Annotated in this window: 89 protein-coding genes, 1 tRNA gene and 1 pseudogene (1 of these 91 running past the window's edge); 42 read left to right on the top strand and 49 right to left on the bottom strand. The window is 37.2% G+C overall.

The genetic code is table 11. The annotated features are described in order from the left end of the window. Window positions 1-96, bottom strand: partial view of a SusC/RagA family TonB-linked outer membrane protein gene (locus tag BGO84_RS15950; protein ID WP_291030696.1) — the 5' portion only. Its footprint begins 3,102 nt before the window's first position; 96 of the gene's 3,198 nt are visible here — the first part of the coding sequence; its start codon is at window positions 94-96; its stop codon lies off the left edge, out of view. A gap of 255 nt (window positions 97-351) precedes the next feature. Next, window positions 352-570, bottom strand: a complete 219-nt coding sequence (locus tag BGO84_RS15945) for a helix-turn-helix transcriptional regulator (RefSeq protein ID WP_135106629.1) — start codon at window positions 568-570, stop codon at window positions 352-354. Between the two features lie 204 nt (window positions 571-774). On the opposite strand from BGO84_RS15945, the gene BGO84_RS15940 reads away from it, so the two are divergent. The 11 genes from BGO84_RS15940 (at window position 775) to tatC (ending at window position 15,090) form a co-directional block, all read left to right on the top strand. Beyond that, window positions 775-3,810 (top strand): SusC/RagA family TonB-linked outer membrane protein, encoded by a 3,036-nt coding sequence (locus BGO84_RS15940; RefSeq protein ID WP_291030694.1) that lies wholly within the window; start codon window positions 775-777, stop codon window positions 3,808-3,810. Between the two features lie 13 nt (window positions 3,811-3,823). Then, window positions 3,824-5,536 (top strand): RagB/SusD family nutrient uptake outer membrane protein, encoded by a 1,713-nt coding sequence (locus BGO84_RS15935; RefSeq protein WP_291030692.1) that lies wholly within the window; start codon window positions 3,824-3,826, stop codon window positions 5,534-5,536. A gap of 191 nt (window positions 5,537-5,727) precedes the next feature. Beyond that, the gene (locus tag BGO84_RS15930) at window positions 5,728-6,741 is read left to right on the top strand and encodes a Gfo/Idh/MocA family oxidoreductase (RefSeq protein ID WP_291030690.1); all 1,014 of its coding nucleotides are present in this window, start codon (window positions 5,728-5,730) and stop codon (window positions 6,739-6,741) included. Between the two features lie 378 nt (window positions 6,742-7,119). Next, entirely contained in the window at window positions 7,120-7,614 is a 495-nt protein-coding gene (locus tag BGO84_RS15925) for a DoxX family protein (RefSeq protein WP_135106623.1), read from the top strand. A 5-nt stretch (window positions 7,615-7,619) separates the two neighbouring features. After that, window positions 7,620-9,311 carry a Gfo/Idh/MocA family oxidoreductase gene (locus tag BGO84_RS15920; protein WP_291030688.1) on the top strand — a complete coding sequence of 564 codons (1,692 nt, stop codon included), beginning with the start codon at window positions 7,620-7,622 and terminating at the stop codon, window positions 9,309-9,311. 86 nt (window positions 9,312-9,397) lie between these two features. After that, the gene (locus tag BGO84_RS15915; RefSeq protein ID WP_291030686.1) at window positions 9,398-10,873 is read left to right on the top strand and encodes a Gfo/Idh/MocA family oxidoreductase; all 1,476 of its coding nucleotides are present in this window, start codon (window positions 9,398-9,400) and stop codon (window positions 10,871-10,873) included. Window positions 10,874-10,911: 38 nt separating this feature from the next. Beyond that, window positions 10,912-11,799, top strand: a complete 888-nt coding sequence (locus tag BGO84_RS15910; RefSeq protein ID WP_135106617.1) for a DUF1080 domain-containing protein — start codon at window positions 10,912-10,914, stop codon at window positions 11,797-11,799. 88 nt (window positions 11,800-11,887) lie between these two features. Next, complete coding sequence (locus BGO84_RS15905; protein ID WP_291030684.1) at window positions 11,888-12,778, top strand: sugar phosphate isomerase/epimerase; 891 nt, start codon at window positions 11,888-11,890, stop codon at window positions 12,776-12,778. Window positions 12,779-12,916: 138 nt separating this feature from the next. Further along, the gene (locus BGO84_RS15900; RefSeq protein WP_291030682.1) at window positions 12,917-13,885 is read left to right on the top strand and encodes an FAD:protein FMN transferase; all 969 of its coding nucleotides are present in this window, start codon (window positions 12,917-12,919) and stop codon (window positions 13,883-13,885) included. Window positions 13,886-14,020: 135 nt separating this feature from the next. Then, a complete protein-coding gene (gene tatA, locus BGO84_RS15895) occupies window positions 14,021-14,224 on the top strand; it encodes a twin-arginine translocase TatA/TatE family subunit (protein ID WP_006841533.1) in 204 nt (67 codons plus the stop codon). A gap of 14 nt (window positions 14,225-14,238) precedes the next feature. After that, a complete protein-coding gene (gene tatC / locus BGO84_RS15890) occupies window positions 14,239-15,090 on the top strand; it encodes a twin-arginine translocase subunit TatC (RefSeq protein ID WP_291030680.1) in 852 nt (283 codons plus the stop codon). Between the two features lie 121 nt (window positions 15,091-15,211). Here tatC and pnp read toward each other — a convergent pair whose 3' ends face one another. Further along, window positions 15,212-17,383, bottom strand: coding sequence for a polyribonucleotide nucleotidyltransferase (pnp, locus tag BGO84_RS15885; RefSeq protein ID WP_283685644.1), 2,172 nt, complete (start codon window positions 17,381-17,383; stop codon window positions 15,212-15,214). 289 nt (window positions 17,384-17,672) lie between these two features. Here pnp and BGO84_RS15880 point away from each other — a divergent pair, with 289 nt between their 5' ends. From BGO84_RS15880 to BGO84_RS15865, 4 genes are all read left to right on the top strand, one after another. Then, the gene (locus tag BGO84_RS15880) at window positions 17,673-19,769 is read left to right on the top strand and encodes a TonB-dependent receptor (RefSeq protein WP_291030678.1); all 2,097 of its coding nucleotides are present in this window, start codon (window positions 17,673-17,675) and stop codon (window positions 19,767-19,769) included. A 1-nt stretch (window position 19,770) separates the two neighbouring features. Then, window positions 19,771-21,015 (top strand): MFS transporter, encoded by a 1,245-nt coding sequence (locus BGO84_RS15875; RefSeq protein ID WP_291030676.1) that lies wholly within the window; start codon window positions 19,771-19,773, stop codon window positions 21,013-21,015. Further along, window positions 20,993-22,360: an oxygen-independent coproporphyrinogen III oxidase gene (gene hemN / locus BGO84_RS15870; RefSeq protein ID WP_283685641.1), complete on the top strand. Its 1,368-nt coding sequence runs from the start codon at window positions 20,993-20,995 to the stop codon at window positions 22,358-22,360. The genes BGO84_RS15875 and hemN overlap by 23 nt, the downstream gene beginning before the upstream one ends. 224 nt (window positions 22,361-22,584) lie before the next feature. Beyond that, complete coding sequence (locus BGO84_RS15865) at window positions 22,585-23,085, top strand: hypothetical protein (RefSeq protein ID WP_291030674.1); 501 nt, start codon at window positions 22,585-22,587, stop codon at window positions 23,083-23,085. An 81-nt stretch (window positions 23,086-23,166) separates the two neighbouring features. Here the strand turns inward: BGO84_RS15865 and fabG are convergent, their stop codons facing one another. The 3 genes from fabG to BGO84_RS15850 all read right to left on the bottom strand — a co-directional run bounded on the left by fabG (window position 23,167) and on the right by BGO84_RS15850 (window position 25,547). Continuing rightward, entirely contained in the window at window positions 23,167-23,907 is a 741-nt protein-coding gene (gene fabG / locus BGO84_RS15860) for a 3-oxoacyl-[acyl-carrier-protein] reductase (RefSeq protein WP_135106599.1), read from the bottom strand. Window positions 23,908-23,944: 37 nt separating this feature from the next. Next, the gene (locus BGO84_RS15855) at window positions 23,945-24,538 is read right to left on the bottom strand and encodes a TetR/AcrR family transcriptional regulator (protein ID WP_135106597.1); all 594 of its coding nucleotides are present in this window, start codon (window positions 24,536-24,538) and stop codon (window positions 23,945-23,947) included. Between the two features lie 217 nt (window positions 24,539-24,755). Next, window positions 24,756-25,547 (bottom strand): RNA methyltransferase, encoded by a 792-nt coding sequence (locus BGO84_RS15850; protein ID WP_291030672.1) that lies wholly within the window; start codon window positions 25,545-25,547, stop codon window positions 24,756-24,758. Between the two features lie 127 nt (window positions 25,548-25,674). On the opposite strand from BGO84_RS15850, the gene BGO84_RS15845 reads away from it, so the two are divergent. The 5 genes from BGO84_RS15845 to BGO84_RS15825 are packed head-to-tail and all read left to right on the top strand — an operon-like array spanning window position 25,675 to window position 29,854. Further along, window positions 25,675-26,331 (top strand): DUF5715 family protein, encoded by a 657-nt coding sequence (locus BGO84_RS15845; RefSeq protein ID WP_291030670.1) that lies wholly within the window; start codon window positions 25,675-25,677, stop codon window positions 26,329-26,331. 33 nt (window positions 26,332-26,364) lie between these two features. Continuing rightward, on the top strand, window positions 26,365-27,117 hold the full coding sequence (truA, locus tag BGO84_RS15840; protein WP_291030668.1) for a tRNA pseudouridine(38-40) synthase TruA: 753 nt from the start codon (window positions 26,365-26,367) through the stop codon (window positions 27,115-27,117). Further along, window positions 27,114-28,283 carry a Na+/H+ antiporter NhaA gene (nhaA, locus tag BGO84_RS15835; protein ID WP_291030666.1) on the top strand — a complete coding sequence of 390 codons (1,170 nt, stop codon included), beginning with the start codon at window positions 27,114-27,116 and terminating at the stop codon, window positions 28,281-28,283. Before truA ends, nhaA begins: the two co-directional genes overlap by 4 nt. A gap of 18 nt (window positions 28,284-28,301) precedes the next feature. After that, window positions 28,302-29,201 (top strand): EamA family transporter, encoded by a 900-nt coding sequence (locus tag BGO84_RS15830; RefSeq protein WP_291030664.1) that lies wholly within the window; start codon window positions 28,302-28,304, stop codon window positions 29,199-29,201. Window positions 29,202-29,212: 11 nt separating this feature from the next. Then, a complete protein-coding gene (locus BGO84_RS15825) occupies window positions 29,213-29,854 on the top strand; it encodes a DUF3256 family protein (protein WP_291030662.1) in 642 nt (213 codons plus the stop codon). A gap of 3 nt (window positions 29,855-29,857) precedes the next feature. Here the strand turns inward: BGO84_RS15825 and BGO84_RS15820 are convergent, their stop codons facing one another. The 4 genes from BGO84_RS15820 to BGO84_RS15805 form a co-directional block, all read right to left on the bottom strand. Next, window positions 29,858-30,562 carry a 16S rRNA (uracil(1498)-N(3))-methyltransferase gene (locus BGO84_RS15820; protein ID WP_291030660.1) on the bottom strand — a complete coding sequence of 235 codons (705 nt, stop codon included), beginning with the start codon at window positions 30,560-30,562 and terminating at the stop codon, window positions 29,858-29,860. 84 nt (window positions 30,563-30,646) lie between these two features. Next, a complete protein-coding gene (gene xpt, locus BGO84_RS15815; protein WP_135106583.1) occupies window positions 30,647-31,216 on the bottom strand; it encodes a xanthine phosphoribosyltransferase in 570 nt (189 codons plus the stop codon). Between the two features lie 11 nt (window positions 31,217-31,227). Then, window positions 31,228-32,610, bottom strand: a complete 1,383-nt coding sequence (locus BGO84_RS15810; protein ID WP_291030658.1) for a nucleobase:cation symporter-2 family protein — start codon at window positions 32,608-32,610, stop codon at window positions 31,228-31,230. Window positions 32,611-32,634: 24 nt separating this feature from the next. After that, entirely contained in the window at window positions 32,635-33,303 is a 669-nt protein-coding gene (locus BGO84_RS15805; RefSeq protein WP_291030656.1) for a DUF2625 domain-containing protein, read from the bottom strand. A gap of 457 nt (window positions 33,304-33,760) precedes the next feature. Here BGO84_RS15805 and BGO84_RS15800 point away from each other — a divergent pair, with 457 nt between their 5' ends. From BGO84_RS15800 to BGO84_RS15770, 7 genes are all read left to right on the top strand, one after another. Then, window positions 33,761-36,082, top strand: a complete 2,322-nt coding sequence (locus BGO84_RS15800) for a cation:proton antiporter (RefSeq protein ID WP_291030654.1) — start codon at window positions 33,761-33,763, stop codon at window positions 36,080-36,082. 48 nt (window positions 36,083-36,130) lie between these two features. Continuing rightward, window positions 36,131-36,595 (top strand): GNAT family N-acetyltransferase, encoded by a 465-nt coding sequence (locus BGO84_RS15795; protein WP_291030652.1) that lies wholly within the window; start codon window positions 36,131-36,133, stop codon window positions 36,593-36,595. A 58-nt stretch (window positions 36,596-36,653) separates the two neighbouring features. Then, entirely contained in the window at window positions 36,654-37,958 is a 1,305-nt protein-coding gene (locus BGO84_RS15790; protein WP_291030650.1) for an anaerobic C4-dicarboxylate transporter, read from the top strand. A gap of 10 nt (window positions 37,959-37,968) precedes the next feature. After that, window positions 37,969-38,559, top strand: coding sequence for a sugar O-acetyltransferase (locus BGO84_RS15785; protein ID WP_291030648.1), 591 nt, complete (start codon window positions 37,969-37,971; stop codon window positions 38,557-38,559). 87 nt (window positions 38,560-38,646) lie between these two features. Next, window positions 38,647-41,211 carry a hypothetical protein gene (locus BGO84_RS15780; RefSeq protein WP_291030646.1) on the top strand — a complete coding sequence of 855 codons (2,565 nt, stop codon included), beginning with the start codon at window positions 38,647-38,649 and terminating at the stop codon, window positions 41,209-41,211. A gap of 389 nt (window positions 41,212-41,600) precedes the next feature. After that, window positions 41,601-43,628 carry an oligopeptide transporter, OPT family gene (locus tag BGO84_RS15775; RefSeq protein WP_291030644.1) on the top strand — a complete coding sequence of 676 codons (2,028 nt, stop codon included), beginning with the start codon at window positions 41,601-41,603 and terminating at the stop codon, window positions 43,626-43,628. 33 nt (window positions 43,629-43,661) lie between these two features. Beyond that, window positions 43,662-44,411: a GNAT family N-acetyltransferase gene (locus tag BGO84_RS15770; RefSeq protein WP_291030642.1), complete on the top strand. Its 750-nt coding sequence runs from the start codon at window positions 43,662-43,664 to the stop codon at window positions 44,409-44,411. A gap of 12 nt (window positions 44,412-44,423) precedes the next feature. On the opposite strand, the gene BGO84_RS15765 is transcribed toward BGO84_RS15770, so the two are convergent. After that, window positions 44,424-45,332, bottom strand: a complete 909-nt coding sequence (locus BGO84_RS15765; protein ID WP_291030640.1) for a DMT family transporter — start codon at window positions 45,330-45,332, stop codon at window positions 44,424-44,426. Window positions 45,333-45,564: 232 nt separating this feature from the next. Here BGO84_RS15765 and fsa point away from each other — a divergent pair, with 232 nt between their 5' ends. Continuing rightward, window positions 45,565-46,221 (top strand): fructose-6-phosphate aldolase, encoded by a 657-nt coding sequence (fsa, locus tag BGO84_RS15760; protein ID WP_291030638.1) that lies wholly within the window; start codon window positions 45,565-45,567, stop codon window positions 46,219-46,221. Between the two features lie 116 nt (window positions 46,222-46,337). On the opposite strand, the gene BGO84_RS15755 is transcribed toward fsa, so the two are convergent. From BGO84_RS15755 to BGO84_RS15720, 8 genes are all read right to left on the bottom strand, one after another. Then, window positions 46,338-48,044 carry an ATP-binding protein gene (locus BGO84_RS15755; protein ID WP_291030636.1) on the bottom strand — a complete coding sequence of 569 codons (1,707 nt, stop codon included), beginning with the start codon at window positions 48,042-48,044 and terminating at the stop codon, window positions 46,338-46,340. Then, complete coding sequence (locus BGO84_RS15750) at window positions 48,044-48,730, bottom strand: response regulator transcription factor (protein ID WP_291030634.1); 687 nt, start codon at window positions 48,728-48,730, stop codon at window positions 48,044-48,046. The genes BGO84_RS15755 and BGO84_RS15750 overlap by 1 nt, the downstream gene beginning before the upstream one ends. A 43-nt stretch (window positions 48,731-48,773) precedes the next feature. After that, a complete protein-coding gene (phoU, locus tag BGO84_RS15745) occupies window positions 48,774-49,466 on the bottom strand; it encodes a phosphate signaling complex protein PhoU (protein WP_306461441.1) in 693 nt (230 codons plus the stop codon). Between the two features lie 61 nt (window positions 49,467-49,527). Next, window positions 49,528-50,274 carry a phosphate ABC transporter ATP-binding protein PstB gene (gene pstB / locus BGO84_RS15740; protein ID WP_135106560.1) on the bottom strand — a complete coding sequence of 249 codons (747 nt, stop codon included), beginning with the start codon at window positions 50,272-50,274 and terminating at the stop codon, window positions 49,528-49,530. A 13-nt stretch (window positions 50,275-50,287) separates the two neighbouring features. Further along, window positions 50,288-51,142 carry a phosphate ABC transporter permease PstA gene (gene pstA / locus BGO84_RS15735; protein ID WP_283685624.1) on the bottom strand — a complete coding sequence of 285 codons (855 nt, stop codon included), beginning with the start codon at window positions 51,140-51,142 and terminating at the stop codon, window positions 50,288-50,290. Window positions 51,143-51,144: 2 nt separating this feature from the next. Next, window positions 51,145-52,353, bottom strand: a complete 1,209-nt coding sequence (gene pstC / locus BGO84_RS15730; RefSeq protein ID WP_135106556.1) for a phosphate ABC transporter permease subunit PstC — start codon at window positions 52,351-52,353, stop codon at window positions 51,145-51,147. Between the two features lie 25 nt (window positions 52,354-52,378). Next, window positions 52,379-53,194 carry a PstS family phosphate ABC transporter substrate-binding protein gene (locus BGO84_RS15725; protein ID WP_283685622.1) on the bottom strand — a complete coding sequence of 272 codons (816 nt, stop codon included), beginning with the start codon at window positions 53,192-53,194 and terminating at the stop codon, window positions 52,379-52,381. A 413-nt stretch (window positions 53,195-53,607) separates the two neighbouring features. Continuing rightward, window positions 53,608-54,642 carry a rhodanese-related sulfurtransferase gene (locus tag BGO84_RS15720; protein ID WP_291030632.1) on the bottom strand — a complete coding sequence of 345 codons (1,035 nt, stop codon included), beginning with the start codon at window positions 54,640-54,642 and terminating at the stop codon, window positions 53,608-53,610. An 858-nt stretch (window positions 54,643-55,500) separates the two neighbouring features. Between BGO84_RS15720 and BGO84_RS15715 the strand changes: the two genes are divergently transcribed. The 7 genes from BGO84_RS15715 (at window position 55,501) to metQ (ending at window position 67,631) form a co-directional block, all read left to right on the top strand. Continuing rightward, on the top strand, window positions 55,501-58,515 hold the full coding sequence (locus BGO84_RS15715; RefSeq protein WP_291030630.1) for a TonB-dependent receptor: 3,015 nt from the start codon (window positions 55,501-55,503) through the stop codon (window positions 58,513-58,515). A 39-nt stretch (window positions 58,516-58,554) separates the two neighbouring features. Then, entirely contained in the window at window positions 58,555-59,907 is a 1,353-nt protein-coding gene (locus BGO84_RS15710) for a RagB/SusD family nutrient uptake outer membrane protein (RefSeq protein ID WP_291030628.1), read from the top strand. An 80-nt stretch (window positions 59,908-59,987) separates the two neighbouring features. After that, window positions 59,988-61,373: a pyridoxal-phosphate dependent enzyme gene (locus tag BGO84_RS15705; protein WP_291030626.1), complete on the top strand. Its 1,386-nt coding sequence runs from the start codon at window positions 59,988-59,990 to the stop codon at window positions 61,371-61,373. Between the two features lie 140 nt (window positions 61,374-61,513). After that, window positions 61,514-62,695, top strand: a complete 1,182-nt coding sequence (locus BGO84_RS15700; RefSeq protein WP_291030624.1) for a PLP-dependent aspartate aminotransferase family protein — start codon at window positions 61,514-61,516, stop codon at window positions 62,693-62,695. 420 nt (window positions 62,696-63,115) lie between these two features. Further along, window positions 63,116-64,036, top strand: a complete 921-nt coding sequence (locus BGO84_RS15695) for a hypothetical protein (RefSeq protein WP_291030622.1) — start codon at window positions 63,116-63,118, stop codon at window positions 64,034-64,036. 89 nt (window positions 64,037-64,125) lie between these two features. Further along, entirely contained in the window at window positions 64,126-66,696 is a 2,571-nt protein-coding gene (locus BGO84_RS15690) for a M14 family metallopeptidase (protein WP_291030620.1), read from the top strand. 131 nt (window positions 66,697-66,827) lie between these two features. Then, window positions 66,828-67,631, top strand: coding sequence for a methionine ABC transporter substrate-binding lipoprotein MetQ (gene metQ / locus BGO84_RS15685; protein ID WP_291030618.1), 804 nt, complete (start codon window positions 66,828-66,830; stop codon window positions 67,629-67,631). Between the two features lie 302 nt (window positions 67,632-67,933). On the opposite strand, the gene BGO84_RS15680 is transcribed toward metQ, so the two are convergent. The 5 genes and pseudogenes from BGO84_RS15680 to BGO84_RS15660 all read right to left on the bottom strand — a co-directional run bounded on the left by BGO84_RS15680 (window position 67,934) and on the right by BGO84_RS15660 (window position 77,842). Then, on the bottom strand, window positions 67,934-69,799 hold the full coding sequence (locus BGO84_RS15680; RefSeq protein ID WP_291030891.1) for a family 43 glycosylhydrolase: 1,866 nt from the start codon (window positions 69,797-69,799) through the stop codon (window positions 67,934-67,936). Between the two features lie 215 nt (window positions 69,800-70,014). Beyond that, on the bottom strand, window positions 70,015-71,625 hold the full coding sequence (locus tag BGO84_RS15675; protein WP_291030616.1) for a glycoside hydrolase: 1,611 nt from the start codon (window positions 71,623-71,625) through the stop codon (window positions 70,015-70,017). 78 nt (window positions 71,626-71,703) lie between these two features. Further along, complete coding sequence (locus tag BGO84_RS15670; protein ID WP_291030614.1) at window positions 71,704-73,281, bottom strand: RagB/SusD family nutrient uptake outer membrane protein; 1,578 nt, start codon at window positions 73,279-73,281, stop codon at window positions 71,704-71,706. Between the two features lie 11 nt (window positions 73,282-73,292). Next, window positions 73,293-76,337, bottom strand: a pseudogene (locus BGO84_RS15665) (TonB-dependent receptor). Between the two features lie 35 nt (window positions 76,338-76,372). Continuing rightward, window positions 76,373-77,842: a hypothetical protein gene (locus BGO84_RS15660; protein WP_291030612.1), complete on the bottom strand. Its 1,470-nt coding sequence runs from the start codon at window positions 77,840-77,842 to the stop codon at window positions 76,373-76,375. Between the two features lie 227 nt (window positions 77,843-78,069). Here BGO84_RS15660 and BGO84_RS15655 point away from each other — a divergent pair, with 227 nt between their 5' ends. Next, window positions 78,070-82,128, top strand: coding sequence for a hybrid sensor histidine kinase/response regulator transcription factor (locus BGO84_RS15655; protein ID WP_291030610.1), 4,059 nt, complete (start codon window positions 78,070-78,072; stop codon window positions 82,126-82,128). Between the two features lie 109 nt (window positions 82,129-82,237). Further along, window positions 82,238-84,733, top strand: a complete 2,496-nt coding sequence (locus BGO84_RS15650; protein WP_291030608.1) for a sugar-binding domain-containing protein — start codon at window positions 82,238-82,240, stop codon at window positions 84,731-84,733. 534 nt (window positions 84,734-85,267) lie between these two features. On the opposite strand, the gene BGO84_RS15645 is transcribed toward BGO84_RS15650, so the two are convergent. After that, window positions 85,268-85,960 carry a hypothetical protein gene (locus BGO84_RS15645; protein WP_291030605.1) on the bottom strand — a complete coding sequence of 231 codons (693 nt, stop codon included), beginning with the start codon at window positions 85,958-85,960 and terminating at the stop codon, window positions 85,268-85,270. Window positions 85,961-86,223: 263 nt separating this feature from the next. Here BGO84_RS15645 and BGO84_RS15640 point away from each other — a divergent pair, with 263 nt between their 5' ends. Continuing rightward, the gene (locus BGO84_RS15640) at window positions 86,224-87,162 is read left to right on the top strand and encodes a Fic family protein (protein WP_291030603.1); all 939 of its coding nucleotides are present in this window, start codon (window positions 86,224-86,226) and stop codon (window positions 87,160-87,162) included. A gap of 222 nt (window positions 87,163-87,384) precedes the next feature. Here the strand turns inward: BGO84_RS15640 and BGO84_RS15635 are convergent, their stop codons facing one another. The 14 genes from BGO84_RS15635 to BGO84_RS15570 form a co-directional block, all read right to left on the bottom strand. Continuing rightward, window positions 87,385-88,170, bottom strand: coding sequence for a hypothetical protein (locus BGO84_RS15635; RefSeq protein ID WP_291030601.1), 786 nt, complete (start codon window positions 88,168-88,170; stop codon window positions 87,385-87,387). Continuing rightward, the gene (locus tag BGO84_RS15630) at window positions 88,163-89,305 is read right to left on the bottom strand and encodes a DUF3696 domain-containing protein (protein ID WP_291030599.1); all 1,143 of its coding nucleotides are present in this window, start codon (window positions 89,303-89,305) and stop codon (window positions 88,163-88,165) included. Before BGO84_RS15630 ends, BGO84_RS15635 begins: the two co-directional genes overlap by 8 nt. A gap of 8 nt (window positions 89,306-89,313) precedes the next feature. Continuing rightward, the gene (locus BGO84_RS15625; RefSeq protein WP_291030597.1) at window positions 89,314-90,672 is read right to left on the bottom strand and encodes a DUF262 domain-containing protein; all 1,359 of its coding nucleotides are present in this window, start codon (window positions 90,670-90,672) and stop codon (window positions 89,314-89,316) included. A gap of 117 nt (window positions 90,673-90,789) precedes the next feature. Beyond that, window positions 90,790-92,031: a GIY-YIG nuclease family protein gene (locus tag BGO84_RS15620; protein WP_291030595.1), complete on the bottom strand. Its 1,242-nt coding sequence runs from the start codon at window positions 92,029-92,031 to the stop codon at window positions 90,790-90,792. Continuing rightward, window positions 92,028-92,294: a hypothetical protein gene (locus tag BGO84_RS15615; RefSeq protein WP_291030593.1), complete on the bottom strand. Its 267-nt coding sequence runs from the start codon at window positions 92,292-92,294 to the stop codon at window positions 92,028-92,030. The genes BGO84_RS15620 and BGO84_RS15615 overlap by 4 nt, the downstream gene beginning before the upstream one ends. Beyond that, window positions 92,291-94,267 (bottom strand): DEAD/DEAH box helicase, encoded by a 1,977-nt coding sequence (locus tag BGO84_RS15610; protein ID WP_291030591.1) that lies wholly within the window; start codon window positions 94,265-94,267, stop codon window positions 92,291-92,293. Before BGO84_RS15610 ends, BGO84_RS15615 begins: the two co-directional genes overlap by 4 nt. A 7-nt stretch (window positions 94,268-94,274) precedes the next feature. Continuing rightward, a complete protein-coding gene (locus BGO84_RS15605) occupies window positions 94,275-96,935 on the bottom strand; it encodes a DNA methyltransferase (protein ID WP_291030589.1) in 2,661 nt (886 codons plus the stop codon). A 246-nt stretch (window positions 96,936-97,181) separates the two neighbouring features. Continuing rightward, on the bottom strand, window positions 97,182-97,769 hold the full coding sequence (locus BGO84_RS15600; RefSeq protein ID WP_291030587.1) for a hypothetical protein: 588 nt from the start codon (window positions 97,767-97,769) through the stop codon (window positions 97,182-97,184). Between the two features lie 18 nt (window positions 97,770-97,787). Next, window positions 97,788-98,717, bottom strand: coding sequence for a relaxase/mobilization nuclease domain-containing protein (locus BGO84_RS15595; protein WP_291030585.1), 930 nt, complete (start codon window positions 98,715-98,717; stop codon window positions 97,788-97,790). Beyond that, entirely contained in the window at window positions 98,714-99,064 is a 351-nt protein-coding gene (locus BGO84_RS15590) for a MobC family plasmid mobilization relaxosome protein (protein ID WP_291030583.1), read from the bottom strand. The genes BGO84_RS15595 and BGO84_RS15590 overlap by 4 nt, the downstream gene beginning before the upstream one ends. Before the next feature lie 161 nt (window positions 99,065-99,225). After that, window positions 99,226-99,951 (bottom strand): hypothetical protein, encoded by a 726-nt coding sequence (locus tag BGO84_RS15585; protein WP_291030581.1) that lies wholly within the window; start codon window positions 99,949-99,951, stop codon window positions 99,226-99,228. Continuing rightward, entirely contained in the window at window positions 99,905-100,297 is a 393-nt protein-coding gene (locus BGO84_RS15580; RefSeq protein WP_291030580.1) for a hypothetical protein, read from the bottom strand. The genes BGO84_RS15585 and BGO84_RS15580 overlap by 47 nt, the downstream gene beginning before the upstream one ends. After that, entirely contained in the window at window positions 100,294-100,635 is a 342-nt protein-coding gene (locus BGO84_RS15575) for a helix-turn-helix domain-containing protein (protein ID WP_291030577.1), read from the bottom strand. Before BGO84_RS15575 ends, BGO84_RS15580 begins: the two co-directional genes overlap by 4 nt. Window positions 100,636-100,830: 195 nt before the next feature. Further along, window positions 100,831-101,232 (bottom strand): hypothetical protein, encoded by a 402-nt coding sequence (locus BGO84_RS15570; protein ID WP_291030575.1) that lies wholly within the window; start codon window positions 101,230-101,232, stop codon window positions 100,831-100,833. A 218-nt stretch (window positions 101,233-101,450) separates the two neighbouring features. Here BGO84_RS15570 and BGO84_RS15565 point away from each other — a divergent pair, with 218 nt between their 5' ends. Further along, complete coding sequence (locus tag BGO84_RS15565; RefSeq protein ID WP_291030573.1) at window positions 101,451-102,338, top strand: HEPN domain-containing protein; 888 nt, start codon at window positions 101,451-101,453, stop codon at window positions 102,336-102,338. Window positions 102,339-102,365: 27 nt separating this feature from the next. Then, the gene (locus BGO84_RS15560) at window positions 102,366-102,875 is read left to right on the top strand and encodes a DUF6680 family protein (protein ID WP_291030571.1); all 510 of its coding nucleotides are present in this window, start codon (window positions 102,366-102,368) and stop codon (window positions 102,873-102,875) included. A gap of 11 nt (window positions 102,876-102,886) precedes the next feature. On the opposite strand, the gene BGO84_RS15555 is transcribed toward BGO84_RS15560, so the two are convergent. The 10 genes from BGO84_RS15555 to BGO84_RS15510 all read right to left on the bottom strand — a co-directional run bounded on the left by BGO84_RS15555 (window position 102,887) and on the right by BGO84_RS15510 (window position 114,635). Then, window positions 102,887-103,567, bottom strand: coding sequence for a hypothetical protein (locus tag BGO84_RS15555; RefSeq protein ID WP_291030569.1), 681 nt, complete (start codon window positions 103,565-103,567; stop codon window positions 102,887-102,889). Window positions 103,568-103,577: 10 nt separating this feature from the next. Then, the gene (locus tag BGO84_RS15550; protein WP_291030567.1) at window positions 103,578-104,111 is read right to left on the bottom strand and encodes a hypothetical protein; all 534 of its coding nucleotides are present in this window, start codon (window positions 104,109-104,111) and stop codon (window positions 103,578-103,580) included. A gap of 2 nt (window positions 104,112-104,113) precedes the next feature. Then, window positions 104,114-105,097, bottom strand: coding sequence for a virulence protein RhuM/Fic/DOC family protein (locus BGO84_RS15545; protein ID WP_291030565.1), 984 nt, complete (start codon window positions 105,095-105,097; stop codon window positions 104,114-104,116). 1 nt (window position 105,098) lies between these two features. After that, entirely contained in the window at window positions 105,099-105,968 is an 870-nt protein-coding gene (locus BGO84_RS15540) for a Fic family protein (protein WP_291030563.1), read from the bottom strand. A gap of 1 nt (window position 105,969) precedes the next feature. After that, complete coding sequence (locus tag BGO84_RS15535) at window positions 105,970-107,076, bottom strand: site-specific integrase (RefSeq protein WP_291030889.1); 1,107 nt, start codon at window positions 107,074-107,076, stop codon at window positions 105,970-105,972. Continuing rightward, window positions 107,073-107,999: a helix-turn-helix domain-containing protein gene (locus tag BGO84_RS15530; protein ID WP_291030561.1), complete on the bottom strand. Its 927-nt coding sequence runs from the start codon at window positions 107,997-107,999 to the stop codon at window positions 107,073-107,075. Before BGO84_RS15530 ends, BGO84_RS15535 begins: the two co-directional genes overlap by 4 nt. A 256-nt stretch (window positions 108,000-108,255) precedes the next feature. Next, window positions 108,256-109,647 (bottom strand): tRNA uridine-5-carboxymethylaminomethyl(34) synthesis GTPase MnmE, encoded by a 1,392-nt coding sequence (mnmE, locus tag BGO84_RS15525; RefSeq protein ID WP_291030559.1) that lies wholly within the window; start codon window positions 109,645-109,647, stop codon window positions 108,256-108,258. Between the two features lie 259 nt (window positions 109,648-109,906). Further along, entirely contained in the window at window positions 109,907-110,683 is a 777-nt protein-coding gene (locus BGO84_RS15520; protein WP_291030557.1) for a carboxypeptidase-like regulatory domain-containing protein, read from the bottom strand. 121 nt (window positions 110,684-110,804) lie between these two features. Beyond that, window positions 110,805-112,700, bottom strand: coding sequence for an amidophosphoribosyltransferase (locus BGO84_RS15515; protein ID WP_135106482.1), 1,896 nt, complete (start codon window positions 112,698-112,700; stop codon window positions 110,805-110,807). Between the two features lie 171 nt (window positions 112,701-112,871). Beyond that, window positions 112,872-114,635 (bottom strand): DNA polymerase III subunit gamma/tau, encoded by a 1,764-nt coding sequence (locus tag BGO84_RS15510; protein WP_291030555.1) that lies wholly within the window; start codon window positions 114,633-114,635, stop codon window positions 112,872-112,874. Between the two features lie 104 nt (window positions 114,636-114,739). Between BGO84_RS15510 and BGO84_RS15505 the strand changes: the two genes are divergently transcribed. After that, window positions 114,740-114,967 (top strand): CDGSH iron-sulfur domain-containing protein, encoded by a 228-nt coding sequence (locus tag BGO84_RS15505; RefSeq protein ID WP_291030553.1) that lies wholly within the window; start codon window positions 114,740-114,742, stop codon window positions 114,965-114,967. 133 nt (window positions 114,968-115,100) lie between these two features. Continuing rightward, a tRNA-Leu gene (locus tag BGO84_RS15500) sits at window positions 115,101-115,182 on the top strand. Window positions 115,183-115,343 lie beyond the last annotated feature (161 nt).

The raw sequence follows: 115,343 nt of genomic DNA, 5'->3' as shown, positions 1-115,343 counted from the left end.
TCCTTTTATAGTGTATATGTCGCCTGTTTGTGCGGAAACAAATAAAGTAAGAACAGTAAATAATAACAGTAACTTTAATTTTCTAAAATTTAGCATAACCTTTTTATAATTTAACTCAAACAATCTTTATAGATATATTAGATATTTATTTGTTAAAAACAGATAATATCTATCACAAAAGTATAATGAGCAAATTAGGTATGAAATCCCCTTGATGTGGTATATTTATACCTCAAACATGGTATGCTTTTATGAGTTTGATAAAGGGTTATCCGTATGAAAAAATCGACATTTTCATAAAACACTAACAAGCAACAATATAAAATCGCCCAGAGATTTTAGTTTGTCTGCTTAATCTACATCTACTATTTCAGGCAATTTAACATTTAATGCCTGACCTATCTTATACAATGTTATTATTGTTGGATTTGTACGCCCTTTTTCTATTCGTATCAGATTATTATATTCTATATCCAGCATATCTGCCAAATCCATTATGGATAAGTTTTTACCCTCCCTTATACTCCTGATTTTCAGACCAATTTTCCTTTTGAGGATTTCCTTATCCATATTTAAACTATCATTAATGATTGTTTTGTTAAAAGGAGTATGCTGAAAATCCTATTTAACAGAGTAAGCCCAAATATTAAACATTTTTAAGGAGATGCCCACCATGAAAACATAGTATTCAAAAGCCTAAAACCAAAATCACACCACACCTTAATCAAAATCCCAAAATTTAAAGTCGATTATTAACAATTTTACTTAAAATTGATGAAGACACAACAAAAATTTAATACCCGGCCTATCAGATCATTCAAAATGTTTTCCTTATTAACTTTTACAATAGCAGGAATCACATTATGCCCATACAACCTTCAGGCCTCCGACCGAAACGATACGAATAAATCCATAGTGCACGAAACAGCACCTTTGCAAAAAGGTAAAACAGTAACAGTAACAGTAAGCGACAATGTTGGCCCTGTAATTGGCGCCAATGTAGCGGTAAAAGGAACTACAAATGGAAATATCACAGATATCGATGGAATAGCCAGATTGGACAACGTGCCCGAAAACGCTACTTTGCTTATTTCATTTGTAGGATATATATCGAAAGAAGTATCCGTAGCCGGACAAACATCTTTTAACGTACAGCTACAAGAAGATACCAAAACACTAGATGAGGTAGTCGTAATTGGATATGGTACATTAGAGAAGAAGCAAGTAACCAGTTCGGTAACATCCATATCAGCAAAAGACCTGATGACAGGAGTAGGCGGATCGGACGTTTCCTCCGCTTTACAAGGTAGAGTTAGCGGACTTATTATGAACAATATCGGTAGTGCAAATGCAGGAACTACATTCCAGTTGCGAGGGATGACTTCCATAAACTCGGGGAAGTCGCCTCTTATCGTTATCGATGGGTTTCCGGGGGGAGACATACGCTCACTCTCGCAAGACGATATCTTGACTATCGACGTCCTTAAAGATGCCTCTGCCGGAGCTATTTATGGGACACGTGCTGCATCGGGTGTAATACTCATTACTACCAAAAGTGGATCGAATACAAGCGGTAAGGTGAAAATGACTTATTCGAGCGAAATGACAAAAAAACAAAATTACGGAGCTCCAGAGATGCTAACAGGAAGAGAATATGCAGAGCATAAGATCGGTACAGATTATGGTACAGATACAAATTGGTGGAAAGAGCTTATCAATGATGATAACTTTTCACAAAAGCACCATCTTTCTCTCGAAGCCGGAACAGAGAATGCTCAGATATATTCTTCCTTTTTTTATGAAAAAAATCAGGGAATTTCAATCAAAGATGAACGTCAGGATTACGGAGGAAGATTTAACGCCAACTTTAAAGTTCTTGACGGATGGCTCGAAATCAGACCGAGCGTAGATTATCGTCAGGCGATGCGCAATAACAACTATCCAAACTTCCAGCAGGCGATGCGCAACAACCCAACCAGATCTCCTTACGACCCTGATAGCGAAACAGGCTACAATGTATGGACCAACGAAACACTGGACTATAACGTTTTAGCGGATGCTAACCTGAGTACTTACGAAGGACTGGACAAATGGTTCAAGCCCGAAGCTACTTTCAAATTGAATATAAAACCTATACCCGGCCTGTCATTCCAGCAAGTAATAGGATATGAAAACCGCCAGTGGGAATACCATTTCTACAAATCGCGCTATCACCGAGAAGAGATAGAAGACAGAAGAAGAGGAGCCGCAACCCTCACTTTCGACAAAACAGAAAATCTTACTTCCGAAGGTTTCGCAACTTACATCAAAGAATTTGATGGCGGACATGTACTAAATGCTGTGGCCGGGTATTCTTATTTTGAGAAAAACGGTGAAGGGTTCAGTGTTTCCAATTACGATTTCGATGTGGATGGGATAAAATTTTGGAATATCGGTGCCGGATCGTATCTGAGTGATGGCAAAGCCGGAATGAGTTCAGGCAAGGATATCACAGAACGTTTATTCTCTGTATTTGCACGTGCCAACTATTCCTATCAAAACAAGTACCTATTACAGGCTTCACTCAGACACGAAGGTTCATCAAAGTTTGCCGCAGACAACCGTTGGGCCGATTTCTGGTCTTTATCGGGTGGATGGCGCATCTCGGGTGAAAAGTTTATGAAGAATATAAGCTGGATAGATGACCTCAAAGTCCGGGTTGGTTATGGAGTAACAGGAAATAACGACTTCAGCTCTTCTTATATGGCAGATATGCTGGGCTCTGATGCGTACTGGATGCTTCCTGACGGAACATGGGCATACTCATTTGGTAAAACCCAAAATATAAATCCAAATCTGGGATGGGAAGAAAAGAAAGAATGGAATTTCGGTTTGGATTATTCGCTTTTCGATGGTCGCCTATATGGTAAATTCGATTATTACAGACGTAAGATCGACAACCTTATCTACAGCGTTAAAGTTCCTCAACCACCATTCACACAAGGCTCTCAGTACCAAAACATAGGAAGTATGGAGAGTAAAGGATGGGAGTTTGAAATTGGCGGAGACATCATCCGTACTAAAGATTTCACATGGAACAGCAACCTCAACCTAGGTCACAACTCGGGTAAGATTCTTACTCTTTGGGGGAATAATACATATTACAACGGAAATGGTTTTCCTGCCCCGGGTAGCCCGGGAGATGCAGCACGCATAGAAGAAGGTTCTACAATAGGTGCGTTCTATCTTTGGAAGTTTGCAGGATTCGACGATGATGGAAAATTCTTACTCTACAACAAAGAAGGAAAAATAATACCGGCATCCGAAAAAACCGAAAATGATAAACAATACATCGGAAATTATACACCTAAGCTCATCCTCGGATGGAGACACACCTTGCAGTATAAAAATCTCGACATGGGAATCAGTCTGCGAAGCTGGATCGACTTTGATGTATACAATGCCCTAAACATGTACTTCGGAATTCAGGGGCAGGGAAATACGAATGTATTAAAATCAGCATATGGCGAATTCAACCATATTAAAGGAGAAAAACAAATCTGTGATTACTATCTCGAAGACGGTACATTCTTAAAGATAGATGCGATCACACTCGGGTACACCCTTTCTATGAAGAAATATACGAAACTGATAGACCGCCTACGCATATACGGAACCGTAGGTAATGTTTGCACCATTACCGGCTATAGCGGCATGAACCCCCAAGTGAATATCACAGGATGGGAAGGTGGTACGGAAAAATTCTGGTCAAGAGATGATTTTTATCCTACAACCCGCACTTATACATTAGGTCTTCAGTTAAATTTCTAAACATACACAAAAGATGAAAAAGTTTAAAATATATAATTCCGTCTTAATCGGAATTACGATTTGTCTATTCGCAATTACTTCGTGTAGCGTAGAACCTACATTTTATTCACAGGTAGTTCCTGAGACATTCTACACCTCTCAGGAAGCTGTTTGGGAACGTTTCAACCGTCCGTTTACACATTGGCGCTGGTATATTGCCAACAATGAGCCTCGCTGGATGTTGCAAGAATTGGGTACCGATGAATTTTGCTTGCCTACACGTGGTAGCGACTGGTATAATGGAGCCTTGTATCAAAAATTCCATCACCATGAATACACTGAGGACATGGCTTTTATAGAAACAGGATGGACTAACTTTGCTATGGGAGTGGCTCTTGCATGGGATGCTCTCGAAGATTTAGAAAAAGTAAACTTCGATGCTTTGGGATTTGCTGAAGGCACACGAGAATCGATGTTAAATCAGCAAAAGGCACTTGTAGCCTCTTTTTATCTGGATGGTCTGGATTTCTTTGGAGGAGTACCTCTATATACCACTACACAGAGTGAAGTAAAAGGACGTTCTACTGATAAAGAGACTTTCGATTTTATAGAGAAATTACTCAAAGAAGCTATCCCTAATCTTCCTGTAAAAGAAGAGCTTGGCGGATTGGAAAACGGAAGTATCAATCGGGCTGCCGGAGCAGCTTTACTGGCTCGTCTTTATTTTAACGCCAAATCATATATCGGCGAAGAAAAGTATTCAGAAGCAGCAACAATCTGCCAGGATATTATCAACGGAAAATACGGCAAATACAAATTGGATACAGACTGGACAAATATATTCGGTTTCGATAACGAAACTAGTCCCGAAATTATTTGGTCTGTACCAAGCGAGAATGCTAAGCTCGAAACTGATGGTATGTACTGGAGCTATATGGTACCTTACAACTACAAAAATTATTTGGGAGGACTAGAAGGTTCAGGCTCTAATAACGGTATTGGACTAATACCAAGCCTCGATCCGACAGGTAAAAAATATTCTTACAAATTGGGTGGTGCTTATGCCAAGTTCAACGATAACGATATTCGCAAACAACTATATGTATACGAAGGAGCCGGCAAGTATCGTGGAATGTTTATTGTGGGAGAACTTGTAAATCCGACAAATCCAAACTGGACATGTACAGGAAGCCGAGAATACAGCGGAAAAACACTTGTAGTAAGAGATCAGGTCGCTTATTTTGCAAAAGTTGGATCGGCAGAATATCCGACATTGGAGTCACTTCCATCTACAATTGCCACAGCAGAAGAAGCATCTTGTGTGCGTGTTACTAAACGTAGCCCACGTCCTAATCAGAGTGAGAAAAACCGCAAATTCGATCCGGACGTGCCTGTTATTCGCCTTGCCGAAATTTATTATACACTAGCAGAATGCAAAATGCGGGCAGGAGACAAAGATGGTGCAGCCGAATTGATCAACACCGTACGAAAACGCTATTTTGCAAATGGCAACGACCCTGACCCTGTAACGGGCTCTAAGCTGGATAAATACCGCATGCTGGATAAATGGCAATTAGAATTTTTGGCAGAAGGCAGAAGACGAACCGATTTAGTACGTTGGGATGCCTATGTAACAGAAAATTGGTGGGATCATAAAGCAACTAACAATACAGACCTGAATAGATTCCCTATTCACTATAGTCTGATAGGAGCGAACAATTTATTGAAGCAAAATCCCGGATATTAAAAATTAAAATCTCTGTAGTGCATTCCTCTCTGTTTGCACTACAGAGATAATAATCGATAAAATGACAACTAAATGCCCTCAAAGTCTCTAAAAATCTTTAATTAAGCAACATTTTAAGAACAAATGAAATATTTTTATCTAGTTCCTTAAATAATAAATATTTACCTTTGTCTTTCTATAAATTATTATATATGGAATCGTTGGAAAATGGCTCATTTAAAGTCCGCTTCGGAGTTATAGGCACAAATTTTATAGTAGACAAAGTTCTGGAAGCGGCGAGACTTGACCATCGTTTCGAACTTGCAGCAATCTATTCCCGTACACAAGAACGTGCAGATGAATTTGCGAAAAAGCACAATGTTCCCCATACGTTCACTTCTCTTGAAGATATGGTTTCTAGCAATTTGATAGACGCGGTATATATTGCATCACCGAATTCGCTACATGCTTCACAAAGCATATTGTGTATACAACATGGCAAACACGTATTTTGTGAAAAGCCATTTGCATCGAATGCGAATGAGGTAAAAGCCATGATAGCGGCAGCCGAGAAGTATAATGTAACGCTAATGGAAGCAATGAAGCCGACAATGACCCCAAACTTCTCTACAATAAAAGACAACCTAAAAGAAATAGGTACAATACGTAAATATTTCTCTTGTTATTGCCAATACTCCTCTCGGTACGACAAACTAAAAGAAGGTGTTATATTAAATGCCTTCGACCCGTCATTATCTAACGGAGCAGTAATGGATTTGGGCGTATATACCATATATCCGATGGTAGTCTTATTCGGGCGACCTAAAAAAATTAGTGCTACAGGCCTTAAACTGTTTACAGGAGCCGATGGACAAGGAAGTGTTAATTTTGAATATGAAGGCATGGATGCAACAATCATGTATTCCAAAATAGCAGATTCGAGCCTACCAACAGAGATACAGGGAGAAGAGGGTACAATAACTGCCGACCGGATAAATATCATAAACAAAGTAACACTAAAAAAACGAGGAGGAGAGGAAACTATAATAAGTACTCCCAATCCTACACATGAGTATTATTTTGAAGTTGCAGAATTCATTGACCTAATTCAAAAAAATGAAAAAGAATCGACAATCAATAGCCTTGAAAATTCATTAATTACAATAGAAATTATTGATGAAATAAGGAAACAATTGGGGATAATTTATCCTGCAGATAGCATATAATATTAAATTGTCACAAATACGCGTTTGTTTTATTACATTATTTTGAATAAAAAAAGATTTTTGCTCTAAGAGATTTACTATTGTTATACAATTTATTATAAATACCAACTTTTTTTAACAGTAATGAGAGATTTACTTATTTAAAATATTCCTAGCTTTATTCCGCATTTTCATTTACTTTTTAGGATTGAATAAATGCTACCGTGATTGCACATTATAGCACTCATTAACAAAAACTTAAAGCCGTCTTGTTTGTCATTGACAAAATAGGCTCAAGACAACAAGAAAAATGCTCAGCTTTTTATAAATTATATGAACAATTAAACAATCTATATTTTAACTTTCTTGAAAAAGACAGAACTTATTATTTACTAACCCATGAATAAACTAACATCTTATTCGCGCCCTCAGACCCTCTGGCTGGTAATACTCAGATTACTGATTGGCTGGCATTTTTTATACGAAGGTCTTGTAAAACTCTTCAGTTCAAGTTGGACTGCTTATCCTTACCTTATGGATTCACGAGGATTTATGGCAGACTTCTTCCACAGTATTGCCGAAAACGCAGAATTTCTAGCCTTTTCGAACTATGTTAATATCTACGGATTAACACTTGTCGGACTCGGACTTATACTTGGTTGCTTTTCGCGTTATGCATCTATCGGAGGTATCGTTTTTCTTAGCCTATACTATTTGTCTCACATACCTTATATAGGCGCAAATTCTATGATGCCAACCGAAGGCTCTTATCTATGGATAGACAAGAACCTGATAGAGATAGGAGCATTGATGGTATTAATATATTTCCCTACCTCGCACATTATCGGATTTGACCGATACATTTCAAGATTATTAAAACGCAAAACAGCTTAACAAACATGACATCCGAAGATAAGATAGTTCCAGAGCCAAATAAAGATAACAACGCTCAGTCTAACGACAGTCAACTGCCCGAATCACAAGGCAGACGAGAAGCATTGAAGGCATTAGTTACAGTTCCTGTATTGGGAGCTTTAGCCTATGGTGTTTATAAGAAGCAAAAATATGATAAGACGATGCACGATGTGAGCGACGTCTTTAAATTAAGTAAAGAAACAGCAACTATCCCCGAACTACAGCCAAACGGAAAACAGATTCGATTAGGGATTATTGGTTGCGGCATCAGAGGGAAACAATTGTTAAGAGCTGCTGGATTTGCAACTCCAGAATCTCTCCAAAAACTGATTGACTCTTCAAAAAAAGACAAAAAGGATACTAGATACCAACTCTTTAGAGAGCAAGAAAACCTCAATATCGTCTTAACAGGCGTGTGCGACATATTCGATACATTTGCCGAAGAAGGTATTGCAGCCGGATCAAATATAAACAGGGAAGGTGTAGGCGGTAAACTGGGACCTGCTCCAAAACGATATCGTCACTATCAGGAAATGCTTGCAGCCGACGACATCGACGCTGTTATTATTGCTACACCCGATCACTGGCATAGCACAATGGCTATGGATGCAGCAAAAGCAGGAAAACATGTCTACGTAGAAAAACCGCTTTCGTGGACTGTACCCGAAACGTACATGATAAGAGAGGTTATTAAACAGACCGGCGTAGTTTTTCAGCTAGGACATCAAGGCAGACAGGTAGACAGCTATCATAAAGCTAAAGAGATATTAGACAAAGGACTACTTGGCCCTGTTACGCTTATAGAAGTTTGTACAAACCGTAATGATCCTAACGGAGCTTGGGTTTATGATATTCATCCTACAGCAAACCCACAGACAGTTGACTGGAAACAATTTGAGGGTGATCCTGAAAGAGTGAAAGAATATATGGACTATATGACAGCGCATAATCTTGCCAAATATGTGGGTCCGGATGCTAGAGATAAGTTTAGCCTCGAACGTTTCTTCCGTTGGCGTTGCTGGTGGGATTACAGTACAGGACTAAGTGGAGACTTGCTTACACACGAGTACGATGCTGTAAACCAATTGATGGGCGTGGGCATTCCTCATTCTGCAACTTCTTCCGGTGGTGTTTATTTCTTCAAGGATGGAAGAACCGTTCCGGATGTGCTGCAAACAACATTCGAATTCCCTGATAAAAATATGACAATGCTATATAGTGCAACATTAGCCAGCAACCGCAATAGGGGAAAAGTAATCATGGGGCACGATGCATCGATGGAAGTCGGAGATACGCTAACCGTTAAAGTAGATAGTGGATCTACAAGATACAAGGAGAAGATTGAAAAAGGAATCATCAAACCCGATGTACCTTTCTATACATACGTTCCGGGCAAAAGCAATGTAGACGCAGTAACTTCTGCCACCGAGTTGTATTTTGCACAACGTGGTCTCTTATATTCGTATCTGGGAGGGAAACGGTATGATACAACATTCCTTCATATCAGAGAATGGCTGGAGTGTATCCGCGACAACAGTAAGAAAACTTCTTGTGGTATCGATGCTGCTTTCGACGAAGCCATTACAGCACACATGGGAACTCGTGCATATCTGGAAGGTCGTACAATGTATTGGGATAAAGACAAAGAGGAAATAGTAAGAGGCGAAATAAATTAATATATTTACAATTTAGCAGTGAAAAGTGAAAACTAAAATATACCATTAAATCTAAAAACAATATTAACCAAAAAACAAAAAAAATTATGGCATCAGACATTTCGAGAAGAAAGTTCCTCTCAACAGGAGCAAAAGCCGCTATTGGACTGACGATCATCCCAAGCACTGTATTGGGGAAAAACTTTGGGCATATAGCTCCGAGTGACAAATTGAATATTGCTGCTGTTGGTATTGGCGGCATGGGACATGCTAATATCAAAGCTGTGGAAGCTACAGAAAACATAGTGGGACTATGTGACGTAGACTGGAAATATGCTAAAGGCGTATTCGACAGATTCCCAAATGCAAAAAAATATTGGGACTTCCGTAAGATGTACGACGAAATGGGTAAATCCATTGATGCGGTAATAGTAGCAACAGCAGACCATACACATGCTATCGTTTCTGCCGATGCAATGACAATGGGCAAACATGTGTACTGTCAAAAACCGCTTACTCATACAGTTTATGAATCACGCTTGCTAACTAAGTTGGCTAAAAAACATAAAGTCGCTACTCAAATGGGTAACCAAGGCTCATCGGGTGAAGGCGTTAACCTCGTTTGCGAATGGATTGCCAATGGCGAGATAGGTGAAGTAACAAAAGTTGAATGTGCTACCGACCGCCCTATTTGGCCACAGGGACTGAATGCTCCTGAAAAAGTAGATAAAATACCAAGCACCCTAAATTGGGACTTATTTTCAGGTCCTGCAAAAGTACGCCCTTATAATGCATTATATACTCCTTGGAACTGGCGTGGCTGGTGGGATTATGGTACAGGCGCATTAGGCGACATGGCTTGTCACATCATGCACCCGGTATTCAAAGGCTTGAATTTGGGCTACCCTACTAAAGTACAAGGTTCATCTACCTTGTTGTTGCAGGATTGCGCACCGCAAGCACAACACGTTAAATTGACATTCCCTGCTCGCGATAATATGCCGAAAGTGGGTATGCCTGAAGTGGAAGTACATTGGTATGATGGCGGTATGATGCCGGATCGTCCAAAAGGTTTCCCTCAAGGAAAACAATTAATGGGCGAAGGCGGTGGATTGGTTATCTTCCATGGAACAAAAGATACACTAATTTGCGGATGCTACGGAGTGAACCCTTGGTTGTTGTCGGGTCGTGTTCCGAAAGCGCCTAAAACACAACGCCGTGTAGAAACATCTCACGAAATGGATTGGGTACGCGCTTGTAAGGAAGATGCGTCCAGTCGTGTAATAACTAAATCCGATTTCAGCGAAGCAGGCCCATTCAACGAAATGGTAGTAATGGGAGTATTGGCGATTCGTTTGCAGACCTTGAATAAGGAATTGTATTGGGATGGAGACAATATGAAGTTCACAAATATCGATCCTAACGAACAGATTAAGATATTAGTTAAGGATGACTTCAAGATCGTTGACGGCGACCCTAAGTTCAATAAGATCTGGACTGATCCTATCAATGCTCAGGAATTTGCAAATGAACTGATCAAGCATACATATCGTCAGGGATGGAAATTGCCTGATATGCCATAACTAAGTAATATTGTTTTAATTTAAAAATCAAAATAAAGATGAAAAAAATTATCTATTCATTAAGCTGTTGCATGATTGCCGGAGCATTTATTGCTTGTGGCGGTGGGGCTAAGAATGCTGAGAAAAAAGGGACTGATACTGATTCAACAAAAACAACTGAAGCAATGAAACCTGAATATACTGTATTAGACAAACCTCAAGTAGACCTATCTAAATTCAAAAAAGATAAAGACGGTTATATCGTTATCTTCGATGGCAAATCTACTGAAGGATGGAGAGGATACGGAAAAGACGTCCTACCTGGAAAATGGAGTATAGATAACGGAGCTCTGAAATTTACTGGTTCTGGTAAAGGTGAAGCTCAGGAAAAAGACGGTGGCGACATTATCTTTGCTCACAAGTTCAAAAATTTTGAACTGGAACTAGAATGGAAAGTGGCTAAAGGAAGCAACTCCGGTATTTTCTATCTGGCACAAGAGGTTCAAACAAAGGATCCTAAAACAGGAGAGTTAAGAATGGAACCTATATATATTTCAGCTCCTGAAGCTCAAGTATTAGACAACGCAAATCACCCTGATGCAAAATTGGGTAAAGACAACAATCGTCAATCAATGTCATTGTATGATATGATTCCTGCTAAACCACAAAACTCCAAACCTTTTGGTGAATGGAACAAAGCGAAAGTCATGGTTTACAAAGGAACTGTGGTTCATGGACAAAATGGCGAAAACGTAGTTGAATATCACCTATGGACTCCACAATGGACAGAAATGCTTCAAGCAAGCAAATTTAGCGAAGAAAAATGGCCTTTGGCATTCGAACTGCTAAACAACTGTGGTGGACCTAATAGAGAAGGATATATTGGTCTTCAAGATCATAGCGATGATGTTTGGTTCCGTAATATCAGAATCAAAATCCTTGACTAATAACTAGTTTTTTCTATTAAAATATCTTCCAAATCCTTGAAGGGCTTGCCCCTTCTTGGATTTGGCTTTTAAATAATCTTACATTATCATGAAAGTATCAATTATTATAGCTACTACTCTCCTTATGTTAGCTTCTTGCAATCCAAAAGCAGATGCAACTCAGCAACAAGCTGCACCTGTAAAGAAAGATATTTCTCTACAATTGTACTCGTTGAGAGACGATATTGCTAAAGACTACGATGCAACAATCAAGAAAGCCGGAGAAATGGGATTCACATCGGTAGAGGCTGCCAACTATGCAGACGGAAAATTCTATGGAAAAACACCTGAAGAATTTAAGGCAAGCATAGAAAAAGCCGGAATGAAAGTGCTTTCTTCTCATACAGGAAAAGGCCTTACAGAAAAAGAACTGGCTTCTAAAGATTTTACAGAAGCGCTTAAATGGTGGGATCAATGTATTGCAGCACACAAAGCAGCAGGAATGAAATACATTGTAACTCCATGGATGGATACACCTAAAACATTGAAAGACTTACAAACATATTGTGAGTATTATAACGAAATAGGCAAGAGATGCAAAGAAAACGGCATGCTCTTTGGCTATCACAATCACGACTTCGAACTGAAAAATAAGATCGAAGATAAGCTTATGTACGACTACATGCTAGAAAACACAAACCCTGAATATGTATTCTTCGAAATGGATGTATACTGGGTAGTAAGAGGAGGAAAAAGCCCTGTAGATTATTTCAATAAATACAAAAACCGTTTCACTTTGCTGCATATCAAAGACAACAGAGAACTTGGACAAAGTGGTATGGTAGGCTTTGACGCCATCTTCAACAACACTGATGCTGCAGGAGTTAAACATCTTGTGGTAGAAGTAGAGCAATATAGCTTTACTCCTGAAGAAAGTGTAAAGAAAAGCCTTGACTATTTATTAAATTGTCCTTTAGTAAAAGAAAGCTACGACAAATAAGAAAAATTAGATATGCTTTTGTCAGATTGGACGGAGTAGTTTGAAGATCTATTTAGCTAATGTATATTTCTTTAAAGAAATTCTTCTCTCCGTTCATTATGACAAGCCGCATAGCTAAAAAAGTATATAAGCGAATAGATGAACGCAATAATGGCCGACAACGGCTCCTTCTACTACAATATACAAGGTAGAGCCGAAGGAACCAGTTATAATATTATATATCAAGATAGTGAAGATAGAGATTTTCAACCCGAAATAGAAGAGCTGCTTGCCTACTTTGAGAAATCATTATCGGTATATGACAATGAATCCATTATTTCGCGAGTCAACAGAAATGAAGACGTAGAAATAGATAATTATTTTTATACAGTCTTCAACAAAGCAAAAGAAATAAGTGCCCACACAGAAAATACTTTCGATATCTCGGCAGAGCCGCTATTCAGGGCCTGGGGATTTAGCTCTCAAGAAAAATGTCCACCGAGTAAAGAGCAGATAGAAGAGATGAGAAAGTATATAGGAATGGACAAAATAAGCATCAAGGACAGACGCATTGTAAAAGATCATCCCAACATTGTATTGAATGTAAATGCTATTGCAAAAGGATATTCTGCTGATATTGTAGCTTTATTTTTGGAACAGCATAAATGCCTTAATTATCTTGTAGAGATCGGAGGAGAAATTCGAGTAAGAGGAGAAAACCTTCATGGCGAAGACTGGAGAATAGGTATTGACCGCCCATCCGAAAGCAACCTCATTCCCGGACAAGATATGCAAGCTATTTTACAAATTACAAATAAAGGAATAGCGACTTCCGGAAATTACAGACAATTTTATATCGAAAATGGAGAAAAAATAACGCATACAATCAATCCGGCAACGGGCTATCCGGCACAGCATAATCTACTATCCACAACAGTGATAGCGAACGACTGCCTCACAGCAGATGCTTATGCCACAGCATTTCTGGTTGCGGGAGTAGATAAGTCGTTGGAATGGATAAATAACAACGCTGAGATTGAGGCTATATTTATCTGTGACGAGGATGGAGAATATAAAATGTACTGTACTCCGGCATTAGAAGACAAGATCATTCAAGGAGACGAATAAGATGCCTTTCTTACTGTGTTAAAAAGAAATAAATATTAAAACATATCCGCTTTGTTAGATATTATTTGTATTATTTTGTCAACTGAAAACAATCTAACAGAAATAATATCATAAAGCACTAAAAAAACAAAAATCATGAATACCTTATTATTTTTAGGAAATCTGGGAACAGGTGAAATCATCATCATAGCCATAGTTGTACTTTTACTTTTCGGGGGACGCAAAATACCTGAACTAATGAAAGGATTAGGAAAAGGTATCAAAAACTTCAAAGAGGGAGTTAAAGGTATAGAAGATGATATAACCGGGGATAACGATACAACAACTAAAAAAGATTGATGTAGTATACTTCTATGGAAGAGAACAGTGGAGGAATGTCCTTTTGGGATCATTTAGAAGAACTACGGTGGACCCTTGTCAGGTCTATCATTGCCTTATTTGTTTTTGCGATACTTGGTTTTGCAATCATGCCGTATATATACGACAGCTGGATAATGGGTCCTACCCGTGCCGACTTTGTATTGTATAAATATCTATGTTATGTGACATCATCCGTGCCCTTTATGCCCGACTTCTGCGATGATACATTTCATATCAAGATTATAAACTATAATCTTACTTCGCAGTTTTTCAGGCACATGACCACTTCATTTTGGTTTGCTCTAATATTGACATTCCCATACCTTGCATTTGAAGTGTGGCGCTTTGTAAGCCCTGCTCTCTATTCTAATGAGAAGAAGAGTATCAGATGGGTATTTCTGTTCGGAACAGGTATGTTCTTTATCGGATGTGCTGTAGGATATTTTCTTGTATTTCCTATGACATTCCGATTCTTATCGACATACCAGCTAAGTGAGATGATCGAGAATACAATTTCGCTCGATTCGTATATGGATAATTTCCTTACATTGATATTCATCATGGGAATTGTATTCGAACTTCCTTTGGTATCATGGCTTTTATCTCAATTGGGCTTTTTAAATAGATCTTTTTTCAAGAAATTTAGAAGACATGCCATTGTCGGACTATTGGTATTATCTGCCGTAATCACTCCATCAGGAGATCCATTTACCCTTTCGGTTGTATTTGTGCCACTTTATCTGCTCTTTGAATTGAGCCGCTTTATGGTAAAACCTGCACCGAAAGAAACTGATGAGGAGGATGAGGATGAAGATACTGCCGATATAGAAATAAAGACTTCGTAATTGTAAATATTATTTGGAAGATAATCATCAAGAGAATCTGCATTTCTATTAAAAGATAAAATATCGATAAATAAAAAGCCCCGATTGGTAACCAATCGGGGCTTTTATTATATATATGCGCTTAAGCCTCAGCCGGAGCATCTCCGTTTGCCTTCTGTACAGGCTTCTCAGGTCTTGGAGGACGAGGAAGAAGAACCTTACGAGACAGTTTGAACTTACCTGTCTTAGGGTCGATATCGATAAGTTTCACCTCAATCTTATCACCTTCTTTCAATCCTACTTTTTCCATGTCTTCTACGCGATCCCACGAAATTTCAGAGATATGAAGCAATCCGTCTTTTCCTGGAAGGAATTCACAGAATGCACCGTAAGGCATTACCGAACGTACTTTTGCAGTATATACCTCTCCTACTTCCGGTACAGCAACGATTCCTCTAATCTTAGCCATTGCAGCTTCGATAGCAGTTTTGTTAGTAGCTGAAACTTCAACGCGTCCATAACCATCAATTTCTTCGATAGTAACAGTTGCTCCTGTTTCTTCCTGAATACCTTGAATGATTTTACCACCGGGTCCTATTACAGCTCCGATAAATTCTTTGCTGATAATTAGCACTTCGATACGTGGAGCATTTTCTTTGAAGTCGGCACGTGGTTCAGGTAATGTCTCAAGGATTTTACCCATAATATGCAAACGTCCTTCACGAGCCTGATTCAATGCCTTTTCTAGAATTTCGTAAGAAAGTCCATCTACTTTTATATCCATCTGAGTAGCTGTAATACCATCTTTTGTTCCACAAACCTTAAAGTCCATGTCTCCCAGATGATCTTCGTCACCCAAAATGTCTGAAAGTACAGCAAAGTTAGTACCTTTCTTCTCTGAGATAAGTCCCATTGCTATACCTGTCACCGGCTTTTTGATCTTCACCCCTGCATCCATTAATGCCAATGTACCGGCACAAACTGTAGCCATAGATGAAGAACCGTTCGACTCTAATATATCAGATACCACACGTATAACATAAGGATAATCGGAAGGGATCATCGGTTTCAATGCACGGTGTGCAAGATTACCATGACCGATTTCACGACGACCTACTCCACGTTGTGGTCTTGCGTCTCCTGTTGAGAACGGAGGGAAATTATAATGTAGCAAGAATCTCTCCTTACCATTGTTCAATACATCATCAATGATTTTCTCATCAAGCTTTGTACCTAATGTTACAGTTGTCAATGATTGTGTTTCACCACGTGTGAAAACAGCCGATCCGTGAGCTCCCGGAAGATAATCTACTTCGCTCCAGATAGGACGTATCTCTGTTGTTGTACGACCATCAAGACGTTTTCCTTCGTCTAAGATAGAACGACGCATCGCTTCTTTTTCTACATCATGGTAGTAACGAGAAATCAATGCACCTTTTTCTGCAAGCTCTTCCTCAGTAAGGTTCGCTTTATATTCTTCTTCTATAGCCTTGAAGTTATCTACACGCTCATGTTTGTTTGTATTTCCTGATGCTGCTACAGCAAAAGCTTTATCATAACATTTTTCCCAAACATCTTTGCGTAGGTCTTCGTCATTTGTTTCGTGGCTATATTCACGTTTTTTTGTAGTACCAACAAGCTCCATCAATTCGATCTGAGCCTGACATTGTACTTTAATTGCTTCGTGAGCAAACTTGATAGCTTCCAGCATTTCTGCTTCCGAAACTTCTTTCATTTCACCTTCCACCATCATAATGTTATCAATAGTAGCACCTACCATGATATCCATATCAGCTTTAGCTAGTTGAGAAAATGTTGGATTTAAAATGAATTGTCCATCAACACGAGCTACTCTCACTTCTGAGATAGGACCATTGAACGGTATATCTGAAACAGCTAAAGCTGCCGAAGCTGCCAATCCGGCCAATGCATCAGGCATATCTTCACCGTCGGAAGAGAATAGAGTCACATTAACAAATACTTCCGCATGATAATCGTCCGGAAACAATGGACGAAGTGCACGGTCTACCAAGCGGCAAACCAATATTTCGTAATCTGAAGCACGTCCTTCTCGGCGTTGAAAACCTCCCGGGAAGCGGCCATATGCTGCAAATTTTTCTTTATACTCTACCTGTAAAGGCATAAAATCAACACCCGGATTTGCATCTTTTGCGGCACATACAGTGGCTAATAACATCGTATTACCCATCCGTACCATTACAGACCCATCAGCCTGTTTTGCCAATTTTCCGGTTTCAATGGTGATAGTCCTTCCATCACCTAAATCGATACTCTTTGTAATCGGATTAATCATAAATTTTTTTCTTAACGTCTTAAAATCAAACAAAGGTAAGTAAAGTTTTTGAAAATTAAGGGAATGGAGATCGAAAACTCCATCGGGAAAGACGAAATACAATAATAATATCAAGGTTTTCTTTTACTTAATTTCATTCATCTAACCACCCGTTTAAGTTCAATATTCCTATTCTAGGCTTATGCTGATAATAAAAAATATCACTACATCTAGTGATTGACTGCTATTTTAAGTTTTCATACATTTGCACATCAACTAAAAACTATAAATATCAACACATTAAGAAATAATGAGATCAAAGTCCTTTCTCTTTTTGACCCTCTTATTCTGTGCCATTATCAATAATACTTATGCTGATGATATCGTCATTGATAATGATTCTATCAAAATGAAATACACAGCAAAAGAGGTTGTAATAGAATCATTTAAGCAAAACAGTGATTTATCGATACAACCTGTCTCGGCATCCGTTCTATCTGAAAGTATTATTAAAGAAAACAATATAAACAACATAAAAGAGGTGACGGCTTTTGTACCCAATCTATTTATGGTAGACTATGGTTCTAAAATGTACTGCCCGGTTTTTATACGAGGAATAGGGGCTGCAAAAAACACCCCTTCTGTAGGGCTATATGTAGATGGAGTGCCGTATTTCGACCGCTCAACTTTTGATATGAACATTAGCGATGTAGACCGTATTGAAGTTCTGCGAGGGCCACAAGGGACTATTTATGGCAGGAATACCATGGGGGGTATCATTAATGTTTTCACAAAATCCCCATTAAAGACAAAAGGAACTTACTTGAATCTCTCTGCCGGTAATTACAATACTTATCAGACGGGAATCTCGCATTATGGAAATGTAGATAATAAAGTAGGCTATTCACTATCGGGTAATTATTCCCATTCGGGAGGCTACTTTATGAATAAAACCACAGGTAAACGAGCCGACCCGATTGATGGAGTTTCCACTCGTGCCCGACTAAGTTGGCGTATTATGCCACGGTTGACGATGAACCTTATTTTTGCTTATGAATATTCCGATCAAGATGGTTATCCTTACCGTATTTATGATAAAAAAACGGGCAAAATAGAAGATATAAATTATAATGAACGGAGTTTCTACCGTCGTAATATGTCTAACAATGGACTGAATATAGAATATGTGACAGACAATTTCAAACTGAGTTCGCAATCATCTTTTCAGTTTTATGACGGGAAACAAGGTATCGATCAGGACTTTTCACCCAAAGACCTTTACTACGTAAACTTCTATCACCGTCAGCAAATGTACTCTCAAGAGTTTAATATCAAATCAATAAAAGAAGACAGCAAGTATAAATGGCAGTTTGGAGTATTTGGATTCCACCAGAATTATTTCCAAACAAACGATACTGACTACCGCACATCAGGAAAACATGCAATCCAAAATGTAAACAATCCGACCGAAGGAATTGCTCTATATCATCAGTCTACTCTGAACGATATCTTCATTCCGGGACTATCGGCTACTCTTGGAATTCGCTACGACTGGGAGAAAACAAAATCTTCATTGACACGCATCACTGCAAATCCGAATGCAGAGCCTGTTGTCGATCCCGAAGTAAAGGCTAAGGACGATTTTTCTCAAATTACACCAAAAGCATCTATCCAATATGCGTACAATCAGGATGGATTGACATATTTATCTGTAAGTAAAGGATATAAAACAGGAGGTTTCAACAATACGGCCGATGAAGATAAAGACCGTACGTTTGATCCTGAATATAGCTGGTCTTACGAATTAGGAACAAAATCAAGCTTTCTGAACAACTTGCTTTATCTCGACTTCAGCCTCTTTTATATTAGATGGAGCAACCAACAGATTTCGCAGGTTAAACCCACAGGGCAAGGTTTTTTGACTCGCAATGCAGGGAAATCGGAAAGCAAAGGCTTTGAGTTAACAACTCAGATAAACCCTTCGAGAAATCTGAACTTCCAGATAGCCTATGGTTATACGCATGCTAAATACAAAGAGTATAAAGAAAGCGAGACGGTAAATTATAATAATAATTACTTACTCATGGTGCCTAAGCATACATTGGCGATATCTGCAAATTACACCATAGACACAAACCTGAGATGGCTCGACAAGATTGTGCTTAACGCTCAATATACAGGAGTAGGTAAATTATATTGGAATGACGCCAACGATGTAGAACAACCATTTTATGGAGTGTATAATGGGAAAGTTTCTTTCGTTAAAAAACAATTTTCACTAGATTTGTGGGCTAAAAATATAGGTTCTAAAGATTACATCGCATATTACTTCGCAACATCAGGTAATAATTTTGTACAAAAAGGGAAGCCTTTCACATGTGGATTAAATCTGAACCTTAAATTCTAATATGAGAATAAACATTCAAAAAGGAGAAAAGCTATTTACATTCTTTTGCCTGTACATTGCACAATCGATACCGATGAGTTTCTTCTCTACGGTGATACCTGTAATTATGCGGCAACAGAACTTCTCGCTCGAAAGTATAGGTATGCTCCAATTGCTAAAACTCCCTTGGATACTAAAATTTCTATGGTCTCCTGCGGTCGACCGTTCCACTTTTAGAATAGGTGATTTTAAAAGATGGATTTTCTCCTCAGAATTAATATATGCATCCATCATATTTGCTGTCTCATTTCTCGATTTTCAAACCACACCTTATCTTATCATTGGGCTTGTAGTATTATCTTTCATCGCTTCAGCCACACAAGATATTGCAACCGACTCACTTGCTGTTCTGTCTTTTAGTAAAAAGGACAAGAGCCTTGCAAACAGTATGCAGTCGATGGGAAACTTTGCAGGTGCTATGATTGGCGGCGGCATATTACTGTTACTCTATCATAAATTCGGGTGGGGAAATCTATTACCATTCCTCGCTGTATTTGTTATTATAGCTCTAATTCCTCTAATATTTTTCAAGAGAGGAAATAACCAAGTAATCATAAAAGCAAAGCAAGAGAAGAAGCCAACCCCCGACGATCTTCTTGGCTTTTTCAAACAAAAAGGTATCTGGAAACAGGTCGTCTTCTTATTTGTATATTATGCAGGTCTTATTGGAGTGTTAGCCATGCTGAAGCCTATGCTGGTAGACTATGGCTACAACATGAAGGAAATAGGCGTCATGTCGGGGATTGTGGGTACATCTATTGGCTGCCTTGCTTCTTTTGGGGGTGGCTTTATCGTTCGAAAAATAGGTAGACATTCCGCTCGAATATTGTTTGCCGTTTTCACATTGATTACCACTATCTATTTCTGCCTGTTAGTATCTGCTCTTCCTGTAAATATAGCAACTCTGCATTTAGGCATCTCTTTACTTTGGGCAAGTTACGGAATGGCGGTTATTGTTGTATATACCACAGCTATGGACTGTGTACGCCCGGGTTTTGAAGGGACAGACTTCACAATACAAACTGTGATTACACACCTGAGCGGAATTATTATGGGTGTAAGCTCGGGTAAAATAGCAGCAATGATAACATACAAAGGACTCTTTGTTGTGGAAATGTGTATTGCAGCCATATCTCTGGCATTTATCTTATTTGCATTCAAACTTAAAGCACCGAAAGAACAAAATGAAACAAGAATTACTGAATAAATATAGCATCCCGGTTCCAAGATATACAAGCTACCCTCCGGCTAACTTTTTCAATGAATCATTTACTGCCGATTCATATAAGGAAGCTATTATACAATCAAATGAACAAAACCCTCAGCATATATCCATCTATATACATATCCCTTTTTGCTACCACATGTGCTATTATTGCGGCTGCAATTCACAGTTGCTCAAAGACAAAAATGTAGTAAAAGAGTATATAGAAACCTTGAAAAAGGAGATACGGATGGTGCTTCCCCTACTCGACCATAGTCGTAAAATATCACAAATACACTATGGAGGAGGAACACCTACGTCACAGCCCGTCTCCGTTCTAAAAGAGATCAACCGGATAATCTTATCCGAGTTTGAATGCATCGAAAATCCGGAAATTGCAATAGAGTGTCATCCCGGATATCTGGATGAAAACTATTGGAATGATCTGATTGATGCCGGATTCAACCGAATAAGTATTGGCATTCAAGATTTTAACGAAGGAGTTTTGAAGGCTTCCGCCCGTAAGCCATCACGAATGGCGATAGAGGATATAGTACACATACTCAGGAGTAAAGGCGTATCCGTTAACATGGATTTTATATACGGACTACCTCTACAAACTCCTGAATCTTTTGCAGAAACTATTCGGAAAGCAATATCCCTCAAGCCGGACAGAATTGTCACTTTTTCTTACGCCCATGTTCCTTGGGTAAATGAGTTGCAAAAAAATCTCGAAAAGATTGGCTTGCCATCAGTTTCTACAAAAAACGAAATATACGAAACAGCTAAGAAATTGCTAATCGATGCTGGATATAAAACGATAGGGCTCGACCACTTTGTATTAGCAAACGATGAGCTCTACGAGGCTTTACAAACAAAATCACTGCATCGCAATTTTCAAGGATACTGTACCCGCCGCACGACAGGTCAGGTTTATGCATTCGGAAATACCGGGATCAGTCAATTATCTACAGCTTACAGCCAAAATGCAAAAGATCTGAGCACATACATATCATCAGTAAATGAGGGTAAATATCCGATAACTAAAGGGTATATACTGAATAAGGAAGAACAAATTACCCGTGAAGTAATAGCTTCACTAATGTGTAACTATACAGTAAGTTGGTCGGATATAGCGACCCGAATGAATATGTCTGAAAAGGAAGTAAAAAATGCTCTGAACTATAACAAAGAGCAGCTCTTTGATTTTCAAAAAGATGGAATTATCGAATTTTCGGAAGATCACATTACAGTATTACCGGAAGCTGCTCCCTTTGTCCGCAATGTTGCTGCTTCGCTCGACAAACTGATGGTAAATAACGAAAAGCGTTATTCCAAATCGGTATAATCAATTTTTGGGTAATAGTTTATTAAAGAAAAAGGTCTTTCAAGCATGGCTTAATTAATAAAGAATGTATATCTTTAACAAATAGATTAAAAATTAACATTAATACTATGAAAGCTTATTCACAAATATTACTTCTTTTCATCTTTATGTCCTGTCTTTTTATATCCTGCAGCAATGATAAAGACTTACCAGAAGAAAATAAAACATACACATTTCATTCTATTATGTGGAAGTTAGAGGAGGGAGATAAACAAGAGGTAATAGAAGACCATAGAAGCATCTCTATCCATAACAACGTAGACGAACCAGCTATAATAACAAATAAATCAGAAGATTACATTAAGGACTATTCCCATTTTCATAACTCAGAGGATGCAGAACTATTAACCCAATTAATGGGTGAAGATTATACTGTCTCTATACCATCTGAGATCAGTCTATTATCTTCTGATTATGTTTATTATTCAGGTAAAGAAGCTCCGCTACGCATTGGAGAAAAAGTAGAGCTAGAACCTTCCACGAAGGTTAAAGAATCTACAACATTACCACCACATAGCAAGTTAACTACTAATGTGACGATATATCAGAATAAAATAACAGCCACATATCGCATTCGTCTAGTGGCAGACGATGATTCTTTTGATTACAAAGATATACATGGAAAATGGACCGGCGTATTTTTAAGAAATATGGAAAGTAGCTCTGTCGTTGAAGAAATAAAATAAAAACGAATCATTGGACAACATAATAATAAAAAACGGCTTCAATATAATTTGAAGCCGTTTCTATTTTGATACAATATGTTTTTACATACCTCCTGTAACAGGAATAACTTCTCCTGTAACATAAGCGGACAAATCCGATGCAAGGAATACAGCAACATTCGCTACATCCTCAGGTGTTCCTCCACGACGTAACGGAATTTGCTCTGCCCATTTTTTCTTTACATCTTCAGACAATACTCCTGTCATTTCTGTAATGATGAATCCCGGACAAATACAGTTTGCACGAACATTTCTCGAGCCGAGTTCTTTTGCGACAGATTTAGCCAAGCCAATCATCCCTGCCTTAGATGCAGAATAGTTAGCTTGTCCGGCATTACCGTTAAGCCCAACGATAGAACTCATATTTATGACATTTCCGCTCTTTTGCTTCATAAATATTGGAGTAAGCGCGTGAATAAAGTTGAATGCAGACTTTAAGTTTATATTGATTACCATATCCCATTGCTGCTCAGTCATACGCATCATCAGTCCGTCACGGGTAATCCCTGCATTATTTACAAGAATATCTATCTGTCCGAAATCTTTAGCTATTTCTTCTACCACTTTATGAGTGTCTTCAAAATTTGCAGCATTAGATGCATATCCTTTTGCTTTCACTCCAAATTTGGCAATTTCTGCTTCAGTCGCTTTTGCGTTGTCATCTATAGCTAAGTCAGTAAATGCAATATTTGCTCCCTGCTCTGCAAATTTAAGTGCGATGGCTTTACCTATACCACGAGCTGCACCTGTAATAATAGCGGTTTTACCTTCTAGTAATTTCATAATTTAAAGTATAAATTAAATTTATATAGTTTACAATCTACTTTTTCTTCTTTTTTATTCCCTCAAATATAAGGTAAGCAATATTTTCTCTTTGCGATTCGGTTTGCAGGCTCTCTGCTCTAATCTGCCCTCTGATGTAAGGTACTTCCAATCCTTTGAGCGCATGGTGAAGTATTTCAGCTGTAGCTTGAGTGTCGGGCATCTCGAAAGTACCCTCTTCCACTCCTTTGTTCAGAATATCTTTCAGTACCTGGATCTCTTTTCTATCAAACGATTTCCTTACATTTTGCACACGCCAGATATCACGGAAGAAATCAGCTTTCAATGTACCATTCCTTGCCACAACATTTTTCACTGCATCAAATCGCGTATAAAAAAACAAAAGAAGTTTCTCGTCTGCAGGAAGATTCTTATTTGCTACAGTCTGCAAAGCATGGAACATCTGATCGAGCTCCGTCTCCAGAACCGCCTGATACACCTCATTCTTATTATTGAAATATGTATATAGTGTCCTCCGCCCTTTGTGCGAAGCTACTGCAATATCATTCATGGTGGTATTTTCCACCCCCAACCTTGCAAATAGCTGACGAGCTACATCTATCAGGATATTTCGGGTTTTGTTTATGGCCATAAACTAAATTTGCACACAAATATTACAAGTGTGCAAATTTAGCATAAAAATATTGAATACATAAGATTTTCCTTTGGTTTTATCACTTTTAGGAATTTTATACATACAGAATAAGGATAAGGCTACCCATGCTTTTTATCCTGTCGACTACGTATATATCAATAGCAAAAGCTAAATATAATCAAAATAGACAAATTACCATGGGAGGTTTCGGAGGTTAAAAACCTCTCTGTCGCATCGCCTCAAATGTAAGGATGGCAGTAGAAACAGACACATTGAGCGAATCGATCTTACCCCTCATCGGAATCTTTACCCGATAGTCGGCATTATCGAGCCAAAAGTGAGTCAGACCATCCGCTTCTGTACCCATAACGATAGCAGAGGGTTTAGTAAAATCGGTATCCTGATACCATTGTGAAGCATTCAGTTCAGCAGCAAACGCCTTTATACTTCTGCTTTTCAGATAGCTCAATGCTTCCTGAGATGTACAAACGGCTGTCTGCACAGTAAAAACACATCCTACGCTAGAGCGTATTGCATTCGGATTATAGATATCAGTGGCAGGATCGCAAACAATTACAGCATCAGCTTGCGCTGCATCGGCCGTACGTAGAACAGCTCCTAAATTACCGGGTTTTTCTACAGATTCGAGTATAATAAGGAACGGATTATCTGAAAGTTTAAGATCTGCCAACGTATGTCCTTTGGGTTTAGCCAAAGTTAAAAGCCCATCAGAGCCTTCACGATAGGCTATTTTTTCAAAAACAGCTTCCGAAACTTCAAATTTTTTATTGTCAGATATAGATTCTAGAACATGGGGATAATCTGTTTTCACAAACAGTTCGGGACATACAAACACCGAGTCTACCTCATAGCCCGCCATCAGAGCAAGAGTTAATTCCCTAGCCCCTTCTATTATAAATAAATTTTGCTCTCTCCGTTCTTTTGCTTTCGAAAGCTTTACAATATTTTTTATCCTCGTATTTTGCAGGCTGACAATTTTTTCCATTATATCCTAATTGTTATCATAATGCAAAAATAAGAATTAATTACCGACAAAATCCTGTTATTTTATACCTTTGTAAGTTTTATTAGACAATCAATTTATATATACAACTCTAAACGATAATTATTTTATGAGATATATCTGGATGCTTTCCGTTGGTATTCTATTCTTAATAAGTTGCAGCACAAAAGGAAAAAATAAAGAAGAGGTTCCAACCGAGCCAAAGAAATATACTCGTTTCAACGGGAATTACAATCTCACATTCAACGATTTACCGGATTTACATATCGAGGCCGCCGAAGCAAACGGCGTAGGACCTTTGGAAACAAGAGCAGACACTGCATTATATCAAGACAAGCTTGTACGTATCCCAATAGAACTGGACATTTACCGTGTTGATAAACTTACACACTCAATGCCTTTTCTAGTTCCTAAAGCAGCAAATTTACTATCCGAAATCTGTATCAACTTCAGAGACTCGCTCATCAGTAAAAAAATGCCGCTTTATAAACCGATCATTACGAGCATAACACGCACCAATGATGATGTAAAAGGGCTAAGCAGAAGAAATAGAAATGCAAGTGATAATTCTGCACACCGTTATGGAACAACAATAGATATAGCGTGGACACGATTTGACAAAGTGAACCCAACAGACAGCCGGGTTTTGGACGACGGCAGACTAAAAGCCGTATTGGGTCAGGTTTTGCATGATCTGCATGAACGCGAGAGATGTTATATCAAACATGAGAGAAAGCAATCTTGCTTTCATATCACGGTAAGATAATTTTTAAATAAGCAATTAGTTGCTGCTAAAAAGATGAAACGTTACTTTATATACCTTGCATACAATGGAGAAAATTACTGTGGTTGGCAGATACAGCCGAATGGTGTATCGGTACAAGAAACCATAGAAAAAGCTCTCTCAACGCTACTACGTACTCCGACAACAATAGTGGGTGCGGGGCGTACCGATGCGGGTGTACATGCGCGAATGATGGCAGCACATTTTGACTATGAGACTGCAAATCTTGATTTGCCCCTTCTCGCAAAAAAACTAAATAGCATACTCCCTAAAGATATTTCGATATATAATATTGTAGAAGTAAAACCCGATGCTCACGCACGTTTTGATGCAACAAGCAGACTATACAGATATTATATCACTACAGAAAAAGATCCTTTCTTGTATCATTTGAAATATAAAGTACATGGAAATCTTGATATAGATAAGATGAATGCATGTGCTGATATATTATTCGAATATGAAGATTTTACGAGTTTTAGCAAGTTGCATACCGATGTAAAGACGAATAATTGTACCATTCTAGCTGCACAATGGGAGAAAAAAGGCAATGATTACATCTTCACCATCAAGGCAAATCGCTTCCTGCGCAATATGGTACGCTCCATAGTAGGCACTTTGCTGGAAGCAGGAAAAGGCAAGATAGATTCGGGAGAAATGCGAAGGATTATAGAGGCTAAAAACAGAGGTGAAGCCGGAATATCCGTTCCGGGACATGCTCTTTTTTTAGAAGAAATAGAATACAATAATGACATTTTTATACAATGAGAATAAATATTCTTAGCGGTAGGACATTAAGAGGGTTCATGGAAAGTGAAAAGTCAGGAGGACTTGTGCTTATCGTTTGTACAATCGCCTCCATACTTTTGGCAAACTCATCATGGATTGGAGAACAATACAGAGGCATCTGGGAATTTGGAGTAGGAAGCCATAGCGTTGCCGAATGGATAAACGATGGTTTGATGGCGGTATTCTTCCTATTGGTAGGACTTGAACTTATACAGGAAATATACGAAGGAGAGCTGTCTAATATAAAACGTGCGATGCTGCCCATATCCGGCGCATTAGGCGGCATGTTAGTACCGGCAGGTATTTATATGTTTCTCAACCATGGCACACCTACCCTATCCGGTTTTGGTATTCCGATGGCTACGGACATTGCTTTTGCATTGGGTATTTTATCCCTGTTGGGCAATCGTGTGCCTACTTCCTTGAAAGTGTTCCTCACGGCTCTGGCTGTAATTGACGATCTGGGCGCAATTATCGTAATTGCCATATTTTATACATCCTCTCTATCGTGGGTTAGCTTGCTGATGGCTTTAGGAATATTTGTTCTTTTATTATTGCTGAATAAAAAATTCCATGTCAATAATATGATCCCTTACATTGTCGGGGGGATCATCATGTGGTATTTTATGCTCAACTCGGGAGTACATGCCACTATCGCCGGTGTATTATTAGCGATCACGATCCCTTTCAAGAAAAGGGAGAAGAAATGCATGTCGAATCGTTGGCAGCACTTTTTGCACTACCCTATAGCTTTCGGAGTATTACCGTTGTTTGCTTTGGCCAATACAGCAATGATAATAGAAGGAAACTGGGATCAGTCGATAGGTGAACCTTTCGCACAGGGTATCCTGCTAGGACTCATTGTAGGAAAACCAATCGGAATCACTCTCTTTAGTTTTATCTTTGTGAAGACAGGTATTTGTGCCTTGCCAAGAGGAATCAATTGGAAGGGGCTATTGGGTGCCGGCATGCTTGGAGGAATCGGATTTACAATGTCCATTTTCATTACCCTTCTTGCCTTCGATGATATACATTATATCAACGAATCAAAATTGATGATACTGCTGGCATCTTTGGCTTCAGGTATTATCGGCTATACATGGCTAAACTTCGTGATGAAAAAAGAAAGAGAAGGAATTTTGTAGATAATAAGATTTAAATAAATGTGGCTAGCTCTCGCCTTTGTTTCAGCGTTCTTCCTTGGATGCTATGATATTTGTAAAAAAAAATCAGTAGATGGAAATGCAGTAATTCCCGTATTATTTCTTAACACGCTTTTTTGTTCCTTATTGCTGCTTCCGTTGGTCGTTATATCAAAAATATCTCCTGATTCTCTGTACGGAACAATTGGATATGTTCCATCGGTGTCGATAGAAACTCATGGGTATATTTTTGTAAAGTCGGTTATTGTACTTACATCATGGATATTCGGCTATTTCGCCATAAAACACCTTCCCCTGACAATTACAGGGCCTATAAACGCTACACGCCCCGTTATGACTCTGGTGGGAGCATTGCTGATATTCGGAGAAAGGCTCAATTTATATCAATGGATAGGGGTGATTATCACTATTATTTCATTCTTCCTGTTATCCCTTTCGGGCAAAAAAGAGGGAATCAGCTTTCACAAAAACAAATGGATACTCTTTATGATTCTGGCTGCTATAGCCGGTGCAGCAAGCGGGCTATACGATAAATTTCTGATGCAGAAATTCAGTTCTACCGCAGTTCAATTCTGGTTCAACTCGTACCAATGTCTACTGATGCTGATCGTGATGGTTGTATTATGGTATCCTAAAAAAAAGAACAACACTCCTTTCAGGTGGAAATGGAGTATTATCTTGGTTTCTGTTTTCCTTACAATAGCGGACTTTGTGTACTTCTATGCCCTTACAGACCCGGATGCAATGATCTCAATCGTATCTATGGTAAGGCGCAGCAGCGTGCTTGTTTCTTTTGCCGGAGGAGTACTCTTATTCCATGAAAAAAACTTAAAAGGAAAAGCGATAGACCTTGTTTTAATAATCATAGCAATGTTTTTCCTATATTTGGGGACAAAATAATTCGATACAAAATGAGAAAGTTTATACTTGCAATTATTATCATATTCAGTATTGTTTCCGGAGTTTCGGCTCAAGATCTGAAAACAATTTTTCTTGCTATGCCCGAAAACATGATTACAGGACTAGACGCAGTCGGGAAAGAGAAACTGCTTTCGAATACGAATGATACAACAGGCATTACAGCTCCAAGGGGTTCTTTTGGAGAAGTAGAAAGAATTGGTATTTCTTCTGATTACATATCCCTGCAAACTTCCGAGGCCGGAACAGTTCAGATAAAGCTTTTGCCTTTGATAAACGAGTCGAAAATAATTTGCGTTGTAAAGACTGTTTGTGGAAAAGCGTGCGACAGCCAAATACAATTTTATACTACACAATGGTTTCCAATACCTCAAAATGATCTATTTCCGAAGATAAACAAGGATACTTTCATTATAGCAAATACAGACAAGAATAGCCAGGAGTTTCGCAACGCTTATGCTGCACTGGATATGAATCCGATAACAATAGATCTTTCGCCCGACAGCACATCGTTAGAAATAAGTTACGATATAGAGAATTATCTTACCGGGGAAGATTACAAGATGATAGAGCCTTTCCTCATCGAAAATCCTAAACGCTATACATGGGATAAGCTCTCTTTCAAGCCCGAATAAGTGCTACCAGTTTAGCACATGAATAGAATGACATGCGGCTAATGCAGCTGTCTCGGTACGCAAGCGGCTTTCCCCTAAAGTAACAGGTTGAAAGCCATTTTTTATTGCCTCTTCTACCTCCTGCTCCGAAAAATCGCCCTCAGGCCCAATCAAGATCAGAACATTTTCCCCTAATTTATAAGCATCCTTCAAAGATTTCTTTTCAGAGGGGTAGCAATGAGCGATAAATTTTTGTCCTTCAAAATCTTGTTTAACAAACTTCGAAAAAGATTGCATTTCATCCAATTGAGGAAGGATTGCTTTTTGCGATTGCTTCATTGCCGAAACGAGAATTTTCTCTATTCGCTGAAGCTTTATTTCTCTACGCTCCGAATGTTGACAAAGAAGCGGAGAAAACCGATCTATACCTATTTCTGTTGCCTTCTCGGCAAACCATTCGATTCGATCTATATTTTTTGTAGGGGCAAAAGCAATATGAATATTACATTCCCAGTTTTTGGGCTGTACTATTGTTTTCAGGATATTTACGTGACAATGTTTAGGGTTAGCCTGTATGATTTCAGCATCATAAAAGCTCCCTTTCCCGTCTGTTAAAAGGATCTCATCCCCCTCCTTTTTACGCAGTACCTTTATACAATGTTGCGCTTCCTCGAGAGGTAATTCGGGATTACTCAATATATCGGGTGTATAGAAAATTGTCTTATCCATTCTTCTTAAAAATCAGATCCTCTTTACAAAGATACATACTTCTTCATAAAGAGGACACTACCAAAATGTTTAAATCACTTACTTCTATTCTTCAAAAATAATTTTATTCGCTCCTAATTCTTTTATTTTAGCTAACGACTCTACATGAATCCCCAGCTCGCGCAAACGTCGTCCGCCGTCCTGAAAGCTTTTCTCGATAATAAAGCCCATACCGTATAGTTCAGCACCCGACTGCTTAATAATATCATATACACCTACCGCAGCATTTCCGTTTGCAAGGAAGTCATCAATAAATACCACCTTATCGTCCTTTGTAAGAAAATCACCACTTACCGATACGGTATATTCCTTGTCTTTTGTAAAAGAATATACTGTAGTAGACAACATATTCACCATTGTTTTAGGTACGGCCTTCTTTACGAAAACAACAGGCAGCTCGAGTAAGTATCCCAACATAATAGCCGGAGCAATACCACTAGCCTCAATTGTAACAACTTTGTTGATAGGCATATTCCCAAAACGACGAACAAACTCAACACCTATCGATTTCATCAGGATAGGATCCATCTGATGATTGATAAAACTATCTACTTTAAGGATTCCCCCTTCAAAACTTTTTCCGTCTTTTAGAATACGATCTTTAAGTAATTTCATTGTAATATTTTTTATTCCTTAATACGGATAACAACATTAGCGATTATAGCAACTACACCTCCTGTAGTAATACCGGACGAGAAAATACCGCTTATGGTAGCAGGCATCTGCGAAAGAATATTAGGTACTAGTTCAACTCCCAGCCCACATGCAAAGCTTACTGCAAGTACAAGTATTGCTTTTCTGTCGATATCCTGAGAAGCAATAATACGCACACCTGATGCAGCTACTGTTCCGAACATCAAAAGTGTAGCTCCACCCAATACAGGCTCAGGCATAATAGAGAATATACCTCCAACAAAAGGGAAAGCACTCAGAATAACCAGAAATGCGGCAATATAATAACCTACACGACGACTGGCAACACCTGTCAACTGTATCAAACCATTATTTTGAGCAAATATTGAATTCGGGAAAGAGTTGAGCACTCCTGCTAAAGCAGAATTTATACCATCGGCCAATACGCCTCCTTGTACACGTTTCATAAATTTAGGACCTTCAATAGGTTCTCCACCAATCATCGAGTTGGCAGTAATATCACCATAAGCTTCTATCGAAGTTATAAAGTAGATAAGAGCAACGGCGATGAATGCAGACAAGTCAAAGCCCAAACCGTATTTAAACGGCTGAGGAATTGTTATTACCCCTATCGCTCCCATCTTAGAGAAATCTATCCAGCCCATAAAATAAGCAGTCACATATCCTATGATAATACCTATGATAATAGAGCTCATGCGGATATATTTATTTCTTATACTGTTCAATACAAGTATAGAAACAAGAACAAGAGCTGCCAAACCTAAGTTCTGCATACTGCCAAATGATCTTGCACCCTCAACACTCATAGCATTGAAACCTCCTCCACAAGAAATAATAGCTACTTTTATAAGAGAAAGTCCTATCATTGTAACCACTATACCTGAAACAAGGGGAGTGATAATCTTTTTTGTATATTTAAGTAATCGGCTAACTATCATTTCCACAGGTGATGCGGCAATACATACTCCGAATATAGCGGCAAGTATAGCAGCTTCGCCCATATCACCTTTGGCGGCAAAACTAGCGGTAAGCGCACCAATGAAGGAGAAACTTGTTCCTTGTATACAAAGCAGGCCACAACCTACGGGGCCAAACTTACGGCATTGTATAAATGTAGATATACCCGATGCCAATAAAGCCATAGAAACAAGAAACCCTGTTGTTTCGACAGTAAAATTTAGAGCCTGGGAAATAATCAGCGGAGGAGTTATGATAGCTATAAATATAGCCAAAAGGTGCTGTAGACCGGCAAAGACAGCCTCTTTAAATGGAGGATTATCTTCTATCTGATAAATAAGATCTGTTTTGCGAATCGGTTGGATAAATTTATCAACCTCATTTTCTGTCATTTCCATTTGAGCCTCCTTCTTTTTTGATTATTAACCTTTTATATTCATCGATTCCATATTGAAGCTATATACTTCTTCAATCGGAATAGCATTTCTTTCTATAGTATTGATGTCTTTAGCTTCTTCAGTCCACAAAAAAGGGAAAAAACTATATGCATAGTCAGGGCGCAGATGCATTACATCCTGTTGCCAGCCATCCCACCTCATACCGGGATAAAATTCATCCATATCTGTCTCGAAGCAGAATAAAAGAAACTGGCTATATTCCATTTCCAAAGGAATCCATTGAAGCATATCGGGAGCAAAGTAGTACAGGTTTCCGGTGTCTTCTCCAAAAAAACCTCCGTTAATTGCATAAAACCCACCGATGGCATCGTCTGCAACCAATAAATATGGAGCAGGTTCTCCAAATTCAGAAAAAGATTTACCCATATTCCAGTCGGGAAGAGTTCTTTTCATACGATCACTACCTGATCCAAGAATACGAATCCATCCATTTTCGATTAATAGCCCGCCTGTTTCGTAGATAATTGCTCCCATCAGAGAGCGTGTGGTAACTTGTGTGTGTATCAGACTTTTTTCGGCTCGTTGACGCTCGCAAGGCAGAATTTCCACCTTGTTTTTGGCCTGATCAATCCATTTTTTTACAATCGGCCAACCCGGGTCTTCCGTGTTTACAAGCTCTTGTAGCGTACGCATTGGCACATATACTGATGGTAAAACGTCGTTTACCTCATTTTTAATTTAAGGTGCAAAAGTAGTATATTTATAGATATTCTCTAAATAATTAATGAAAGAATAATAGAATATATCCGGACACACTACCAAAGATACATTTAAACAATTGATTATAAGAACAAAAAGTCAACCTAATGAATTATAAAAGAATACAAAATAGCAGCTGTTTGCAGTATTAAAAATCCCATTCAACAAAAAAAGAATGTCCAAGTTCCGACAATTTTTATTAAATTTATACCCATAAAAGCGTGAAATACTGTATTTTTAACCATTTCCTAATTGCTAGGATTACCGAAGGGTTAAATTATATTCACAAATAATAGATTATATAGAGCATTCATTTGTAGATAAATAAACTATCCACATGAAACAGTTTTGTCTAAAAAGAAAGTTCTAGTTCACATATAAAATAAACATAATGACTCATTTACCATCCATAATTAGCGATTTAGCTTTTATATTGATAATTGCGGGAATAATAACCATCATATTCAAATGGTTAAACCAACCTTTAGTATTAGGATATATAGTTGCAGGATTCTTGACAGGGCCCCACTCCAGTTTTTTCCCTACAGTTACGGATGCTGAAAATATAAATATCTGGGCAGAGATTGGTGTTATATTCCTCTTATTTGGTATGGGGCTTGAATTTAGCTTCAAGAAACTCATCAGTAATGGAAAGACAGGATTTATAACACTCATCATGATTGCCATAGGGCTCGGTGTATCCGGTTACTTTATCGGGCTATGGCTCGGATGGGGTACATGGAACAGCCTTATACTGGGCTGTATGCTCTGTTTATCGTCCACTACTATTATCGTAAAAGGATTCGAAGACCCAAAATATAGAGGCAAACGTTTTACAGAAGTAGTTTTCGGCATACTTATATTTGACGACCTTTTTGCCATCCTCGTCATGGTATTTATGGGAACGATTGCCGTAAGCCGCCACTTTGAAGGCACCGAAATGTTGCTCAGTTTAGGGAAACTGATCTTCTTTATGGTCGTGTGGGTTGTATGTGGTATCTTCCTTATACCTACCTTTCTCAAAAAAGCAAAAAAATGGCTCAATGATGAAACACTGCTTATCATTTCCTTAGGCTTGTGTTTAGGTATGGTAGTCTTTGCTACAGAGGTTGAACTTTCTTCGGCATTGGGCGCATTTATCATGGGATCTATTTTAGCAGAAACAATAAAGCTCGAGAAAATAGAAACCCTCACCAAACCGATAAAAGACTTTTTCGGAGCCGTCTTTTTTGTTTCGGTGGGTATGATGATGAATCCTACCGTAATACAAGAGAACTTCGTGAGTGTAATTATAATTACATTGGCCGTTTTATTAGGAAAAATAATATTCACTGCTGTAGGAGCACGCTTATCCGGCGAATCTATGTTAGTATCTATCCAGTCGGGATTCAGTATGGCTCAGGTTGGCGAGTTTGCTTTTATCGTGGCAAGCTCGGCGATAGCCTATCAATTGGCCGACAATTTTATTTACCCTATCATTATTGCCGTTTCTATACTTACTACGTTTACTACTCCATACCTTATGGCTGCAAGCATTCCTTTTTATAATTGGATGATGAAAACCATACCCGACTCATGGAGGCAGAAAATACTTGAAAAGGACGAAAGGCTTGAAAATCCTAAAAATCAAAGTGACTGGAGTGTATTTCTAACTAATTACATATCGAATGTAATTGTTTTCATATCATTATGTATTGGTGCTATTATCGTTACATCGAGCTTCATCGCTCCATTTATCAACGAACATATAGCAGAACCTTGGGGAAATATTATTTGCCTTGTAATCACTTTTCTGGCTATCTCTCCAATTCTCAAAGGGCTTGTCTATAGAGGAGGGCAACAGCCTTACCTGATATTGAAACTTTGGCAACGAAGTGTAAAAAACAGAATTATACTATCTTCGTTAATACTACTTCGATTTATCATTGCTTATGCTTTTATCTATGTTCTCTTATGGCTGTTTCTAACCATCCCTATTTGGGTATCGGTACTGATTGCAGGCGTGCTTATCTTCCTTGTGATACAATCGAAGCACCTGCTCAAGCTGTATTGGAAAATAGAATACAGGTTTGTAGTAAACTTTAACCAGAGGATATTGGAAGAAAGACGAAGAAATTCCCTAAAGCAGAACGGAGGAGTAGTCGTTTACGATCTCGACAATACAAACTGGATAGAAAGCAACCTGTATGTAGGGAAATTCAAACTGGAACCCGGTTCTGAATATGAGCATAAAATGCTTAAGGATACCGACTTCAGGCAACGATACGATCTGATCATTATTACAGTACGCAGAGGCGAAGAAGATCTATATTTTCCGAACGGAGACTTTGTACTAGAATCCGGCGACCTGCTCTTAGTGGCCGGAAACATTATGAATATTGACCGCCTGATGACTATGAAGAATTGCATAACAATGTTCAAGAGTACTTTGCGGACAATACACGAATTCTCTAAGCAGCAAGACAATGATCCGCATTCTAACATCAAATGTATATCCCTCATCGTGGAAGAAAATTCTGTTCTGAACAACAAAAGCCTATACGAATCGGAAATGGGCAAAGAAAAGAAATGCTTTGTCGTGGGATTTGAGAGTAAAGGAACAGTTAAAATCAATCCTCCGGCAAATACAACCTTCTCTACAGGAGATATTTTGTGGATTATCGGAGATAAGCAAAGTATATATGGTTTTGTAAAAGAGAATCTTCATCTATAAAAAGTTAGAAAGATAAATCGGGATATAATTTTTTTAGCAACAACAATAATGAATATTTACAAAGCAACTTTGGATGATATTGACGATCTGATCCGACTTCGGATTGATTTCTTGACAATGGATCAGGGACGTTTATCAGATCAGAACGAAAAGGATATCCGGGCTCAACTAAAAGTGTATTTGGCAAAACATATTCCGTTGGAAGATTTCATAGCTGTGATAGCTAAACATCCAACAGGCAAAATAGCATCTGCCGCATTCCTCATCATACAAGAAAGGCCTGCAAACCCTTCTTTTATTACAGGATTGACAGGTACATTGCTAAATGTTGTTACTTATCCTGAATTCAGGCGCAAGGGCATTGCTTCACAAGTTATTGGGAAGATCATAAATGAAGCAAGACAGAAAGGCGTTTCTTCTATCGATCTGTACGCAACAGATGACGGTAAGGAACTATATAAAAAATTAGGTTTTGTAGAGCCTTCATATACATCCATGCGCTTAAAATTATGACAGACAAAAACAATCATCTATTTTTGTCGTTATATTTTAAACATTTTGATCGCAATATATGCTGATTCAGTTTCTTTTTATACTTGCCGCAATCATTGTAGGCGCGCGTTTGCAAGGTATCGGCCTTGGAGTGATGGGTGGTCTCGGATTGGCTATTCTGGTCTTCGGGTTTGGCCTGGAGCCAACCTCCCCTCCTATCGACGTAATGCTGATGATAGTCGCTGTGATAGCAGCAGCGGGCTGTATGCAGGCAGCAGGCGGGCTCGACCTTATGGTATCCCTTGCCGAAAAATTTCTGCGTAAACACCCCCAACGGATCACACTGTTCAGCCCAATCGTCACATATCTATTCACATTCGTAGCCGGAACAGGACATGTCGCCTACTCCGTACTGCCGGTGATAGCCGAAGTAGCACGAGAAACGAAAATACGCCCCGAGCGACCTCTGTCAATCGCCGTAATCGCTTCGCAGCAAGCTATAACCGCCAGCCCAATCTCTGCGGCAACGGTTGCCCTATTGAGTATGCTCGCCGGATACAATATATCCTTACTCAACATTCTAATGATAAGCATACCCTCAACCCTGATAGGAGTATTGCTTGGTGCATTCGTGAGTATGCGCATGGGAAAAGAATTGCATGAAGACCCCGAATATCTTAAACGCCTCGATGCAGGAATGTTCAGCCAAGATAAAGTCTCTGACAAAAAAAAATATAGTCTAAAAAGTAAAGCAGGGTTATCTGTCCTTATCTTTATATTGGCTACCGTTCTTATTATTCTTTTCGGATCTATAGATGGGTTAAGGCAGATAGGAGGTAAAACGCTGAATATGCCCATCATTATAGAGATACTGATGCTTTCGGCTGCTGCACTCATTCTGCTCTTAACCCGTACTGATGGGATAAAAGCGGCTCAGGGGTCTGTATTCGTTGCAGGAATGCAAGCGGTAGTTGCCATCTTTGGTATTGCATGGATGGGAGATACTTTTATCAACGGCAATATGGAGCAACTTCGTGCTTCTATAGAAGGGGTTGTTACCTCCATGCCCTGGATATTTGGTGTCGCCTTATTTGTTATGTCTATTTTATTATACAGCCAAGCAGCAACCGTACGGGCATTGATGCCATTAGGTATTGCTCTGGGTATATCGCCCTGGATGCTTATCGCATTGTTCCCTACAGTCAACGGGTACTTTTTCTTACCCAACTACCCAACAGTAGTGGCTGCTATCAATTTTGACCGCACAGGAACAACCCGCATCGGACGATGGGTACTCAATCACTCGTTTATGATTCCGGGGCTGGTGGCTACGATCACCGCTGTATGCGTAGGGTTATTAATCATCACTTTAACAGGTCTATAAAATATACAAAATGAAAACAGAGAAAGAGAAAATGCTGGCAGGCGAATATTATGATCCGGGAGATACCGAATTAATTACACGCTGGCATTTGGCAAAAAAACTAACACAGCAATATAACCAAACAGCAAGCGAGGATAAAGAAACGCTAGATAAATTGCTCGGTCAGATCCTTGGATCGAAAGGAGAAAACGTTTGGATTACTGCACCTTTTTATGTCGATTATGGTGAAAATATCCATATTGGAGACAATTGCGAAATCAATATGAATTGTGTGTTTCTTGATTGCAACAAAATAACAATCGGGAATAATATAGGTATAGGTCCCAATGTACAGATATACGCTGTTTCACATCCTGTAAATCCGAATGAACGCTTATCTTACAATACCGATGAGAATGCTGCGCCTTCGTTCTGGAAAATAGATTCGGCTCCGGTTACTATCGGTTCCAATGTATGGATATGCGGGGGATCTATTATACTTGCCGGTGTAACTATTGGCGACAATACTACTATCGGAGCAGGAAGTGTGGTCACAAAATCGATTCCTGCAAATTGTCTTGCAGCAGGCAATCCATGTAAAGTAATAAGAGAATTAAAGTAAATTGAGTTTGCTTTTCGTTTTTTTAATTACATTTACACCGATACTCTACAACAAAACATTATTACACCAGAAATAAACTGTAAAATATTGCTTAAACCACTCCTGAAATATTACATCACAATATTCAGCTTTATCTGCTTAAACTTTACTTCGCTAAATGTATTGGCACAAGATAATGCGGATGATTCTATACCTGTGCGCATTGGGCAAAATATAGAAAAGCCTATCTATTCTAACGAAAAGAAAAAGCACAATTCGTTTTACACCTGGGCGTGGGGAAAACATTACAGAGACGTATACTACAAACCCATCACAGCCAAAGCAGCGTCTTTAGATTCATCTTATGGAGGGTTATCCATTATCAGCGAACGCCCGATGCTTCATGCGTTTATTCTGAAGAACAAACGAGACCAGCTATTTATGCTAAAGCCACTTGGCGGTTCTTCAAGCTTTTTGGAGTCCAAATTTTTCAGAGATGTATATCATCATGAAGATTTTAAAGATACATATCTGGATGATTTTATTACTGAAGCGTATACAATCGTTCATCCATATATGTTTCTTGTGTCGGAAAAGCTGGCAAGGTCGGCAAATATTTGTTCGATGAATACCCGTATTTACTACATGCTTGACGATGGAACGGACACGATTATAGACGATAATCAACTAAAGAATAAACTCGTGAGTATATCAGAGCTACCCGCTTTGAAGAATAAAAAAATCCTCACCAATGTAGAGACATTAATAGATAGCCTGCACAGTACAAATCCTACATCAGTAGATCAGGACTTATATATCAAGATGCGATTGTTTGATATGCTTATCGGCGATTGGAACAAAGTATCGGAAAACTGGTACTGGATATCAACTCCGAAAGGTGATTCTGTTGTATATCAACCTCAGGTGATAGACAGAAGCCATGCCTTCTCGAAAGTAGACGGCTTTCTCTTTAAAGGCCTATTAGGAATGCTGGGTGTCGGCTTTATTACCAACTATGAAGCTCATATAAAAAATATCAAGAAAATAAATACACTGGCTCAGCCTCTCGATATTGCAATTACACAAAGAAGCACAGCCGAAGATTGGCAAGAGCAAGCACGAATGTTAAAATTAGACTTAACAGATAGAGATATAGACAATGCGTTTTCTGCGCTACCGAAGGAAATGCAAAATGAGGATATCAACAAACTAAAAGAAAGACTTAAAGCCAGAAGAAAAAATCTGGAGGATATCGCTTTGAAATATTATACTACTCTACAAAAGAATCCGGTTATAACGGGTACAGATAGAAGCGAGAAGTTTGTAATAGATCAGAATGGAAAGGAATTGCACATACGCATCTTTGATAAAAACACGAATAAGCTCACTTTCGACAAAAAATATTCGCCAAAACGGACAAAAGAAATATGGCTATACGGACTAGGAGGTGAAGACAGCTTCGAGGTAAATAAACGAAGAAGAAATATTGCAATCTTACTTATTGGAGGTAACGATAATAACGACTATGAGGTAAAACAAGGGAATAACGTATTTATTTACGAGTCGAAGTCAGAGAAAGAACAGCTAAAAGCCATCAACAATGCAAAAGTAATTATCCCTAACGACGAAAGTGCGTTGGAGTATGACTATCAGCGATTGAGACATACATCACTTTCTGTGACTCCGATAGGAATCTATGACTCCGATTTAGGTTTGAATCTCGGGACATCCTTTTCGTACACCGTATACGGCTTTAGGCGAGCTCCTTATACACGAAGACATCAGATAAGCTACGATTTAAACAATGGATTTATATATCAGGGAATTTTTCCAAGCTATGATGAGAAAAAAAGCCTGCACGTATTGGCTCTGGTGGGTAGCCCTTCTTATTTTAGCAACTTCTTCGGGTTCGGCAACAACACGGATGGTTATAAAAATGAGAACAAGAACTACAATCGTGTTAATATCAAAAAGTACATGTTAAAGCCGTCTTTCTATTACAATATCAACAAAGACCAGACATTCAACATCTATACTTCCATAGAATCGTATCAAGTGAAAAACCCTAAAAATCGTGATCGCTTCATCAATACATTCTACGATGATGACAACTCGATATTCTCTACCAAATACTTTGTTGATCTTGGCGCGGCGTATGAGTTCAATAAGAAAATGCAATCTTTTGTTTCGTCTGTCAAGTTCTCCGTTTCGTCGGGATGGACTGTGAACGTAACCAAACCCGAGCGTAATTTTGCTTATACAACAGGAGAATTCGGTTTGAATCTTAAACTAACAGACAGAATTACTTTTGCTACTCTACTTAAAGGAAAGAGCCTGTTCTCTGACAAATATGATTTCTTTCAGGCAGCAACAACCGAACTGAGAGGATATCGGAGTAACCGCTTCATCGGTCGTCATTCATTCTATCAGTACTCGGATATACGGCTTGATATGGGACGGCTGAACAATCCACTCACTCCGCTTAACTATGGAGTGTTTGTTGGAGTAGATCATGGACGTGTATGGTATCCTGACGATGTTTCACAAAAGTGGCATTCCTCTTATGGAGGAGGATTCTGGCTAACATTACTGCGTAAGTTCACAGGTAAATTCTCTTATTTTGGTTCGAGCGATGCCAACAGGCTAATGTTTGAGCTTGGTATGGGATTTTAATCTGTAGTTGAAGAAATCACTTGTTGCACTGTCATCCTAAACGACATGAACAACCTCTTGCAAATAAAACAGACTGTGTTTTATAATCCATAATTTATCTTATATCAGTTACTGATCAGGACAAAAAGGTGACAGATAAAAACAGGCTAAAAAGTGTCACTTTTGTCACCTTTTATTCTCAAAAAAGTAAGTAATAACATTATAATGTGACACTTAACAAGTATATAAGATTATCGTATAAAAATCGTATTTTGTCACTTTTTAAACTTTATGATGTTGGAAATAAAAAAGATGTTGGAATAAGTTCTTTTTCATAACTGTAAAAAATAATGTAGATTTGTATCTGTAATACTTTCAGAAGAAATTTGTAACAAAAAAATAGTTAGCCCGTGAAAACAGAAAATGAAGACAAGATAAGCGGATTACCTGAAAACGCTTTTCATGAGCTCAAAGAGGGAGAAGAGTACAACCCCATAATGTCTCCCAATAAGCAATACAAAGAAGTTACGCCATGGTCGGTTATGTGGGGACTGCTGATGGCCGTTTTGTTTAGTGCTGCAGCAGCCTATCTGGGTCTGAAAGTAGGACAAGTATTCGAAGCCGCTATTCCTATCGCTATTATTGCCGTAGGGCTATCGAGCGCCACCAAGCGTAAAAACGCACTTGGTGAGAATGTCATAATACAATCCATTGGGGCAAGTAGCGGGGTTATTGTAGCCGGAGCTATATTCACCCTGCCTGCACTTTACATCCTGCAAGCTAAATATCCCGATATTTCGGTCGATTTCTTTCAGGTGTTTCTTAGTTCGTTGCTCGGAGGTATTTTAGGAATCTTGTTCCTTATTCCTTTCCGTAAATACTTTGTTTCCGATATGCACGGAAAATATCCTTTCCCCGAGGCTACCGCCACTACACAAGTACTAGTATCGGGCGAAAAGGGAGGAGATCAGGCCAAGCCCCTTATTATAGCCGGGCTGATCGGAGGACTTTATGACTTTGTTATAGCCACATTCGGTACATGGGGCGAAACCTTCACATCACGTGTGATCCCTTACGGTGAGACTTTAGCCAATAAAGTGAAGATGCTATTCAGCGTTAATGTTGGAGCAGCTGTTCTCGGCTTGGGATATATCGTAGGACTAAGATACGCAGCTATCATCTGTGCCGGCTCTGCATTGGTTTGGTTTGTACTTGTTCCTCTTCTGCCATTATTAGGAGATACGACACTGCAAATGTTAAATCCTGCTCCTTATTTGCCGGGAGGAGGGCTTATTGACGGAATAGCATCAGCCAGCCCTGAGGTGATATTCTCATCTATGGCACGCCATATTGGTATCGGAGGTATTGCAATGGCAGGTATAATCGGGATCATTCGGTCATGGCCTATTATCAAAAGTGCTGTAGGACTTGCTTCTAAAGAGTTTAAAGGAGGTAATAAAGATGCATCGAAAATAGATAAGCGCACTCAGCTTGATCTCCCCATGAAAATAATTTCTATCGGAGTAATAGTCGCTTTGCTTGCAACATTCATTTTCTTCTATCTGGGTGTAATGCACAATCTGTTCTACGCTGTCATAGCTATTCTGGTGGTAGCGATAATTGCTTTCTTATTCACCACCGTAGCTGCCAATGCGATTGCCATAGTGGGAACAAACCCTGTTTCGGGGATGACACTGATGACCCTTATCCTTGCTTCAGTTATCATGGTGGCAGTAGGACTAAAAGGTACTTCGGGTATGGTAGCAGCTTTGATTATGGGAGGGGTGGTATGTACGGCCCTGTCTATGGCGGGTGGATTTATAACCGACCTAAAGATCGGTTATTGGCTGGGAACGACTCCGGCTAAACAACAATCGTGGAAGTTTCTAGGAACACTCGTTTCTGCTGCAACAGTAGGAGGAGTAATGATCATATTGAACGATACGTACGGCTTTACCGGAGAGGGTGCTCTTGTAGCTCCACAGGCTAACGCAATGGCTGCCGTTATAGACCCACTAATGTCGGGTACAGGTGCGCCATGGATACTATATGGCATTGGTGCATTGATCGCTCTATTGCTTACATTCTTTAGAGTACCAGCTCTTGCCTTTGCTTTAGGAATGTTTATTCCGCTTCAACTGAATGTGCCGCTATTGGTTGGTGGTGCAGTAAACTGGTATGTAGGCAGTCGTAGCAAAGATAAAGCATTAAATTCGGCACGATTGGACAAAGGAACATTATTGGCATCAGGATTCATTGCCGGAGGTGCTTTGATGGGAGTTGTTAGCGCAACCTTACGTTTCGGAGGAGTTGATCTTGTTGACAAAGAGTGGCTAGACTCTGCCGGTTCACAATGGCTGGCATTGTTGATGTATGCGGTAATCATATTCTATCTGGGCTATTCATCAATGAAGGCTAAAAAAGACGGACTGAAATAAGACGAGATATATGTTAGTTTGAAACAAAAGCAGATGATTGATGATTTTGTAAACTTAACAACAGAAAACCTTACCGATGAGCACTTATGCTGCATTATCCGTAGTAAAAAGACTCATCAAGGTATTGAAGCAAAAAGACAATGGCTCTCAGACAGACTGACTGAGGGCCATGTCTTTAGAAAACTAAATGCAAAAGCTACCGTTTTTATTGAATATGCCCCATTGGAAACGGCTTGGGTTCCCATAATCGGCGACAACTATTACTATGTATATTGCTTGTGGGTTTTAGGCAATTACAAAGGAAAAGGTTATGGAAGATCGCTGATGGAGTATTGCCTGGCTGATGCAAAGAAAAAGGGCAAATCGGGCATTTGCATGCTCGGAGCGCAAAAACAAAAATCGTGGCTCTCTGACCAATCATTTGCAAAAAGATTTGGGTTCGAGGTTGTTGATACGACCGACAATGGATATGAATTACTGGCACTTTCTCTTGACGGGACAACACCAAAGTTTGCACAAAATGCCAAGAGCCTGAAAATAGCAAATAAAGAGCTTACAATTTATTATGATATGCAATGTCCCTATGTCTATCAGAGTATTGAGATGACAAAAGAGTATTGCGAAACCAACAATGTCCCGGTGTCATTCATTCAAGTGGATACGCTGCAAAAGGGAAAAGAGCTGCCTTGTGTTTTCAACAACTGGGGAGTGTTTTATAAAGGAACTTTTGAAACTGTGAATCTATTAGATATATCCTACTTAAAGAGAATACTCAAGGGCTGAAAATATATTTTCTTATGTGGCCTTTTTCTTCAAACCAAATCTGAACCCTTTCTCGGCAACATATACACCGAATAGAATAAACACAGACCCTAGAAGAGCAACCAATGTAATATGTTCATCTATTACAATGGCAGAAGTAAGCAATGTTACCAGCGGTACAAAGTAGATATAGTTGGATGTCTGTACAATACCAAGTTCTTTTACAGCTGTGTTCCATGCTATAAAACAAAGCAGTGAAGCGATCAGCCCTAAGAACAACAGGTTAGCAATAATAACAGGCTGCACAAGCAATTCAGGATGAAGGGATGAAGGGCTAAAAGCAAGAAAAGGAAGCATGGTGATTATACCATAAATAAATACCTTACGAGTAATAAAAAGTGTTGAATAACGCCCGTTGACCTTGCGCAATACAATCCCATAAAAAGCCCACGACAGGGCAGACAGTATTGTCAGAATATCACCTAGAGGATTGATCTGCAATATAAAGCTACCATTGAAAACAACCAAGCCAACCCCAAGCAGAGCTGTGAGAGAACCAAATATAAGGGATGCTTTCAATTTTTCCTTTCGGTACATCAAGTAGGAAAGAAAGGCAGTAAATATAGGAGAGGTACATATAATAAGAGATACATTGGATGCCAGCGTTATTTGCAGTGCCGTATTTTCGAATACAAAATAGAGGGAGCCCCCACATAGTCCGGCGGCAACAAACAGAAGCTCATCTTTAACAGATTTAGCAAAAAGCCTTTTCGGGCAGACAAACCAAATACCTATATATGCCAACAGGAAGCGATAAATAAGAATTTCGGAAGGAGATAATCCATAACCTATAAGAACCTTTGTGGAAACAAAGGTAGTACCCCAAACAATTACTGTGAGAATAGCAATAGTATGATACCAGTAGTGTTTAGATATAGCCATAGCGTTTTGTTGAGATAAACCTGAATGAGATTGCAAAAGTAATAGGTATTATCTCATATGGCAACGATCTGCTAAACAATCTTTTCAACAGAGTGCAAAAGAATTATATCTGTCTATATATTAAGATGGTATAAAGCATATGGAGAGTGGAAACAAACAGACTATCTGATTTGTTTTAATTAAAATATATTCGGATATTAGAGGATAGTATTCATAAATATAATAACATATCATGAAATTCTTTATCGACACAGCGAATTTGGATCAAATCCGCGAAGCTAACAATTTAGGAGTATTAGACGGAGTAACCACCAATCCGTCCCTTATGGCAAAGGAAGGAATAAAAGGAGTAGGAAATCAACGGAATCATTATCTGGAAATCTGCAAAATTGTAGATGGAGATGTCAGCGCAGAAGTGATTTCAACGGATTATGAAGGGATGATACGCGAGGGTGAAGAGCTTGCGGCTTTACACAAAAACATTGTTGTGAAAGTTCCTTGTATAGAGGATGGAATCAAGGCGATTAAATATTTCACGAAGAAAGGAATCCGCACGAATTGCACATTGGTATTTTCAGTTGGTCAGGCTTTATTAGCAGCAAAAGCTGGGGCTACCTATGTATCTCCATTTGTTGGGCGCCTTGATGATATTTCAAGTGATGGCATCGAGTTGGTAAGTAAGATTGTAGATATGTATACTACTTATGATATGTCTACTCAGGTGTTGGCTGCATCTATCCGCAGTACTCAACATATTATACAGTGTATTGAGGTAGGGGCTGACGTTGCTACTTGCCCGTTGTCTGCAATCAAAGGATTACTAAAACATCCTCTTACAGATAGTGGATTAGCCACATTCCTTGCAGATTATAAAAAAGTAAACGGATAAACTGAAATATCTTTTGTTGTTCTGAGTGAAGTGAAGAATCTATTTTGAGTCTGGCTCTAAAGATGCTTCGTTTCCCTCAGGATGACAAAGAGATTATAAGTGATGGTTCAGGTATTCTATTTTTTTAGCTTGAATAAGAACTCCAAGCCTCCTTCTTTTCTATTCTTTGCGATAATAGAACCATTGTGAAACGCGATGGCATTCTTAACGATAGAGAGCCCTAAGCCGGAGCCTCCTGTATCACGTGTACGACCTTCGTTGACTCTATAGAAGCGTTCGAATAAGCGTTTCAGATGTTTTTCATCAGAGATCCCTACCCCTGTATCGTAGAATGAAAAGTAATAATAGTCTTTGTCTTCGTTGTATACACTTACACATATCGTTACATCTTCTCCTGCATAGCGAATGGTATTATCCACCAAATTACGAAAGATGGAATATAACAAACTCCTATTCCCGTTTATCGCCAAACCTTCAGGAATATTATTGGTTGTCATTACTATATTTTTGCTCTGCAAAGCTGTCGCAAGATCGTCATTCAATTCATTAAGCAACTGATAAATGTTCACTTCTTCTTTTCGGAAAGAAGTTGGAGCCTCTTCTATTTTAGTTATGAGGCTCATATCTCCGATCAATTCCGAAAGGATGATCGTCTGATTGTAAGCCTTGCTTATAAAGTGCTGCTTCTTATTTTCGTCTAAAGCCGATTGTACAAGGACTGTTTCAAGATATCCCCGCATGCTTGTTACAGGTGTGCGCAATTCGTGTGCTATATTGCTTGTCATTTCCTGTTTCAGTAATCGGGTTTTTTCTTCCTCTGTCATGTCATTCAGTACGATCTCAAAACTACGGTCTTCGAATATATTCAACCGCAGAATAAATAGTCTTCCATGCTTTCTGATATGTATCTCAAAATAATTTTCTTCCTTATCTTCGTGCGACAGAAAGTCATTGAGTTCATCAAAAGCACTATCTGAAAATATTTCTTTGGGGTTGCTGTTCGGTTCACTCGAAATTGTGTTGAGATATTGAATAAATAGCCCATTATAAAATTCAACATTCCTATCTGCAGAAAAGAAACAAATTCCCTCTTCGGATGAATGAACGTGTTGCAATAGCTTCTCTCGTTCGAGAGCTATTCGCTTTTGGCTTCTTCTTAGCTGTTTGTAATTTTCTACAAGCTTGGTACTTATTTGCCCCAATTCATCATTCGGAAAATCAAGCTTCGGAAGCTTATCACTATCTGAAGTCATTACAAAATCTCGAAGCTGCCTGATGGATTTTCCAAAACGGTTTGTTATGGCATTCAGCAGAATGAGTATAATAAAGAAAAATGCAAGGATGAAATACAAAAATAAATTATCAGGCTCCAAAAAACGACGTGTTTGGATATCATACGGAAGGGCTACCCGAACATAACCGTTGCCTATTTTCTTTGCATAATATAGATATTCCTTGTTGAGAGAAGCAGACATTCTTATATTACTTCCTCGTCCTTTTGCTATTGCAGCTTGTACTTCGGGGCGCATTGTATGATTTTCGAGAGTATGCACATCTTTTACAGAGTTGTCGTACAATACATTCCCGTCATTATCGATTAAGGTCAGGCGTATATTTGAAGGAAGAAGCTGTTCGAGGCTATCCAGAGACAGGAAGCCATGACTAGAGTTAATGATTTCGGCATAAGCATCCAATTTTTCTTCCAATGCTTCAGTTCTCAACCTCCGCTCCCTCGACTGCTCGAACACAAAGATTCCAGCAGTAAATAGAGTGAAAATAATAGCAAAGTATAAAAATAATCGTTGCTTATAAGTCAGCTTCATTATTCTCCTATATTAAATCTATAACCATAACCCGAACGATTGGTGATAAGTGAGGAGTATTCTCCCATTTTTTTCCTCAGGCGGGCAATATGCACATCCACAGTCCGCTCTGTAATATAAGGAGTTTCACGCCATACAGTCTGAATAATATCTTCACGAGAAAACACCTTATCTACATTTGTTGCCAATAAGGCAAGTATCTCAAACTCGGTTTTTGTAAGTGCTACTTTTTCTCCATCCACAGTTAATTCTTTTTTGTCCATATTGATCACAATACCGGCAAAGGTTAACTCAGTAGTTGACTCTTTTGGATTCTTTTTGACTTCCAGTCTTTTTACCACTGCCTTGATACGAGCAATGACTTCCTTTATAGAGAATGGCTTCGAAATATAATCATCTCCTCCCACCGAGAAACCAGTAAGCATATCATTTTCGGTATCTTTGGCCGTTAAGAAAACAATAGGAATATTATTGCCTTCTTTCCTCAGCTTTTCCGCCATTTTGTAGCCCGACATTCCGCCCATCATCACATCAAGGAGGATAAGAGAAAAATCGGGGTTCAATTTCTTAAGGGCTTCTTCTGCCGAATAAGCTAATTCAACGTCAAAGCCTTCGTTGCTTAAATTGAATTCTAATATCTCGCAAATGTCTTTCTCGTCATCAACGATCAGAATCTTATTTCCCATACATTCTGTATTTACTCTTTACAAAGATAAGCTATTCAAGAAATTACTCATCTTTTTTTTCGATTTTTCCTATTTTACCCGAGTGTTTAAGAACTTTGGCATCAACATAAAAGACAATCTCTTCTACGATATTACTACAATGATCTCCAATGCGTTCCAACTTGCGAATAAGCAATAAAAGTTTCAAACCGCAATATATAAAAGTAGGGTTATTTTCCAAATAGACAGTCAATACATCTATGGCATTGCGATAGATATTGTCTACCTCTTCATCTTTGGCTAATATTTTACCCGCTATTTTTGTATTTTCCGACTCGAGAGCTACAAATACATCCGAAAGCATTCCTATCAGTACATCGAATACTCTTTCTAATTGCAACTCTTCCAACAATTGTGAGCCCGGCTTATTGCAGTCATCATCGATCACATATCGGGCTATTCCATCACAGAAATCACCAATACGTTCCAACGTGCTACTAATCTTTATGAGTGATAAGATCAGCCTTAGGTCTACAGCCACAGGACTGTAGAGAGCAATATAGTTTTCACAATCGCTATCTATTTTCAGCTCGAATGCATTCACGCGCTTCTCACGGCTTACAATCTCACGGGCAAGCTCTACATCTCCATTAAGAAAAGATTGTTTTGCTTTTTCTAACTGAGATATAACCAACTTCCACATCTGGTTTACCTCTTCTCTCAGAGCTAACATTTCCCGTTCTGTATGTTTCATCATATTCATCTCTTTCTTCTTTTAATAGTAATTTTAAGAAACTAATTTTAATTCAACCTCCTTCTTAACCGAATCTTCCGGTTATATAATTTTGAGTTTCTTGCTTTTGCGGGTTCAAGAACATCTTTTTTGTCTCGCTGAATTCAACCAATTCTCCTAACATGAAGAATCCGGTTTTATCACTTACCCGAGCCGCTTGTTGCATATTGTGAGTAACAATAACAATTGTATAGTCTTTCTTAAGATTGTGGATCAATTCCTCTATTTTTGAAGTAGAGATCGGGTCGAGAGCCGATGCCGGCTCATCCATCAACAAGATAGAGGGAGAAACGGCTAATGCCCTCGCAATACAAAGACGTTGCTGTTGTCCTCCCGATAATTCGAATGCCGATTTCTTTAGTTTATCTTTCACCTCATCCCATAAGGCTGCTGCCTTGAGAGACTCTTCAACTCGCTGCTCCAAATCTTTTTTACCAGCCATGTCATTCACGCGCAAGCCATAGGCTACGTTTTCAAATATCGATTTGGGAAAAGGATTAGGTTTCTGAAAAACCATCCCCACTCTTTTCCTCAATTCATCTACCTGAACTGTCTTATCGTATATATTTTCATTTTCAATTAAACACTCTCCGGTAAGTCTTGTTCCGTCGATAAGGTCATTCATCCTATTAAAAAGGCGTAGGAATGTAGACTTTCCGCATCCTGAAGGTCCGATGAAAGCCGTAATAGTATTGGCCTCCATTTTCATATTTATACCCTTCAATGCATGAAAGTCTCCGTAATAAAAATCTATATTTTTTGCTTCAATCATTTTCTTATTCTAATTAATTAGTCTTTACTTTTTTGCCGAAGTAACGTCTTAAAACAGTAGCTAAAATATTCATAAACAATACAATGACAATCAACACCAATGCCGTTCCGTAAGCAATAGGACGAGACGCTTCTATATCGGTACCACTAGTGGCAATTACATATAGATGATATGGCAATGCCATGACCTGATCATACATACTTTCGGGCAACTTAGGCAAGAAATAGGCTGCAACCGTAAATAGAATAGGAGCAGTTTCTCCTGACACACGCCCTATAGACAGAATTAAACCGGTAGTTATATTGGGAAGAGCAGCAGGCAAAACAACCCTACGAATAGTTTGTAATTTAGTTGCTCCCAATGCCAGGCTTCCGGTACGGTACGAATCGGGTACAGCTTTGAGTGCTTCTTCGGTAGTACGAATAATAAGAGGAAGAACAAGCAAGCCAAGTGTTAATGAGCCGGCAATAATAGAATCGCCAAAACCGAGCGTATTTACAAATAAAGCCATCCCGAAAAGTCCAAAAACAATGGAAGGAATACTCCCCAGATTATTGGTCATTACGCGTATGAATTTTACAATCCAGCTGTTTCCGGCATATTCATTTGTATAAATAGCAGACATTACTCCCAATGGAAAAGCAAATATCATACTGCCTATAATCAGATACATAGTTCCTACGATAGCCGGAAATATTCCACCCGAGGTCATACCTTCTGTTGGAGCTGAAGTTAAAAACTCCCAATTGATAACACCTATACCGTTGTAGATGATAAATCCTAATATCCAGAAAAGGATACCTACTACTGCTATACCCAGTATACGAAATATAATAAATGCAATGCGCTGACTTAATTTCTTATCCATAACTATAATCCTTTATTATATTGCTTTTTAGAAATTGCCTCAGCTGTAATGCTGATAATCATAGTTATCACAAACAGAATACATCCGAGCAAAAACAAAGCCTGATAATGAGCTCCTCCTGCCGGAGCTTCACCTAATTCAGCTGCTATAGTTGCAGGAATTGTCCGCACCGATTGGAACACAGAGTGTGGTATTATAGCTGCGTTCCCCGTAACCATCAACACTGCCATAGTTTCACCTATAGCCCTGCCTATACCTAATACAACTGCGGCTGATATACCCGATATCGAATAAGGAATAACTACTTTGTAAACAGTTTGCCAATGGGTAGCACCCAATGCCAGACTTGCTTCACGCATAGCCCGAGGCGTATTACGCATCGCATCTTCGGCAACAGTTATAATGGTGGGTAATGCCATAATAGCAAGGATAAGGCTACCTGTAAATGCAGTTTCGCCGACAGGTAAGTGAAAAGCCTTTTGCACAATCGGAACCAAAACCACTAAGCCGAAGAAACCATAGACCACAGAGGGAATTCCCGCTAATAGCTCAATTGTTGGTTTCATAAGCTTGCGTGTTCGTTCATTAGCCAGCTCTGATATATAGATAGCAACTCCGAGCCCTAAAGGAAGTGCAATCAGAATAGCAACTATACTCACAAGTAGAGTTCCCAATATCAAAGGTAATACCCCGAATAAAGGAGCAGGTGTTGCTGTGGGCATCCATTGCTTTCCTCCAAAAAAATCCTCAACATTAATATTCCCTGTTGTAATCACCTTCACTCCGGGCATATTTGTTGGAGCGTATTTTTCGGGTAAAAATGCTATGATATTCGGGTTCTGTGCAATCACTTCACCTAGCTTTTGTGGTAGTAGAGCATAATCTTCTCCAAATTCTTCTTCAGAATACATATTAAAAATATCATCTATTCTGAAAATCTTTATTTCTTCATCTGCTCCGCCAAGCTCTGCCCAATTCGTTATTTCTGAATCAAATATCTCTTTTATCTCAAGAACATTTAATTTGTTAACTGCATTCTTAGAGTTTACAACAAGTGTATAGCCATGTTCGACAGAAGGAGAATTAAACAATCCGAATCCTTCTTTGAATAAGAATATTACGATAAGGAGTATAGCGATGCTTGTTACAGCACCGCTAACTGTTAGTATGCTTTCAACTATCCGCTCTAATATTCGTTTTAGTTGTTTCATGTTATTCCTTTTGTTTCTGAAATCGTTATTTTACAGGGATAAATCCAACGTCCGATACAATTTTCTGTCCTTTAGCTGACAATACATAATCAACAAAAGGTTTTACTGTTTTCTCTGATTTTGCCTCGTAATAGAAGTATAAAGGACGTACAACAGGATAAGTCTTATTCTTGGCATTGGCTACTGATGGCTCTATAAATTTCTTTCCTCCATCATACGATACATGCACTGATTTTACCGATTTATTAAGATAAGCAAGCCCTACATAGCCGATAGCCCCCTTCGTTTGTCCTACCGACTGGATAATAGCTCCTGTTGCCGGCAAGCTCATTATTCCGTTTACATAGTTTTTATTTGCCAGCACGTGCTCTCTAAAAAACTCGTAAGTACCCGATGATGTTTCGCGTGAATAAGGAACTATTTTTAAGTCTGCTCCACCTACCTGTTTCCAATTGGTTATCTTTCCTGTAAAAATACCTTCCAGTTGTTCGCGAGTTAAGTTCGATACTTTATTAGAAGGATGTACTACTACCGCAAGTGCATCATAGGCGATAATTACCTCTTTCGCCTCTTTCCCTTTATCTTTTAGCTGTTGTCTCTCCGAGAATTTAATTTTTCTTGAGGCTTGTGCGATATCAGTAGTTCCTGCCAAAAGTGAAGATATACCAACTCCACTTCCTCCACCTGTTACTGTAACAGTTCTGGATGGATTTGCCTTCATAAAACTTTCTGCTTCTTTTTGTGATAAAGGCAATACTGTGTCCGAACCTTTAATCTTTTGAGCACTAACACCAATACTTAATGATAGTAATGCTATAGAAACCAAAATTGTTTTTTTCATAATCTTTTTATTTTTAGTGATATTTTATTCCCTTGTTTTTACAGCAACAAAATTATTACACTGTTGTTACAGCCTCTTTTCTATTTTGTTACGTTTACGTTAAGATTTGTTTAGGAAAAAGTCTATCACACACCAATCATTCGCCTGTAATATTGATATTTATGAAAAAACATTTGATGTAAGTACCTATATATCCAAGTATACATCCACGGAAAGTTTCTCTAAGATTTAAGATGGCTTTTAGAGTGGTGGGTAATAAGGAGGGGTTGACAATAAGATAATATTATTGTAAGAGCCTGTTTAGATTTTATTTAAACAGGCTCTTATATGTTTTATAAATAAAAAGGAGTACCCTTTGATCTGGTCTGAACAATAGTAGATACCGGACAAGTTACGAATAAAATGTGTTCTCTTTATTCGTTTTTTGAGAGAAGATGCTTAGCTTTCCCTTTTCTAAAAATCATCGCATCATTTTTAATGCCCTTGCGCAATATCTTTCTTTGCTCTTGAGGTAGTATAACGATATTTTTGCAAGCATCGGAACAGCAGCTATGCATCTTTTGGGCACATTTGGAGCATTGTATAAACAAAAGATGACAACCTTCGTTTGCACAATTAGTATGCGTATCGCAAGGCTCTCCACATTGATGGCAATGAGCTATAACATCATCGGTGATTCGTTCTCCAAGGCGATTGTCGAAAACAAAGTTTTTGCCTATAAATCTCGATTTCAGTCCTTCTGACTTTATTTGGCGGGTATATTCAATAATGCCTCCTTCTAGCTGATAGACGTTTTTGAAGCCTTGCTGCTTGAAATATGCACTCGCTTTTTCGCAACGGATACCACCGGTGCAGTACATCAGTAGTTTTTTAGACTCTTTGTAGTCCTTCAATTGCTCATTTATAATCGGAAGCGATTCTCTGAATGTAGTAACATCGGGAGTGATAGCCCCGTCAAAATGCCCTATCTCACTTTCGTAATGGTTACGCATATCAATGACAATGGTATCGGGATCGTCCATCATATTGTTAAAGTCTTGTGCTTTCAGATGAATGCCTATGTCTGTAACGTCAAAGGTGTTATCGTTAAGCCCATCGGCCACAATTTTATCTCTTACCTTTATTTTCAACTTGAGGAAAGATTTATTGTCATGCTCTACTGCTATGTTCAACCTGATGTCTTTCATAAAGGTATAAGTGTCCAAAAAATCTTTAAAGGCACTCATATTATGAGCGGGTAATGATAATTGGGCATTGATCCCTTCTTTGGCTACATATATACGTCCCAGCACATCGAGCTCGCTCCATCTGACAAAGAGTTCGTCTCTGAACTGTTGGGGATTGTTGATGTGGGCATAAGCGTAGAATGATAAAGTAAGCCTGTTAACACCGGCTTGGTCTATTAATTTTTCTCTTTCTTCGTTACTTAATGTATTATATAATTGCATTTTATATATTAATTAAAATAGTTGAACAGATTATAAGTTTCGATACGAGTACAAATATATAATATGATTTACTGATATAAGTGAAGATTTAATAGATATAATCAATGCGAGATAGGTGAATGTTTGCCTTAAGTGTGCAGATAGGTATCGTTGTTCGGCATAAAGTTTTGTTGTACCGTAAGCGAAATCCGTCTCTCGATCAGATAATCTACTGCTTCGGGTTACTTGTCAAAAATAATTTCATTGTACATCATAACTTATTGTTTAAATGAGTTAATGGCCCAACAATAAATACCTCATTTATGGTATTTATGATTAAAAGAAAGTCTTATATTTTTGCAATTGTTATATAAGTTAAACAAAAAATATGAAAATGATTATGGAAAAACTACTAGAGGTTTATTCACTGTCTCGGCGAATAAACCATTCATCAATCAATTACAAAAAGCTGAATTTACTCTTTCGCTTTTGTAACATCAACTACCTTCTATCTCCTAGCCTACTTAATACAGCCCCTTCCTTTTCAGCACGAATGTGTTGTTGTAGATAATACTTTCCCCTTACATTCTTTATTTTGACTTATTATAGTTCATTGGTAAACAAAAGTTAACTGATTGAATTTTGCTTCAAGAATTTTTATAATATTCTTGAGTTATACAAATAAGCAAGATGTGTTACAATCGTATATAAAAAAGAGAAGTTTTAATTATAAAAAATAAACACTTCCTCCTCCGACGGCAATTGGTATTGGAAGTGTTCAATCTAAAATAGAATATGACAAATATATTTATTTTTTGGAAAAAAAAGCATCAACCCTCATGTGTTAAAAAGCATATTTATGTATTTTTAGTATTATTGATGCTATCTACGTTTGGGCTTTATTCCCAAACCATTATAAGAGGGAACGTAATAGACGAGAAAACCAAAGAGCCTATTATCGGAGCTTCCGTCGCCTTAAAAGCAACGACAAATGGTACTCTTACTGATGCTCATGGCGGATTTTCGTTACAAGTCACAAAAGCTCTACCCGCTACTTTATCTATAAGCCTGGTAGGATATAAATCTCAAGATATTGATGTTTACGATGCAGAAGAGCCCATCATCTTATCATTAAAAGAAGACTTTAACTTTCTTGATGAAGTTGTTGTAACAGGTTATACATCCCAACAACGAAGATCAGTCAGTGGAGCTATAACTTCCATTAATCTTTCAGATGGAATAAAAGAAACTGCGGCTTCCGGATTTGACCAGCTATTACAAGGAAAAGCTCCCGGCGTACAGATCTCATCAAATACCGGAGTTCCCGGAGGTGGTGTTATCTTTCGGGTAAGAGGTAGTAACTCTATTAATGCAGGAGTAGACCCATTATACATTATTGATGGTGTATTCATTAGCAACAGCAATCTCATATCTACCGGTATGGGAGGACAAACCCAGTCAAATCCATTATCGGATATTAATCCATCAGACATCGAGAACATTACTGTACTTAAAGACGCTAATGCGACCGCAATATACGGATCATTAGGAGCAAATGGAGTAGTTATAATAACAACTAAGAGAGGTAAACAAGATACAAAAGCGAAAATATCGGTATCCCTGTCTCATGGATGGGCAAATGCTATTAAAAAATTCCGATCTATAACAGGCCCTGAAACGGCTATACTTGCTAACGAAGCAGCCTACAATACAGGTATCGATAGAGGATTGTCTCCATCTGACATAAAGTTACCTTTTGCTGATCCCTCCGGTATGCCCACATACGATCGCAATAGTGATTTATTTAGAACGGCTGCTTTATCAAATTATGAAATCTCAGCACAGGGAGGTAATTCCAACAGTACCTACTATGTCGGCCTCGGATACACCAAGCAGGAATCTGTTGTTAAACCTTCCGATTTTGAACGCTATTCGGGACGACTCAACTATGACAATAATTTAACAAGCAAATTGAAAATAGGTACAAGCATTAACCTAAGTAAAGTATATCGTAATGTAAGTAGCAATGACAACAATCCAAAAGGAGTAATCAATTCTGCTATATTCGTTCGTTCATATTTACCTATTTACAATGAAGATGGTAGTTATGCCAGATATGGAAGTTTTGATAACCATCTGGCTCTAATAGAGCATCTTGATAATAATGCTACTACATGGCGAACTATCGGAAACTTGTTCTTGGAATATAACCTTCTCAAAGAACTTAAATTTCGTTCAAGCTGGAGCTTAGATAATACTGATCTGACTGAAAGCAATTATGCTGATACATTCATCAGTGCCGGGATAGCAACTAATGGTTCTGCTACCTCATACAAAGCTAAAAACATTGTTTATACAGCAGAACAACTACTCACCTATAATAAGGTCTTTAAAGATAAACATGCGCTTAATGTTTTACTTGGAAATACGGTCAATGCTGTACAAGAGGAGTACACCAGTGCATCGGGACAAGGTTTTGCAACCAATGATCTAAAAGATATTTCTGTAGCAGCAACTAAATCGGGTTCAGCATCCAAGTCTGAAAGTAGATTGCTATCATTCTTTGGAAAAGCTAGTTATACGTATAATAATAAATATACAATAGATGGAAGCATAAGGGCTGATGCCTCATCTAAGTTCGGGAAAAACAAGCGTTGGGGCTACTTTCCGTCTGTTGGACTTACATGGGATGCAAGTCAAGAGAGTTTTATAAAAAACATAAATTTCTTTGATGCGCTCAAATTTAGGGGCAGTTTTGGATATTCGGGAAATCAAAATGGAATAGGGTCATACGCTGCTTTAGGTTTATGGTCAGCAGGATCGAACTATTTAGAGACTGCCGGCACTGCCCCTTCTCAATTGGCAAATCCAGACCTGACATGGGAAACCACACGTCAGTTAGACCTCGGCTTTGATTTTGCAATCCTGAAAAATGCAATAAGCTTTAGTTTCGACTATTATAATAAATACACATACGATTTATTATTGAATGTTCCTGTTCCTTATCGTTCAGGGTTTACATCTTTTCTTCAAAACTATGGGGCTGTAAGAAACAGTGGAGTGGAATTAGGAATACAATCGACTAATATCAATAAAAAAGACTTCAAATGGACTACTGAATTTAATATATCATGGAACAAAAATAAAATAGAGAAATTAGCTTCTGATATTACCCTTGGAGCTTCGGGACGTAACGCATCCATATTACGCGAAGGCTATTCAGTAAACTCTTTTTATTTGTACAAACAGCTATATGTAGACCCTGAAACAGGAAATGCTGTTTATGAAGATGTTAATAAGGATGGTTTTATCACTTCAGCAGACAGACAAATTGTAGGTAATGCCTTACCTAACTATACCGGAGGCTTTACAAATGATATTACCTATAAAGATTTTTCACTGAATCTATTCTTTTATTTTCAGCAAGGGAATAAAATACTTAGTATGCACGATTTCTTCTTAGTACATGGTGGTACTCAAAACAATATAGGCTTTATTCCGAGACAGCTAGAAAGATGGCAAAAAGCGGGAGATATAACTGATATTCCCCGTCTGACCACATATAGTGGCGACCCTACTATCAACGGAGGTTCGGCAAATAACTATGGAGGGAATGTTGCAAATATGAGTAGCCGATATTTGAGTGACGGATCGTTTATCAGGCTCAAGAATCTGGCTCTAAGCTACAATCTGCCTAAATCTATTATAAGAAATTTGCAACTAAGCAGACTCAGAGCGACAGTCTCGGTTACCAATCTGTTTACCATTACAAAGTATAAAGGACTCGACCCGGAAGTAAATGCACAAAGTAGTAGCCAGAATACTTATGGATACGATTGGGCAACAGTGCCACAACCACGCACTATTCAGCTCACATTGAATGCTACATTCTAAAAAAAGAATTCATATTTAAGTTCCACAAAAACAAAAACAATGAAAAAGTTATATAAAAACTTAATTATCATAGCAGCTCTCTCAACACCCTTATTGTTCACTGCTTGTGAGGATTTTTTAGATTTGTCTCCCACAAATTCTATACCTTCTACGATTGCAATAACGAATAAGGGAACAGCAAATGCTGCTATTATTGGAGCGTATAATTCAGTTCAGAATTATTATTCTAATTATTACATAACATTAGGAACAATAACGGCAGACAATGTTTCCTACAATGGAACATTGAGCCAATACTTACAGCTCGATCAAAATTCGGTTTCTCCTGATAATGCCGGTACTGTTTATGTTTATCAAACTATTTATGCGGGCATCAACTCTGCAAATTCTATAATCGCAGCTATCGGGAATGTAAATGATCCGTTATTTACTGAAGCTGAAAAGAATAAGATTCTAGGCGAAGCGTACTTTATAAGAGCCCTTGGTTATTTCGACCTCGCTCGCGGATGGGGCGGAGTACAACTTCAATTGAACCCAACAACAGATTTGGGAGCATTATCAGGGATAAAAAGAAGTACTCTCGCTCAGACTTACGATCAGGTACTTGCCGATCTGACAAAAGCCGAAGAGTTACTTCCTGAAGACGATTCGGCAACACGCAACAGAGCTCAAAAAAATGCGGCTAGAGCTTTAAGAGCAAGACTCCATCTTTATAGAGAACAATGGGCTGATGCGGAAACATATGCTACATTGGTAATCAACAGTACCAAATATTCTCTGGTGAAACCTTTTAAAACCTTTTTTACTTCACCATTTCTGTCTCCGGAATCTGTATTTGAATTAACCTTTACATCAAACGACAAAAATAGTTACTGGAATCTTTGGTATCCAAGCACTGTAGGAGGGCAATATACCTTAAAGCCGTCGGATGCATTAGTTGCCAAACTGAACGATTCGGATGTAGGGGGAACAAGAAAAGAAATTATAAAAGGTAGCGGAAACTCAGTATACGGAGTATTGTATAATACCGTATCAACAAGTACCGACCCGGCTTATGTTATTCGCATTGCTGAGCTATACTTAATCCGGGCTGAGGCAAGAATAAAAAAAGCAACTCCGGATATATCAGGTGCTTTATCAGACTTAAATAAGGTTCGTGGCAGGGCAGATATACCCGATTTTGACAGCTCTGACAAGGATGTAATAATTCAAGCTATTGAAGATGAGAATAGTATAGAATTTGCTTTCGAACCTCATCGTTGGTTTGATCTGGTTAGAACAAAAAGGACAGGTTCAGTCCTCGGTCTGACAAATACCGACTATTGGTTGTTTCCATTCCCCGCTTCCGATATATTATCAGATCCTGATATTGAACAAAATCCGGGCTATTGATAAATATTTTGCCTTTGGCTGATATTACAAGTTTGTGATATCAGCCAAAGTTATTATATCAACAAGTAAATATTATAACGATGAAAGAGTATAATGTTACAAATAGTGTATTAGATATGGTGGGCAACACGCCCATGATAGAAATTACAAAAATAAATACAGGCAAATGTAGATTGTTTGTCAAGCTCGAAAACCAAAATCCGGGGGGCTCGATAAAAGATCGTATAGGATTATCGATGATAACCATTGCCGAACAAGAAGGAAAGTTGAAACCCGGAGATACAATAATAGAAGCAACAGCAGGCAATACGGGTTTGGGTTTAGCCCTCATTGCTAAGATGAAGAATTATAAATTGAAACTGGTGATTCCCGATAAAATGAGTCAGGAAAAAATCAATCACCTCAGAGCCTTAGGGGTCGAAGTAATAATCACACGTTCTGATGTAATAAAAGGACACCCCGAATACTATCAGGATTTAGCACAGCAAATAGCAAAAGACACAGGAGCTTATTACATTAACCAGTTCGAAAACCCGGCTAACCCCCTAGCCCACGAAACTACCACAGGTCCGGAGATATGGAAACAAATGAATAAAGATGTTGATGCTGTCGTTGTCGGAGTTGGATCTTCAGGTACATTGACAGGACTAACTCACTTTTTTAAGAAAGTTTCTGATAAAACAGAATTTGTATTAGCCGATCCCAATGGATCAATATTAGCCGATTATGTAAATAAAGGAATTATACGATCCGACTCAGGATCGTGGTTGGTAGAAGGTATAGGTGAAGACTTCATCCCATCAATAGCCGATTTCTCCCTTACTAAAAAGGCTTATTCCATATCAGACAAAGAGAGTTTTGATGCAGTATACGAACTTCTTAATAAAGAAGGTATTCTTGCCGGATCATCTTCAGGAACACTTCTTTCGGCTGCCATTAAATATTGTCAGGAACAAACAGAACCGAAACGCGTAGTGACTCTCGTTTGCGACAGTGGAAACAAGTATTTATCGAAGATGTACAATAATTACTGGCTGCAAGACAATGGACTAGAAAATAAAAAAGTACACAACGATCTTAGAGATTTTGCACAACGTAATATAGAAGATAAAGCCATAATATATGCGCAACCTTCTGATACATTACTGACTGTATATAAAAAAATGAAGCTTTATGATATATCTCAATTACCTATACTCAAAAATAATAAAGCAGTAGGGATTATAGATGACTCAGACTTATTAAAGGCATATATAGAGGGATATACAAACAAGACGCCGGTATCTCAGATAATGGCTAAAAATCTAGTCACTATAGCATATACTGCCAGTTACGAACAACTTCTTGATATACTCAACGAGGGTTATGTAGCTATATTGGAAGGTGATGCAGGACTCTTTGTGGGATTAGTCACGAAAATAGACATTCTTACTAAAATCAATAATAATCGCATTGTACAAGCATAATTAAAAGACAAATTTCATAAGAAATGTATCCATTTTAGATACAGGTAATGCTGAATTTCTAAAATCTCGCTTTAGCATTGTTCCTGAGCTGGATGCCGATCTTAAAGTTAATTTAATGAAAATAAAATAATTAAAACGATATGGGAAATAAATATAGTCAATATGGATTTGACACCAAAGCAATTCATGCAGGAGAAACACCTGATTTCAGAGATGGAGCAACCGGAGATGTTGTAGTCCCAATACATCTGTCTACCACTTTCGCCAGAGAGAAAGTTGAGGAACCCACTGCCGGATACGAATATACGCGGTCGTTGAATCCAACCAGGAAAGCTCTGGAAGAAAAACTAGCTGCTCTTGAAAATGCAAAATACGCATTTGCCTTCAGCTCCGGATTAGCTGCTGAAACAAGTGTAATATTAGCCTTATTAAAAGCAGGTGATCATATCATTGCCTCTGACGATCTGTATGGCGGAACGAAGCGGCTATTCAACAAAATATTTAATGAGTATAAGATCGAGGTATCCTATATTGATACTATAGACATCCTGAATTTAGAAAAAAGCGTACGTCCTAATACCCGTTTAGTGTGGCTGGAATCACCAACTAATCCTTTACTTAAATTATCGGATATAGCCGCAGTATCAACCATCACGAAAAAGGAAGGATTAATTTTGGTAGTAGACAATACTTTTCTCTCTCCATATTTTCAAAGACCACTTAGCCTAGGAGCTGATATTGTACTACATAGTTCTACGAAATATATTGGAGGTCACAGTGATGTTTTGGGTGGATCTGTTATGCTGTCTGATGATAATTTATATCAAAAAATACAGTACTATCAAAATGCAGTAGGCGCAGTTTTATCCCCATTCGATTCTTACCTCACCTTAAGAGGAATTAAAACATTAGGGCTGAGAATGCAAAAGCACGAAGAAAATGCTTTATTAATTGGAGCTTTTTTAGAAGAACATCCGAATGTTACGAAGGTTATTTATCCGGGTCTTAAGAGCCACCCTCAATACGATTTGGTAAGAAAACAAACGACAGGTTCTGGTGGAATTATCTCATTTGAACTAAAAGGAAATATAGATAATTCGAAACACTTTCTAGAATCTCTTCATCTATTTGCTCTGGCCGAAAGTCTTGGAGGTGTAGAATCTCTTATCGAACTGCCGGCATTAATGACTCATGCTTCTGTTTCGAAAGAAGAACGTGAAGCTATAGGTATAACAGATACCCTGATACGCTTGTCTGTAGGTATAGAAAATATAGAAGATCTTATTACTGATCTTAAAAATGCATTGGATACTTATCTCTAAATTCATATTGCGTAGGATAGTGCCATTTGTTTCTATCCTACGCAATTGATATAGATCGTTGTATGCAAAATACCATAATTGTGGTATTTTATAAAGCCATTCATATTTTTATTTTTGTATCAGATAGTTTTATAAATATATCTTATAGAATATTGAAAAAATGAAAATCATTCGAAACAGCATTGCTAAGTTGAAAAAGCCAAACCAACAAGCATCACAACACGAAAAAAGTGATGATTATGTTGCAGGAATTATCTCTGTTCCTGCTCGTTCTTTGCTATTACCTTCCTTCCTCTTTTTCTCAATGCGAATGCATTGCTGTTGATTCCAACTCTCCCACTCAATATTTTACTATTTATTTTCATTTGATATTGTGCCTCTAGCAATATTGGCTCATTTTATATATAAAATTTCAAAATTATGAAAGCTATAAAGCAAGTTCTTACAACAATAATATTATCCACTTTAGCATTATCGCTTAATGCCCAAAATACAATATCCATCAAAAGCCAAAAACTGGTTTCGCCATTAGTGAGTAAGTGGGTATCTGAATATAAGAATGTTAATTCAGGTCTAAAAATAGAAGATGCTCATAAAAATAATTCAAATCCAGATATAGAATTAATAATAACTGATCAACCCGATAGTTTACTATATGGCAAAGATGTTTTTTATGTAGTGAAATATGCATTACTGCCAATTGTCTCCAAAAATTATATCTATACAGAGAATCTCGAAAAAGAAAAGTATAACAAAAAAAAATTAAGAGAAATATTTTTCGAAAAAGACCTTTTGGATGAAGACGATAGTAAACCATCAAAACTGGCAGAACGATTTACAGTATATTCAGGCAATAAAAAAGAATCTGTAGCCAGTGTTTTTGCTGCACATTTTGGTTATCCGGCAAACACCTTAAGAGGGACAAAAATAGCAGGAGATGATATATTTCTACTAAACGCGATAAATAAAGATAATACAGGCGTGACATTCAATAGCCTATCTTATTTATATGATCTGTCTACCCGTCAACTAAAATCAGATATAAAGCTATTGCCACTAGATATAAAAAAGGAGTATCGAGAAGTATTGGAATCGTCAACAATAGACGATGTGTTAACCCTAGTTGAGAATGAAGATGTAGACTTGATTCCAATACAAAAAATAGGTTTTGTAATTAACAGCTCCGCAGCAACCAAACCCGAAGTTAAAGATTTTATAAAATGGGTTTTAACTGAAGGACAGCAATATAATCACGACTATGGATTTCTTCGTCTAAGCCGGGATATTCAATTAGCCCAAATCCGGCAAATAGAATCTAAGTATCTTACACTCAACAAATAGTAAAAAACAGCTAAAACAATCTCAGACAAATAACTCACCTCTTTCTCCGACGGCAAATTGGTATTGGAGGTTTTTAATCAAAATAGAATATGAAAAAACTTGCTATTATTATCCTGCTATTTATAGCTGGGCTATATTCCTTTGCTCAAAACGACTATTATTTCGGGAGGGATAATCAGTTCGATCCTAAAATACCTACCCCCGAACAGTTTTTTGGATTTCCCATTGGTTCGTCATTAGCCAGATATGACAAAGTTGTTGAATATTACAAGTTACTGGATAATTTATCCGATAGGGCGCAACTCGAAGTTATAGGGAAAACTTACGAAAACAGAGAGCAGGTTGTACTCATTGTCACAAGTCCTGACAATCAAAAGAATCTGGAATCTATACGTCAAAATCACTTAAAACTTATAGATCCTAAGAGTTCCTCTTCAAATAATGATCAAAAAGTCATAGTGCACTTAGGTTATAATGTCCATGGAGGAGAAATAGCCGGAACAGAAGCTGCAATACTTGCCGCATATTACTTTGTAGCTTCTACAAACAATGAAACAATCAAAAATCTGGAACAAGCAGTTGTTTTGATCGACCCGGCATTAAATCCTGATGGAAGAGACAGAGCTGCCTCATATTTTAATACATTCAAATCCTTTCCCCCTGTATCCGATCCGAATGATATAGAGCATGCCGGAGGATTTACACCACATAGAGGAAATCACTTTTGGACAGATCTTAATCGTGACTGGTTTCCACTGGTACACGTTGAAAGTAAAGCAAGAGTTGATTTTTATCACAAATGGTATCCTAATATATATGCCGACTATCACGAAATGGGAAGCAACAGTGCCTATTACTTCGAGCCGTCGCCACCACGCAGCACATGGAACCCAACAATCCCCGAAGAAACATACAATGTGTTAAATCCTATATTAGCGAAATACTATTCGGAATCTTTGGATAAAATAGGGTCTCTTTACTATACAAAAGAAGATTTTGACAATATTTCACCAATTTATGGATCTACTTATCCCGATTTTCAAGGAGGTGTTGGCACTACCCTCGAAGTAGGAAGCTCAGCCGGAATAGAGATAGAAACCGAAGTGGGGGTAAGAAAATTCTCCCGAAACATCAAAGACAATGTTGTTACCAGCATAGCAGCAATAAAAGCCGCAGTAGCAGAGAAAGACGTATTATTCAAACATCAAAAAGATTTCTTCTCCAGTGCACTTTCTTTAGCGAATAAAAGAGCCGACAAGTATATTGTATTCGGAGACAAAAATGATAACAATCTGACAAAATTATTTCTCGATCATTTACTTAGCCATAAAATAGATGTGTATGAACTCCCTGACAAGTTTTCTCAAAATGGAAAAGATTTTGAACCAGGGAATGCTTATGTTGTGCCATTTTCTCAACCTCAATATCGTATTTTAAATGCTGTATTCGAAGAAAACACAACATTTGTAGATAGTATATTTATGGACATTACGGCATGGAGCACTGTACATGGATATGGAATACCATTTGTGAAAGTAAAAGGAGCAGTAAGACAAGGACAAAAAGTAACAGATATCCCTCAGATAAAGAAAGGAGGAGTCAGTCAAAAATCTGACTATGCGTACATATTTAATTATACTGACTATTTCGCATCTAAGTCTCTGTACTATCTACTAGACAAAGGTGTTGTTGTAAAAGCCGCATACAAAGACTTCTCTGCTTCTGTAGCAGGAACAGAATATAAGTTTAACAAAGGAGCAATAGTCATCCCTGTTGAATATCAAAATATATCTTCCGACCAATTGTATAATATAGTAAAAGAGGCGGCCGAGCTCACAAATATAAAAATATTAGGAGTAGCAACTGGTTTCAGCACCACTGGTATAGACTTAGGTAGCAATAATATAAGAAGAGTAGAAAAACCTGTTGTAGCGACATTGGTCGGAAGCGGAATAAATTGGACAGATGTGGGTGAAACCTGGTTTTTGTTAGGCAACAGATTAAATATACCTTTAACCAAAATCAATGTAGCTTCAGCTGATTGGGCAGACCTCAATCGTTATACATCGATAATCTTATCAGATGGCAATTACAACTCGTTGTCTCCTAACTTTATCGGAAAGCTGCAACAATGGGTCGCTAACGGAGGAACACTTATCACATCAGAAGGTGCTTCTAAATGGGCTATTGATAATAAAATAGTAACAGGTTTCGTTCCTGATAGCGTTCCGCGAAGCAAAAACGAATATAAACGATTAGACTATATTTCACAACGAGAAAACGAAGGTCCTCAGAGAATTGGCGGCGCTATATTCAATGCAGATTTGGATATAACCAATCCTCTAGCCTTCGGAATAGTATCGAGAGAAACATACGCAATCAAAACCAGTAATTACAAATTACCAAGACCTAAAAGTAATTACGCTACAGTTCTACAATTGACAGATAAACCTCAAATAAGCGGATTTTTGACAAAGAAGAATCAACAGGAACTAAAAAATGCACCTTTAGTAGTCTTCGAAAACAAAGGTAAAGGAACTGTTGTTCTATTTGCGGAATCGCCTACTTTTAGAGGGTATTGGTTAAGTAGCGGACGAATATTGACTAACGCTATCTTTTTTGGAAGCAATCTTTCTTCTCCGGGACGATACAGACCTTAAGTTTTTTAAATTATAGTTAGATTAGTTGCTTTTGTAAAGATAAAAAGTTGAGGCTATTAATTTATTATTGGGGACAACGATTATTAATGGCCTCTCCAATTATTTACTAATTAATATAACAGAAAATCAATATGAAAATTATAAACGGATTTATTATTGTATCTGCGCTTACAATGCTACTCACTTCTTGCGGAGGTAAAAAGAACAACGACCCTAACTATATTAAAGTCGGTGTAGCCTCGGGACCTGAATATGTTATAGCTGAAGCGGCAAAAAAAGTAGCAAAAGAGAAATACAGACTCGATGTAGAACTAGTTCAATTTAATGATTACATAATACCAAACACAGCATTAGATCAGGGTGATATTGATGCTAATGTTTTTCAGACGAAGCCGTTCTTAGACGAACAGATAACACGTCGCGGATATAAATTTGCTATTGTTGGAAATACATTTATATATCCTATGGCAGCATATTCAAGGAAAATTAAGAGCTTGGATGAATTAAAAGACGGAAGTACAGTAGTTATCCCCAATGATGCAGCTAACAATAGCAGAGCTTTGTTGCTATTACAAAAAGTAGGGTTGCTAAAACTTAAAGAAGGAGTAACAGCTCCAAGACTAGTTGATATAGTAGAGAATCCTAAAAATCTGGAGATACTGGAACTCGAAGCCCCTCAATTACCTAGAGTGTTAGATGATGCAAAAGTAGCTTTGTCTATTATCAACAATAACTTTGCAGGGCAAGCTGGACTACTACTCAAAGATGGTGTGTTTGCCGAAGATAAAGACTCTCCTTATGTCAATCTTATTGTTACAAGAGAAGAAAAGAAAGAAGAGGAGAAAGTAAAAAAATTCGTTCAGGCATATCAGTCAGACGAAGTAGATAAAGTAGCTACCGAAGTATTTAAAGGTGGTGCTGTAAAAGGTTGGTAACCAAACGACCGGAAAACGAACAGGAGCAAATCTAAAGAAAGAACTCATTCTCAAATTGTAATCATATAGTATCAACCTCATTAGCCTTTTATCAGTAGAGATGGGCTAAATATAACGAAATCCCTGAATGCTATTTTCCTCAGAATGTATTTCTAAACATTAAAGGTTTTCGCGGAGTATTTTTCCCTCGAGACGGATATGGAAACATATCTATTTTGGATCTAATCAGACAAATGATAATAAAGAAAAAATCCAGTGAAAATTCACTGGATTTTCTTATTTATATTAATCTGGACTATAATCTATAACGAGGGTATCACTCTCCTTATACTTCCATCTTTTTCAAATTCAAGTCGATCCATACACACTTCACGTGAAGTTCCCGGGTAAACTTTCTCAATACCATCAGGACGAGATATACGGTGATAAACAATATACCACTCATCTTTGCCGGGAATCTGTAAAACAGAGTTATGCCCTGTTCCAAAAATTGCTTTGGAATCATCTTTCATTATCACTATATTATCCGAAGGAATTGTCAATTGACCTAACGGTGATTTCGCTGTAGCATAGCGTACTTTATAGTTGGCACTACCGGTATCATCCTCTGACCACAAAAAATAATACAAACCCTTGCGATAGAATACATAAACAGCCTCTCTAAAAGTATTATCAGGAGTCATTACCTTAATAGTTTTCTTTTTTAGAGAGATCATATCAGCATTTAGCTCTGCTCCGGCCATATAGCCATTACCCCAATAGATATAGTTCTTTCCGGTCTTTGGGTCACAAAACACATCCGGATCAATCTCTTGTCCTCCATCTACACCTTTAGGCTTGAAATCAATAAGCGGACTTCCCGAATCTAAAAACGGACCTGAAGGATCATCGGCTACTGCAATTCCAATTTTCTTAGAACCTCCATCTTTACCTCCACTAAAGTAATAATAATACTTATAGTCATTCCCAACTTTCTTTTCTATAATACAAGGAGCCCATGCATTTCCATTTGCCCACGAAACATTGTTTTTCAAGTTTAGAATAACACCCTCATCTTTCCAATCTTTCAGGTTATCAGAAGAAAAAGTTTTAAAGTAATAGCCACCCCATCCGTCAAATCCATCGCTGGTAGGATAAATATAATATTTCTGAGTCTTATTGGAATAAAGAACATCGGGATCGGCATAATAACCTGCTAATACTGGATTATTTGGTATCAGAGGATAGCTCTCGGGTTTTCCCCATTTATCAATAAGTGACTCTAATTCTTTTTTTGTAATAGGAATAACAGAACCATGACGAGGATGAAAATCCATTGATATTTCATGATCTATAACTTTAAAACTCTCCAAATCGGTACTCTCACAAAACTGATATTTCCCTTTCATATATACATCGTACATCAAAATATACGTATCGGTATTTATCATTCTGAACACACTAGATCCTTCAACTGCATCAGATGTTTGCTGCTTATACCCTTCATGTTCTGTCCATCTTCCAGACGTAAGAGAAGTCGTTGTTGCCAGCTTGATACCATTTCCATGTCCTTCTGTTTTATAAAACATATAGAAGACACCACCTTTCAAAACAATATCCGCATCTATACACGATTTACCATTGGATGGAAAAAACAATTGCTTTGGCTCACCTACCAAGTCAGAGAAATCATTATTTGCATATGCATAATATATAACATCCTCTCCTTCTCCATGTTTCATAGACCAGTATACCATATATTTACCGACCTCCGGATCATAAACTGTTTGTGGAGCCCATACTCTTTTCAGATCATCCTGACCGGAGTATTTTTTCTGAATATTAATTATACTTGATGTCCAATTTATTAAATCATCAGATTTCATCAAGATCATCGCCCTATTTGAATCCCATCCCTCAGACGAAGTCATATCGGTAACTACCATATAGAAGCTTTTACCATCTTCTGATCTCAACAAATGAGGATCACGGACACCTCCGGTCGAACTTATAATCTTGGAATCAACAACAGGCTTATTGTTATTCAAAGAAAAATAGTTATAACCGTCTGCACTGATTGCATAATGAATAGCTTCTTCCTCTACCTGATTCCCGGTAAAATAGGTAAACAGATAAGCTACATAGTCTTTTTCTTCAATACCCGTCCGATATTCCTGAGAAAAAATCATATGGGGTATAACAGACAAAAAAGTAACAAATAATATAAATCTCACAATTTTCATAATAAATCAATTATCAGCACATCTATCAGAAAAAAGTAACAAAAGTGACAGTTTTCACAGAGTTTATTCATGTCACTTTTGTTTCTTATTTCATGTTTATAATTCTATAAATAGATAAATTTTCCGGATTTTATTTATTCTATAAAAGCACACTATTTTTCTTATTTTAAATCATATACAACCGTCAATACAGAAGCCGGATTAACAAATATAGAGTTCCCTACATTCTGAACAACCGCCTCTGCCAAATCTTGAGTCTGACTTGTTGTATATGTTTTTATTGAATTCACCTCCGCACTACCAATATCAGCCCTCACATCATAGCGGGTTGAAGACAAATTGGTGTAAACAGCAACAAGTTTTTTACCATCGGGCGATAGATATGCGCTACCAAAGAGGTTTTTGGATGTGTTTTCCATTTTAAGTTCTACTCGTTTATAGTCAGGACGGACAAACAAACTATAATTACCTAAAACCCACAAAGTCTTAGTCGCTTCGTGTGTACCACTTTGTGTAATATCTCCGTAATCACCTCCTGCAGGAGTTACTTTTATCAGCAAGAATCTGTTTTTATGACTCCAACGCTCCAGATCAAGACTTGTCCAGTAAGACCATGATGAGACATTGGCATACACCAGATCGCAATGTATTACTTTCGACATATATAAGGCAATGTCCATGTACGAGGCATTGTCGAAGCCAACAAATTCATTCCCATAGCCATCGCCGAGCATACTCCATTCGGTTTGATAAACCTTCAATCCTGCTGCTGATGCCTTCGATGCCACTTGTGACCTTACATCTACCATTGTTTGCCAGCTTCCGTCTGTCCAATAGCTATGACCGGAAATAACTGGAGCCACATGAGGCAGATTTCCCACATAGTTAGACGAAGCATTATCAAACAAGTTATAGATAACATTTTTCCTTCCGGCATCGCCATCCGTTTCATATAAATAATTCCATGCACCGGATTCACCTAACAATATCTTAGTATTTAATCCTTTTGCCTCTATTGCCTTATCTATTTCTACGGTAAGCCTTTTTATTTCACTATTCTGCCAACCCGAACCTTCCTGTCCGCTTTCCCAGTTGTACTGAGGTTCGTTAACCGGGCTGATATAGGTAAAGTTTATTGCTTTATTCGATTTGAAGTAATCTAAAACAGTTGCTATATATTTAGCAAAATCATCGTAACTGTCATCCTTCAGATTTGAATAAGCTCCCATATCCGAATATCCCTTACCATTACGGGTTAGATATACAGGAGGAGTGTTACTAAACATGACGAACTGTTCACAACCATATTGCTTTGCCTTTTCCAGGAAGTACTGTTGCCCGGCTTGCTTTGTCCAGTCTAATGTACCATCAACAGGGCTCATAAATGATTCGGCTCGTCTGGCTGCATCTTCTATTCCGCTGGCAGCACCTTGCTGAGCTGTACCACCACCTAGATTAAAACGCCATCCCGATAAACCTATACCTTCGGGTTGTCCATCAGCAACCTTGGCTGAAAATAAAAGCTTAGCAATCGCTTCTTTCTCTTCGTCAGCCCAATAGGTACCAATATAGTTAGGTGCCCAGCAATCGGATGCCGAAAAACTTTCTATTGTCTGATATGTCTGACTGAGATTGATAACCACGTTCTCTGAGCCTTCCGGAGTTTCATTGCCGGAACCTTTATCAGGGGCTATTGTCGGATCAGGTCCATCATTACAGGAAAAAGCAGCCAAAAGCAGCCATGCGGATAATATACATCGTATTTTCTTCATAAGTATCATGTTTAATTAATATAGATAGTGTACCCACCTCTGAGTACACTATCCGAGCCTAAATACCTCTTATCCCAATTAAAAATTAGGATTTTGAGCGATGCTTCCACCCGAAAGAAGAACTTCAGTGTTAGGTATAGGGAATAACAAGTCTCTGTTTTCCTGAAATGTTATACCTTTATTACTGTTCTCTTTCTGGTTTGTTATTTCATATTCATCTGTCGATTCAATCATATTATACCTGACAAATGTCCCATTTTCACCCATAATATTGCATATCGCTTTCTTTCCGTTGTCATCTGTCCATCTGCGAATATCATATAAACGTTGAAATTCAAGTGCTAACTCAAGCCTTCTCTCCAACCTGATCGCATCACGCAGTGTTTTCCCGGATGCCGTTACTTCCGGCAGGCTTACCCTGTCTCTCACTCTCTTCAAAGCTTTACGAGCCTCGCTGTCATTTCCTTCTTCATTCGCAGCCTCTGCATACATAAGCAGTACATCCGCATAACGAAGTAAGCGATGATTCAAATTATTATGATCCGAATCATAAGGGCTGGGGCGCAAATCATGTGGTACATAAAATTTTCTGTTGATGCGAGCTGATTTGTGTTTATCCGGAGATATAACATAATCCTTACCCTCATCAGTATCGTCTCCGGGAACGTCGTCTCCATTTTTCACGATTGTCCAGCGAAGACGCTCTGTGTCACCTGCATCAATAAAAGCCTTCTCCAGATTGCTGGTAGGTAATCCCCACGACCATCCCGAATCGTCACGAGAGCCGGTAAATACAGGCAATCGCCCTCCAAGGCTATAGCTTATATCAGAACTGTATTGTACTTCGAATAAAGATTCTATACTATTGTTATTCGCAATAGACCATACATCTTTAAAATTGGTACACAAGTCGTACTCCTGAGTATTAATCAAGTCTCCCAGTATTTTAAATGCCTCTTTGTATTTTCCCTGATACAGATAAGCTTTTCCTAAATATCCCATTGCTGCACCTTGTGTAGCACGTCCCAAATCAGCGGAAGAATACTCGCTTTTAAGAGGCAAATCAGTAATTGCATCTTTCAGGTCTTGTTCTATGACAGCGTATGTACCCTCTACTGTTTCTCTCTGTATACCCTGAATTTCACTTGGTAACTTCATTCCGGTAATAACAGGAACTCCGCCGTAATTCTTAACCAGCTCAAAATAATTAAATGCGCGTAAAAACTTAGCCTCTGCTATAATTCTCTTCCGTAAATCCTCATTTGAAATAGGGGCTGTAGCTACTTTTTCAATAACAATATTACACCTCAATATTGACTTATAGCGATATTGCCAATAATTGCTTAAAGGCCCATCTTGCTTCGGGTTTCCATAATGAGCCATTCTTAGCCAGTCACTCTGAGACTGAGTTGTATTGCCCATCCATAAGTCATCTGTAGCCATATCAAAGCCTACATTTGGTGCTGCTATCTGCCACCAGCCATCCCAGAATATACCTTGGTAACATCCTGCCAGCTGCTTTAAACACTCCTCTTCACTTTGAAAATATGTATCGAGATTTTCCTGACCTAAAACAGGTTCATCCAAGAAGGAGGAGCAACTACTCGACAATAGCGCAAATGCTCCAAATATGAATATTTTGAATATATTTTTCATTTTATTTCTGATTAAAAGTTAATGTTAACACCTAGCAGGAATGTACGAGGATTAGGGTAACCTAGATTATCGATTCCGGCTTCCAACACACTGTAAGTACCATTCACATTTGCTCCCATTGACGCTCTTTCCGGATCCATACCCGAGTAGCTAGTAATTGTGAATAGATTCTGAGCCGAAGCAGAAATACGAACTCCGATACCTTTTGTCATCTTCCTTGGTAATGTATATCCCAACTGTAATAGTTTGCAGCGGAAATATTAACCATCCTCAACAAAGAAAGATGAAACACGACGATAGTTTAAGTTCTTGTCATTAACAGAAAGACGTGGATAAAAATTGCTTGTGCCTTCACCTCTCCAAGCTTTGTCGTATGCATCTGCAAAAACGTTTTGCCCATCGGTTCCTGCATACAGACCTCCCATTGCGCTATTGTATATATCATTCCCGATTGTTCCATAGAAGTTAGACACTAAATCGAAATCTTTATACCCCAAACGGATATTTAATCCGATCATAACATCCGGAAAAGCTTTACCAATATAGGTTTTATCGCTTTCGTCCAATACTCCGTCATTATTTAAATCTTTGAAACGAATGTCTCCCGGTTGTGCATTGGGCTGAAGAAGTGTTCCATTATTACTTGTATGGCTATTTATTTCTGTCTGATTCTGGAATATTCCATCAGCAATATAGCCATAGAAACGGCTGATTTCGCCACCCTCTTCATTTCGGATAATATAGTCATTAAAAAAGCCTCCTCTAAGTACAGGTGTATTATCTACCAGGGTCTTAGCCTTATTCTTCACTCCTGAAAGATTGATTCCGGCTTCATAGGAAAAATCACTTATCTTATCTCTCCAGTTAATGGATAACTCCCAACCTTTAGCTTCCATACTACCTATGTTTGTCCACATCTCACCATTCCACATCGGATAACCCAAGATTAGAAGATTTTGTCTTTTCATAAGCATATCTTTTGACTTCTTAGAAAAGAGATCTGCAGTGATTTCAAGACGGCTATCTAAAAAGCTGGCATCAATCCCCAGATTATAATCCTCTACTGTTTCCCATTTCAGTTTATTATTTCCAACTGAACTGATTGCAGTTCCTACATAACGATCTCCGTTAGCTCCGAAAACATAATCTCCTGCTCCTATCAGATTCAGGTAAGCATTGGGATCAATACTTTGATTTCCGACACGTCCCCATCCGGCTCTCAACTTAAGATTAGAAACAACGCTCTGGTTCTTCATAAATGCTTCTTCTGAAATTCTCCAAGCAACTGACACCGCCGGAAATGTAGCATATTTACTTCCTGATGGGAATTTAGATGAACCATCTACACGAACAGATCCTGTTACATAATAGCGGTTATCATAATTATACATTACACGTCCAAGATAAGATAGCAGTGAACTGTAAATATTAGTTCCTTCTGCTTTCGGATTTATTGTTCCGGCATTCACATATTGCAGTTCGGAGATGTTGCTCGGGATACCTTCACGAGAACCTACCAGATTATATTCAGCGAATCGTTCCATTGTATAACCAGCCATGAAATTGAAGTTATGCTTCTCTTCAATAGTTTTCATATAATTAAGGGTATTTGTCCAGTTCCAGTCTACCCAGTTATATGATTTACGTTCAGCTTTAGACTCTGCATTCTGTTCGAGATTGTCGATAAAGAATTTTGGCGTAAATTCATCTGTCATTCTAAAACGCGCATTTACACTGAACTGAGTACGAAAAGTCAATCCTTTTATTGGCTCTACACTCACATATGGATTCATCATTAAACCGTACTCATTGCTATGCTTGTTCTGACGGGCAAGAGTAGCTACCGGATTCCATTCCTGATTGTTATAGGAACGCGCATAGTTATTTAACGAATTTGAAGTCCAATCTTCTTTAGCTCTATATACAGGTGTAGTGGGATCCATTTTCATTGCTGCTCCAAACAAATTTGGAGTATCATCCCAACTTTCGTAACGAGGGGCAAAATCAATCCCGGCTTTTACTTTTTCTGAAAATTTATATTCAGTATTGAAACGTCCTGTTATACGCTCCCAGTAACCGACATCATATTGTGAGTTCTGACGAAAATAACCAAGGCTACCACTATATGTAAATTTGTCTACACCTCCTTGAAAACTGATATTATAGTTTTGTGTATATGCAAAATCATTTATTGTCTGATCCCACCAATCTGTATTTCCCGAACCTTCGGGCGTATTCCACACAGGAACGCTACCATCATTGGTATATCTTTCTTTAAATACTTTTTCGTAAGTTGTAGCATTTGCCATTTTAGGCTTATTCAATGTCTGAAAGCCAAAAGATGCATTTGCCTGAAATCTGGTTTTACCTGCACTACCCTTTTTAGTAGTCACCATAATGACACCATTTGAACCTCTTGTACCGTAGATTGCTGATGCTGAAGCATCTTTCAACACTTCTATACTTTCTATATCATCCTGATTGAGAAAATTAATGTTAGTCCCAATCGGTACGCCATCTACAACATAAAGCGGACTAGAACCATTAATAGTAGTAACCCCACGTATAATAACCTGAGGTGAACTACCCGGACCACCTTCTCCCGTAATCTGTACTCCATTAGCCTTACCTTGGAGTGAGTATAGCGCATTTCCTGATGTTATACTTTTCAGATCATCACCTTTTACTGTAGTAATGGAACTTGTAAGGTCACTTTTCTTTACTACACCATAGCCAATGACTACAACATCATCCAGTATCTTTGTATCATCTGCCATAGATATATTCCTTACTCCTCCCTGACCGACTTTTATCTCTTGCGAGACAAAACCTATCATTGAGAAAACGACAGTACCGCCTTGCGAAACATTCGGCAAACTATAATTACCATCTAAATCGGTCAGAACACCATTCGACGAACCTTTCTCTACAACTGTAACTCCGATAAGCGGTTCATTATCAACTGCTGATGTAACCTTTCCTGTTACAGCCACCTTATTTTGAGCAAAAAGATAGAGAGGCAAGGTTAACAATAGGAATATTAGATATTTTTTCATGTTAGATATATGTTATATTATTACTCAAATTTATTCTACTCACGAACTAGTTTTCCTCTACCTAAGTGAGCATCAAAGTATAATTTGTAGCTACCAGTTTGCTTAACAAGCGGTTTAGCCCAATTATCAAGAGTTGTATTAGGCTTGGTCCAAGCGGGATTTTTATAATTACCGTAGTAACCAAATATTTCCGGCTCCTGAGAGTCATCTACACGCCAAGTACAATAATTCCACCAACCATCAGAATGCCAATTATGAATAACGAAATTCATATTTTCACCCGCGTCTAAGGTTAGAGCTTTATCTAAATAAAAAAGGTGAGGATTGGTCGCATCTTGTACAAACCGTGTTACTTCTTTTGGATTAGAAGTCATATAGCCAAAATAGAACTCCTGAAGCCAGCTACCTCCATCTCCCCAAGTATCCAGACTCACAGAACCAAATTTATGAGGAATAGGGTCAATTGCCTCAGCGATAGAATAAGTCTTAATATCATAAACCGCAGTTTTCACATTAAATGTAATTTCGTAATATACATTGGCTTGATTCAACACAATTGGTTTTGCAACATCTGGATCATCTGTCAATTTTGTATTATCTACGGGATCAATACCGAAACAGATTGGAGTGAAGTCACTTTTTTGAGGAAGGAAGAATATCTCTGTACCTGCCTTCCGACAATAGTAATTGGCTTTATATTGATAAGCTCCGGTACGTTCTATACGCATAGGCACGCCAAACACGTCACTGTTCAGCTCGTTTACCGTTGCAACATCCGCCAGATACATTTTAGGGAAATCAGGCATTTCAGAAACAGTTATCACACTAGTCTTGGATGTTTCCAAACCGGATTTGTCTATCGCACGCAATATCAAATTATATGTTGCAACAGTAGAAGGCAATGTTACAGGATCATTAAATACCAGAGTCTTATTTGAGTTTGTAAATTCTGTTATTTCTTTTGAATAATTGAGTTCAGGGATATTAATTACAACAAGACCCAATGCTTTATCGTCTTCTACAGTAAACTTAACATTCAGTCTGGTCTGGTTTTTAAGAAGAACAGTAATGGCTTCATCAGGAGAGACAGTGAATACAGGATTGGTAAAATCACCATCCATTGTTACCAATACAGTTTCATTTACTGTACGACCACCTAAGTCTGTAACTGTTACTTCCACCGAAAAGCTATCTCCTTCAAGACCTTTTATCGTTTTGTATTTATAGTCTAAATCGAAAGAATAAACAATACTATCTAAGGTAAGATCTATTGTTTTATCCAAATTGAAACTTGTGTTTTTCAGATTGATTGACCGAAGACCATCTTTATCTTCTACCTTAGCTTTAATTACAAATTCGCGCCCGGGTTCAGTCTTGATATTAGATGTACTGAGGACAATAGTAGGAGGTAATCCATCTACATCCGAATACTTATAATCATCACTACATGCGGTGAAGAAAAATAAAAGAACCATCAAAAAGCTTAAATACTTTCTTGTTTTCATGAAATTAGATTTTAGTTTATCATATATATATAACTCAGAAACACATAATTAAAATATACTTTACGGCAGATATGCTTCGAGTTAAATAACCAGAACAAATATATGTATTGCTTAACAACAGGCAGGGATATAAAACAATCATTAATAGGATTCAAATCAGTCAATAGCTAGTTTGAGGGTCTATATTCTCAAAATATAATTACTTTTGATATACTAATACAGATCCCATGAAAATAAAGCTTTTCTTTCTCTTTACCCTAATAGCTTTTATGCCAACTCAGGCTCAACAGTATAACATAAAACAGTTAGGCTTAGAACAGGGTCTTTCTAGTAATTATGTTGTAAGCGTCACTCAAGATAAAAGAGGTTTTTTATGGTTTGCCACCGAATCAGGGTTAAACAGATTTGATGGTAATAAGTTCAAGGTTTACAAAAAAAATGGGACTTCAGAATCAAACAATATTAGCGGAAATGAACTGAATAAAGTATATGCTGACAAATATGAAGATAAAATATGGATCGCAACCCAGCGGGAAGGATTAAATATGTTTGATTGCAAAACTGAAACATTCAAACACTACAAACACACAACGGAAAGTAAAACAGGCATTATAACGAACGACATAACTGACATTACCTCTTCTAAAGATGGCAATTTATGGCTTTCTACATACCATAGAGGGGTGGATTATTTTGATAAGAAAACCGAAACATTTACACATTACAATCGTACTACCATTCCGAATATGGTTAGTAACAATGTATGGTCTGTAATGGAGGACAATAAAGGATTTGTATATATAGGGCATGTGTCATCCGGTTTGAGTATTTTGTCTCTAAAGGATAAGAAAATAAAGAATTTCAGGCATGATGCCAACAATAAAGAAAGCTTGCCAGGAGATGAAGTAAAAACAATATATGTAGATAAGAATGACAATATATGGATAGGAACAAACAATGGTTTGGCTCTTTTCAACAGTGATAAAGAATCATTTACGACATTCAGACATAACCCTCAAAATAAACAATCGCTCATATCCAATTATATATATACAATAAATCAGGTAAGCGATGGTAAACTATGGGTTGGTACAGAAAAAGGAGGAATAAGTGTTCTGGATTTGAAACAGAATATGTTTCTTACCCCTCAAAGTATTCCTTTTGAGAATATCTCATACGATGATGGTTACAGGGGCCTTTCTAATCCTACAATACGCAGTATATACCAAGATTCTTTCAACAATATGTGGATTGGCACATATGGAGGTGGAATTAACTTTATCAGTCATCACCCCACAGACTTTAATACATGGATCTATTCCCCTATACCGGGATTAAAAAACACATTGAATAACCCTACAGCATGGGGCATATGTGTAGACAAATATGATCGCATCTGGGTGGGTACGGATGGTGGAGGCATCAATCTTTTTGCAAATGGAGAAAGGGTACAGATATTTGATAAAAAAACAAATAGAATTACTGATGACGCCATATTGGCGGCAATTAAAGATTCTGAAGATAATCTATGGTTTGGGACATTCAACGGTGGAGTAAACATTTATGATCAAAAAAGAAACTACATACAAAAATGCCTGATAGACGACAAGAGCAGAGATATAAGGTGTTTCTTTGAGGATAAGGAGAAAAATATGTGGATCGGGTGCAATAACGGTTTATACAAATATAATATTATAACAAAACAAGGCCAACTCTATTCTACCGACAATTCCGATTTATCGGATAATCTTGTTCGTGCTATATCAAAAGATGACAAAGACCAGATATGGATTGGTTTTTTCGGTGAGGGTCTTGCTGTCTTTGACAAGAATCTCAAAATCATAAAGACATTCAAAACAGATAAAGGGTTCCCTTCCAACACCGTAGACAATATATACAAAGATAACAGAGGGCAAATGTGGGTTGCCACTGGAGAAGGCTTAGTATGCTTTACCTCCCCCGGAAAAACTGATGAATATATTGTCCTCAATACACAGAATGGAATTACAAACAGCCACATCAGAGCTATAACAGAAGACAAGCAAGGAAATATATGGTTTAGCACCAATAGAGGCATAAACAGATTTATTCCATCTCTAAATAAAGTTTATAATTACAATCATTATAATGGAATCCCTTTGGGTGACTTTATGAGTGGGTCTGTCACAAAAGATTCTAAAGGTACAATCTATTTCGGGTCTCAAAATGGACTATGCTACTTCAATCCTGAATCAATCCCAACAACAATAGAGCTACCTGAGACTATTATCACCGGATTCAAAATTTATGGAAACCAAACAAATACATTTGAAAATGAGATCTATAAACCCATAACATCCATTATCGAATTAAAATACAACCAAAACACCTTTAATGTGTCATTCAATGTCCTTGATTATTCACTCAATCATTTAGTAGACTATGCATACATGTTAAAGGGGTTAGAAGATTTATGGTATAACACACAGGATGAAAATGCAATTACTTTCCGCAATGTTCCTCCCGGAACATACGAGTTGCAGATAAAATCGAGAGTAAAAAATCAGGAATGGTCAGACACTATAACATCATTAAAAATTATTGTAAATCCGCCGATATGGCTTACTTGGTGGGCAAAGACCCTGTATATACTGACTGTCTTAGGCGTTGTTTTTCTTATACTTCGCTTTTATAAACGAAAGCTGGATTTGGAAAATACTCTCACTTTAGAAAAGAAGAACCATATACAGGAACAAGAATTGAATAATGAGAGACTTCGGTTCTTTACGAATATAACTCACGAGCTACGCACTCCCTTAACGCTGATACTTGGCCCATTAGAAGATTTACAAGCAGATACAAATCTACATGAAAAACATGCGTCTAAAATATCGGTCATATACAGAAGCGCAACACGCTTATTGAACCTCATCAATCAGATATTGGAATTCAGAAAAACTGAGACACAGAACAAGAAACTTTGTGTATACAAAAGTGATATATCCCAATTAGTTCAAGAAATAGGATTAAGATACAGAGAACTCAACACCAACAAGCGCATTTCTGTTAATACTATAATAGATACTCAAAATATTAATCTATATTTTGACCCCGATGCAGTAATTACAATCCTAGAGAATCTATTATCCAATGCATTCAAATACACACAAAAAGGAAATATAACACTCACCCTAAGAGATGTAACTGAAAACAATATAAATTATACGGAAATAGAAGTAAGCGATACAGGAAAGGGTATTCCTACAGAATCAATATCCAAAATATTCGACAGATACTATCAGGCTGAAAGAGATCAACAACTATCAGGAACGGGTATCGGATTAGCTCTTGTACAAAATCTGGTATCAATACATCAAGGAAGCATATCAGTAGAGAGCAAGCCCGGAGAAGGCTCTATATTTCGTTTCAGAATACTATCTGACAATACTTATCCTGACGCGTTACATATCAATGCTACTAACAATGATATTATTGAAAACGGCATTGAAGCCAAAGACACTGAAAATTCGGACTCCAAACAAATCATACTCATTATAGAAGATAATGAAGATATCAGGGACTACATTTACAGCTCCTTATCGGAACAATACAAAGTATACACGGCTAATAATGGAAAACAAGGACTAAAAGCAGCTTATAAACACATTCCTGACATTATTATAAGTGATATTATGATGCCTGAAATGGATGGTTTTGAATTAAGCAAGATTTTAAAAGAAGATGTAAGAACCAGCCATATTCCTATTGTACTTCTTACAGCTAAAGATTCAATACAAGACCGTACCGAAGGTTATAACATCGGAGTCGAATCTTATATCACCAAACCTTTCAGTGCTACACTATTGCAAAGCCGTATTGTAAATTTACTGGAAGCCAGAAAGAAAATTGCCGAACTGATAAACAATAATACGATAAATAAAAACGTCATTATAACAGAGTCTTTAAGTAAAATAGATAACGAATTTATCGAAAAAGTAACCACGATTATCGAAGACAACTTGGATTCAGATAAAGTGGATGTGACTTTTATTGCAGACAAAATGAATATGAGCCATTCTACACTTTACCGAAAAATTAAAGCTCTTTCCGGCATATCTGCGAATGAATTTATAAGAAAAGTAAGAATACGCAACGCAGAACAATTACTTTTAACAGGTAAATATACAATATCTGAAATATCCTACATGGTAGGAATAAACAGTATCACGTATTTCAGGCAGTGTTTTAAAGAAGAGTTTGGTATGGTACCATCAGAATATATAAAGCAAATAATGAATAAGAAATGACTAAATGGTGAAATGACGAGTTTACTAATCAAACTTGCATGAAACAAGCCCCTCCATATTCTGACACATAGTCTATTTTTGTCATTAAATAAATGCAAATTATTATATCATGAAAATTACTGCGCTATTTCTGACTGCGATACTATCCATAACTTCCATTTCTATAATGGGACAGGTTTCTTTCGGTCAGTCCGAAAAAATTAATTCTTCTTGGAAGTTCTATCTATCGGATATCCCTGAAGCGAAAGCGAAAACTTATGACGACTCGAAGTGGAAGTCAGTAGAGATTCCACATGACTGGAGTGTAAAAGAACAACTAAGCCCAACTTTGGCCAGTGCAACAGGTTATCTACCCGGAGGCATAGGATGGTACAGAAAAACAATAAATATCCCAAAAGAAAAGCAAGACGAAAAAACATATATTTATTTCGAAGGTGTGTATAACTATAGTGAAGTGTTCATTAATGGGCATCTGTTAGGAAAGCGCCCGAATGGTTATATCTCTTTTATGTATGACATTACTCCGTATATCGAATATGGAAAAGATAATACAATAGCTGTTCGTGTAGATCATAGCCAATCGGCAGACTCCAGATGGTATACAGGCTCCGGTATCTACCGTGATGTATGGCTCATTTATGCAAATCCGATACATATAGCTCAATGGGGTGTATATGCATATCCCGAAATGGATAAGAGTACAGGAATACTAAATATCGAAGTAGAACTAGAAAACAACACAACAGACAAATCCAATTTGACTATAGTTAATGAACTTGTTAGCCCTGATAATAAAGTAATCGCAAAAAACACTCAGAAATTATCAGTTGCAGGAAATCAGAATGGAAAAATTACGACAAATCTGAAAGTAAAGAATCCCGCATTATGGAACCTAAGTAATCCGAATCTATATAGCCTCAAAACATCTGTAATTAAAGACGGAAAAGAAATAGATGCAACAATAACCAAGACTGGTTTCAGATCATTCACCTTCGATCCGAATAAAGGGTTTGCTTTGAATGGCAAATGGATGAAAGTAAAAGGTGTATGTATCCATCATGATGCTGGGGTATTAGGTTCTGCTGTGCCTCATGATGTATGGAAACGCAGACTGCTAACCCTAAAAGAGATTGGAGTGAATGCTATCCGCACCAGCCATAATCCACAAGCTCCGGACTTATACAGCTTATGCGATGAACTGGGATTATTAGTTCTCAACGAAGCGTACGATGAGTGGGAGTATCCTAAACGAAAATGGCTCGAAGGTTGGAATGTAGGTACTCCGGGATTTCAGGGCAACTATTCTTTCTTTGAAGAATGGGGAGAGAAAGACCTTGCCGATTTAGTTCGCCGAGACAGAAATCACCTCTCTATATTTGCATGGAGCATCGGAAATGAAGTAGACTATCCGAACGATCCATACTCTCACCCTATATTGGATGGAGGAAAAAACACAGGTTTTACTCAGGCTACATTTGGCGGATATAAAAAAGATGCACCCGATGCAATGCGTTTGGGAGATATAGCAAAACGTCTGGTTGGCGTTGTTAAGAAATACGACGAATCACGACCTACAACAGCAGGCTTAGCCGGTGTTGCCATGTCAAATGAAACAGCATATCCGGGAGCATTGGATATTGCGGGATATAATTATACCGAAAATAGATATGAGCTTGATCATAAGAAATATCCTAATCGTGTTATATTTGGCAGTGAAAACCGCCATGAGCTTGGTGCATGGAAAGCCGTGAAAGACAATGAACATATATTCGGTCAGTTTCTCTGGACAGGGATAGACTATCTGGGAGAATCGGGCAGATGGCCTTCCAGAGGGTTTTATTCGGGACTACTAGACTTCGGAGGCTTCATCAAGCCGAGAGGCTATTTCCGTCAATCGCTCTGGTCTGACAAGCCGATGGCTTATTTGGGAACCTATCCTACTCCTGGCAGAGGTAGCAAAAGCCAAGTAAAGGATGTTTGGTCACAACTGGATGCAGAAAACGAAGGGAGTAACTATGAAGAAAAAATACCATCTATGGATGCCTGGTCTATCTGGAATTACCAAGAAGGGCAGTCCATACGGGTAGTATGTTATACAAACACAGAAAAATCCCGATTGCTGCTAGACGGAAAAGAAGTAGGACAAGTAAAAGATTATAATGACAATACAGGGATTATCTTTTGGGATATTCCTTATCATGATGGAAAGCTTGAAGTGATAGGAATGGATAAAAACGGGAATGAAACAGCTCGCTATGCAATACAGTCTTCAAGACAACCATATGCATTGGATATACAAGCAGCAGATAAAGAAATCAGTAAAGATGGCTTGGCACAAATTGTAATACAAGTAGTGGATGAGAATGGTACACCTGTTATGCTGTCCGACAATGAAATAACTTGCCAAATACAAGGCCCGGCTAAATTACTAGGATTGGAAGCGAGCAACAATGAAGACATGTCTGACTATACAGATAACAGGCATCGCACTTATCATGGTCGCATACTGGCTTATATACAGCCTACAGGCAAACAAGGTGAAGTAAAAGTAAGATTCACATCTCCTTGGCTAAAACCGGCGGAAGCGATTATAAATATAAAATAAAGACTCTTTTCTATATCGTAAAAGCGGCGAGAATAAAATCTCGCCGCTTTTTTTAGACTTAAAACGATATTTTTGTGCATTATTGCAGGTTGCTAAAACCCGTTGGTAACAGCAGGTGTGGATAAATCCAATGAATCGCTGTAATTGTCCTTATTGGATAGTTTTCTTTCTAATTCTCTTACCAATCGACCTACAATAGTTCTGATTTTAAGCTGGCTGCACGAGCTTTCTCCTTTATTTTTGGTATGATTGCTAAAACGAACATCAACATAAAGCTTTTTTTAATGTTCGAGTGTACTATTTATTTGATTTTACTTTGATATTGTTTTACTAAGTTATTTGCCGATACAACAAATATAACTTGTATTATATCAGTACTTTAAATCTTTAACGGTACAAATCGATTTATAAGTTCTGTTTGCGTTCTATTCTGTATCAGAAAGTTACGTGTTTTTCACCAATATGCCAAATTTTTATTCATTAGACGAAATGTTATATGGGAAGTTTTGAATATATTGCCGAGTATTATCATATTTAGAATGGATTAGGTAAATCCAAACCAATGCGACTTTCGATTAAAGTAATATTTTTTGTCCTCTCCGCTATATCAAATAGAAAATCAATAGTATCTGAGAACAATAGTTTGAAAAAATCATAACCTGCAGAATTGTGAGATTGATTTTGTATAAATGAATAGTCCTTCCCCTTGTAAGTGATCGTTTCTGTACTTTGTGTGTGTATCCCATTGTTATGGATCGTATTCCTAATTCTTCCCAAAATATAATTTGCTTTATACCAATCAGAATCTTCATTAATTCCTAAATCATTACAAAGATCTTTAAGTAATTTAGTGAAAGAATTGGAGCATTTCACGCCTTTTGCATTACATATATCCCTATAATATGCTTCTAATACGCTCTGATAAAAAATAAATAATGAGTGCCTATTTCTTTTCAAATAATCTGATTGAATTCTTATAGTATCTTGGTAGGATGTACCTGCTAGTTTAGTTATATAGTCTGGCTTAGCTAAATGATTTGCAAAAAGCACAAAATTTATATCATGATATATGACGATCCGATCTATTTGTTCATAAATCGTTATCCTACAGTCTTTTTGAATATCAAAATTAAATTCGTCCTTCACTTTAAAACGAATCTCAATTGCCTTTTTTCGCAATATCTCTAAATCATTAAGTATTGGACTTATTATATTTTCAATATCCATATTCATTGTCTTTCATTTGTATTATTCTGTTTACTCGTAAATAAAACAAAAACAATACCAGCTTTTATGACTGACAGAATGCCCTTATAAATATTAATAAATGTCAAATAGTAAGAATGTGATTAGAGTTTATTTTAAAGCTTATTGTATATAATGTCTATTTATTGCTAAACATCTAGATTTTAATTTTTATTGGGTAGTGCGCCCAATAAAAACTACCCAATTAACTACCCTAAATTGAAATTGTTTTCTAACTTTGTTGAATGTCATATACACCACCATATAGGATAACACCAAAGATTGTCGACCTCGTTTCAAGGATAAGTGAGGCGGTGGGTAGTTTTTATACTCAAGAGGAATTAAGACTACATCGAATTAACCGCATAAAAACAATTCAAGGATCTTTAGCTATTGAGGGAAATACTTTGACTATAGATCAAATTACAGCTATTCTGGATGGTAAACCTGTCATAGCCCCGATTAATGAGGTGCAAGAGATTCGCAATGCTATTAAAGCTTATGAATTGCTTGAAATGCTAAATCCAAACAATATCGAAGATCTGCTTAAGGCACATCTTACAATGGAAACAGGGTTGATTGACGATGCAGGGCATTTCAGATTAGGAGGTGTTGGGGTGGCTTCGGGTGAAGAGATTATTCATTATGCACCGCCAGCAGAACGTGTGCCTCAATTAATGAAAGATCTTTTCGAGTGGCTGAATGACACAGAAGAACATCCTCTGATAAAGAGTTGTATTTTTCATTATGAGTTTGAATTCATACACCCATTCTCAGATGGTAACGGACGAACTGGTAGACTATGGCAAACGCTTATTCTTGCTAATTGGCGACCAGTATTCAAAAATTTACCCATTGAGAATATCGTTTATAAATATAGAAAAGAGTACTATAAAGCTATTGCTGTTAGTGGCGGTGAAGATGGCTGTACACCATTCATAGAGTTTATTTTGGGGGTGATCGACGAAACATTGGCACTTGAAAGTAATACTCCACGCTCTACACGTGACAAAATCATAGAACAGTTACGCTACAATCCTAAGATTACACGCAGCGAACTTGCTTCTATATTAGGTATAACTTCCGATGGGGTTAAATATCATCTTCAAAAAATGACAGCAAATGGTATTATTATCCGTCACGGTTCGGCTAGAAGTGGATATTGGGAGGTTGCGAAGTACTGAAATTAATACAGGTACCCTGAAGGGGCTGTCGTTCATGACTTAAGAGATATTCTGAAGATGGTGTTATATTTAAAAATGAGGATGAGAGAATGATTTTTGTATCGTTAATTGCTAATTTTTAATAAGCTAGAAATATTATGAAATTCTAATCTATTACAAATGATTAGAGGAATGCAAATAGATTCGACATAAATCATCTCTAGGACTTGGGTAAACTAAATTTTAGCCTGTAACCGTTTTCAAATGAGGTCCAATATATCCAATATACACTTTCTTTGTTCGATCATCTGCATAAAAATGAAACCTCAAAGCTCCAGTTTTTATATGTAATTCAAATATCTCTTTTTTTCCACTAGGTAACTTAAAACGTCTTTCATTACTATACTTAGCCATTGTTTGGTCTGTCTCTGGAGATATCCTAAGTGGATAATTTTTATTCACTTCCTTATAGCTAAAATCACCTTTTTCCCACTTAGCTATTGCATAATCAAAAATTTTAAGCCTACTTATAATCTGTCTTAATATTGGAGAATTACCGATGTCTTCCAATTGCTTTTCAACTTCACCACATAAAATTAAATGAGGAAATAGCCTGTCTCTATTATTCCATATTTCTCTAAATGAAAGAGCAGCCAAAGCTGCGGATTTAAAATTAAAGAAAGCTTCTACATTTTTAATTTGTATTGATTCTCTAATTTCTATATTCGTAAAATCAATTCCAAGAAAAGCATTCGATTCATTAGGAAAGGATTTATTCAAGAGACCTTCATTCATTAGGTAATCTCCAGTTATTGGAGATATCTGTTCTAAAAAAAGTGAAATAACTTGCTCTTCTTGTCCAAAGTTAGAGTATAAAGTTTCAATGATCCCTAAATTCCACAAGCTATCATGTTTCCAAAATGCGTCATCATTTTCTTTTTCGATAGCATTCAATTCTAACATACCTTCTTTGAATGTACTAAAATTCCCCAAATTAATAGCTTCATTCAGTAGATAGAAATTATTCATTTTTTCTCAATTTAAAGAGTTCCGCAAAATCCATTTGAGTTTGATCAAAAAAACCTCTAGGCCAAGATGATAAATCTCCTTTCTCTCTGATTGAAATTGTGTCTAATTTAGGTTGGTCTAAATCTTTTGAATGGCTGAAATAATTAATGGTAACTAATGATGATGGAATTTCTTTTTTTGCACATGCTATTTGGATTCCATTTAAAACATGATCACTATGAGTTTCAACAATTACATTTACTCCAGATTTAGCGACCATTGATAAGAAACGGCCTATTTTAGATTGTGCAGAGGGGTGTAGATGAGCTTCTGGATTTTCAACAATCATTATACTACCTTTTTGAGCAATCAGTCCTGTAACAATAATTGGTAATACATAGCTAATTCCAAATCCAATATTCGGAGCTAGAACTGTTCCGCCTGATGAAAAATGGTTATCCATGACAATTTGTGCAGACATCGTTGACTTGTCATATTTGGAAGAAACCGACACGCTTGACATTAATTCATTTAGCCATGCATTTACTTGTTGTTCAAGCCTTGGTGTTTGTATTTCGGGGTATTTTCGAGAATCATCAATTTTGAATGAATAACTAAAATCGGTATCTCCAAGTAGCTGAGCTACAAATTCACCCTGATATCCAGTATTAGGGAAATCAAAATATTTGATTTCTTGTTTTATGCGAGGTCCTAATCTTTCTGCATTAAGATAATAAAATTCATGCTTAAAAAGTGATAATGGACGCTTGCTTCCCGATGTTGCAAGAGGACGTATAAATAATGCATTCTCTGAGGCATCATATTTTACACCAAAAGATGATGGTGCTTCTGAAAAGTTGAACTCAATTATAGAACTATTTGAATTATTAGGAATTGCATATTCACTATTACCTAGAGCTAAATTATATTTACCATTTAATTCTATAGAAACTAAGTTTTTTTCATCTGTTTTTTCGTATTCAGATTTCTGTGTATTTAGTTTCGAACAACGCTCAATAGTACTACGCAAAAGCAATAGAGCTTGAATAGATGAACTCTTGCCATTTCCATTCGCTCCTGCCAAAACAGTTAATCCATTAACTGGTAATTTGAAGTCACGAAAGCACTTAAAATTCTTTATTTCAAGATATTTCATAATAATGATTATTTGAGATAATCCTGTATTATCATACTAACTTTCATAAATGCATACCTAATATTTGCCTTACCATTGGTTCCAGAGGATAAATAATATAAAAATTGTTGATCTTCTGTTATTTCTCTGGCTAATGGTTCCAAAAGTGCTTGTTCATTATTACGCTCTTCTATCAAAACAGGATCAAAATTAGATAATAATACTGACCAACTCACAAACAAAGCCTTATTAATTAGCTGCTTATATGCTCCTGGTTGAATATCTTTAAGTTGTGTTTTACGAAAAGCGAAACGTTTCCCCAATAGATATCGAGCATTCTTCATTGCATTTGAGAATAGCTGAATATAATTTTCCAACTCATTTTCATCCTTTTTTACTAAACGTTCTGTGAGATCATCCATTAACTGCTCTATATAGCCTGTATAATTATCTAAAGTAATATCTTGGTGAATGAGTTCGTGAAATAAAATAAAACGCAATGCTACTTCTTGATCATCCATTCGTGTAGGTTTAATACTCCAATCTGTAGCTTCTTTAAATTCGGGCAAATTGACCATCTTTTTCAATGTTTCTCTCAGCCCTGTCCCTGCTAAACAGTTTCTTATTTCTTGATTGTTTAATGGCTTTCCTCCTGTATTGATCCGCCTGAATATATCATATTTTACTTTAGTTGGTGATGATGGATCTATCACATTACTCGATATTTGAGTCTGATTGAACCATCTAAAATATTTTGCTTCTAATCCTTTTTTCCCTAAATCCTCTTTGTAATAGCAACCTTCACAACTTTCATTTAGATATTCTAAACCAAAAAGAGGAAATTTATTATCCATAAACTCATTAATAGTAGTGAGTCGTTGCAAACCATCAATTACAACTAATCGTCCTTCATCATCTTCTGAAAAATAAAACATTGGCAGCGGAATACGTAATAAAATAGATTCTATCAATCTCGATTTTTGAGCACTATTCCATACAAAATTGCGTTGAAAATCGGGATTCAGGTCTATGTCCTTATCATCTATCATTTCCTTTATTAGCTTTATACTAAACTGTTTTGAAGAAACTTTTATTTTATCAGGGTCATAAGGATCTATAAGTGCTTCAATAACAGTTTCTGTATTTTCTGTGCCAGACTGTTCCGATTCTATTACACTTAATAGCAATTGATCTAATTTTGCACTCAAATCATCCTGAGACTCTGTTATATCTTCAGACTTTTCTAATACAATAAAATTACTACCATTTAATTGTAATTTCGCCCACGGCTTATTCTCCTGATCGATTAATATATAAGTTGAATCTGTATCTTTTACAGGGGTTAGAAGAATAAACTTTTCACCTGTGATTTTCAATTCTATAATCATATAATTATTATATTTTTTGCTAATATACTAAACTATTTTTATTCCGTTAATTGCATTTCACCATATTCATCAAACCTCTCAATCTTAATCATCATTTCGATAAAGGTAATTATCATTCTAATTTGTTATAGTTGCTTCTAATATCTTTCCTAAATGAAATTCTATCTGTCGAGAATCGTCATTATAAGTCGTGTTTACAACTTCAACTAAAGCTGAATCCCTGTCTTTTTTATAGCCAACACAAAAACGTATAGCATCAAACTTTTTCAAATAACGTTTATTATCAGAAGGATCAACCCATGTGTACGTTTTCAGCTTATTCTGCTTTAACTCTCTATATTCGATATTTTTTTCATTTTGAAGTATCTGGTTAAAATACAGCTGTTTTATGTTCAAAGTAAGAATAGCCCAGCCTGTTGTATCAACTGCTTCGCTCGAATATTTAGAGCTTTCGGATTGACTTTCTTCCAATACTTGTAAATTCTGATTGTATTGATAATTGATAATGCTGCCATCTATTAGCTTCTTCATCACAGACTCAATTATACTAAATGGGACTATAAACCATTCTCGTGGAGTATAAATATTGCCTTTCCCATCATTCACCTTCATATGAAACAAAACAGAATTGAAAAACTTATGAATAATATTTTCAAAGCCGTGGGTATTCATATTATAGGTTTTCCAAGATGCAACAATCTCTACTTTATCCATCAGATAAGTAGCTTCATGCTCTGCATTCTTTATTCTTTCTTCTACTGGAACTGTAGAAAAACCTATTTTGTAGAGATCTTTTTGATTTGCAATAGTCGCATCCTTAGACAACGAGCGAAGAATATATATCCAGCCATCATGAACATCTTCTTTTTTTACGATAAAACTATCTTCTAGAGCTGTCTCATTTGTTTCTGTTGATTCTTGGATTGTATACCCATCTATAAGCAATGCTTTACCTAACGATCGAAGATACATACTTGATTCAGTTCCATTCTCGAAAATCACTCGAGTTCTTGCATCAAGTTTGTGATGTTTATCGACCTTGGTCTCATGTATTTTTTCTAATAAGGCTAATACTCCACCTACAACAAAGAAAGTGCCTTCCTTAAAGTGTGCTTCTGCAAACTTGATTAAAGACCTTTTTCCTTCTTTCAGATCCTTATGTACTTTCTTGAAACGAGAATCGAACAAATCAAAGTCTTTACATATTTCTCGTCTGGCTACATAATCAGTTTCTTCCCTTTCATTCTTCGAATCTAAATGCTTGGGGACATCAAACAAAGAAAGTTGTTCTTCGTTTACATCTAAAATAGGATTATCAAATAACGATTCCAATTCCTTATCAATATCATCTATACTCATGCCAACAAGTTATGTTTATCTATAGCCATAAGAGATTTACTTTTCACTCTATCTTCTCTTATACTTTTCAATGTTCGAGCCAAAAGCTTCTCATTCAGATTACCTTCATTCGATGGTTCAAATCCAAATTCATCAACAAATATATTAATCTGATTAAAAGAATCAACTAGTCTGTCATCAGCAGTAACTCTTAGCGCCGGAGGCCTTACTTCAGCAAATATTGGTAGATTAAATAATTGTTCCAATTCTTCATCCCAAGTCATGACTCACCTCCTTTCTTCTCAGATTCTAATTTAAGCATATGTCTTATTTTAGCATTTCTCACAAAAGTAATAGCTTCAGCTAAACGGCGCACATTAGGGTTCGGATCTGATAACTCGGGCTGCTTACCATGAACTTTAATGTATTCTGGTATCTCGTGGCGAAACAATACTACAGCTTCTTCTTTGGTTATTGTCATGCGTTGCTCTGCAATAGTATCTTGTATAATCTTCAATACAGGAGCTGTAACACTTTTAGACATAATTTCGTAAGCTCTTTGAAATGGGTTGATAGTATCAATCAGACGAATAGACAGTTGATCAATATTTATAAAGCGTCCCGAAATACTAAGAAAACGATTGCCATCACTCCCTTGGACTAGTTCTGCGCCCTTTGTTACAGTATCTAACACTACATGTTGGCGAACCTCCTCTATTTCTTCATCCGAACATTCCGGATATTTTTCTTTAATTATTTTAGGAATTAAGACATTATTAATCACTTCCGGAGGTGTATTTCCACCCATTGCTCTGACAATCATATCATCTTGCAATATGGTGGCTTTCAGATCATCCAAATCGCTTGCTACAATATGTTTTGTTTTGGCCGATGACAATGGTTTCAAGCCTTCAACAACTAGCGTACGATCTCCCTCTCCGCCTTCGGCTTGGTCATCATCTCGTTTTGTTCTGAAATTCCAAACCGGAGCCATCACTTGCTCCATTAGTAAAGAGGCTGTAATCGCTTTCAAAAAATCGTTAACTGCAACTTCTACTTTTCCTTGTACTGCCTCGGGTGCTGCTATTAAATTGGTAAACTGAGCATGCTCTTTACCTTCGCAGTCACGTGTACAACGACCGATTATTTGAATAACCTCGGTCAACGAACCTCGAACACCAATAGTCAAACAATGTTCGCACCATTGCCAGTCAAAACCTTCTTTTGCTGTCCCTAAAGCTATTATTATATCTACAGCATCTTTCGAGTTCATCCGTTGAAGAAAGCCTTGTGCCTTGTTCCGATGGTCAGCGTTATCCTCGACTAAATCTATAACTTTAATCAGCTTTCCATCAGTTCTACGTTTCAGTGTATACACACAGTTGTCGTAGTCAGTATCTACTTTTTCTCCAATAATATTCATTATTTGCTCTACCTCGTGATATTTGTCGCCCATAGATGCACGACTATTTACCGAAGGAATATGAATAATTGTTTTCTTATCAGTATTGAGAATGTTAGTAGAGCGCAATGCCGAAAGATATTCACCTTGATAAAAGTGATATCCGATGCCTAGGCTTTTTAGATATTTGTAGCCATTCAACTGTTCGTAGTAATTATATGTTACCCGATGAAATTGATCTTCATCTTCGGGTCTAAGCACGGGGAGCCCATCACCTCGAAAATACGAACCGGTCATAGCTATCAGGTGAGCATTGGTGTTGTTCATCAATCGGCGAACAATATCACCAAGTCCACTACTTTCGTCAGCTGAAGCATGATGAAACTCGTCAATAGCCAATAAAGAATCAGCAAAGACATCGTCTTGTAGTTCTTTCATTGCATTGCGTAGCGTGGCGTGTGTACAAAGCAAAATCGGTGTTTTGGTTTGTGTGAAAAATTCTTTGAATCGCCCTGATTTGTCCCTCTCGTTATCCACATCGCACAAATTGAAGTAAAGAGTTACACGCCAATCGGCAAAGAATCCGTACTTCATCAAATCTGTATTATTGAACGAACGGCCAATTGTTTTTTCAGGAACAGCCACTACTATTCTCTTCACTCCTTGGTTTTGTAATTTATCTAATGCCAAAAACATCAAAGCACGAGATTTGCCCGATGCCGGTGGTGCCTTAATTAGCAAATATTGTTCGGTACGCACATCAAAAACTTTGGCTTGCATTTCTCGCATACCCAAAGAGTTTGTGTTTGAGCTTTTTCCCGATTGCGAATATTTAAGGTTTACTATATTTTCCATAGTTGTATTATTTCTTCTTTGTCATTTTTTCGTATAACTTGAATAGATGCTCCAATCGTTCTTCATCGTTTGCAAATGCTTCCTTACAATAACAGCTTTCTACTATTGTATCCAGTTCTTGATGTGCATCTCGCAAATTTTGAGGCATCTTGTCGGGATCGTACAGTTCTGCCAAAGTTTTTTCGGGATATTCGGCACGTACTAATAACACTTCTTCGGCTGCTGCCTCTATTGCTTTTTTCTGATCTTCTGTTATTTTAGGGAAAGGGAAAGTGTTGTAACAGAGGGTTGATGAATAATTGTAATCCATTTTTAAGCGACCAACAACTGCTTTCATCCAGACCATATGAATATTTGAAGATATAAGTCCAAGTATTAATAAATCTGCATCATATATTACAAAGGCTCGATCTGTTATTATATACTCTTTAGGTAGATAACCTATAGGATAGTACTTTCTTCGTTCAGAGGAGACTCTAGGAATAATGATGGCTTCAGTATCTTTGTGGCGGACTTCCCCAAAACGCCAAGGTTGATTGGCCAATTTTCTTGTTGCCTCTCTTGTACTATTTAGTCTAACTTGCTCACATTGTTTTATTCGATGAAGTATTTCTGGTATTGAATGGGCTAATTCGACATCATTCTCCGTAATCCATAAACAATATCGTTCCTCTCCCCTTATGAACTCTTGAGAGCCAACAACTCTTCTAATAAATTTACTAGAAGATGGGTACTCTGATTTGAGCTTTTCGACTTCTTCTTTAGTCAAAAAAAATGCACCATCATCATTAGCCATGTTTCCAAAGACCATTTCAGGAACATCAAAAAAAGATTTTGATCTACTTTTCACTATAATATTACTGCCATTTACGAGATATGGCGAAATGTTCGAAGCTATATTAGTATTACTACCTGTGTAAATTATTTTAGAACCTTTCTCTTGTTGGTTCTGTAACCCAACAATTATAAAAAAGACAGCAGCATTCGCTTTAGCATTATTTGACCATTGAACAGATGTATGAGCAAATCCTATTTCGATCCCCATGTTCAATATTGGAGTCCAAAGCAAATTTACTTGTTCACCTTGGCAGATAGAATTTGTACTCACAAAAGCACATTTCCCTTTATTACTGAGTATATATTTTGCTCCCAAATAGAACCAACATGCAACATAGTCCAGATTTTTATAGTTTCGAACATTGCCCATCGCTACTCCCATATCTTGTTTTTGAAGTTCGTCTTGTAGTCGAGCTCCCAAATATGGCGGATTTCCCATAATAAATACTTCATCGTCTTTGGTATGCGGACATACATCCTCCCAATTGATACGGCAGGCATTGGCACACACTACATTCCCCGAAGCTTTCAGGGGCAGGGCTTGTATTTTTACATCAAATTCTTTGCTAAATTGTTTATTCATCTGATGTTCGGCCAACCAAAGAGATAAGATAGCCGTTTCGGCACAGTAGTCATCCAACTCTATTCCATAGAATTGCTGAATTTGAACATTTACGAATGGAATTGTCGCTTGTTTAGTCAATTCTCGTATTCGTTGCCATATCTGGATTTCGAGTTTTCGTAGTTCTTTATATGCTATAATCAAAAAGTTACCACTACCACAAGCAGGGTCGAAGAATTTCATTTTAGAGATACGTATCAATAGTGTATCGAGTTTCTTTCTATCATTTTTGGCATCATCGAAGGCACTATATAAATCGTTCAAGAATAGTGGACCAATCAGCTTCATTATATTAGGAACGCTTGTGTAGTGCATTCCTAATCCGGCACGCATATCGGGACTAACCACGGCTTGTATCATCGACCCAAATATGTCAGGGTTGATTTCCGACCAATTGAGTTCGCCACAATCAAGTATTATCCTTCGAGCTTTGTAGCCTAAATGCGGCACCTTAATTCGCTTTTTGAATAAGCCTCCATTTACATACGGAAATTGTTTGATAGCAGAAGATACCCCTACACGTATACTCTCGTCCATTATATTAAAGCTTGCATCAAGATACTCAGAGAGATCACTACCATCATCTTTCGTAAATCGTTTGATAGAAGCCGTAAACAAGTTTTCCTCAAATATTCCGGTATCTTCGGCAAAGAAGCAAAATAATAGACGACTCATGAATATATTCAGATCATGCACATTGTCTTGAGACGATATTTCATTGTAAAGTCTAATCTCGTCATACAGCTTGGCCATCTTCTCGGCAGCCTTTATATCTGCGATATTTTCAGAAACGGCTCTAAATTTTTCGACTCCGGCTAAGGGATAAAAAAACTGAAAATCAAGCCATATTTTTCCTATCTTATTATCGTAGCTTTCATTTTCTTTGGGATCGTATGCCAAAATACTTTCACCATCACTAACGGCCAGTATACGAGGCGTTGCTTTTTTTATTCTTTCATCAACCTTCATCTGCTCGAGAATGCTGAGAAGTTGTTCTGTAGATGCTGTCTTATACGCTAGTTTTTTCTTTACAAGAATACTACCATCCTTCGCCAAATTCATTTTGCCAGAACGAATTCGTTCAGTACTTGTAGGAGTCATTCCAAAAGCCTGTAATAGTATATAGGGAAGCTCTTCCGCTGAAGTCTTTTTTTCTTTAAGTTCTTTTTTTAGCGTCTCTTCTATTTCACGATACGATAGTGATGCCATATTTATGGAGTAAATTAGTCTTTTTGTATTAAGTTTTAAAAATACTAATATAATCTCATTCACAATCCTCTTTATATTCTTTTTTTTAACTGTTATACACCTCTCATACAACAAGAATAAAAAAATGCAAGACTTTTCCTGAAAATACTCTTTTGAAAAAAGGAAGATTTTCAGGAAAACCGTCAGGCTGTGGTCTTGCAGATTTATTCTTGGTATATATCTTTGTATAGCAGATGGAGAAAGAAACTATTTCGATTTCAATTTACTAGCTTCATTTTGAAGCCTCTTAGCTTCTTCCTCTTTCAATTTAGCCTGCTCCATGCGTTTAGCTCTATCTATGACTTCTTGCTCATATCTTTCAACTGATTCACGGATCTCTTTAATAACTTTCGAATCTCGGTTGTATTCAAATATGTCTTCAAGCTTGTAAACACTGACAGAATCAGCTTTATTAAAGGCTTTGATATAACGATATTTCAAGTCATTATCTGATAGATTATTGATAACCTCCCTTTGCCTATAATGAAAGAACAAGGAGACAAGTAGCATATGCCCAATTACCATAATTATGATAAATACCCGCGAAGAGGTAATATCTATAGAAATACGATGATGCACTTTCTTTGGAGCTGTTTGAGCCTGCTCAAGCTGCTCAAATTTTTGTAGAATCAGTTCTTCTGATTGGCTGACTTGATTTGTAATATTTGCCAGATCGGATGTACTGATTACATCTTGTTTAACAGAACTCTCTGGTTTTGTAGAATTAGATTCTACTCGTTTTAGTATCTGTTTTAATTCTTCAAACATGACACTTATAGTGGATAAATCGCTCATAATTTTCAATTTATAGGTTTAAAATTTAGGTCTGAATTGTCGTTTTTTCTTACGCTTCTCTTCTTCATATTCCATCCTGTCTTTGAATGCTTCTTCTTCATAATCATCACCGTGAACTTGCATACTGCCAATTCCAGATAAAGCATCTAAAGTCGATTCGACAATATCTTTTGTCTGACTTTGCTGTTGGTCCTTTTTAAGGCTTTGGTTCTGTGAGAGTACATTTTGGTTTAACTGATAGTCTATTTTAGAATAGCTAAACATCCGATCAACCTTAGAGCCTGTAAACGAATATCCATTCTTTGTAAAGGTGATACCCTGTATCTCATCTGTTTGTCCTTTATACTTAAATTGGACATTAACACCATATCTGTCTAGATTATATAATAGCTGTTTCCAACTTTTACATTTTGGAACAAGTTGAGTAAGTAGATTATATATCTCATACTTAGTTCTATCAGGGTCTTTTAGTCGATTAGTCCTCACTTTCTCTTTGCCAGAAGATAAGTACAGACCATATTTAGCTGTCAGCTCCTTACAGATCTTTTCACTTCTATATCTGTCGTTTTTATCAGATATTGTTTTTCCTTTATTATCAATCCGATTAAAGCATAGATGGATATGTGGATGCTCTTTGTCAAAATGTCTCGCAATGATGTATTGGGTATCTTTAATACCCATTTTCTGCATGTAATCACGAGCCACTGTCACCATCATTTCATTAGTAATTTTAGCCTTGTCTTGTGCTGAAAAGTTTAATGAGATATGCCCAACTGATCTACTTAGATTTGGGTTCAATTTTGCCTGTGAAATAAAACTGTGGATGATAGAGGCTTTACTTTTTAGTCTAACATCCTTTGCTTCCAGAAGCGTGGTTCCTTTCTTGCTATCCAAAATATAATTGACACAGCCTTTAAAACCTTTTCCTTTTATAATCTTTGCCATCATTGTTCAAGTTGTTTTATTACATTATCTATTCTTTCAGCCATAGTTTGAAACTCAATAGCGACATTACTATATCCTTGTGTATTCGCTTGTCGGGCAATCTGATTCAGATTATTCGCCATTCCACAAAGTTTTCGGATATAGTCTAGTTGCTCGACTGTGATCCGCTCTTTTACATAGCCCTTCTTGAGGCAATCTCTAACAAAATCACTAATTGTCGTCTTTGTATTTTTGACTTTTGCGATTAAAGAATAATACTCCTCTGTTATCAATTTTATATTGATTCGGTAGGTCTTCTTTTGTCCAAAATCTTTTTTCGGTCGACCTCCTTTTTTACGATATTCTATCATCTTTTTAATTCTTAAATGTTATACATCAGACCAACGGGATGATCTCTTTCTGCGACCAACGGAAGCGGAAAGCAAGTTGTTTTGGGCATACCAAAACATAAACTTGCTACGCTTAATTTCGCGAATGGTGGGGATACTGCGTCCGCTGATTCATTGAGCAATTATTTACGTCTACTATCACCCTGAAGAGTGATAAAATTGAACATCATTTTAAGCCTATCACCAATCATTCCTCCATAAAAATCATTAGAAGCTAAAGTATCTAATGTGAAGTTTGTAGTACCATGAGTTATTGCCCCAATGTCAAGTCGGACACTTAATAACTCGGAAATAGGTCTTAGAATATTTCCATAGTCTTGTATCGTTTTCGACTCTCTGCCAAACTCATCAATTACTAAAGGTTTGTATGTAAATGATTGGATCGATTGCTTCATGAGCAGCTCTTGCAAATTGACAGATTTGATAAATGTGAATAGTGGGATAGGTATTCCAAAACGAAGTATCATGTGATTATGAAGCAAAGTATAAGTTTCCAGAATAGCAGTTTTTCCACAGCCATATTTTCCTTGAAGCATGATTCCTTTATTCAGATCCCCATCAAAAGAAGAGTCATTTTTTATATACAGGTATAGTTGTTTTATTATAAACTCATTATTTGCATCTATAACAAAATCATGTTGCTGATTCTGTCTCTTAAAATTGTAAGACCCAAACAAAATAAACAGGTCGCAGAATTCAGAAAAATCCAGATTAAGAGGTAACCTCTGCTGTTCTATCTTTTCTTTTTCACGGGTTACTATATCCTGAATATCATTCTTTAGGATGTCATACAATGTAACATTAGTCGAAGTCACTTCCCGAATGGATAAAACCTTTCTTTTTTCCATAAGTATTGGTATTATTATTTTTCTCTTTAGTATTTATATTATAGGATGAGAGTTTAGGTGTAGAGTTAGGTTCTAGAATCTGATACTTAGTTTTAACCCTAAATCCACCTCCGGTGACAAAGCCAATTAGCTGAGCATTTTTCAATTTCTCCCTGGCTGATTTTAAAACCTGCAGAGATATATTTGCATTTGCTACCATCTTTTTATCTGCATATTCAATCCATTCAGACCAGTATGAACGATTGGCCAAGTATAGAAGAAAGAAATATAAACGTGTTTCATTTCCGCTAAAGCTTTCTTGTTCATCAAGTCGCCAGAAGTTTTTCTGCAAATCAAATAGATTCATCGCCTTCTTGATTTAGAATATAGATCGGCTTCCATTTCGGCTCTGATATCCAGGATAGTTTTCTTCTTTCCTTTCGCTATCCACTCCAACAGCTCGTCTTCAAAGAAGAATAGCTTTTTCCCTCGTTTATAGCTAGGCAATAAACCTTTTCTTACTAAAGCGTAAATTGTGGGCTTTGCTTTTTGAATAATTCGGCAAGCATCTTCGATTCCGATCGGAATCCGTTTTTCGGGTAGTTCAGTTTTGTTTTTCACAAGCGATTTAATCTCTGCAACCGCTTCGATAAGATAAGCAACCGCTTCGGGCAACTTATCAAAAGTAAGATCTTTGCATTCCATATAATTGTGATTTTAATTAATGAAATGCAATAGTATATGATGATGTCAGGGTGAAAAATTGCACCCGAAAGTCTCTTTTACTTTGTGTGATTTTATGATATAAACACTGATAATCAGCGGTGTAAAGTTGGTGATATCCGAGAGGCAAACAAATAGAGCAGAATTTTTTCAACTCTGCTCTAAAAAATTACAACTTCACTGAAAGAAAACCAAGCAAATATCACTTCTCTGTTCTTTCAGTTCCTTTATTTTCAAATAACAGTTACCTAGCATAAAGCGACTTTTCATAAAACTGTAATCATGATGATCTGTCAAATAACTAACAAAGTCTTCAACAATTTGAGCATCATCAGGAAACAGGAATGATTCATCACAGTTTCCGTCCTTATCAAAAGTACAGGTTAATGTTATCCCTTCTTTATGAAAACGTATTTCAATAGACTTTTCTTGAATATCTTTCTCTATATAGTCAATCAGATAGAGAGGATAATCTGTGTATTTTTCCTTAATTTGTGATATGGAAAGCTTTAACACTGAGCTTGCCTGCTCAATTATTTTAGAATAAAGTTGTTCTGTAGGTATTTCTTTTGTTGTCATAGTGTCCGCATTTAAGCCTAATTTGAGAATCAGACTGATATAAATATTAATAAATAGTTTATATCTCTGCGGTTTTCATTCGCCAGTCAAAATTAGATCTCCGACAGACGATAACAGGATGTTGATACAAATATACAATTAATAAACAAAAAGTTAATTTCGATTTTCTTTTTTACCTATCTTTAATTTTTGATTTGCAAAAAGTACGAACGAATAGAATGAAAAAGTCCATATCATATTTACCATCAACTAATCAGAGAGATTTGCATTTTATTATCGAATCTGTTTTACAGAGATTGACGCAGACTGAGATGATAATACTTTTTGGCAGTTATGCCCGAAATGATTATGTGGTGTATGATGAAAAATATGAGTTTGGTAAAATACAATTCTATGTAAGCGATTACGATATATTGGTTGTTACGAGTGGTATATCGGATGGCATTGCTATAAAAATACTGAGCAATATAGAAGATCTGTATTATGACCGGGCAACAGATCCAGATCGTCAACCTCCTGTTCAATTTATTAGTGAGGATATGAAAAAGCTGAATAAGTATCTGAACGATGGAAGATATTTCTACACACAAATAAAACAAGAAGGCGTTGTATTGTACGATAGTGGTAAGTTTAAACTTGCACGTCGTCGCAAACTTAGTTTTGATGAAATAAAGCAGCAGGCTCAGGAGTATTTTGATGATAAATTTGAGAGTGCTAATAGTAAATCTAAGATGGCTGTACTTGGCGTAAATGAAAAGCTTTATAAAGATGCTATATTTATGCTTCACCAAGCCTGCGAGAGTTATATTTATGCAATCCGTTTAGTCTTTACATTAGAAAATCCCAAACAACATAATCTATCAAAGCTGCTCAACTCTGTAAAGAAATATTCTAACGAGTTTATCAAAGTCTTTCCACAAGATACTCCAGAAGAAAAACGACTTTTTGAGCTTATCAAAGCTGCTTATGTAAATGGTCGCTACGATCCTGATTTTGTAGTAACAAAAGAGGATATAGATGTTCTTATTCCGAAAGTAGAGTTGTTGAGAGATATCACTAAGAGGATTTGTGAAGAGAAGATTCGGGAGTATGGAGAAAAGAAATAGAATATAAACATATAATATATTGAAAATATGGATATTGGAATTTGGATAAATATTGCTGCCATAATTATAGCTCCAATTGTAGCTATACAAATTCAAAAATGGGTTGAGAGAATAAGAGAGAGCAAGATGCGTAAGGTTACTCTCTTTAAGACTTTAATGTCTACTCGTGCGAGCAGAGTGTCTATCGAACACGTTGAAGCATTAAATATGATTGATGTTGAATTCTATGATAAAAAATATTTGGATATAGTCCAAGCATGGCGCAAGTACCATGATCATTTGAGTAATGGTGATCCCGAGCAGCAAAACTGGATTAATAAAAATGATGACTTATTTATTGATTTACTTTCTAAGATGGGAAAGTCTCTAGGCTATAAATTTGATGATGTGATGTTAAAAAGAACAGCTTATTCTCCTATTGCACATAGCAATTTAGAGATTGAACAGCAAACTATAAGGAAAGGATATGCCGATTTGTTTTCTGGAAAGGCTGCTTTCCCTGTTTACTTTGTAAATGAAATAAAGAAGTCTGAATAATAATAAGTTTCTTATAATGTTTTTTGTAAATATATCTTATACTTCCCCTCATTAAAAGTCAACTTCTTTCTAATTGTATCAATATCGGCATCTTTCAATGGTTTGGCAAAAACGGTTTTAAGAAATAGAGCTATATCCTCTTGTTTATTTATCCGAAAATGATTCCAGATATTCCATCCGAAATGGTATAGATCTATATTTTGTAAATCTTTTACCCTGACAGGTTCTACATCCTTTAGCTCTGTTCCTGTGGAATATTGAATAACACATTCGCACAAGTGATTTATATTTTGGTCGTCAGCAAAGGGAGCAAAGGTTGTTCTTGTATATCGAATAGCGATATCAAGCACTTCTCGTTTTTTTATAATTTCGTCCTGCTCGTGCTTTTCTCTGATGGAGTCTAAGTCTGGTTCGGTATTTTCAATAGGTTTCGATTCTGATTCGGTTATAATAAACTCAGAGTCAAACCCTTGTTTTTTCTTAAAAAATCGAGAGCCTACTTTCTGTATTAGCTCTAGATATGAAATATAAAAAATAAGTCCGATTACGAATACAATAATGAATACAAGGTTTGCTCCGAAAACATCAAAGCCTAGTCCAATAAATAGATAACGGAAAATCAGAGCTAGAGCTGCTATACCCATCGCTCCACATATAACTAGCAGTATATTTTCAGAGTCTTTATAATTCATGTTATTATGATTAAAGTTTTTGTAAACTAGTTCCTCTTTGTATTGCCTTTAGAATATTCTTTCTAACGGCTCGTATAGATGGCACTAAATCGCCTTCCATCATTGCAAGCATTGTTTTTAATTCTTGGATCAACTCAGGAATGGGACGGCATAATTCATAAGCGATCTTCATGCAAAGAGATTTTACTCCGGGCAATTCCTCGCTAGACATCATTCGCTCTAAACAAAAATCCAGAAAATCTACTCTCGGCGGATTCGGAAAAGGCTGTCTATATAACAAGTTGAGCATTACTCTTCGTTTCCCTCCATGCTTGCAGACAAGAACTTCATTAATCAATTGATCTTGTTTGCTATATAACCACTCGTTATCCTGTGACGAAAAATGAGTAAAAATCCAAGCTGCATGATATCCAATAGTTTCATCTTCACCAATAACCAAGTCATATAGTTCTTGCTTTTGGGTATCACTATCATGTGTTAAACGAAGTATCTCATTGATATCGTCCATTCCTATACGCTCAGAGAGTTTGGTATTGAAATTCATTATTAGTTATTCTTATTTATCAGATTAACAACAACTTTTACCATAATATTTTTTTCTTCAGTACGGCTTTCGGCAATCATCAATGTGAGTGCAACCAATGTATTATTCTCGATAAGTCTAGTACTATCGCTTCTATATAAAATGCCATTCTGCTCCAAAAACCAAAGAAAGAGAAACGCAGCGATACGTTTGTTTCCATCACTGAACGAATGGTTTTTAGTCACCAAATACAGTAGCATCGCTGCTTTTTCTTCTATGCTAGGGTATAATTCCTCTCCTCCAAAAGTTTGGTAAATAGTGCTAATCGAACTTTTGAATGATTGGTCTTTCTCATTACCGAACAAACCTCCACTCCCAAATTTATCTCTCAACACATAAATAGCTTCCATTGCATTATTATAATCGGCTTTGAATGGCTCTTCTCTAGTAGTCTTTTCTATTTCAAGTTTTTGAAAGTCATATCTGTCCAAAGTATCTAAAGCATAGGTATAATCTGTTATCACTCGCAATAGTCCAGTTGCCTCACTAGCAGACAGAGCCTTAGAATCTATCACATTAGATAGTAGTTTGACTGTTTTCTTTAAGTCTTCTAATTGCTCATTCTTGGCATTCTGATTTATAGCATAGCCTTTGATAAGGTAATCTTTTAGAATACTATTTGCCCAAATACGGAATTGAGTACCACGTTTAGAATTAACTCTATATCCAACAGATATAATAGCATCTAGATTATAATAAGAGATTTGGCGTTTAACCTCTCTATTACCTTCTATTTGAACTTGTGCAATTTTTGCACAGGTTGAATCTTTATCAAGTTCTTTAGTTTTATATATATTATTAATGTGACGAACAATAGATGTTCTATCAGTTTTAAATAATTGAGCCATTTGATATTGATCTAGCCACACAGTTTCATTGTCCAGCTTTACATCTAATTGGGTATTGCCATCAGGTGTTTGATATATTATAATTTCTCCTTTATTCATGCTATTTGTCTTTTAATCTTCTTAGAGGTTCATTAAATTCATTTATAAGTAAATATAAGGGTTCGGCATTATGGTAAAACACATCCGAATCAATCCCATTTTCTGCTGTTAATCCTGTTTTTTTTAAGACTTCTTTTGTAGCTCTTGAGTTTATTTGTTTTTTCCAGCCAGGAAATCCTATTTGCATTATTTTTATTCGTACCTGCTTCTCTTTAAAGAAAGTTGTTATCCCTTTCTTTATTTTTATTTTAAATACATTGATATATCCCCCACTAGGTTCATCTAAATAAACATTATATTTTTTTAAATTAGAATTAAATTCAGCATAAGTAAGAGCATAATATCTTTTATTGTATTTTTTTGTTATTGACTTAATATAATCTGCAATGAATTCTACTTCTGGATCATCTTTATCTTTATAATTATTATATTTACCATAGATATCTAATTGATTCGAAGCAATGCGAATTGCCAGTTCCTCCAACTTTTCTTTTTTATAAGATAATTGTAGATTATTTTTATGAAGCTGAAATAATAAACTTAATAATGCAGTTCTTTTATTTCCATCATGAAAAGCATGGTTTTTTGTTAATCCAAAAAAAAGAGTAGCCATCCTTTGGTAAGATGTTTTCCATTTTTTTATGCCACCAAACTCTATATGTTGTCTATTAACTGCGGATGAAAGTAGTCCATAATTTTTTAGTCCATAATAAATATTCTGATCCTCTTCTAGAAAATAGTCGACAATCAAATAATGAGCTTTTAAAACATCATGTTCTGATATAGTTTCAGAATCCGAAAGTTCGGAGATATTATTATTATTTATAACCGATCTATAATCGATTTTTAACTTAGGTGTAATGTTATCCATATTATTTCAAACTTATCTTATTAGCCGACTCCCTCTTCTTTGCATTTACCAGATCAGCATAGATCTGGGTTGTTGAAACATTTTTATGTGTAAGCATCTTACTGACAGTATAAATATCTGTTCCTAAAGCTACCTGCAAGGTAGCAAAAGTATGTCGAAAACAATGGAATGTAATGTGTTTTGTTATTCCTGCACTAGCTACCCAATCTTTTAAAGGCTGTTGAGTCATCGCCTTTGTCAACCCTTTGAATACTTTACCTTTACCCCTCTCTCCACATAATTCTAACGCTTCATCACTAATGGGTAGAGTCGTTTCTGTTTCTGTCTTCTCGGTTCTTAGCCTCATACAGTAACCTCCATCAGAAGCAGGAAGTATTTCTTTCCAATCCAATTTCAGAACATCACTTATCCGTAAGCCTGTCATGCATGAGAAGATAGATGCTGATTTCAACACAGGGAAGTCACAAGGTGTATTGGCTAAAGTCTTTAATTCATCCAATGTCAAGTATTCTTTCTTTACATCTGTAGTGTCAATCGAGTCCAGATATTCATTGAGATTTTCTCTGAAGAATTTTTCTTTATATGCAATCTTCAATAAGGCTCTGAATGTAGAGAAATACCCCGATGCTGAATTTTGAGATATACGAAAATCTTTATGTTTCAATTGCTTTGCATCCATCAGATAATCCCTAAAGCGGTTGCATAAGTCTACGTTCACATCTCCAAAGGTACATTTGCCTTTGACAAAATTGGAAAAGTGCTGATATACCTTCATCCACTTCTGGTCTTTCTTTTCAGCTTTCAGTTTGTAATAAGCAAGAAAGTCTGCTTTCTTTTTATTCTTATCTAAGAAACCGTATTCCTCATTGATAATAGCTTGTACTCTCATGCTGCGGATAACTTCAGCTTTCATCAGCATTTCATTATTGTACTCCTTTTCAATTTCGTTTCTAGGTTTGGCATAGATATAAATACCTAAATACTCACGCCGTATCATTTTCATTGAATACGGATCACGAATAGCAGGATAAAAATCCAGATAAAGACTCTCTCTAGCTCCTGTTATAGGTCGTCGTCGAAGTGCTACTTTGCTTATTCCCATAGTTATAAGATTATTTGAGGGTTGAATAACTTATCTAAATCGGGCTTTGATATTTTCACATATCTACCTTCTTTTATCTTTGGTATATTATGATACTTCACATAGTGATATAAAGCGTCACGAGTGAGGTTGAATTTTTTCATGGCTTCTTCTGTAGTATAATATTCGGCTTCCTGAGACTGCTCATAACCTTTGGCTAGATCAAAGTCTTTCTTAGAATACAGAACTTTACGACCATCTTTCTTTCGTGGGATATTCTGCTCAGATACAAAACTATATATGGCTACCGTAGATAGATTGTATTTCTCTTGAATGTCTTCTACTGAATACCATTCTTTTATATCCTGACTTTCGTTAAAACCTTTCTTTTCAAAATATTTATCGATATGCTCTTTACTGAAATATGATTTACCTCTGATTAGAGTTTTAGGGATATTATTTTCTCTGGCAATCTTATATAGCCACGATTCTTTGATGTTGAATCTTCCTTTAATCTCGGCTACAGTATACAGTTCGGTTAAAGGTTTATGCTCTTTAGTTGGTTTGGCTTTAGGTTGGTATTCTTCTGTATCATTAAACATAGCATCAATATCGGAGCGACGAATAAAAGTTTTACCTTTTGTTTGTATTGCTTTAAGTTTGCCTTCCTGTAAATAGCGATAAGCTGTAGTACGCCCAATGCTTAATAGAAAGGAAGCTTCCTTGACTGACAAAAACTCTTTATCTTTTATTTTTTCATACTCATCACTCAATCGTTCAATTTCTTTCATGGTATAGTAATTAATACCTACCATCTTAAATTGTCTTTTACCTTGTTTATACGCCTTGGAGTTGCATTTATGTGAACAATAACGTGTAGTCGTTTTCTGTGCTATGAAAGTTTTTCCACAACATTCGCATATCTTAGAAATTTTCATCTTACTACTCATAATTTCTCCTTTATTTCTCCCTATTTTTGTTCCATAATGTTTCACTGTGTTTCATGGTGTTCCAATTATACATAATCTATGAAAAAAAATCGAGCCTGTTTTATATTTTTACAGAAACGGTACAATTGAGACATAAAAACTGCCACAATATCCATTATTATCAATATCCAAAGGTAAAAATAGAAAAGAAAAAGTCGCTATAAAATAGCGACTTAATGATTGATTATAATTATTATCTATCAAATCTGATTAGTTATCATTTGCCGATACAAAACTTACTAAAAATATTACCCAATATCTCATCGGTAGAAATTTGACCTGTAATTTCACCCAGATAATACATACATTCACGAATATCCTGCGACAGAAAATCTCCCGATATTTTTAGGTCTAACCCTTCCGAAACACGTTTTATAGCAACCAATGCATTTTGGAGAGCCTCATAGTGACGAACATTTGTAACAATAATATCTTGCTCACTAATTTCAGGGATATTTGCCGTTTTTACTAATAAGTCTTCCAACTGATTAGTTCCTTGCTCATATTTAGCCGAGATGAAAACCCGTTCAGGAATTTTATCGAATAGAAGCTTTTCTTTTTCTGCTTTTCTTTCTGCTGAAATAATATCAACTTTATTGAATATAAGAATCAACTTCCTATCACCAACTACAGGTAGTATTTTTTGAGACAACTCCTCAATATGCTCATTTATAGTTTCACAATCGGCTACCCACAAAACAATATTCGCTTGTTCTATCTTCTTAAATGTACGTTCAATCCCAAGACTTTCTATCTCGTCATGAGTCTCCCGTATTCCGGCGGTATCAATGAGTCTGAAAGTCAGTCCTTGTATATTAATAGTGTCCTCAATAACATCTCTCGTTGTACCATGAATATCGGATACAATTGCTTTTTCCTCATGCAAAAGAAGGTTAAGTAAGGTAGACTTCCCGGCATTTGTTTCGCCTATAATTGCAACCGGAATCCCGGATTTAACGGCATTACCTATACTAAAAGAATCTGCCAGTTTCTTTATATGCGATTCTATCTGATGTGCTGCTTCTTTGAGGTGGTCTCTATTTGCGAATTCAACATCTTCTTCCGAAAAATCTAGTTCAAGCTCTATCAAAGAGGTAAAATTCAACAATTCAGTACGCAATTCAATCAGTTTATTACTAAAACCTCCACGCATCTGATTCATTGCCAAGCGATGCGTAGCGGCTGAAGATGATGCTATTAAGTCTGCTACCGATTCAGCCTGAGACAAATCCATCTTTCCATTTAAGAAAGCTCGTTGAGTAAACTCCCCCGGTTGAGCCAAAGACGCTCCTTTTGATATAAGAAGCTGTAATATATTTTGTTGAATATAAATAGAACCATGACAGGATATCTCTATTATATCTTCACCGGTAAACGAATGCGGATTCCGAAATACGCTCACCAGTACGTCATCTAAAACAACATTCTCTTTGATGATAGATCCGAAATGAACTGTATACGCTTTTGCTTCTGCAAGTTTTTTCGCCTTAAAGGATTTAAAAACAGCGTCAACTAATTCTATACATCCATTTCCCGACAGACGTATAATGGCTATTCCTCCTATACCTGCAGGTGTAGATATAGCTACTATTATATTGTTTTCTTTCATAATCAATTATTAATACGAATCAGCAATATGTTAAGTCCTAAAAAGTGACAAAAGTGACAAAAGTAACATGTTTTACATTCTTTTTACTGTAACCTTTCTGCTTGCAAAGCTCGGTTTTCAGTATCACCTCAAATAGATAAAATTATACAGATCAAATAACTATTGCAAATTAATAAAACAAAGATATTAAATTGTTGGTTGGTTCTGAAATTATCCGACTTTCAAGAACATAATAAATTGATTATGAAATATAGCTTCCTCAGTTTTTCGGGGTTTCCTCGTAATTCTTTACTTCATAGAAATATATATTCTCACCCATCTCATTATGCTCCAGATTTTCTCCCACTACTCTTATTATACGATATGGTTTATCTGATTTTTCTTTGGGTAACTCTGTCTGGATAATATAAGCACCCATGCTGGGATTATCTTTCCCTACATATTCCTGCACACGCTGTACAGAGTTCACCGCAACCTCTTTATCATCAATAAATACCTTCACTCTGAAAAATTCAGTTTTAACTGATACATCCATTTCTTTTTCTGCCTTAGCTTTATTTAGCTGCAATTCTTTGGAATATGTAAGTACTTTTCCCACACTCATAGGTCGTGTGTATATAAAGAGGCCATTATATCCACCCTCGACTTTGAATGCGTTTGTGCCATAAAGCTCCAGACGGTGATAACGAGGATTTATCGTCAGATCTCGATCTGCTATTACATTCCATGCCCAAAACTCAAGACGTTTGTCGTCGTCCGCCACTGCATCTCTTCGAGGATACTCTTTGGGGCGAAGTGCATAAAAAGACTTGTATTTCCCTTTCTTTACATTCTCCAGAGAGTAATAACCGTCTTTATCTGAATACGTTTGATAAGCAGGCGAAAAATCCGAATAATTAAGCCCTATCCAGCAACTGTCGATAGGATTTCCGTGGAAATCTGTAACCCGTCCTGATATTGTTACAAATTCTTGAGAATAAATGTTGCTGATACCTACTACGAATAAAATTAACAGAAATAGCCGAGTCCTTTTCATATTATATATTTAATGGTTTACATCTTTTATAATAAGACTATTCTAAGAGGGACATGGTTACATGAAAAGTAAATAAAAAAAGAGCTGATATAAAATCAGCTCTCTTATATATTTATTACACTTAATAAGAGCGGTTGTTTTTTCCTTCTATATAATTCAAGAAAGCGGTGTTTACCATTCTGTTTCCACCCGGAGTCGGATAATTTCCTGAAAAATACCAGTCTCCCTTGTGATTAGGTGTCGCTTTATGAAGGTTTTCAATACTTTGGAAAACAATTTCTATTTCGGCCTTTGTTCCTTTTGGTGTTAGCATTTCAGCCATCTTTTTCGAAATATCTTCGTCTGTAAAAGGAGCATAAATTTCTTTCACATAGTTTACTATTTCCTCTTTTGGCTTATCCTTCTGAGCCAAAGATTTACGATACACTTCATCTATCACCGATTGCATTCCTCTTTCTTTCAGCAATTCGATGGCAGCCCTGAATGCAGCAAATTCATTCATTCTCGACATATCGATACCATAACAGTCAGGATAACGTATCTGAGGAGAAGAAGATACGATAACAATTTTCTTCGGATGAATCCGATCGAGGATCTTTATTATACTTTGTTTCAGCGTAGTACCTCTCACTATACTATCATCGATAACAACCAGGTTATCTTCGTACGGCTTTACCGAATCATAAGTAACATCATACACGTGTGCAGCCAAGTCGTCGCGGCTCTTATCTTGTGCAATAAAGGTTCTTAGCTTTATGTCTTTTATCACAACTTTTTCGGTACGAACCCGCATAGATAGAATTTTTTGCAATTCCTCTTCGGTTATAGATGCCCCTTTTTCTTTTATCTTTCTAAGTTTAACATCATTCATATGTTTATTGAATGCATCGGTCATCCCGAAGAAAGCAACTTCTGCCGTATTGGGAATAAAAGAAAATACCGTATGTTGAATATCCGAATCTATGGCTTTCAGAATTTGAGGCAAAAGAAGTTTCCCCAATTTTTTGCGTTCGTTATATATGTCAGAATCTGATCCTCGCGAAAAGTAAATGCGTTCGAAAGAGCACGGAGAAACATTTCTAGGCTCTTGTATCTGAGAAAACATAACTGTACCATCTTTCTTTACGATAATGGCCTGCCCCGGGTTTAACTCTTTTATATCGGCAACATCAAGCCCTAGAGCTGTCTGTATAACAGGTCTTTCTGATGCAACAATAACAATTTCGTCGTCATTGTAATAGAAAGCCGGGCGAATACCCGAAGGATCTCTGTAAACAAATCCATCGCCACATCCGATAAGCCCTCCTATAGTATAACCTCCATCCCATTTCTCACTTGCCTTGTTGAGCATAAAATGGATATCAAGATTTTTCTCTATCAGTGTGTTCAGCTCCTCTCCTTTTGCACCGGTACTCTTGTTGTGTTTATCAAACTGATATTGAACTTCTCTGTCTAGATAATGACCAACCGATTCGAGAAGTACAAATGTATCTGTATAGTCGCGAGGATGTTGACCTTGTGCCAACAACTCAGCAAACAATTCATCTACATTTGTCATATTGAAATTGCCGGCTAAAGCCAAGTTTCTTGACCGCCAGTTGTTACGACGCATAAATGGATGGACGTATGATATTCCGCTTTTTCCGGTAGTGCTATAACGCAAATGCCCTAAAAACAGTTCTCCGGCAAAGGGAAGATATTTACTGGCATACTCAGCATCATTGAGTTTATCTTCCGATATTTTTTCATAGTTCTGATAAACGTTTGTGAAAATCTCTGAGATAGCACTTGATCCCACTGCTCTTTCTCTGAATATAAATTCATTACCGGGAGGTGACTCTAACTTTACAACAGCCAAGCCTGCGCCCTCTTGACCTCGATTGTGTTGTTTTTCCATTAGCAGATAGAGTTTATTCAACCCATATTGCCATGTACCATATTTTTGTTGGTAATATTCGAGCGGTTTTAATAAGCGTATCATGACGATACCGCATTCATGCTTTAATGGCTCTGTCATAAAAAGATCTCCTTTGTTGGAATTGTGAGAATAATTTTTTTTGAGGCTACAAAGATAGCACGATTTTTCCTCTCGTCCTAGAAATATATTTATTTTAAACCTTCGAGGTTTTTATCTAAAATTTTTATTTTGTTCTACCTTCTCAGTCTAACTCTTTTTGTGATTTTCTCATTATGATAACTCCAGGCCAAACTCATCTTTCAACCTTCGCAAACTTTCGTTTTCTTCCATCATCAGATTAAACTTCTCGGCAGGCGTGAAAGCCAATTTTTTCTCATTATTTTCACTTATCCTAACCTCCATCCTCAGATGAGTATTACGAAGTTGTGCTCGCAGCCTTGACAATATATCCATCTGATATTCAAGAAGACGTTGTTCCTGAACAGGATTATTTACAATTACCTCAAACACCGTATTGGCGATAAGATTAGGGAGACAATTGAGCATTGTATTTCTCAGATGGAGCTCTTCGGTCAAATTCTCAGCATACGCTTTCCATTCGTTGATAAGTTGGAGTGGAGTAAATCTGTCGTTAAGAACTTCTATCGTTATATCAGCTTTTGTCGTTTCCTCATCTTTTTTCTTTCCGAACGCTGAGATAGAAACACCAAAACCTCCGGCATTCGGTGTTGTTTTAGCAGGCTCTACACTGACAGTCGGCTCTTTGGCTGCGACAGAAGGTGTTACCCTTTGCTGAACGGGAGGTTGCGGAGCAGGCTGCGGACTCTGCGCCGTCGGCCTCTGATTTGTAGTCGGTGCAGCCGCTTGTACAGGTTGTTCCTGCTTGGAGAAGATCGGATCAATTACCTGCTTTTTTTTTTGATCTTCAATTCCTGCTTGAGGTGAAGATAATTGGCAAAGCCTAATTATTGTCAAGTCGGAGAGTAATCGCTTATTTCGGCTATATTTATAATTGAGGTCACTTTCGTTGACCAACTCGATGGCTTTATACAAAAATTCGTTGGTGCACTTCTTCGCTGTTTCTATATAGCGATCTCTGATGGAAGCTCCTACTTCAAACAGTTCTGCCGTCTTTGCATCTTTGCAGAGCAATAAATCCCTAAAGTGCGAGGCAATACCTGTTATCACATTATTACCATCAAAGCCTTTACTAAGGATCTCATTCAGGATCAACAAACCCTCTACTACGTTGTTGGTTAAAATAGAATCTGTCAATCGGAAATAATATTCATAATCCAGAACATTCAGATTCTCGATAACAGCTTTGTACGTTACATTCCCCCCTGTAAAACTTACTACCTGATCGAAGATAGACAAGGCATCACGCATTCCTCCGTCTGCCTTCTGAGCCAAAACGTTCAAGGCTTCGGGCTCTGCCTTTACATGTTCCTGATCGGCCACATACTGAAGGTGCTCTACTGTATCTTTGATTGTAATACGGCTGAAATCGTATATCTGGCAACGAGAAAGTATTGTTGGAAGTATTTTATGCTTTTCGGTTGTAGCCAAGATAAAAATAGCATGGTGAGGCGGTTCTTCCAATGTTTTCAGAAAGGCGTTGAATGCAGCTTGTGAAAGCATGTGCACCTCATCTATTATATATACCTTGTATTTTCCTATCTGCGGAGGGATACGCACTTGCTCGATCAAAGATCGGATATCGTCTACCGAGTTGTTGGACGCAGCATCCAATTCGTGTATATTGAAAGACCGCTGCTCATTAAAGGCGACACACGATTCGCATCGGTTACAAGTTTCGCCATCGGGAGTTGGAGACAGGCAATTTATGGTTTTCGCAAAAATACGGGCACATGTTGTTTTACCAACACCTCTAGGTCCACAAAAAAGATATGCATGAGCCAGCTTGCCCGACATTATTGCATTCTTTAGTGTAGTGGTTAATGCCCTTTGCCCCACAACTGAGTTGAAAGTCATAGGACGGTATTTCCTTGCCGAAACTATATAATTATCCATTCTTGATTTTTCTTCTTTGGTATCACAAAGCTATGAAAAAAAATGGAAAGATAAAATGTAAAAGAAAGCAAGAGAGTGACCTTTTTAGCATCTAAAATGTTATATTGATATCAACGTTTTTAAAACTATCATCTATTATGGAAAAGAATGAAACACTATTGAAAATCAAAGTGATTCCTAATGCGCCGCTATTGGTGGAAGGAACTGTAGAACTAATTTTAGCAGACGGAACCTCAGTTATCAAAGACAAACCGCATCTTTGCCGTTGTGGCGGATCGCAAAACAAACCGTATTGTGACGGTACACATGCTAAAATTGGCTTTAAAGGCTAATTTATAGGAATTTATTTACTAGATAAGAGCATCTAAATTAAAATATTAGTTTAAATGCCCTTATTTTTTTATGATTAAGTGTTGGATAAAACACATTTTATTATATCTTTGTACCCGCTAACGCAAATTAGCCGCGGATGTGGCGTAATTGGTAGCCGCGCCAGACTTAGGATCTGGTGCCGAGAGGCGTGGGGGTTCGAGTCCCTTCATCCGCACTAGGCCGAAAGGCAAAACAAAGCAAATCCTTGAAAATCAATTGGTTTTCAAGGATCTTTTTATTCCCTGAATTTTACGAAAACAGCAAAATAATGGCTCTTCCCTAAAAGTTGTGGACTAGGCATAAATATTCGTTAATCTAAATAAAAAATAGGGTATA

Origin of the sequence: Dysgonomonas sp. 37-18 (genome assembly GCF_001899125.1) — a bacterium.
In the GTDB taxonomy this organism is placed as follows: Bacteria; Bacteroidota; Bacteroidia; order Bacteroidales; family Dysgonomonadaceae; genus Dysgonomonas.
The sequence above is the reverse complement of the archived record's forward strand: the minus strand, read 5'-3'. Positions and strand labels throughout refer to the sequence as shown.

What these genes read in the sequence shown, in the direction of transcription:
- BGO84_RS15945 (WP_135106629.1), bottom strand. Translation starts at nt 570, where the DNA reads ATGGATAAGGAAATCCTCAAAAGGAAAATTGGTCTGAAAATCAGGAGT.
- BGO84_RS15940 (WP_291030694.1), top strand. Translation starts at nt 775, where the DNA reads ATGAAGACACAACAAAAATTTAATACCCGGCCTATCAGATCATTCAAA.
- BGO84_RS15935 (WP_291030692.1), top strand. Translation starts at nt 3,824, where the DNA reads ATGAAAAAGTTTAAAATATATAATTCCGTCTTAATCGGAATTACGATT.
- BGO84_RS15930 (WP_291030690.1), top strand. Translation starts at nt 5,728, where the DNA reads ATGGAATCGTTGGAAAATGGCTCATTTAAAGTCCGCTTCGGAGTTATA.
- BGO84_RS15925 (WP_135106623.1), top strand. Translation starts at nt 7,120, where the DNA reads ATGAATAAACTAACATCTTATTCGCGCCCTCAGACCCTCTGGCTGGTA.
- BGO84_RS15920 (WP_291030688.1), top strand. Translation starts at nt 7,620, where the DNA reads ATGACATCCGAAGATAAGATAGTTCCAGAGCCAAATAAAGATAACAAC.
- BGO84_RS15915 (WP_291030686.1), top strand. Translation starts at nt 9,398, where the DNA reads ATGGCATCAGACATTTCGAGAAGAAAGTTCCTCTCAACAGGAGCAAAA.
- BGO84_RS15910 (WP_135106617.1), top strand. Translation starts at nt 10,912, where the DNA reads ATGAAAAAAATTATCTATTCATTAAGCTGTTGCATGATTGCCGGAGCA.
- BGO84_RS15905 (WP_291030684.1), top strand. Translation starts at nt 11,888, where the DNA reads ATGAAAGTATCAATTATTATAGCTACTACTCTCCTTATGTTAGCTTCT.
- BGO84_RS15900 (WP_291030682.1), top strand. Translation starts at nt 12,917, where the DNA reads ATGAACGCAATAATGGCCGACAACGGCTCCTTCTACTACAATATACAA.
- tatA (WP_006841533.1), top strand. Translation starts at nt 14,021, where the DNA reads ATGAATACCTTATTATTTTTAGGAAATCTGGGAACAGGTGAAATCATC.
- tatC (WP_291030680.1), top strand. Translation starts at nt 14,239, where the DNA reads ATGGAAGAGAACAGTGGAGGAATGTCCTTTTGGGATCATTTAGAAGAA.
- pnp (WP_283685644.1), bottom strand. Translation starts at nt 17,383, where the DNA reads ATGATTAATCCGATTACAAAGAGTATCGATTTAGGTGATGGAAGGACT.
- BGO84_RS15880 (WP_291030678.1), top strand. Translation starts at nt 17,673, where the DNA reads ATGAGATCAAAGTCCTTTCTCTTTTTGACCCTCTTATTCTGTGCCATT.
- BGO84_RS15875 (WP_291030676.1), top strand. Translation starts at nt 19,771, where the DNA reads ATGAGAATAAACATTCAAAAAGGAGAAAAGCTATTTACATTCTTTTGC.
- hemN (WP_283685641.1), top strand. Translation starts at nt 20,993, where the DNA reads ATGAAACAAGAATTACTGAATAAATATAGCATCCCGGTTCCAAGATAT.
- BGO84_RS15865 (WP_291030674.1), top strand. Translation starts at nt 22,585, where the DNA reads ATGTGGAAGTTAGAGGAGGGAGATAAACAAGAGGTAATAGAAGACCAT.
- fabG (WP_135106599.1), bottom strand. Translation starts at nt 23,907, where the DNA reads ATGAAATTACTAGAAGGTAAAACCGCTATTATTACAGGTGCAGCTCGT.
- BGO84_RS15855 (WP_135106597.1), bottom strand. Translation starts at nt 24,538, where the DNA reads ATGGCCATAAACAAAACCCGAAATATCCTGATAGATGTAGCTCGTCAG.
- BGO84_RS15850 (WP_291030672.1), bottom strand. Translation starts at nt 25,547, where the DNA reads ATGGAAAAAATTGTCAGCCTGCAAAATACGAGGATAAAAAATATTGTA.
- BGO84_RS15845 (WP_291030670.1), top strand. Translation starts at nt 25,675, where the DNA reads ATGAGATATATCTGGATGCTTTCCGTTGGTATTCTATTCTTAATAAGT.
- truA (WP_291030668.1), top strand. Translation starts at nt 26,365, where the DNA reads ATGAAACGTTACTTTATATACCTTGCATACAATGGAGAAAATTACTGT.
- nhaA (WP_291030666.1), top strand. Translation starts at nt 27,114, where the DNA reads ATGAGAATAAATATTCTTAGCGGTAGGACATTAAGAGGGTTCATGGAA.
- BGO84_RS15830 (WP_291030664.1), top strand. Translation starts at nt 28,302, where the DNA reads ATGTGGCTAGCTCTCGCCTTTGTTTCAGCGTTCTTCCTTGGATGCTAT.
- BGO84_RS15825 (WP_291030662.1), top strand. Translation starts at nt 29,213, where the DNA reads ATGAGAAAGTTTATACTTGCAATTATTATCATATTCAGTATTGTTTCC.
- BGO84_RS15820 (WP_291030660.1), bottom strand. Translation starts at nt 30,562, where the DNA reads ATGGATAAGACAATTTTCTATACACCCGATATATTGAGTAATCCCGAA.
- xpt (WP_135106583.1), bottom strand. Translation starts at nt 31,216, where the DNA reads ATGAAATTACTTAAAGATCGTATTCTAAAAGACGGAAAAAGTTTTGAA.
- BGO84_RS15810 (WP_291030658.1), bottom strand. Translation starts at nt 32,610, where the DNA reads ATGGAAATGACAGAAAATGAGGTTGATAAATTTATCCAACCGATTCGC.
- BGO84_RS15805 (WP_291030656.1), bottom strand. Translation starts at nt 33,303, where the DNA reads ATGCGTACGCTACAAGAGCTTGTAAACACGGAAGACCCGGGTTGGCCG.
- BGO84_RS15800 (WP_291030654.1), top strand. Translation starts at nt 33,761, where the DNA reads ATGACTCATTTACCATCCATAATTAGCGATTTAGCTTTTATATTGATA.
- BGO84_RS15795 (WP_291030652.1), top strand. Translation starts at nt 36,131, where the DNA reads ATGAATATTTACAAAGCAACTTTGGATGATATTGACGATCTGATCCGA.
- BGO84_RS15790 (WP_291030650.1), top strand. Translation starts at nt 36,654, where the DNA reads ATGCTGATTCAGTTTCTTTTTATACTTGCCGCAATCATTGTAGGCGCG.
- BGO84_RS15785 (WP_291030648.1), top strand. Translation starts at nt 37,969, where the DNA reads ATGAAAACAGAGAAAGAGAAAATGCTGGCAGGCGAATATTATGATCCG.
- BGO84_RS15770 (WP_291030642.1), top strand. Translation starts at nt 43,662, where the DNA reads ATGATTGATGATTTTGTAAACTTAACAACAGAAAACCTTACCGATGAG.
- BGO84_RS15765 (WP_291030640.1), bottom strand. Translation starts at nt 45,332, where the DNA reads ATGGCTATATCTAAACACTACTGGTATCATACTATTGCTATTCTCACA.
- fsa (WP_291030638.1), top strand. Translation starts at nt 45,565, where the DNA reads ATGAAATTCTTTATCGACACAGCGAATTTGGATCAAATCCGCGAAGCT.
- BGO84_RS15755 (WP_291030636.1), bottom strand. Translation starts at nt 48,044, where the DNA reads ATGAAGCTGACTTATAAGCAACGATTATTTTTATACTTTGCTATTATT.
- BGO84_RS15750 (WP_291030634.1), bottom strand. Translation starts at nt 48,730, where the DNA reads ATGGGAAATAAGATTCTGATCGTTGATGACGAGAAAGACATTTGCGAG.
- phoU (WP_306461441.1), bottom strand. Translation starts at nt 49,466, where the DNA reads ATGATGAAACATACAGAACGGGAAATGTTAGCTCTGAGAGAAGAGGTA.
- pstB (WP_135106560.1), bottom strand. Translation starts at nt 50,274, where the DNA reads ATGATTGAAGCAAAAAATATAGATTTTTATTACGGAGACTTTCATGCA.
- pstA (WP_283685624.1), bottom strand. Translation starts at nt 51,142, where the DNA reads ATGGATAAGAAATTAAGTCAGCGCATTGCATTTATTATATTTCGTATA.
- pstC (WP_135106556.1), bottom strand. Translation starts at nt 52,353, where the DNA reads ATGAAACAACTAAAACGAATATTAGAGCGGATAGTTGAAAGCATACTA.
- BGO84_RS15725 (WP_283685622.1), bottom strand. Translation starts at nt 53,194, where the DNA reads ATGAAAAAAACAATTTTGGTTTCTATAGCATTACTATCATTAAGTATT.
- BGO84_RS15720 (WP_291030632.1), bottom strand. Translation starts at nt 54,642, where the DNA reads ATGCAATTATATAATACATTAAGTAACGAAGAAAGAGAAAAATTAATA.
- BGO84_RS15715 (WP_291030630.1), top strand. Translation starts at nt 55,501, where the DNA reads ATGCTATCTACGTTTGGGCTTTATTCCCAAACCATTATAAGAGGGAAC.
- BGO84_RS15710 (WP_291030628.1), top strand. Translation starts at nt 58,555, where the DNA reads ATGAAAAAGTTATATAAAAACTTAATTATCATAGCAGCTCTCTCAACA.
- BGO84_RS15705 (WP_291030626.1), top strand. Translation starts at nt 59,988, where the DNA reads ATGAAAGAGTATAATGTTACAAATAGTGTATTAGATATGGTGGGCAAC.
- BGO84_RS15700 (WP_291030624.1), top strand. Translation starts at nt 61,514, where the DNA reads ATGGGAAATAAATATAGTCAATATGGATTTGACACCAAAGCAATTCAT.
- BGO84_RS15695 (WP_291030622.1), top strand. Translation starts at nt 63,116, where the DNA reads ATGAAAGCTATAAAGCAAGTTCTTACAACAATAATATTATCCACTTTA.
- BGO84_RS15690 (WP_291030620.1), top strand. Translation starts at nt 64,126, where the DNA reads ATGAAAAAACTTGCTATTATTATCCTGCTATTTATAGCTGGGCTATAT.
- metQ (WP_291030618.1), top strand. Translation starts at nt 66,828, where the DNA reads ATGAAAATTATAAACGGATTTATTATTGTATCTGCGCTTACAATGCTA.
- BGO84_RS15680 (WP_291030891.1), bottom strand. Translation starts at nt 69,799, where the DNA reads ATGATTTTTTCTCAGGAATATCGGACGGGTATTGAAGAAAAAGACTAT.
- BGO84_RS15675 (WP_291030616.1), bottom strand. Translation starts at nt 71,625, where the DNA reads ATGAAGAAAATACGATGTATATTATCCGCATGGCTGCTTTTGGCTGCT.
- BGO84_RS15670 (WP_291030614.1), bottom strand. Translation starts at nt 73,281, where the DNA reads ATGAAAAATATATTCAAAATATTCATATTTGGAGCATTTGCGCTATTG.
- BGO84_RS15660 (WP_291030612.1), bottom strand. Translation starts at nt 77,842, where the DNA reads ATGAAAACAAGAAAGTATTTAAGCTTTTTGATGGTTCTTTTATTTTTC.
- BGO84_RS15655 (WP_291030610.1), top strand. Translation starts at nt 78,070, where the DNA reads ATGAAAATAAAGCTTTTCTTTCTCTTTACCCTAATAGCTTTTATGCCA.
- BGO84_RS15650 (WP_291030608.1), top strand. Translation starts at nt 82,238, where the DNA reads ATGAAAATTACTGCGCTATTTCTGACTGCGATACTATCCATAACTTCC.
- BGO84_RS15645 (WP_291030605.1), bottom strand. Translation starts at nt 85,960, where the DNA reads ATGGATATTGAAAATATAATAAGTCCAATACTTAATGATTTAGAGATA.
- BGO84_RS15640 (WP_291030603.1), top strand. Translation starts at nt 86,224, where the DNA reads ATGTCATATACACCACCATATAGGATAACACCAAAGATTGTCGACCTC.
- BGO84_RS15635 (WP_291030601.1), bottom strand. Translation starts at nt 88,170, where the DNA reads ATGAATAATTTCTATCTACTGAATGAAGCTATTAATTTGGGGAATTTT.
- BGO84_RS15630 (WP_291030599.1), bottom strand. Translation starts at nt 89,305, where the DNA reads ATGAAATATCTTGAAATAAAGAATTTTAAGTGCTTTCGTGACTTCAAA.
- BGO84_RS15625 (WP_291030597.1), bottom strand. Translation starts at nt 90,672, where the DNA reads ATGATTATAGAATTGAAAATCACAGGTGAAAAGTTTATTCTTCTAACC.
- BGO84_RS15620 (WP_291030595.1), bottom strand. Translation starts at nt 92,031, where the DNA reads ATGAGTATAGATGATATTGATAAGGAATTGGAATCGTTATTTGATAAT.
- BGO84_RS15615 (WP_291030593.1), bottom strand. Translation starts at nt 92,294, where the DNA reads ATGACTTGGGATGAAGAATTGGAACAATTATTTAATCTACCAATATTT.
- BGO84_RS15610 (WP_291030591.1), bottom strand. Translation starts at nt 94,267, where the DNA reads ATGGAAAATATAGTAAACCTTAAATATTCGCAATCGGGAAAAAGCTCA.
- BGO84_RS15605 (WP_291030589.1), bottom strand. Translation starts at nt 96,935, where the DNA reads ATGGCATCACTATCGTATCGTGAAATAGAAGAGACGCTAAAAAAAGAA.
- BGO84_RS15600 (WP_291030587.1), bottom strand. Translation starts at nt 97,769, where the DNA reads ATGAGCGATTTATCCACTATAAGTGTCATGTTTGAAGAATTAAAACAG.
- BGO84_RS15595 (WP_291030585.1), bottom strand. Translation starts at nt 98,717, where the DNA reads ATGATGGCAAAGATTATAAAAGGAAAAGGTTTTAAAGGCTGTGTCAAT.
- BGO84_RS15590 (WP_291030583.1), bottom strand. Translation starts at nt 99,064, where the DNA reads ATGATAGAATATCGTAAAAAAGGAGGTCGACCGAAAAAAGATTTTGGA.
- BGO84_RS15585 (WP_291030581.1), bottom strand. Translation starts at nt 99,951, where the DNA reads ATGGAAAAAAGAAAGGTTTTATCCATTCGGGAAGTGACTTCGACTAAT.
- BGO84_RS15580 (WP_291030580.1), bottom strand. Translation starts at nt 100,297, where the DNA reads ATGAATCTATTTGATTTGCAGAAAAACTTCTGGCGACTTGATGAACAA.
- BGO84_RS15575 (WP_291030577.1), bottom strand. Translation starts at nt 100,635, where the DNA reads ATGGAATGCAAAGATCTTACTTTTGATAAGTTGCCCGAAGCGGTTGCT.
- BGO84_RS15570 (WP_291030575.1), bottom strand. Translation starts at nt 101,232, where the DNA reads ATGACAACAAAAGAAATACCTACAGAACAACTTTATTCTAAAATAATT.
- BGO84_RS15565 (WP_291030573.1), top strand. Translation starts at nt 101,451, where the DNA reads ATGAAAAAGTCCATATCATATTTACCATCAACTAATCAGAGAGATTTG.
- BGO84_RS15560 (WP_291030571.1), top strand. Translation starts at nt 102,366, where the DNA reads ATGGATATTGGAATTTGGATAAATATTGCTGCCATAATTATAGCTCCA.
- BGO84_RS15555 (WP_291030569.1), bottom strand. Translation starts at nt 103,567, where the DNA reads ATGAATTATAAAGACTCTGAAAATATACTGCTAGTTATATGTGGAGCG.
- BGO84_RS15550 (WP_291030567.1), bottom strand. Translation starts at nt 104,111, where the DNA reads ATGAATTTCAATACCAAACTCTCTGAGCGTATAGGAATGGACGATATC.
- BGO84_RS15545 (WP_291030565.1), bottom strand. Translation starts at nt 105,097, where the DNA reads ATGAATAAAGGAGAAATTATAATATATCAAACACCTGATGGCAATACC.
- BGO84_RS15540 (WP_291030563.1), bottom strand. Translation starts at nt 105,968, where the DNA reads ATGGATAACATTACACCTAAGTTAAAAATCGATTATAGATCGGTTATA.
- BGO84_RS15530 (WP_291030561.1), bottom strand. Translation starts at nt 107,999, where the DNA reads ATGAGTAGTAAGATGAAAATTTCTAAGATATGCGAATGTTGTGGAAAA.
- mnmE (WP_291030559.1), bottom strand. Translation starts at nt 109,647, where the DNA reads ATGAAAGAAAACAATATAATAGTAGCTATATCTACACCTGCAGGTATA.
- BGO84_RS15520 (WP_291030557.1), bottom strand. Translation starts at nt 110,683, where the DNA reads ATGAAAAGGACTCGGCTATTTCTGTTAATTTTATTCGTAGTAGGTATC.
- BGO84_RS15515 (WP_135106482.1), bottom strand. Translation starts at nt 112,700, where the DNA reads ATGACAGAGCCATTAAAGCATGAATGCGGTATCGTCATGATACGCTTA.
- BGO84_RS15510 (WP_291030555.1), bottom strand. Translation starts at nt 114,635, where the DNA reads ATGGATAATTATATAGTTTCGGCAAGGAAATACCGTCCTATGACTTTC.